The sequence below is a fragment of the Celeribacter sp. genome, assembly GCF_048259695.1.
In the GTDB taxonomy this organism is placed as follows: domain Bacteria; phylum Pseudomonadota; class Alphaproteobacteria; order Rhodobacterales; family Rhodobacteraceae; genus Celeribacter.
This window is the reverse complement of record NZ_JBLXHL010000009.1, coordinates 1-85,445: the sequence shown is the minus strand read 5'-3', so window position 1 is coordinate 85,445 and position 85,445 is coordinate 1. Positions and strand designations below refer to the sequence as shown.

Here is an 85,445-nt window from a genome sequence, read left to right as displayed (position 1 = left end):
TGCGAAAAATTCGCAATTGCACTGGACCCCGCGCCCGCAATTTTTTACTGTTCGGTCAGACAACACGGAGCCCCCATGACCGACACCATTCTATCGCGTTGCGAGGCAAAGGGCCTGCGCCTGACCGGGCAACGCCGCGTGATCGCTGCGGTGTTGGAAGAGGCACAAGACCACCCTGACGTCGACGAATTGTTCGCCCGCGCCGCCCAAAAAGATCCGAAAATCTCACTGGCCACGGTCTACCGCACCGTGAAGCTGTTCGAGGAGAAAGGCATCCTTGAACGCCACGATTTCGGCTATGGCCGCGCCCGCTACGAAACCGCCGACCGCGCCCACCATGACCACCTGATCGACATGGAAACCGGCAAGGTGATCGAGTTTTACGACCCCGAGATCGAAATCCTCCAAGACCGCATTGCCGCCAAACTCGGCTATGACCTAAAGGGGCACCGCCTTGAGCTTTATGGCGTGAAGAAAAAGACCTAACCGCCGCCGCCCACCCCCGCGCCACAGCCGAACCGCCGAACCGCCCCTTGGCAAGGCACGCGCCCCGTGACAGGGTGCGCGCAACGCCCCTTGCGACCCGATTGAACGGACCCCCATGCAAAACTCTCGCGGCATCTTGCTCATTTTGGTCTCTATGGCCGCCTTCACCCTCGAAGATACGCTTCTCAAACTGCTCTCGGCCACGATTCCGGTGGGTCAAATCCTTGTCGGGCTTGGCTTTTTCGGCGGGGTGCTGTTTTTGCTGATGGCCCTGCGCAAAGGTCACCGCCCGTTCGTCCGCGCCTACTGGACACCGCTTTTGGTGCTGCGCGCCGCCTCGGAAGGCGTGGTGGCCGTCACCTTTGTCACCGCCCTCGCGCTCGTCGATATTTCCACCGTCGCCGCCGTGTTCCAAACCACGCCACTGGCCACGACCCTTGGGGCTGCGCTGTTTTTGGGCGAGAAAGTCGGGTGGCGGCGATGGACCGCCATTCTGGTCGGTTTTTCGGGCGTGTTGCTCATCGTCCGCCCCGGGTTTGCAAGCTTTGACCCCGCGATCCTGTTGGTCCTCGCGACCGTGGTCTGCATCGCCTTTCGCGATCTGGTCACCCGCGCAATGGATGTCTCCGTGCCCTCGATGGTGGTCGGGTTTCAGGCCTTCGCGGCGGTGGTCCCTGCCGGCGCTCTGTTGCTGATCTTCGGCGGCCAGACCGCCGTCACCACCACGCCCGCCTTTATCTCCATCCTGCTCACCGCATCGACCTTTTCGGTGATCGGCTATTTCGCCCTCGTCACCGCCCTGCGCATCGCCGAAACCGCCGTCATCATGCCGTTTCGCTACGCGCGACTGGTGTTTTCGATGATCACAGGGGTGATTGTCTTTGGCGAACGGCCCGATTTGGCGATGCTGATCGGCTCGGCCCTCATCATCGGCGCGGGGCTTTACACCTTTATGCGCGAACGCCAACTGGCACGGACATCGCCCTGACCGCGCGCCCGCGCCACAAACCACCGGAAAAGTTACCGCTAACGCCGCAATGCGCATTATGTTAGCGTCCTGCACGTTGACGCCACGGCGCAAGGTGCTATCAAACACCTGACTGGCCCCAGATCATACTTTACCGAGAGGGATAGACCCCATGAGCACCATTATTGACATCATTGCCCGCGAGATCCTCGACAGCCGTGGCAACCCCACCGTCGAAGTCGACGTGATCCTCGAAGACGGCACACTGGGCCGTGCGGCGGTGCCATCAGGCGCGTCCACAGGCGCACACGAAGCGGTCGAGAAACGCGACGGCGACACATCGCGCTACCTTGGCAAAGGCGTGCTTGAGGCCGTTGCGGCCGTGAACGGCGAGATTGCCGAGACCCTCGTCGGCATGGACGCGACAGAACAAGAAGCCATCGACGCCACCATGATCGAGCTCGACGGCACCCCCAACAAAGGCCGCCTTGGCGCCAACGCCATCCTCGGTGTCTCGCTCGCCGTGGCCAAAGCCGCCGCCGATTATTCCGCGCTGCCGCTGTACCGCTACATCGGTGGCTCGTCCGCCCGTGTCCTGCCCGTGCCGATGATGAACATCATCAACGGCGGCGAACACGCCGACAACCCGATCGACATTCAGGAATTCATGATCATGCCGGTGTCTGCGGCAAACGTGAAAGAGGCGATCCGCATGGGCGCCGAAGTGTTCCACACGTTGAAAAAAGAGCTGTCTGCGGCGGGCTACAACACCGGTATCGGCGACGAGGGCGGTTTCGCCCCCGCAATCAACTCCGCCCGTGAAGCACTTGATTTCATTGTAAAGTCTATCGAAAAAGCCGGTTACAAAGCGGGTGAGGACATCTACCTCGCACTCGACTGCGCCTCGTCCGAATACTACGTCGACGGCAAATACGAACTCAAAGGCGAAGGCAAATCGCTGACCTCCGCCGAGAACGCCGACTACCTCGCCGCCCTGTGCGCCGACTACCCGATCATCTCGATCGAGGACGGCATGGACGAGGACGATTGGGACGGTTGGAAACTGCTCACCGACAAAATCGGCGCATCCGTCCAACTCGTGGGCGACGACCTGTTCGTGACCAACCCAAAACGCCTCAAAGACGGCATCGCGCAAGGCGTGGCCAACTCCATGCTCGTCAAGGTGAACCAGATCGGCACCCTGTCCGAAACGCTCAAAGCCGTCGATATGGCCCACCGCGCGCGCTACACCAACGTGATGTCGCACCGCTCGGGCGAGACCGAGGACGCCACCATCGCCGACCTCGCTGTCGCCACCAACTGCGGCCAGATCAAAACCGGCTCGCTGTCGCGCTCCGACCGGATGGCCAAATACAACCAGTTGATCCGCATCGAAGAGCAACTCGGCGAAACCGCCGAATACGCAGGCCGCTCTATCCTGAAGGTGTGAGACCACGCGCCGCGGCGGGCATGATCGATGCCCTGCCGACAACGTGACGAAAGACAAAAGCCCCGCCCGTTTGGTGGGGCTTTTTCATGCGGGGGAAACGGCGGCGGCGTTGCCCTCTTCCCTTACCGCCCCCTCACCGGTTCATGCACCGATACCCTACCGCGGGCGGCCATGTCCGGCGCATCTGCGGCATCCCCCTTGCGCAAAAGCCGCGTGAGGCGCACACTTGCCCCATGAAACAGCGCAGCAACGACACCACCGCCGATGCCCTCATCGCCCGTCTTGGCCTGATGCCCCATCCCGAGGGCGGGCATTACCGCCAGACCTGGATCGCCCCGAACGCGGAAGGCACCCCACCTGCGGGCGACATGCGCCCGTCGGGAACCTGCATCTATTTCCTGCTCAAAGCGGGGGAGACGAGCCATTGGCACCGCGTCGATGCGGTGGAGATCTGGCACTATTATGCGGGGGCGCCGCTGATCCTGTCGATGTCTGAAACCGCGCAGGGCCCCGCCACCGATCACACCCTTGGCCCGGATGTGCTTGGCGGGGATGCGCCGCAGATCATCGTGCCAAAACACCATTGGCAAGCGGCGCATAGCACGGGCAACTGGACCCTTGTCGGCTGCACCGTCTCACCCGCGTTCCACTTCGACGGGTTCGAATTGGCCGGACCAGGGTTCGACATCCCGCGTGGGTAACGCCCGCACCTTTTGTACGAGTACCCGTTCAGATGCCCGAAACCACACCACCAGACCGCGACAAACGGATCCGCCGCACCGTCTTCCTTTGGGCTGTGCGCGACTGGATACGTGCCGGCGTCGCAACCTGTCTCGCTTTCGGCGCCGTGGCCTATGCACTTGTTTTCATCGCGCAAGATCAGCCCGAACATCAAAACGACATCCACGCAACGATCACCGCAGTCACCTATGAGGTCGATATCGACGAAAGCCGGAACTGGATACGGACAGGTTTTGCCTATGTCGCCACATTGGCACCTGCGCCGCAGGAACCATGGGACGATGCCCTCCCGCGCGAAGCCCGTTTCTCGCAGTCCACAAAATCGAATGAGGTCGGCGATCTGGTCTGTCTGTCGCGACATGTGGGTAAAAAATCGGGCCGCACCACCTACAAGATTGTCCCGCTTGAGACCTGCGACGCCGGTGTCGCCCCCGCGCAGTAGCGCCCGCCATCCGTGATCAGGCTCCCGTAATCAGGCCCCCGTAATCAGGCCCCGTGATCAGGCCCGAAAAAAGTTCAAACACCCGCCACAATGAGACTAAACTCTGTAAAGGGGCCGCCGCAAAGCCGTTAAAGACTTACACATTCGACGGGCGCGACACCCGTCCGCCGCCGATTGCTGCGGCCACGCCCGTGGTGCTTGGGGCGGATGTGGGCAGGCCGCGTTTGACCCGCGCGGCGAGAAACGCAAAGGCCTGCGCCTCCAACATATCGCCGTCCAGACCCACCACCTCGACAGGGGCCACAGGACAGTCCACACCGGCGGCCAGCATCGCCATCAACGTGGCATTGTGCCGCCCGCCACCACAGACATAGACCGCCTCGGGCGGGCGCGGGCAATGCTCCATCGCGCGCGCGACACAGGCGGCGGCAAAGGCGGTGAGCGTGGCGGCGGCATCCGCGTCGGACAGGGCATCCACCGCCGTCAGAATGTCGTGAAAATCGTTTCTATCCAGTGACTTGGGCGGAATTTTCAGAAAGAAACCATGCGCGAGACCCTGTGCCACAATCGCCATATCGGGCGTGCCTTTTGCGGCCAATGCGCCGTCCGCATCATAGGGTTTTCCGCGGCGGGCCTGCATCAAATCGTTCACCGGCGCATTGGCGGGACCGGTGTCAAACGCCACCAGAGCGCCCTGTGCGGCGGGGTCCGCCACGGCGGGGTCCACCCACGTCAGATTGCCAACCCCGCCCATATTGAGAAACGCCACGGGGGCGGTGGCGCGCATATGGCGGGCCAAAGCGTGGTGATAAAACGGCGCAAGCGGCGCGCCCTGCCCGCCCATCTCGACATCCGCCGAGCGAAAATCCCACACCACCGGCACGCCCGTCACCTCGGCCAGAACCGCGCCATCACCCGCCTGATAGGTGCGGTTATTATCGGGGTCGTGGTTAAAAGTCTGACCATGAAATCCAATTAAGTCAAAGGGTTCCGAGAGGCATGACAGCGCCTCGGCATGGGCGGTCTCGATCAGTTCCACCGTTTCGGCGGACGCATCCCAAGTGCCAAGCGCGGCCCGTAACAGCGATTGTTCCGCAGGGGCATAGGCGCGAAAATGGCTGTCACCAAAGGCTGCAATCTCTACCCCGTCGGTCTTGACCAGTGCCACATCGACCCCGTCGAGCGAGGTACCCGACATGCATCCCGCCACCCAAATCGGCTCACCGCGTGCCTCGTGCCTCATACCACTCTTCCCCTTTGGTCTTTGCCCAGATATATCAGGCCGCACCAAGGCTTTGAAAGGACAAAGAGCGCGATGACATACCACCCCAAATCGGACTTCATGTCAGTGATGATCGAACGCGGCTTCCTTGCGGATTGCACCGATTATCAAGGCCTCGATGAAGCCTTCGCCAAGGGTGTCGTCCCCGCCTATATCGGCTTTGACGCGACGGCGAAATCGCTGCACGTCGGCTCGTTGATCCAGATTATGATGCTGCGTTGGCTGCAAAAAACCGGTCACCAACCGATCACCCTGATGGGTGGCGGCACCACCAAAGTGGGCGACCCGAGTTTCCGCGCCGATGAGCGCCCCTTGCTCACCGATGAGCAGATCGACGACAATATTGCGGGCATCAAGCGCGTGTTCTCCGCCTATATCGACTACGATACCGAGGCCGAAAACAAGGCCTTGATGCTCAACAACGCCGAATGGCTCGACGGGTTGAACTACCTCGGATTCCTGCGCGACATCGGGCGGCATTTCTCGGTCAACCGGATGCTGTCGTTCGAAAGCGTGAAATCGCGTCTGGATCGCGAACAGTCCCTGAGCTTTCTCGAATTCAACTACATGATCCTGCAAGCCTATGATTTCCTTGAGCTAAACCGCCGCTACGGTTGTCTGCTGCAAATGGGCGGCTCGGATCAATGGGGCAATATCGTCAACGGCATCGACCTGACGCGCCGCGTGCTCGACCATGAGATCTACGGGCTGACCTCGCCGCTGTTGACCACATCGGACGGCAAAAAGATGGGCAAATCGCAAACCGGTGCGATCTGGCTCAACCCTGATATGCTGAGCCCTTACGAGTTCTGGCAGTTCTGGCGCAACACCACGGATGCCGATACGGGCCGGTTCCTCAAGCTCTACACCGAGTTGCCCGTGGACGAATGTGACCGCCTTGGCGCGCTTGAAGGCTCCGAAATCAACGCAGCAAAAATCATCCTCGCCAACGAGGTCACAACGCTGTTGCACGGCGCGGACGCGGCGGCGGCGGCAGAAGCCACGGCGCGTGAAGTGTTTGAAAAGGGCGGCATGGGCGATGACCTTCCGACGCTTGACCTGAGCGCCGACGAGATTGGCGACGGCATTTCCATCGTGCAACTGTTCGTGCGCTCGGGCCTTGCGGGATCCGGCAAAGAAGCCAAACGGCTGTTCGCGGACAATGGCGCAAAGGTCAACGATGAGGACCAAAAGGACGCAGGGCTGATGGTCACCGCCGAAATGCTCGCCACGCCGATGAAGCTGTCGGCGGGCAAAAAGCGTCACGCTCTGGTCCAGATCAAAGGCTGATCCACCACGTCCACACCGATCAAACGGCGCCCCTCACCCCGATGAGGCGGCGCCGTTTTTCGTTATAAACCAGAGAGAAAGCGGCGGATAATACGCCCAAGCTTTTCGGCCCCCACGGGAGCGGAGGCCTTGGTGTGTTCGTGGCTGATGTGCTCGTTGCCCAGTCCCGCCGCCATGTTGGTCACGACAGACACGGCACAGCATTTGAGGCCCAAGAATCGCGCGAGGATCACTTCGGGCACGGTCGACATGCCCACCGCATCCGCACCCAAAAGTTTGAGCATACGGATCTCTGCGGGGGTCTCGAAGTTCGGGCCGGAATACCACGCATAAACCCCCTCGATCAGCGGCTCGCCCTCGGCCTCGGCCGCCGCGTGCAGGGCGGTGCGCAGGTCGGGATCATAGGCGGCGGTGAGGTTCACAAACCGCGCATCCGTAGGCTCGCCAATAAGCGGCGAACGGCCCGAATAGTTGATATGATCATTGATCAGCATCAGGTTCCCGGGCGGAATATCTGCACGGAACGAGCCGCAGGCATTGGTGACAAACAGGGTCTCGACACCCAGTTCCTTTAGAATTTCCAACGGCAAGCGCATCGCGTCGGCACGTCCGTTTTCATAGTAGTGTTCGCGCCCGCCCAAAATCGCCACCTCGACGCCCATCAGCGTGCCGATGGTCAGTGCCGCCGTGTGGCCCGACACGCCCGCGTGGGGAAATCCGGCGAGATCGGCATAGGGGATCGACACGCCATCGACCGCATCCGCAAGGCTGCCAAGGCCGGACCCGAGGATAAAGCCCACCCGCGGGCGGGCGTCAGGGACGGCGGCACGAATGGCGGTGAGAGATTTGGTGAAATCGGGCATGTGCGTCTCCGTGTTGGTTGGCTCCACTAGGATGAAAAACGGCGCGAGAGGCAAGCCCCCGCGCCGTGTTCAGCCATGTTTTGCCTATGATTTACGCAGGCACGATTTAATCCGTGACGGTCACTTTGCGCATCACATCAGGTTCGCCGATAACGGCACCGTTCGGACCGGTGCCGCGCTTGATCGCATAGACCACGTCCATGCCGCTCGTGACCTGACCCACAACGGTATATTGACCGTTGAGGTGCGGGGCGGCTTCGAACATGATGAAAAACTGCGAATTGGCGCTGTCGGGGCTTTGGCTACGCGCCATGCCGACAACACCGGCGGCAAAATCGGCATCGGTAAATTCGGCTTTGAGATCAGGGTACTGGCTGCCGCCGCGCCCTGCGGCTTGCATCGAAAAGCCCTCTGCGCCCATTTTGCCGAACTCGACGTCACCCGTTTGCGCCATGAAGCCCTCGATCACGCGATGGAACACCACGTTGTCATAGGCCCCCTCATTGGCGAGTTGAACGATGTGGGCCACATGGTTGGGCGCCAGATCATCGGCAAGGTCGATGTGAATCGTGCCGTTGGCCTCACCTGAAATTTCGATGTCGAGACCGGTGGCGAAGGCCGGACCGGCCGCAAGCGCGGCGATGAGGGCGAGTGTTTTACGCATCTGCGGCCACCTTTACGGAAATCATCGCATCGGGGTACTGCGCAGGTTCGCCACGGGTGATTTTGTCGACCGCGTCCATGCCGGAGATCACGCGGCCATAGACCGTGTACTGACGGTTGAGAAAGTGATTGTCGGAAAAGTTGATAAAGAACTGCGAGTTGGCGGAGTTCGGATCCTGGCTACGGGCCGCACCGATGGTGCCGCGGTCGTGCGGGATGCCCGAGAACTCGGCCTTGACGTTTGGAAGGTCGGAACCGCCGGTGCCGGCGCGGCGCAATTCGAAATCCTTGTTCTGGTTGCCGAACTGCACGTCGCCCGTTTGCGCCATAAAGCCGTCGATCACGCGGTGGAACACCACACCGTCATAGTGGCCGCCACGGGCCAGTTCTTTCATCCGTTCGCAATGCAACGGCGCGATATCGGGCAGCAATTCAATGACGACCTCACCCTTTTCAAGCGCGATGATGATGGTGTTTTCGGGATCTTTATACTCGGCCATTGGTGCCTCCAGATGAATGTTTCGCGCGCACTTTAATGTGGTGCGCGCCGAAGGGAAAGACCCCGTGCGAACACGTCCACGCGACCACATCAACGCCACCTGCCAGTTGACGTTACGGGCCGCGCGGCGCAAACAGGGGGCAACTGGCCAGAACCCGTTTTTGGCCCCGCATTTGGACAAGGACAAAGATCATGGCTTGGAAAACCCTCGACGATATGGACCTGAACGGGAAAATCGTTCTCACCCGTGTAGATATCAACGTGCCGATGGCCGATGGCATTGTGACCGATGCCACCCGCATTGCGCGGATCAAACCGACGATTGACGATATCGTCGCCAAAGGCGGCACGCCCGTGATGCTCGCCCACTTTGGCCGCCCGAAGGGTCAATACGTGGCCGAGATGTCGCTGTCGCATATCCTGCCCGCCGTCAAAGAGACGCTTGGCCGTGACGTGATCTTTGTCGAAAAGCCATCGCGCGAGGCGCTTGACGCGCTTGCCATCGGGTCGGTGGTGTTGGTCGAAAACACGCGGTTCACCGACAAGGAAACCGACAACGATCCCGAAATGGCGCGGTTTCTGGCCTCTTTGGGCGATGTGTTTTGCAACGACGCCTTTTCTGCCGCCCACCGCGCCCATGCCTCGACCGAGGGCGTGGCGCACCTTTTGCCCTCATGTGCAGGCCGCCTGATGCAGGCGGAGCTGTCCGCACTTGAGGCCGCGCTCACCACGCCCGAGCGTCCCGTTGTGGCCGTTGTGGGCGGGGCGAAAGTATCGACCAAACTGGATCTGCTCGCGAACCTCGTGCGCAAGGTCGATTACCTCGTGATTGGTGGCGGCATGGCCAACACCTTCCTCGCGGCACAGGGCATTGATGTCGGAAAATCGCTGTGCGAGCACGATCTGGCCGAAACCGCCCGCGACATTCTCAAGAAAGCCGACGAAGCGGGCTGTGAAATTGTCCTGCCAAAGGACGCGCGGGTGGCATGGGAATTTGCCGCCAACGCCAAAAACGAGATCGTTGACGTCACCGCAGTGCCATCGGACGCGATGATCCTCGACGCCGGTCCCGCCTCTGTGGAACGGGTGGCCGAGGTGTTCAAAACCGCGAAAACCCTGATCTGGAACGGCCCGCTCGGCGCGTTCGAAATCGAACCCTTTGACACCGCCACCAACGCCGCCGCCCAACAGGCCGCCGCGATGACCAAAGCGGGCGATCTGATTTCGGTCGCAGGCGGCGGTGACACCGTGGCCGCGCTCAACAAGGCGGGTGCCGGCGATGATTTCACCTATATTTCCACCGCAGGGGGCGCGTTCCTCGAATGGATGGAGGGCAAGACCCTCCCCGGTGTGGCGGCTCTGGGCTAATCGCGGTGGCGTTCACCCTCATCACCGGCGCCACGGGCGGATTGGGTGTGGCCTTTGCCCATGCCGCCGCCCGTGACGGCCATGACCTGATCCTGACCGCCCGCGACGGGGCCGCGCTCGCCACTCTGGCCGATGCGATACGGGCCGAACACCCTGCCCTCGCCGTTGAGGTGATCGTGTCCGATCTGGCCCAAGCGGGGGCGGCGGACGCTCTATGGGACCACGCCGGAACCCTTGGCGAGATCGATGTGCTCGTCAACAATGCCGGACTGGGGCGCCACGGGGCCTTGACCGACACCGATGGTGCGCCCCGCGAAGCGGCCTCGATTGCCGTGAACATCACCGCCGCGACACAGCTTATGCGCCGCGCCGCCGTGGCCATGTCGGCACGCGGGGCGGGACGCATCCTCAACGTGTCCTCCGCTGCGGCCTTTGTTCCCGGCCCGAATATGGCGGTGTACCACGCCACCAAGGCCTATCTGCAAATGCTGTCCGACAGTGTGCGCGCCGAATTGTCGGGCACGGGCGTCACCGTCACGACCCTATGCCCGGGGGCCACGCGCACGGGGTTCTTTGAGGACGCCGATGTGTCGGAGACATGGTTAATGCGGCTGTTGCCGATGGGGGACGCCACATCCGTGGCCCGCGCAGGGTGGCGCGGCATGATTGCGGGGCGCAAAACCGTGGTGACGGGATGGCCCAACATCCTGATCGTGGCCACGCAACGCTTTGTGCCACGCGCATGGCTTGCATGGGCGATGCAGCGGTTCATGGCCAAAACCGGTCGCTAGGCCCCCGTCCCTGCCGCGGCCGTCCACGCCGTTTTCCAATCGCGCCGTTTCGCCGGATATTGCCCCAGATCAAGGTTTGGCGGCGACAAATGCGCCTATGGTAGCCGCATCAGAGCGATGTGAGCGCAATCATTTGCGCTGTTAGCGCAACCTGTGTTGCCCCTGCGCAAAGGCTTGCTAAACCGCTCTCGACACAGGATCACAACCGAGGGAGCGACCCGATGAAAACCACCCGTATCGTCCAGAAAATTCTCGCCAACTACGAAGGCGAAACCCCAGGCGTGAAGGCAAACCTCGCGCGGATCTTGATGGAGGGCAAACTCGGCGGCACCGGCAAGCTCATCATCCTGCCCGTCGACCAAGGGTTCGAGCACGGCCCCGCACGGTCCTTTGCGGGCAACCCCGCGGGCTACGACCCCCATTACCACTACCAATTGGCCATCGACGCGGGCATGTCCGCCTACGCCGCCCCGCTTGGTCCACTTGAGGCGGGCGCGGATACGTTCTGCGGTCAAATCCCCACCATCCTCAAAGTGAACTCCGCCAACTCGCTCATGGGCGAAGGTGCGGGCAAAAATCAGGCCATCACCGCATCGGTCGATGACGCGCTGCGCCTTGGCTGTGCCGCGATCGGGTTCACGATCTACCCCGGTTCCGATTTGGCCGTGGACATGATGGAAGAGATCAAGGACATGCGCCGCGAAGCCGCCTCCAAAGGCATCGCGACCGTGATCTGGTCCTACCCGCGTGGCGAGGCCATCACCAAAGACGGCGAAACCGCCATCGACGTGGCCGCCTATGCCGCACACATGGCCGCCCTGCTCGGCGCCCACATCATCAAGATCAAACTCTCGACCGATCACCTGATGCTGCCCGAGGCGAAAAAGGTCTACGAAGACAAAGGGATCGCGATTGCCACCATGGCCGAGCGCGTCAAACATTGCGTCGATGCCTCGCTTGGCGGTCGCCGCATCATCGTGTTCTCGGGTGGCGCATCCAAAGGCACCGATGCGGTCTATGACGATGCCCGCGCGATCCGCGACGGCGGCGGCAACGGCTCGATCATCGGGCGCAACTCGTTCCAACGCTCGCGCGAAGATGCCTTGGCCATGCTGTCCCAACTTGTGGACATCTACAAAGGCAAAGCCTGACACGGGGCCACGCACCGCGTGTGAGTCACAAAAGACACAAAATGACACGGGAAAGGCGCTTTCGGGCGCCTTTCTGCCGTTCCAGGCCCCTGATTCAAAAAGGGGATTCACAAGGCGAATCACCTGTGGCATAGAGGTCCAACGGATCCCCCGTCAAAGAGGGGACCGTGAGGCAGAGACATTTCATACGAGGCAACCGGACACATGGCCGTCGCAAAACGCCGTCCCTCTATCGCAGTTCTGATTTACACCGCCATCGTCGTGACGCTTGGCGGGTATTTCACGTTCGCCTCCGTGCAGGGCGAGTACGGGTTGTTTCGCCGCATCCAGATCGAAGCCGAGCTGACCAACCTGCAAGATGTCTCCGGCGCGCTTGAGGTGCAGCTGACCGATATGCGCAACAAATCCATGCGCCTGTCCGACGGCTATCTCGACCTTGACCTGCTCGATCAACAGGCCCGCGACGTGCTTGGCTATCTGCGCACCGACGAAGTGGTGATCCGCTAACCCTTAGCGGCCTCGCCCCATAGTCCCCTCACCGTCCCCCTCCCACACAGTCGCTCCATTGCCGGAAAACAGACCCCCGCGCACCGTTTATGCGGTTTATGTGGTCGGTATTCTTGTGGCGCATAACTGCCTCCCGCAACGCAACGTAAATTCTTGGTGCAATCGGCGCGCGAGTGCTGTAATGTATTGTTTAACGTTAAACTATCTATCAAACTTCTGTCGAATGACCGACAGATCCAGCCGCGACTTTGGAGGAGGTGGCCGTATGGCAGCCAAGAAAACCACTGCAAAAGCGGCGAGCAAACCCAATGTGTCGAAAGACGACATGCTCGCCTATTACAAGGACATGCTCCTTATCCGCCGTTTTGAAGAGAAGGCAGGCCAACTTTACGGCATGGGTCTCATCGGCGGGTTCTGTCACCTCTACATCGGTCAGGAAGCCGTTGTCGTCGGCCTTGAGGCCGCGACCAAAGAGGGCGACAAGCGCATCACATCCTACCGCGATCACGGGCATATGCTCGCCTGCGGCATGGACCCCAAAGGGGTGATGGCGGAACTTACCGGTCGCGAAGGCGGCTATTCCAAAGGTAAGGGCGGCTCGATGCACATGTTCTCCAAAGAGAAGCATTTTTACGGCGGCCACGGCATTGTCGGCGCACAGGTGCCGCTCGGCGCGGGTCTGGCGTTTTCCGACAAATACAAAGGCAATGACAACGTGACCTTTGCCTACTTCGGCGACGGCGCGGCCAACCAGGGTCAGGTGTATGAGACCTACAACATGGCGCAGCTTTGGGATCTTCCGGTGATTTTCGTCATCGAGAACAACCAATACGCCATGGGGACCTCCGTGCAACGCTCCACCAAATCGCCCTCCCTTTGGGAACGTGGTGCCGCCTACGGCATCAAAGGCGAAGAGGTCGACGGCATGGATGTTCTGGCCGTGAAAGAGGCCTCCGAGAAGGCCGTGGCGCATTGTCGTGCCGGCAAAGGCCCCTACATTCTCGAAGTGAAAACATACCGTTACCGTGGTCACTCCATGTCCGACCCCGCAAAGTACCGCACCCGCGAAGAGGTGCAGAAAATGCGCGAGGAACGCGATCCGATCGAGAACATCCGCGGGCTGCTTTTGACCGGCAACCACGCCACAGAGGAAGACCTCAAGGCGATCGACAAAGAAATCAAAGAGGTGGTCAACGCCTCGGCAGAGTTTGCCAAAGAGAGCCCCGAGCCCGCTTTGGAAGAACTCTGGACCGATATTTACGCGTGAGGCTCTGATGGCACATTTTGAGATTTACGTGAACGATATGGGCGCGGCCAAGGCCTTTTACGGCGGATTGTTCGGCTGGGAATTCACGCCCATGTCGGGCCCTGACGATCCCGAGTATGCCCTCGCAGTGGCCCCTGACTTGGGGGAATCAAAAGGGTTGACCGTCGGGATGCTCGCGCGTCCCGATCTCCCCCACGCCGCCGGCACCGCCATTCGTGGTGGCACGATGACCTTTGAGGTTGCCGATTGCGACGCGCGTTATGCTTGGGCCATGAACAACGGCGGCGCAGAAGCACTGCCCCCCACAGATTACCCCGGAATTGGCCGCGCCGCATGTGTGGAAGACGGGCAAGGAAATGTTGTCGGGTTTATAAGCTCGACAGGAGGAGATACCTAATATGGCAACCGAACTTCTTATGCCCGCCCTCTCACCCACGATGGAAGAAGGCACGCTCGCAAAATGGCTCGTCAAAGAGGGGGACACCGTCTCCGCTGGCGACATCATCGCGGAAATTGAAACCGATAAGGCAACGATGGAATTCGAAGCCGTGGACGAAGGGGTGATTGGCAAATTGCTCGTCGCCGAAGGCACCGAAGGTGTCAAGGTGAACGTGGCAATCGCGATCCTCGTGGAAGACGGCGAAGACGCCTCCGACCTCAGCGCCGCGTCCCCTGCCGCCGCCGAGGCCGCACCTGCCGCCGCCGAGGCCGCACCTGCCGCGGCCGCCCCCGCGTCGGTCCCCGCGACTGCTGCGGCGCCTGTGGAGGTCAAAGAGGTCACACCCGACTGGCCCGAAGGCACGCCGATGAAGAAACAGACGGTGCGCGAAGCGCTGCGTGATGCGATGTCCGAGGAAATGCGCCGCGACGAAACCGTGTTCCTGATGGGCGAAGAGGTTGCCGAATACCAGGGCGCCTATAAAATCTCGCAAGGGATGCTCGACGAGTTCGGGTCCAAGCGCGTCATCGACACGCCGATCACCGAACACGGGTTTGCGGGTATCGCCACAGGGGCCGCCTTTGGCGGGCTGCGCCCCATTGTGGAATTCATGACCTTCAACTTCGCGATGCAGGCCATCGACCACCTGATCAACTCGGCGGCCAAGACACTTTATATGTCCGGCGGTCAGATGGGCGCACCGATGGTGTTCCGTGGGGCCAACGGTGCCGCCGCCCGCGTCGGTGCGCAGCACTCGCAGTGTTACGCCGCATGGTACGCACAGGTTCCCGGCCTCAAGGTCGTGATGCCCTACTCCGCATCCGACTACAAAGGTCTGATGAAAACCGCGATCCGTGACGACAACCCTGTGATCTTCCTCGAAAACGAAATCCTCTATGGCAAGCAATTCGATGTGCCGGACGTTGAGGATTACACCGTGCCGTTCGGCAAGGCCCGCATCTGGCGCGAAGGCACGGATGTGACCATCGTGTCCTTTGGCATCGGCATGACCTATGCGCTTGAGGCCGCTGACAAGCTGGCCGAAGAGGGTATTTCGGCGGAAGTCATCGACCTGCGCACCCTGCGCCCCATCGACTATGACACTGTGTTGGCCTCGGTCCAGAAAACCAACCGCTGCGTCACCGTCGAAGAGGGTTGGCCCGTGGGCGCCATCGGCAACCACCTGTCGGCGACGATCATGCAGCGCGCGTTCGATTACCTCGACGCCCCTGTGATCAACTGTACCGGCAAAGACGTGCCGATGCCCTATGCCGCGAACCTTGAAAAACACGCGCTGATCACAACCGACGAAGTGATCGCCGCCGTGAAAGAAGTCACCTACCGTTAAGGAGAAAAACAATGGCTATTGAACTACTTATGCCCGCGCTTTCTCCAACGATGGAGGAAGGCACACTTGCAAAATGGCTCGTCAAAGAGGGCGACACCGTTCAATCCGGCGATGTGATTGCAGAGATCGAAACGGACAAGGCAACGATGGAATTCGAAGCCGTGGACGAAGGTGTGATTGGCAAGATCATCGTGGCCGAGGGCACCGAAGGTGTCGCGGTCAACAGCCCGATTGCGGTGCTGCTCGAAGAGGGCGAAGATGCCTCTGCGGTGGCCAATGCCGGAGGCGCCGCCGCTGCGGCCCCCGCCGCCACTCCGGATGCGCCAAAGGCCGAGGCAGCCCCGGCTGCCGCCGCACCTGTCGCAACCGCCGCCCCCGCAGCCCCGACCAAGGATGGCACCCGCGTCTTTGCCTCGCCATTGGCACGGCGCATCGCGGCGCAAAACGGTGTCGATCTGGCAAGTATCACAGGCACAGGCCCAAAGGGTCGCATCGTGAAAGCCGACGTCGAGGGCGCACAAGCCGCTCCCAAAGCAGCCGCCCCACAAGCCGCCGCCGCAGCACCCGCCGCGGCCCCCGCAGCATCCGCACCGACCGGCATGTCCGCCGAGGTCGTGGCCAAAATGTATGCGGATCGCGACTATGACGAGGTCAAACTCGACGGGATGCGCAAAACCATTGCTGCACGTCTGTCTGAGGCCAAACAGACCATCCCGCACTTCTATTTGCGCCGCGAGGTCCAACTGGACGCGCTGCTCAAATTCCGCTCGCAGCTCAACAAGCAGCTTGAGGGCAAGGGCGTGAAACTGTCGGTCAACGATTTCATTATCAAGGCCGTGGCCAACGCATTGCAAGAGGTCCCCGAGGCCAACGCCGTTTGGGCCGGCGACCGCGTGTTGCAACTCAAACCGTCCGATGTGGCCGTGGCCGTTGCGATCGAGGGCGGGCTGTTCACCCCCGTGCTCAAAGACGCCGATATGAAGTCCCTCTCCGCGCTGTCCAAAGAGATGAAAGACCTCGCAGGGCGCGCACGGGATCGCAAACTGGCCCCGCATGAGTATCAGGGTGGCTCGTTTGCCATCTCCAACCTCGGCATGTTCGGCATCGACAATTTCGACGCCATCGTGAACCCGCCACACGCGGGCATTCTGGCGGTCGGTGCAGGCAAACCCAAACCCGTTGTCGGCGCAGATGGCGAGTTGAAAGTGGCGACGGTCATGTCCATGACCATGTCCGTGGATCACCGCGTGATCGACGGCGCTGTGGGCGCGAACCTGATCAACGCCATTGTCGAGAACCTCGAAAACCCCGTGGCGATGTTGGCCTAAGTCACGGCCCACGCGTTAAAACCTTTAAAAAACCCGCTTTCCCGGCGGGTTTTTTTATGAGCTGTGGTAAGACATGCCACGCGAACCAAACGAACCAAGGTCAACGATGAGCTTCTATTTCTATATCAAAACCGATCAACGCCCCGAGCCCGACGATGTGTTGTCCGCACTGGCACGCCCCGAGGTCGAGGTGATAAAGACCGTGGACGGCGATCTGGCTTTCTACATCCCGGGGCAATCGTTACGCGGTGCAATGGTTTACCCCCGCAAGGACGGGTATGAGGTTGGCGTCAACGCCTTCACCCCCGCCTGTGACGCCATCTTGGCCCGTGATCTGGCCGCCTGTTTGAGCAAGTTAACGCAGGCCGAGGTAAAGCCCGAGGACAGCGATGTCGCGGTATCGAGCGACGAGGTCGCGTTCTACGGCGGTGCGGCATGGGTCGCCGACCGCATGGCAGAGGCGCATCTGGTGGCGCATCGCCCAAAGGGGAACGATCCGCACAGCCCGCTGACCATTTTCGGCTACCGCCACCCGTTCAATGTCACGCCAGAAATGTTCAAAGGCGCGAAGAGCACGTTGGACGCCCGTATCGACACCGTCATGGCCGACGGGGTTGCGCTTCAGGAAATCGATCGCGATGGCGATATTTTTATCGCCAAACTGCTGCGGAAAAATGCGCCGTCCATCTGGCGTACGATGATCGACAAACTGCGCCAACAGCTTGGCCTTATGGAAAAGCCGCAGGACGGTGTTCCGACAGGGGCCGCGATTTTCTCCTTGGCAGAGGGGGTGCGCACATTAACCCCTGTGCCTATCGGCTCTGCGCCGCTCTATGCCGTTCTCGGATCACAAACGACAGGATACAAAGCCGTCCCGTTTGCCGTGGTGGCCACCACTGCCCGCAAGATCGGCGCACGCGAATTTGGCGTCGGCGCGTTTGATCTAACGCTGGCAGCCCCCGAGTATGCTGCGCTCTACGCCCAAGGCGTCCCGCTTTAAACTTGCACAAATCGAACAAAAAGCCCCCGCAGATCACTCCGCGAGGGTTTTTTACTGTCCAAATACGATAATTTCGGGGATCAGGTCTCGGTCGCCCGCGCGCCGATCAGTTGGTTCATCGACACCGATGGCTGTGAACACCCCGCCTCGCCCACGACCTTTGCGGGAACCCCCGCAACCGTGGTGCAGGGCGGCACTTCGTTCAAAACCACCGATCCGGCGGCAATGCGCGAACAGTGGCCGATCTGGATATTGCCGAGCACCTTGGCCCCTGCCCCGATCAACACGCCGTCGCCAATCTTGGGGTGGCGGTCTTCCTCTTCCTTACCTGTCCCGCCGAGCGTCACCGAGTGCAGGATCGAGACGTTATCACCGATCACCGCCGTCTCGCCAAACACAAGCGCATGGGCGTGGTCTAGGAAAATCCCCTTGCCGATGCGGCAATTGGGGTGAATGTCGATGGAGAACAGCTCCGACACCCGCATTTGAAAGAAATACGACAGGTCCCGACGGCCGCGTTTCCACAACCAATGCGAGACACGGTGCGCTTGCACGGCCTGGAAGCCTTTGAAATACAACAAGGGTTGGATATAGGCATGGCACGCAGGATCGCGGTCATAAACGGCGGCCAAATCGGCACGCGCCGCATCCGCAAGCCCGTCATCATCGGCGTAGGCCTCATCCGCAATCTCGCGGATCAGCTGTTCCGACATCTCGGGAGAGGCCAGTTTTTGTGCCAAACGGTAGGCGAGTGCATCCTCAAAGCTGTCGTGATGCAAGATACAGGCATGCACCATTCCGCCGAGCAACGGTTCGTCACCAACGGCCTTGCGGGCCTCGGTCACGATCCGCGTCCACACGGGATCAATCTTTGAAATCTGGACTTTGGTTTTTGCCATGTCACATCCTCTTTGCGCAGCACAGTACTATAGATAGGTCCATGTTCCAAAGCGCAAGAGTGTGATGTGGTGAATTTCGCAAGCGAATGATCCCGACACACCACAAAGGCGCCCCCGCGGCAACGCAGGTACGCCCTTGGCATTCAACAATATTCTCCGGATCAGTTGGGCAGCGCGAACTGCAAACAATGCACCGCAAGACGGATTTCACCGCCGGCAAAATCACCGCCCTCGCCCGTCAGGATCAAATCCTCGGCAGCGTAATAGGTGACAGGCGCCCCTGTGAGACCGCGCAGCCACGACCCTTGCGGCATCGAAAGCCCCGATCCGTAGCGGTTGGACGAGGCCGCGACACCAAGCGAAAACCCCGTGGCGGTGCCGGTAATGGCGGTGGTCACCCGCCCCGTGACCCCGAACACCACCGATTGCGATGGCAGGGCAAACGGCACGTTCGAGGTGGCTCCTGCACCAATCACATGGTCGATCTCGATGGTCCGCTGGATCATGCCCGCGCCACTTGGCGAAAGCGACTGCATGCCCTCGACCCATGTGGTGCCGTTGTAGGACGCATAGAACCCCTGATCGACGACATAGGCCCGCATGCCTTGCGTGGCGGGGACAAAGGCCCATCCTGCGTTGACGAAAATGGCGATCCGGCCCTCTTGGCCCGCCCACGCGTTGACCGCACCGACAGGCACCCCGTAGGCATCACCGTCCGTGGGCGACAGCGGCGGCGTGGCGAGGGTCACAGAGGCCAGAGCCAGTTGCACCAAAGCATCCAGACGCGAGAGGGCCTCGTTCACGGTGACATGTTTTTGGGCCTGCGACGGAGCAAGAAGCGGCAGGTTGAGACGGGATGTATCAGTCATTGAGAGTGGTCCTTGTGAACAGGCCCGCGCCGAAACTGTCGGACAGCTGAGCTACTTCGATGGTGAACGGAGGCAGCGCCCCGTCCGATGTTTGGGTGGCAAAGTCGTAGTCCCATGCGGGCGTACTCGTGGTGGTCTCGTTCACCACCACACCGTCTTTGATAACGCGCACGGTATAGGCCTCGAACGTCTCGCCCAACGGCACCTCGACCGAGGCCCAACTATCGCCATCGATGCGCGTGCGGCGCACCCATGTCAGCGCAAGATCCCCCGTCGTGGCGTCCCGCACGGCCCGCAAATGGGTCGGCGCATAGGGGCGCAATCCGATCCCGTCAAACGCCTCGATCCGGTGTTTATAACTCGGATCAGTAAAGCTGCGTTGTGACGGACCGATGCGGTAATGACGTGCCAAGCCCCGCGCCGAGGACGGCAAATCAATCTGTTCGAGCGCCTCGTTGAGCAAAACCACTTGCGAGGCCACAGGCCAGTACGGCACAGCGCCATCGACAAGCGCGTCCGAACCCGCCTGACCGCGCAGCCGTAGCGAGATGTCATAGGTATCCGCACCAACCAGGGTGGCCGTGGCAAACTGGAACACCTCCCAATGGCCCGAAGTGCCATCACCGATGGCCATCGCATTGGCCCCGTTCAGCACCGCGTCCTCGGTGGCCGATGACAGCGTGCCGCGGGTGAGTTTGACGCGCAATGGCGCCCCGCGATCCCACAGCCCCGCCACGGCGGGTTCCATTGCCGTTTCGGTCACGCCGAACGTCGCCCACGTCGGCAACAGCGTGTTGAGCGTATAGCCCTCGTCAGAGGCCGACGAATAGACCGCCGCCGACCCGGGCCACGGTTTGGCCACGGCCCCCACAAAGGGCGCGTGAGGCACTTGGGTCTCCGACAACAGCGGCAGGTCGAGAAACAGCGGGAACACCGGCACAGGGGCGGCAAAGGCCCGCGCCTCGACGATGTCTTCGGCCGCATCAGACGGCTCCAGATTGGCCCGCGCGATGCGTACCGCGTCGACCTGACGGGCGGTGTCGAGGGTGGAATGGTCAATGCGGTAAAGCGCAGGCCCCGCATCCTCTTCGATCTCGACCACATCGCCCGCACCGTAGGCCCCCATCGAGGGCGGCAATACGAAACGCGCCGTATCACGGGCCACGCGCGATTGCGCAAGCCACCGCTCGACCACCTGTTTGCCCTCGGAACGGGTCAGGGCGAGCGGAAGCTCCGACAGGGACACCGCGCGGGTTTCCTCGTCGGGGTAAATTGCTTCTTCGGTGCGGGCGGCAAAGGAGCCATCCGCTTCGACAAAGGTCAGCGCCACACGTCCGGCCACTTCGGCCTCGGGCGCACGGGTGCGTTCGATCACGCCGTCAAGCGACGAGAACCGCGCCAGATTTGGCTCGTCGATCACGGTCGATGTCTTGCCATCCTGCGTGCGGAAAATGAGTTTCCCCTCGCGCTCGATCGCGTCGAACCCGTAGGCCAACATCAACGGTTGCAACGCGGTGCGCGCATCGGTGACGTCCCCCACAGAATACCCGCGCAACACACCCCAAAGCTCGGAGACATCGTAATCGGTGACACCGGAGCGGCGGCAAATCTCGGCCACCACATCGGCCAGAGATCGCGATCCCGCCCGCCCGTTGAGCCAGTGCCCTTTGACATAGTTGATCCCGTCCGACCACACGGAGGTGGCATTGGGGAACGCGGGGTATGGCCGCGCATCCCATGCCCAAACGTGGGCGCGGTCCATGTCGATCATCGGCCCACCGTAAACGTCCGAGGTCGGGTTGTTGTCCGGATCGCCCCAGTATTGGGTCTGCGCCCGCAGATACTGCAACTGGATGAAATCATCGCGCCGCCCGTTGGAATATTTGGGCAAGGAGCTTTCGGAAGATTTCGGATCCAGAAACTTGTTCGGCTCGTTGGAGCCTTTATCCACGGCCGCACAGCCGATCTCGGTGAACCAGACGGGTTTCATCCGTGGTTCCCACGCGGAGGGGGTTTCAATGCGCACCCCGTCAATGCGGTCATGGTGGTCGTTTTCCCACCATCCGCGAATGTCCTTGTAGCGCCAGATCCAGTCCTCGCCGTGCAAGCCATCATAGATCGGCGTACGGATTTGGGCCTCTGCGTGGTTGGGGTGGGCGTAGTACCAGTCATAGCCCTCGCCGCCCTCGATATTGGCCTTGAGGTAGTCGAGATTGTAAAGCGAACCATAGGCGGCATCGGCGTGGTCATCGCCCTCGCGCCAGTCGGAAATCGGCATGTAGTTGTCGATCCCGATGAAATCGATGTTGTCATCGGCCCACAGCGGATCGAGGTGGTAATAGAGGTTTCCACCGAACTGATAGCCGAAATATTCAGACCAATCAGCCGCATAGCCGATTTTACACTCCGGCCCCAAAATGGCACGACAGTCCGCCGCCAATTGGATCAGCGCATCGACAGCGGGAAAGCCGTTTGCCCCTTGGATCGTCGTCAGCGAGCGCATTTCGGACCCGATACAGAACGAATGCACACCGCCCGCCACCGCGCACAGATGCGCGTTGTGCAGGATCATACGGCGGTACGAATACTCGTTTGGACCTGTGTAGCCGACACGGTCGGCCTCTTGGGTGAAGTCCGACACTTGAGCCGTACCGAAAAACGCCGCAACCTCGGCGTCTGCCGTGGCGGTGCCATTGGGGCTGCCCGCCACACCCGGAGCCAGAGACGCCGTAATCCGCCCGCGCCACGGCAGATGCGGCTGCCCCGCCACACCCGTCCACGGGTCGGTCAAGGTGTTGCCCTGCATCTGGTCCATCAGGATAAACGGATAGAACATCACCTCGCGGCCCGCATCGTGCAGCGCCTGAATGGCCTCCACCACCGACTGGTCGGTGGGCGTGCCACCATAGACCACACGGTCGTCGGGCAGACGTGGCAGGGTATCGGCGGTGCTGCGGGTCAGCCCCGAAACGGCCCATTCCATCGGGGAGCCATCACGGCTGTTTTGCTCGACCTTGGGTTTGAGCGTACACGATCCGCACCGCAAATCATTGCCGAACCACGACACCACAAGCGAGGTGGCTTTGGCATTGGGCAACTCGCCCGTCAGCCCGTCAAGGGCCGTGGCAAAGTTGGTTTTGCCCGATGCGGAATGCACGTTGGTGTTTTCCACATTGCCCACACCATCCTCGAAATAAACGGGAGTCGTGGCCAGAGCGTATTCGCCCGTGCCGGGGATCATGGAGACGCCTTTGACAATCTCGTGCAGATCAGGCTCGACGCCTGTGCCAACATCCGGTTCGCCCGCTTGCTCGGGGCGCACCACCTCAAAGGTGAACTGTGGCACACGGTTGCCATAGGCGGACAGATCAAGATCCTCAAACACCACATAGGCGATTCCGCGATACGCAGGGGCGGCCCCCGCCCCCTCGACCGCTTCGATTTTCGGGTCGGGGAGCTGATCCTCAGTGCCAGTGTAGATGCGCATGTTCAAATCATTCGGGCTGATTTCCTGTCCATCGGCCCAGATCCGGCCCACGCGGGCAATCTCGCCCTCGCACAGGGCAATGGCGAGCGACACGGCGTAGCTATATTGCGTCACGGAGGAGGACGGTGTGCCCTTGCCACCGCGCGTTTCGGTGGTGGCGGCGGTCTCTGTAAACCGTGTGGCCCAAATGACCTGACCACCGATCCGCATCCGCGCGTAAAGCTGTGCAATTGGCGCGCCCTCGGAGGCGCTCGTCAGGCGGAAACGGTCGACACGGCCCGTCTCGACCGCTGTGCTGCCCGACCCCAAAAGCCGTTGATCGATGCGCGCGCCAATGGTGCCGCCAATCGCGCGACCAATGACCACCGAGGACAAGCCCAGAACGCCACCGCCCACGGATGCACCCGCCGCCGCCCCTACCGCAGAAAGTAAAATCGTCGCCATCACAGGCCTCCGTTCTGGAAAATCTCTTGGGACATGGACGCGCCCACATCGGGACCACAATCCATGTCAGGAAAGGCAAAACACGCCACAACACGACGCATCCACGGCACCGACAGCGCACTTTCCACCACCCCATGCCCGCTATAGGCATGGATGAATGCCGGATGGTCGCCCATCTGCGACACGATACCGAGGTGCTTGGCCACGGCCCCTGTGCGCATCCGGAACAGCACGACATGACCCACCGCAATCCCGTCTGTGCGGATCTCGGTCATATGCGTGGCCACCGCCCGCCACAAACGCTCGTCACCCGCAGGTTCGGACCAGTCATGGGTATAGGCTGGCACATGCGCAGGCTCGGTGCCGAACGCCTCGCGCCACACCCCGCGCAACAGGCCAAGGCAATCCGCCCCCGCCCCCTTCACCGACGCTTGGTGGCGGTAGGGTGTGCCAATCCAAGTCCGCGCCAAAGCAGCGAAATCATGCGCACACATCACGCGCCTCCGATCAGGCTGCCACCATCATTATCGTCTTGCGACGACGGATAAGCCGCCATCCAGTCATCACCCGGAATGTGAGGAAAGCCGCGAAAGTTATTGAAGTTGTTGAACTTCAACCGACACGTCTCGGCACGTTTGTCACAGCCAGGCTCAATGCGAATGGTATCGCCCGTGGCAATTGCACCGCGCAACGGATCCCAAAGTTCGACAAGGCGGCCATCCGCACTCAGGCGATCATTCTTGACGATCCCGACGAGGCCCGTGGCCGCACCCGATTGCACGACCAACCGCCCGCGCTCGAACCAACGGTCGTCAAACTCGACCATATCGGCAAAGCGGAACACGCGGGCATTCTCGACCGCCTCAACCACCACGGTGGCGGTATACCCTACGGCATCGAGGTCAAACCCACAGCCTGTCCCGCCCAAAATCGCGGAACAGGCCGAATGATACACCCGTCCCTGCGGTTGGTTCAGCATCTCGGTCAACCCGCGCAATTCGGCGCGAAAGCCCCCCGCCACGCGGGTGATCTCGCCAAAGGTGCCGTTGAATTGCATCACGCGCTCATCCGTATTGGCCCAATTGACCAGCCACGACCGCACCTTGGCACCGTCATAGCGCCCCGCCTCGATATCGCGCTCATCCACCGCCGCCGACGACAACGCGCCAAGGGTCTCGGTGTTGTCCACCGACAGCCCCGTGGTTTGCTCAAGCGCCTGCGCCGTCAGACCGGTATCGGCCTTGAACGAAATGCCCTCAAAGCTCAGGTCGAGGTCATGATCGGTAAACCCGTGAACGGTGCCATCGCGCCGCGTCAGCGCCCAACACCGCGCCAAGGTGGTATTGCCGCTTTCAAGGTGCGTTTTCATCGCACCGGGGAAATGATCGGAAGGAACAGACATCAGACCCGCACCTCCACGATCGGCACGTTGGGGACTTCGCCCGCCTGGAACGAGGCTACGGAGGTGGCAATACGGTCGGTGTCAAAGCGCACCGGCACGTCAAACTCGAACCCCGCCGTGATCGGCACGTTTTCCTCGGGTGGCGAGGCGAATGTGATGAGGCCTGCGTCGATGTCGACGGACCAATGGATGCCCTCTTGCAACTCCACGCCGCCCGTCCCCACGACCACCGTGCCAAACACAGGCTTGATGATCGGACGGCGGTAACTGGCCGTGCCAGAGGCATAGACCTTGTTGAGCGGATAGGTCAGCGTCACGCCGTCGCCCTTGGCGATTTCCTGATCGTCATAGGCCACCGTCGCGGAGGCAATGCAGGATTTGAAATCCGACCAGTCTTTCCAGCGAAAACCAAACATCTGGCCCTGACGCGCCTCGAAAAACGCAATCAGGACCTCGACATCATCGAGCGACCGCATACCGAGACCCGCATCATAGCGGCGACGCGAATGCGCCCACGGTGTGTTGCGCTCTTCAAACCCGTTGGCCAATGTGACCACATCGGTGCGCCGCTCGGGGCCACCTACAGAGCCAAAGCTCAAGTTCGCGGGAAATCTTACATCATGGAAAGCCATGTCTTATCCTCCGGAAAATCGCCTGTCTGGCGGGCCTCGTATGGTGCTGCGGGTCTCCGCCTGCGCGGGCGAAACGGCCTAGCGGTTGCGTTGACCGCGCCCCATAGCGCGGGTCATCTGTGCCGCAATCTGGGACTGCGAGCGTTGGAACCCCTGCACGTCGGGCGTGGAAATATTCATCGTGATGTTGACGGGGCGAGAACCGCCCGAGGCCTGAACGCCAAGCTTGCCATTGGCCCCGCGCGACAGCGGCATGATCGCCTCTGGCCCCGCTTCGCCCATCAGCCCCGTGCCGCCGCGCATCGGGAAATAGGTCGCCTGCGACACCACCCCGCCATTGGCGAAGGGCTGCACACGGCCCTGCGCAAACGCGCCGCCTTTCTCGAACGGCATCAACCCCTGGATTACGGCCTCAAGGCCCGTCCCCAAAATCGATCCCATGTGATCCGTCACCGGTTTGACCGCCGCGTTATAGGCGGCATCCAACATCGAACGCCCCACGCCCTTGAGCGCGCCCGACAACGTATCGCCGTCAAACACCAGACCATCGATGGCCTGACGCAATCCGCGCGACATACCGCGCTCCAACGTGCCGATTTCGCGCTGGGTCTGCGCCACAGTGGCCTGCAAGCGCACCATCTCGGCGTTAAACGCCGAGGCCATGGATTGCGCCCCGCCAATGGCGCCTTCCATCTCGGAAACGCGATCCTCGAACCTGTCCAGACCATTGATATCATTCATCGTCTTACCCTTCCTTCTCAGGTGAGTTCTCCGGCGCATCGGGATAGGCCCGCGCCAATTCGTCCAAACGCGCCCGTCCCATCGGGGCCGATCCGCTACCCGAGCCGAGCATGATCAACAGCTCGGCCGGCGTAAGCGCCCAGAACTCGGACGGGCGCAGGCCAAGCCCGCGAATGCCCGCCCGCATCAACGCGGGCCAATCGACACCGCCCTGATCCAGGTTCTGATCTGACAACACTCCCATCGGCACAGCCCCCTCAGCTTGGCACGGTGAAGGCGCGCGCAATCAGCTCCGCCCCGACCCGTGCCGCCTCAAGTGGCCCGCCTTTGATCTCGGCGGTCAGAATGTCGTCATAGCCGCCCTGCCAACCGCCGCCGCGCAAACCCGCGACCACGACCCGCAACACATCCGCCGAGGAAAACCTGCCCGCCTCGTAGCGCTCGACGAGCCCCACAAGCGTGTCCACCTCAAGCCCCGCCTCCAGTTCGGCCAAGGCCCCAAGCGTCAGTTTGAGAACACGCCGCTCGCTATTGAGTGTAAGCGCCACTTCGCCTTGAAACGGGTTGGCCATGCGATCAATCCGCCACGAAGGTCATCTGACCCGCAGAGGCCATCGACAACTCATAGGTGGCCTCGCCATTGTGGCTGCCCGCGTATTCGATCGAGGTGATCTGGAACGGGCCTTCGACCACGCCGAAATCAGGAATGATGACCTGAAAGTTAGGCACTTCACCGTCAAAGAAAATCTGACGCGCCCGCTCGTCGGTATTGGCGTCCTTGAACACGCCGGAACCGGAAATCGCGGCGCTTTTCACGCCTGCACCGGCCAAAAGCTCGCGCCAACCGCCGCCGCTTTCAAGTGAGGTCACATCCACGCTTTCCGCGTTGAATGAGATCCGCTGGGCGCGAAGCCCCGCGATGGTTTCGAATAGACCAGCGCCGTCCATGTCCAGCTTGATCAGGAGATCTTTTCCGTTTTGCGCAACCATGATGTCGTGCTCCGTTTTCTCGTGTGAAATCAGTTATCTTCAACGCGTGCGCGAAAGGTCATATCGATCCTACGCACATCACTGTCTTGAACGCGCCGCGCCTTTGCGGACACAAAGTAAAGCCCGACAACGCGACCCCGTGTCAGGGTCAGATCGGCATTCACAAGGGCATCGGACACCGCCGCCGCCACCTTCTTGGATGTTAAAAAACCCGCCGTATCGGACACCACGCTCACGATGAACGCATGCCGTGCGCCGTTGCCGGTCTGGTCCGAGGCATCAACGACATCTTCGGGACCAAGACTGACGTAAAGAGACGGCAATGTGCCTGTAGGTGGCGCATCAAAGACGTCCGTGCCGACAAATCCCGTGACCGTCGCGTCATTGACGATGGTCTGATAGACCGCAGACTGAAGCGCTGCTGCAACTCCATAGCTCATGACGACACCTCCTCACGCGCCTGACAGGTCAGGTAATGCCCCATCGGATCAGCCTCGATGACCGACAGGATCACATAGGTGCGTGTGCCTTCGCGAAACCGCTGATCGGGCTTGGGGCGGCTTGGGCTGCCGACGGGCGTGCCACGCACCGTGATGCGCAGAGGCACCACCGAAATCGTCGCGAAATCCTCGCTCCGTTCAGATCCCGTCCCCGCCTCGATCGCGGCCCAAAGCATCCCGAGCGGCACCCAGCTTTCCTCATAGCCACCCGCCCCGTCAGAGACGCGCAGCGCCTCCTCCAACGTCAGGTGACGGTTGAGATATGGTTCAGTCCCCATTAGCCCCGCCCCCCGAACAAACGCACATTGCGGTAACGCTCCAACAGCGTGGAGACGCCAAACGGCATGGTGCTTTCCGAGGATGCACCCTCGTGGCGATGCTCGTAGTAATGCGCCGCCATCAAGAACACCGCCTGCGCGATATCGCTTGGCACGTCGCTCCACGCCGGACCGAAACCCGCCGTGAACTCGATCCGCGCCTTGCCACCCACAGGCACCTGCGGCAGCACAAATCCGGTCGAGACCAGACGTGGGCGATGCATGTCCTCTTCGAGCATATACTTGCTCTGGGCGACCGTTGCCTCGCCCCCGGCACGGTCCACGATCACAAACGCCGTGATCGCACTCACCGGAGCCACGGGCAAAACCTGTGCGCCCAAATCGCGCCACGCCGTCAGCGTGTAAGAATAGTCACGTGAAATCAGCGCCTTGGAAGTGCGCGCCTCAACGGCAGCCATCGCGGCCCGTAGATAGGTCTCAAGCACCGCATCCTGCACGCTTTCGTCCCCGAACCCCGTGCCAAGGCGCAGGTGGTTCTTGAACCCTGAAACAGGAAGCGCGCCCGTGGGAACCTGTGTCTGCTCCATCAACATCATTGCAAATCTCCGAATACCGGTCCCCCTGACCAACTGTTGTGAAGGATGCGCGGCCGCCCGTGTCGCTCGGACGGAGGGGGAGCAGCTAGACAACACGTCGGGCGTTGTGCCGCGCATCCCGTTGCCTCGACCCGCGCCCTACGGGCGCAGACCGAAACAGGTTCGTTTCAGGATCAGGCGACCGAGAACTTCAGCAACTTGATCGCCGCAAAGTCGGACACATCACCGCCCACGCGCTTGGTGGCGTAGAACAGGACATGTGGCTTGGCAGAGAACGGATCACGCAGGATGCGCACATCGGGACGCTCGGCCACGGTGTAACCCGCGTTGAAGTCACCAAAGGCAATCGCCGCCGCGTCAGACGCGATGTCGGGCATGTCTTCGGCCACCAGAACAGGGTAGCCCATGAGACGTGCAGGCTCGCCGGCGGCCAAACCGTCGGACCACAAGAAACGGCCATCGGCGTCCTTGAGCTTGCGCACCTGACCTGCGGTTTTCGAGTTCATCACGAAGGCCGCGTTGGAACGGTACTGTGCGCCAAGCGCATAAACCAACTCAACGATTGCATCGGCGGGGTTAACACCATCGAAGGAACCGTCAGTGCCGGTGGCGACATAGCCAAGCGCGCCCCAGGTCCAGGCATCATTGTCGATCTGCGCATGGGCCAGAATACCCGTGGGCTTGTCGATACCGTCACCGTTGATAAACGCCGAGGCCTCGGAGGCTGCGAATTTGTCGGCGATACGCGCGGCAAGCCAGCTTTCGATGTCAAAGGCTGCATCATCCAAAAGGCGCTGCGAGGCTTTCGGCAGGGCCGACAGCTCATAGAGCGGAATGGAAATACGGTCGATTGTGGGGGTCGATGTTTCACCAACGGACCCCGTCTCGGAGACCCAACCAGAGCCGATATCGGAGGTGTCAATCAGCACGTCATAGGAGGTGGATTCGACATTCACCACATTGGCGATGGACCGGATCGAAGCGGTGGATTTAAGCACCGTCTGGATCGTCGCAGAGGTCTGCGGATCGACGAGGAAACCGCCATCGCCATTGACGGCGGTGGACATGGATTTACCCTCAAGCGTGAGACCGCGCAGCGCATCATCATCGCCGTTGCGCACATAGGTCTCCATTGCGGACTTGTGGGAAAGGTCCACCTCGTAAGAGGCGGAAAGGGCCGGACGGCCAGTGTTTTGTGATTTGTAATCAAGCATGGTCAAACGCTCTTCCTGTTCTTTCAGCTTCGTTTTGATTTCGGACTGGAAGTCCTTGAGATCACTCATGAAACCGGCCAGCGCGGTCTTCACCTCCGTGGCAGGTTCTGCCCCGGTACGGATCACAGCATCTGCGACCCGAGCCTTCGTCTCGGTTTTGCTCATCCAAACAATCCTTTATTGGTCGGTTAGCGGTGAGTGCACCGGCTTCAGTTCCCATCGGCCAGCAACGTGCGGGCGCTCGACAGAGCCTCCGCGATGTCACGCAACATCATCTCGGCCGCCATCGGGTCATCCCCTTTGGCCTCCGCGACAAGCCGCGCTTCGGGAAGCATCGGGAAGGTCACAAGCGACACCTCCCAAAGCTCCAGTTCAGACAGGACGCGAGCGCCGCTGCCATCCTTTTGCGCTCGAACCGTGCGGTACCCGATCGACAAACCGTCAATCGCCCCCGCTCCGATAAGCGCGGCCGCTTCGCGGCCTTTTCCAATGTCGGTCAAAATGCGGCCCTTAACGTAAAGACCCTTGCCGTCCTCGCGCACTTCGTCCCAGATCCCGATGGGCTGCGCCGGATCGTGCTGCCACAGCATCTTGACGTTCGCGCCCTTTTTCTCGAGCGTTTTGAGAGACTTGCCGTAGGCCCCTTTGGCCACGATATCGCCGCCCTGGTCCTTTGTGCCGAACAGGGAGGCATAGCCCTCGATCTGCACGCCATCTGCGACCACTTCGGTGTCGCCAAGACGGCAAAACTTGTGCTCAAGCCCAAAATCTGTGTTGTGTGTCATCTCACTCGTCCTCTTCATCCAGAACACTGTCCGACGCCAAAGGAGGCAGGCCGAGCATCGTGCGTTTCTCGTCAGCGGTCAGGAATTTCGCCTCCGCCACGCGGGTCCAATGCGCATCGCGCTCGCTGGACAGCGCATGCACCTGATCGAGATCAGGCTTGAGCGTCACCGCCTCACCCGTCATCTCCGACAACCAATGGCCGACCGAACTGGTGACCTTCGACACAAGCGGCAGCACCGTCAGACGGTAAAAGGCGCGGTTGGCCTCTTGGTAATTGGCATAGGTCGCGTCACCGTTCAGACCGAGCAACATCGGCGGCACCCCGAAAGCGATAGCGATCTCGCGTGCGGCGGCTTCCTTGGTCTTTTGGAACTCCATGTCGGAGGGAGAAAAGCCCATCGGCTTCCAATCCAACCCGCCTTCGAGCAACATCGGACGACCCGCATTGCGCGCCCCTTGATGATGGCTTTCCATCTCGCTGAGCAAACGGTCGTACTGATCGGCACTCATCGCCGCCTGACCGTCCGCGCCCTTGTAAATGATCGCACCCGATGGCCGCGCTGCGTTGTCCAACAGACTTTTGGACCAACGGCTTGCCGAATTATGGACATCAATCGCCGTGGCCGCCGCCTGGATCGGGGAGAGACCATAGTGGTCATCAGACGGGTGAAAGGATTTAATGTGGCAAATCGGGCTTGCCCCTTCGCCCACCGCAAAGCGGTGCTTGCGCCCGCCCACGGCATATTCATACGCCACAGGCCAACCATCGGCGCCGGGCACAAGGCTCATCCGGTCCGAGCGCAACACATGCAACTCGTCGACCGATCCCTCACCCACGGCCTCGAGATAGCCATTGCCGGACAAAAGGATCTGCGCATACAGCGCCTCGAACAATTCCGCACGGCCCTGCGCCGTATTCGGACGCTCGATGACGCGCAACAAGGGATGCGTCTCGAACCGCTCCGTGGCGTTTTGCAACACCACCGGCAAGGCACTGGCCGCCTCGGCAATCAACTTGACCGCCCGAAAGCCCACGGGATTTCCGATAAAGCCCACACGGGTCAAAGTGACTGTGTCACGCGGGCTCCATGCCACGCGCCCTGCCCCTGACATGGCCGCTACTACACCGCCAGTTGCCGAAGCCTTGACCTCTTGCGGACCGTCTACGCTGCGCTTGAGAAAATCAAACATGTGTCTCTCGTCTCCTGATCGTTTCGCGCCCTTGGCTGTTGCCCGCGCCGTCGTTGAGAGAAGTTCTAAACGAGAGGTTAAAAGAACTCCTAAGTAGGGCGTGCGCTGACCCGCCTGTGGCGCAACACCCGCGCGAAACCCCAACGGGCGTAGGCTTTGCGCCCGTCACACCGCGCCCATCCGTTGCATTACGCGCCCCAAACGCAAAACGGACCGCCGAAGCGATCCGTTGTTTTCTCTCTTTCATGCGCCTTAAAGCGTCCGTATTTTAGGCCGCATCGCCACTGCGGCAGGTGCGATCATCAATTCATGCACCGCCCAAACCAAAGCGTCCAACCGATCAGGCGATCCGCTCGCCTGAAACCCCTGCGCTGTCATCTTGACCATCTGGTCCTCAAGCGCCCCGAGGTTGCGGGTATGCGCCACGCGCCCCTGATCATAGAGCGCCGCCACAGGTTCGGCCCGCGCCGCTTTGCCCTTGGTCGCCCGCACCGCTTTGAACGGGGCCAACGGATCAATCTGGCGCAAGACGCTTTCAACAAGGTCGCCGCCTTGGTTTACCTCCGCCACGATCTTGTCCGCGCTCCACCGCGCACGGGCCCCCAGTGCTGCCTCGGCCCACACCGTTGGCGACGCCGCCGACACCGTGGCATCCTCCAACACATAGGCCCGCCAGTTGCGCGGCTCGCCGCGTGTCACCGCGCCGACAACCACGATGCCACATTCATCCGATCCCTTGTGACCCGTCACCGGCGGGTCCACTGCAACAACGATACGATCCATCTCGGGGATGTCGTCCACACGCCCCGCCTCAAGCTTGGCAAGCGACCACAATGCCCCCTCTTCCTCGTCGAGCAACACCCCGTCCAGTTCCTGACGGCCAAGGCGCGTCCCCGCATAGCGCGTGCGCACCTCTTCCAGGAACGATTTGGCAAGGTTCGCCGCATTCGCATCCGTGCGCGCATGGGTCGTCACACACGAAGACGCGGCCATGATGTCTTTGAGCACCTGCACGTTGCGCGGTGTCGTCGTGACCACTTGGCGCGGATCATCGCCCAACCGCAGCCCGAACTGCAGCATATCCCACGCCCCGCACGGGTCTTTCCATTTCGCCAATTCATCGACCCATGCGGCATCGAATTGCGGCCCGCGCAACGCCTCGGGGTCCGAACCGGAAAATACCATCGCCTCCGCACCATTGGGCCACACCAACGTGCGGCGCGTGGCCACCCATTTGGGACGACGATCCGGTGGCGAACAGGCCAGAATGCCACTGTCGCCAAACACCATCACCTCACGCGCCTGATCATAGGTCTCGCCAATGAGCGCCACCCGTCTGGCCCGCCCCGCATCGCGCGGCGTTGCCCCCTCGACCTGCGTGCGCACCCATTCCGCGCCCGCACGGGTTTTGCCCGCACCACGCCCGCCCATGATCACCCATGTGCGCCAGTCACCGTCGGGCGGCAATTGATGATCCAACGCCCAGGCGTCGAACAGGAAAGGGAGCGCCATCAGCGCCCCCTCCCCCAGATCATTCAGAAACGCATCCTGCGTCTGGCGTGTTTCGCAAGCGAGCCAGGCGATCAACGATCTCAGATCGGGCGGCGTCGAGGTCGACCTCTCCACGCCCGAGCTCTCCGTTTTTGCGTCGGTCCTCATCGAGTTTCTGCCTTTCCGTTACGGCGGCGATTTGAGCGCGGCGCAGATCGGCCATAACGGCCTTGATCTCCTTGCCCGCACTCGCATCCCCTGCGTCAAGACCCTCCATCGCCTGTTTCAGGGCGACAATGGTCCTCCTCAATTGATCGCCGACCGCCTCGTAAATTTGATCGACGCACTCGTACTCATCCCCCACAGATGAAGTCACTTTCATGATTTCTGCCTCTTATGCTTTGTTGTCCTCCGCACAAGAGCCGCAAGCAGTGCTCTCAAAACCCGCATCTGCGGGCGATCAAACATGAACCGCGTCCCCTTGACGCCCCCTCAGGCATCATCGGCACACGTACTTGCGCCTTCCAGCATGGGCCTAGAGTTCCACAGCCATGGGAAATTTGGCGCTAAAGCACCGCACGGACGGTCTAAGCGCTTGTTAACCATAGCGCCCGCACACGTCCCACCGCGTCCTGCCCCCTTGAACCCGCCCCCTCTTTCGCCATAACCATGACAAACGGCACCGCAAACGCATCAGGGGAGGCCCGTTCATGGCCAATCGCGTCTCTGCACTTCTCAACGAGCTTTACGAGAGTGGAACCGATCGTGCGCACCGCTTTCGCTATGCGCTTCTGGCCTTTGACCTGTTCACCATCCTGTTTGTCGTCGTCACGTCCTTTATTGCCCACACGACATTAATCGAGATGCTCGACATGGTGTTCGGTCTCCTCATCCTCATGGATTTCGCCGCACGGGTTCATGTTGCGGACAACCGCGCACGATACTTTCGCAACTTCGCCACATGGGCCGACATCGCCGCAATGGTTTCGTTTCTGGCCCCGCTCGCGGGCGAAGGCTTGGGCTTTTTGCGGATCTTGCGCACGCTGCGCCTGTTGCACACCTATCAATTGATGAACCGACTGCGCAAAGACTTCACCTTTTTTCGCCGGCGCGAAGAGATCATTGTCGCCGCCATCAACCTGTTGGTGTTCATCTTTGTCACCACGGGGCTGATCTACGCGATCGAACACGGTCACAACCCCGACATCCGCAACTATGCCGATGCGCTCTATTTCACCATCACCACGCTCACAACCACGGGCTTTGGCGATATCACCCTTGAGGGAACCACGGGGCGGTTGCTGTCTATTGGCGTGATGTTCTTTGGCGTCACGCTGTTCCTGCGTCTGGCCCAAGTGCTCTTTCGCCCCTCAAAAGTCCGCTTTGAATGCACGGACTGCGGCTTACAGCTCCATGACGCAGACGCCACACATTGCAAACATTGCGGCGCGGTTGTGCATATCGACACCGAAGGCCTGTATTGAGACCCCTGCGCACCTTACAGCCCCCACATGCAAAAAGAGCGCCACAGTCGGGCGCTCTTTTGTGTCTTTACGGGTCGGTGTGTCTTTACTGGTCGGCTTCGATCTTGCGCCACTTCGCCACGTTGGCATTATGCTCGGCCAAGGTCACCGCAAAGGCGTGCCCCCCCGTCCCGTCCGCCACAAAGAAGATGAACGGCGTGGTGTCGGGATCCACAGCGGCCCGCATCGAGGCCACACCGGGGTTGGCAATCGGCGCGGGAGGCAAGCCATTGATAACATAGGTGTTATAAGGGCTGTCTGATTGCAGCTCTGACTGACGCAATCCGCGCCCCAAATAGCCCACCCCATTGGTCACGCCGTAGATCACCGTCGGGTCCGTCTGCAACCGCATCCCCTGATTGAGGCGGTTCACAAACACCGAGGCCACTTGGCGGCGCTCAGAGGGAATACCCGTCTCTTTCTCGATGATCGACGCAAGCGTCAGCATTTCCTCAGGCGTAGAAATCGGCAGATCACTACTGCGCTCCGCCCAGATCTCTTCGATCCGCGCCACTTGGGCGTTGACCATACGCGCAATCAGGTCGTCAACGTTCGAGCCGTCCACAACCTCGTAGCTGTCAGGCGCGAGCATCCCCTCGGCGGGCATCTCGTCGGCCTCGACAGAGCCCTCCAACACGTCCACATCCTTGAGGCTCTCGACCACACGCCACACCGTTGTCCCCTCGGCAATCAACACGCGGTAACGGGTATCGCCCGCCGCACGCACCTTGGTAAAGGCCTCGGGGATCACATCCCCCTCGTCGCCCGCCTCACCCGGTTGAAACTCTGCGGTTTCGACGTAGCTTTGCGTGGCGGGATCCAACTCACGGACCTGCACCTGGGTACGGTTGACACCGATGCGGTACACCACCTCGGTGCCACAGGTCGAGGCGCCACCACGGGTGACGATATCGACGATCTCCTCCATCGACGCGGCCTCAGGCACCAGAAACGCCCCCGCTTTCAACAGCGCGGTTTTCTCCGTGTATTTCGCCCCCATGCGCAAAATCGACGCGTTCGACACGGCCCCCTTGGCGTCCAGATCGGCAGACACAGCGGTAAAGGTCGCGCCCTGCGGCACCCGCAAACAGATCGCCTCGGCAAGCGGGCCGTCCGCCGTATACTGGGCCTTGCCCCACCCGATGACCGCAGCCACCGCGATGAGAACAAAAATGAACAGCGTCAATGCGTTAGACGCAATTGATCGCCACATCAGTCTGTGACCTTCTTCATCACCAACGATGCGTTTGTACCGCCAAACCCGAACGAGTTGGACAGGGCCACATTGATCACGCGCTCCCGTTTCGCATTGGGCGCGAGGTCCAGTTTCGGCTCGACCGCAGGGTTATCAAGGTTGATCGTGGGCGGAGCCACCTGATCACGGATCGCCAGAAGACAGAAGATCGCCTCGACCGCACCCGCAGCCCCCAAAAGGTGGCCGATGGACGATTTGGTCGACGACATCGTGGCCTTTGACGCGGCATCGCCCATCAGACGCTCGACCGCGCCAAGCTCGATGGTATCGGCCATCGTCGAGGTGCCGTGGGCGTTGATGTAATCAATATCGGCCGGTGTCAGGCCCGCACGTTTGATCGCGGCCTCCATGGCGCGGTAGCCACCATCGCCATCCGACGCAGGGGCCGTGATGTGATAGGCATCGCCCGACAGACCATACCCCACGATTTCCGCATAAATCTTTGCGCCGCGTGCTTTGGCGTGTTCGTATTCTTCAAGCACCACAATGCCCGCACCCTCGCCCATGACAAACCCGTCACGGTCCTCGTCATAGGGGCGGCTCGCCGCCTGTGGGTCGTCGGAGCGTTTGGTGGACAGCGCTTTACAGGCGTTAAAGCCCGCAATGCCCAACTCGCAAATCGCCGCTTCCGCGCCGCCGGCAACCATCACTTCGGCATCGCCAAGCATGATAAGACGCGAGGCATCGCCAATGGCGTGTGCCCCCGTGGAACAGGCCGTCACAACCGAATGGTTCGGACCTTTGAACCCGTACTGGATCGACACCTGACCCGAGATCAGGTTGATCAAAGAACCGGGGATAAAGAACGGCGATACACGACGCGGGCCTTTTTCCTTCAGCAAAACAGCCGTGTCCGCGATGGACGACAACCCGCCGATACCCGACCCGATCAACACGCCTGTGCGCAGACGGTCCTCTTCGTCTTCGGGCATCCAGTTGGCGTCTGTGAGCGCCTGATTGGCCGCCGCAATGCCGTAGAGAATGAAATCGTCGACCTTTTTCTGGTCTTTCTTGGCCATCCAGTCGTCGGGATTGAATGTCCCGTTGGTCCCGTCACCACGCGGCACTTCGCACGCGTAATCTGTCCCCAAATGGCTCGCGTCAAACCGCTGGATCGTCCCCGCGGCAGATTCGCCCGCGAGCAAACGCGTCCATGTTTCCTCAACACCGCACGCCAGCGGTGATACCATTCCAAGTCCTGTGACAACGACGCGGCGCATGTGCTCTGCCCCCTCATAAATTTTGTTTAGACGTTTATTACACGCCCACGCGCCCCGATGAAAGACCCCGCTCGCCCCAAAGGGCGGATTGGCGGAATTTGGTGAGTGGTGTGGGTTGAGCGCTTAAGCTTCGATGACTGCACCGCGGTACGAAGCGGACCTTCGCTGCGGTTGCACCTCAACGTCCGAAAATGCGCCGCCAAAAACGACGCTTGCTCGGATCGGCTGACGTATTATCCAAAACCTCAAAGCACCGCAGAATTGTGCCTTTCTCTGCCCCCTGACCGTAGATGAAATCAAAGAAATGTCTGCCTAGCAGCATGGGGATGTCGAAGACATGGTCCACCGGTCCGCTCCCCAAGGGTTTGACTGAGCCGCCAGTGCGCTCTGCAATGGCCTTAAGCTCATCGGGAACAGCATCTACTTTTACTGCATCGACAATCTGGTTTCGTTGCCGCTCAAAGACTTCGTCACGTATTTTGGCAAATATCTTTGGCGGTTTGCCTGTGATCTTGAGGTGCTCCGGGTCTTGCCCGTCACCGCAATGCGAGACGCTCCAACGTTTAGAAATCGGTGTGTATTTGGTGACTTTCGAGTGCATGCAAAATTCAGCGACCGACACGACGTAACAGTGTTGCCCTTGCTTGCAGGCTAAATGCGGATTGATTTTGTTAAGCTGGAAGCTGTCCGGTTCTTGGCTCCACCAAATCGTCCATCCATTTGAAAGCTCCGCGATAAAAGGCTTCGCACTGTTGGGAAACTCTGGGTCAAGAGGGCCAAGTTTCAATCGGTAATTCGAGGCAAGTTCGGCCGCAGACAATCGCGTCGCCAGATAGGAAATGTTGAAACCCAATGTGTTTGGCCCGTCCCGTTCTGCTTTTGTCTAAATTGCCGGATGCAAGACTATATGGAAGAAATACAGTCGCAAGGGTTTTGTGGCTAGCTGCGTTGAAAAGGTAAAAGCCGAAATTCATTTCAAGTGCAGCATCATGCACAATTGGCTCAAACCCGACTTTCGCTGCGACACAGCGTGCTCGGTCAACGCCCCCCCCAAACACAAAAACGGCGCCGCCCTTTATAGGCCGCGCCGTTTTCTAATTCTGTCCAAGCGGTGAGGCTTAGGACGCTTCGGTGATGAACTTCACTGCGTCGCCGAATGTCTGAATGGTTTCAGCAGCGTCGTCAGGGATTTCGATGCCGAACTCTTCTTCGAACGCCATAACCAACTCAACAGTGTCGAGGCTGTCAGCGCCGAGATCGTCGATGAAGGACGCTGTCTCTGTCACTTTGTCTTCTTCAACGTCGAGATGCTCGACGACGATCTTTTTCACGCGATCTGCGATGTCGCTCATATTCTTTCCTCACATTATGGGGCCCGATGCCCACTTTTGGTCATGGCCCTCGGGCCGCTTAGATCATGTCGGGATCAAGAGAACTTTTTCAAGTCCTGATTTTCGAAAACCCCGAACACGGCTACAAGAACTTTAGTGTCCCCGTAGCAAACTCGGCCCGCCTATAGCACACTGTACGGGGAGGGCAAATCATTTGTAACCCTACGTTAAAACTTCGCGGGACGGCACACAACGGGCGTGTAACATGCGCCCCACGCCCTTGTCCGCAGGCCGGTTACAGCATCGCCATACCGCCGTTGACATGCACGGTCGCGCCCGTGGTGTACCCTGCCTCGGGCGATGCGAGATACAGCACAGCCGCCGCGATTTCCTCGGGGTTGCCCATGCGGGCGGCGGGAATTTGCACGTTGATTTTGTCTTTTTGCTCGTCGGTCAACTTGTCGGTCATCGCCGTGGCGATAAATCCGGGCGCCACACAGTTCACGGTGATTCCACGCGAGGCGACCTCATAGGCGAGCGATTTCGACATGCCCACCATGCCCGCCTTGGATGCGGCATAGTTGGCCTGACCCGGATTGCCCGTAGCGCCGACGATGGACGAAATATTGACGATACGCCCCCAACGGGCCTTCATCATGCCGCGCATCACGCCCTTGCACAGGCGCATGGTCGAGGTCAGGTTGACGTTGATCACACTGTCCCATTCGTCGTCGGACATGCGCATGAACAACTGGTCGCGGGTGATCCCTGCGTTATTCACCAGAATATCCACCGACCCCATGGCCTCGATCGCCTGTTTCGGCAACGCCTCGACGCTATCCTTATCCGACAGGTTACACGTCACAACAAACGCCCGCTCGCCAAGGTCGGCCGCCAAAGCGTCAAGCGGCTCCTGACGGGTCCCCGACAATACAACGGTAGCCCCCGCCCCATGCAGCGCCTTGGCAATCGCCCCGCCAATGCCGCCCGACGCGCCGGTGATAAGCGCATTTTTACCTGTCAAATCAAACATATTACTGCCTTTCCTAAAGCGACTGTGCGCCTTTTCATATCCGAGCCAAACGCGCCTTATGCGGTCAGTTTGGCAATGTCTTCAGGGGTGCCGATCGCGGTACATGCTATGTCACGGTCGATGCGACGCACCATACCGGACAAGGCCTTGCCCGCGCCGATTTCCCAAATCTCCGTAACGCCCTGCGCGGCCATATAGGCGACACTCTCGCGCCACCGCACCGATCCTGTGACCTGCTCGACAAGCAAGGACCGGATCGTGGTGGGATCGGTCACGGCGGCCGCCTCGACATTGGCAACCAACGGCACGCATGGGGTCGAAATATCCACATCGTCAAGGGCCTCTGCCATGACCTTGGCTGCGGGGTCCATCAATGCACAATGGAATGGTGCCGACACCGGAAGCAAAACCGCGCGCTTTGCGCCCTTGGCCTTGGCAATCTCACAGGCCCGTTCCACGGCGGCCTTGTGTCCCGACACAACCACCTGTCCGGGGTCATTGTCGTTGGCGGCTTGGCACACTTCGCCTTCCGCTGCGGCCTCGGCGGCCACTTCTTGCACGGCGGCGAAATCAAGCCCCAACAGCGCCGCCATTGCGCCGACACCCACCGGCACCGCCGCTTGCATCGCCTGACCGCGAATGCGCAACAGACGCGCAGTGTCCGCAACCGAAATCGCCCCCGCAGCGGCCAAGGCGGAATACTCCCCGAGCGAATGACCCGCGACAAAGGCCGCATCCGTGACGCCAAACCCTTCGGCTTCAAGCGCACGCAAAGCGGCCAGAGACGTCGCCATCAAGGCAGGTTGGGCATTCTGGGTCAGGGTAAGCGCCTCGATGTCGCCCTCCCAGATCAACGCAGAGAGCGCTTCGCCCAGAGCATCATCCACCTCGTCAAAAATAGCCTTGGCTTGCGGGTAGGCATCGGCGAGCGCCTTGCCCATGCCGATGGTTTGGGCGCCCTGCCCCGGAAATACAAATGCGCGTGTCATATTCGCCCCTCACGTTAAACGCTGTTGGGACATGGGAATAACGGTCACCGCGCCCTACGGCAAGTCAAAGGCGCGCACAGGCGGACAATGTCGGAACGGTGTTCAGCGGGACACGCTACATCTCTAGGCGCGGCAGGCGGGATTGCTCTTAGTTGCTGCCACTGCCAACGCCAGCGCCCGCACCATCAGCGCCTCCGGCAGATGCACCCCCCTCGCCGCCGCCCACGCCAACCTCGGTCGCTTTGATATGATCATCAAGGGCGCCCGCGAAATCAAGCGAGCCGCGCGAAACAGTGGTCAACACCCCCACACCCAGTGCAAGAGCAAAGGCCGCAAGCACAACGAAATCAACGGTGACGGCACCGTCATCTCGGTTGGCATATGATTTAAATCTCTCGACCGGGGGCATCGTTCTCACCTATTTCTACGAGGAGGAACATACGCCTTTAGGTTATGTGACAGCTACCAAAAGACATAGGTATGGTTAACTGGTGATTTTCTGAAGTTATGCAACAATATCAGAAAAATAACCTAAAAAATACGCCGAAACACCCCAATTTCGGCGTCTATTTTTACCAATTCTTTGCATCCAAATTTTACTAAAATTTTCGACGACATTGAATGGCTTTATTGCCGCCCGGTTTTCGCCACACCGCCGCCGCCGCCCGCGCACAAAGGCGCCGGAGGCGCACAAAACCGCCACTTTGCGATTCTCGGCACTGCGCCGATTAGAGGGCTGCGCGATGCGCAAGCTCGCCGGCGGCAACGGTATCGCGGGCAGACACCGTGGTGGCATATTGCTGACTGTGAACCAACCGCGGCTTGGGACGGGGCGTGGCACCAATGGGGGGTGTCTGGACCGGATTTGACAGCTTGGTCGCCTGCAAATTTGCATTCAATGCATTCCACAACCCCTGCATCTCCATCTCGGAACCGGAAAACAATTCGACAGGATCCTTGATTGCATCGACGCGGACAAACAATTGGGTGCGCCCGCCGGAAATTGCCGAACGGCGCAAAAATAGCGACCCGATTTCGTCAAATCCGATCACAGTCGCAAGGCGCGTCTCGTCTTTGCGATTGCGCCAGACCGTTCTCAATTGCTCACGCTTTCGGTCCACCTGCAATTCGCGTTTAAGACCACGATCCGCCAGTTGCACCAACGACAGTCCCGTCAAACCGAACGCCAACGAGAGACCCAGTTTCACACCGACAACACTGGCCGCGACGATTGACGCGGGCAAAACCCAAAGGCCGGCGGTCATGAGAACACCGATATAACCCGCAAAGGCCACACTGGCCTCGATGCCATCCATACCGACCCGGATAGGGCGCGAGCGCGTGACACGATAGCCATAGCCCGTAGTGTGGCGGGCAATCCGCGACCATGAGGGCACATTGGATGCGATAAGGTCGGGGGTGGTTGACATATCTGACATGGCGGGGCTCGATTTTTTATTAGGGTTGCATTAACCTTTTCCAAAATCGCGGCCAGATTGTGACAAAACCGCGAAAATTTCGCGGGCAATGACCCCGCATATCTCCCCTTTGCCCCTTGCCCGCACGCTCCCCCCGACGCGATCGGGCCAAAAGCGTGAAATAACGAAGAAAATAAGGGCAAAACACGCCCTTCCCCCTTGCGCCACGAAAACAGACCCGTATAAGAGCCCATCCTTTCCGCAAAGGATTATGAACCGCGTAGACTCTCGTGGACGGGCTGCGGAAAGGACAAATGCCCGCCCTATGAAATACGCTTGATATAGAACTGGAGCACTCATGCCGCTTTACGAGCATGTCTTCATTGCGCGTCAGGACCTGTCCAACGCCCAAGCAGAAGGTCTCATCGAACACTTTGGCACCGTCCTCGCCGACAACGGCGGCAAACTCGTGGATCACGAGTATTGGGGCGTCAAAACGATGGCATACAAAATCAACAAAAACCGCAAGGGCCACTACGCCTACCTGCGCACCGACAGCTCCCCTGCTGCCGTGCAGGAGATGGAACGCCTGATGCGCCTGCACGACGACGTCATGCGCGTTATGACCATCAAGGTCGAAGAGCACAAAGAGCTGCCCTCCGTCCAGATGCAGAAACGTGACGAGCGCGAAGAGCGTCGTCCCCGTCGCCCGTAAGAGCTTAGGAAAGGACCTTTAACATGGCCGCAAAACCGTTTTTCCGCCGTCGCAAAGTCTGCCCGTTCTCTGGCGACAATGCACCCGCGATCGATTACAAAGACACACGTCTTCTGCAGCGCTACATCTCCGAGCGCGGCAAAATCGTTCCCTCCCGTATCACCGCAGTTTCTGCGAAAAAACAGCGTGAATTGGCCCGTGCCATCAAACGCGCTCGTTTCCTCGCCCTTCTGCCATACGCCGTTAAGTAAGGAGTACTGAACAATGGACGTTATCCTTCTTGAACGTGTGGCCAAACTTGGCCAAATGGGCGATGTTGTTTCCGTGAAACAGGGCTACGCACGCAACTTCCTGCTTCCACAGGAAAAAGCACTGCGCGCTTCCGCTGCAAACATCGCAGCTTTCGAAGCTCGCAAAGCACAGCTCGAAGCACAGAACCTCGAAACCAAAAAAGAAGCCGATGCTTTGGCTGCGAAACTCGATGGCACGAAATTCATCGTCATTCGTTCCGCATCCGATTCCGGTGCGCTTTACGGTTCCGTAAGCCCGCGTGACATCGAAGAAGTTGTGACCGCCGGTGGCTTCACCATCTCGCGCAAACAGGTTGTGATCGGTCACCCGATCAAAGAACTCGGCCTGCGCGATGTTGCCATCCACCTGCACCCCGAAGTCGAGGCCACAATCACGCTGAACATCGCTCGTTCGCCTGAGGAAGCCGAACTTCAGGCTGAGGGCAAATCCATTCAGGAATTGGCCGCAGAAGAAGAAGCACAAGCAGAATTCGAAATCTCCGAACTGTTCGACGACATCGGCTCCGCCGCTGACGACGACTTCGACGGTTCCGACGACGCACCTGCCGCTGCTGACGAAGAGTAATCTTCTCGCACATGAGATTGGAACGGCCCCGCCATTTGGCGGGGCCTTTTCTTTTGGGGCATCGCCACCTGTCGCCGCCCACTGGCCCACAGGGTCAGGCAAATTACCGCCACACCCCAAGCAGCTTTCCGCCACCCCCGCCGTTGCGAGCTTGGCAAAGCCGCATCCGCGTGGTGAGGTCCGCGCGAAACGATTTTAGGTGTTCCCCATGACGATCATAACCCGTCGCCTCCTGCTTCTCGCCCCCCTCGCGCTGACCGCCTGCGCCAAACTTCCCACTTCAACCGAGGTCTCGCGCGGCTACAATCCGCCGCTGTTCCCCAATGAGACACCGCAGTTGCGCCGCCAGATCAACACATGGGCAGATCACTACGAGATCCCGCGCGAATTGATCCACCGTCAGGCCGTGCGCGAAAGCACCCATCGCCCGTGGGCCCGCAACGGGCCATATTGGGGCCTCCTGCAAATCCTGCCACAGACCGCCCGCACGATGGGGCATGACGGTCCGGCAAGCGAGCTTCTGGACGCGGATGTGAACCTGAAATACGCAGGAAAATATCTCAAAGGGGCCTATATGGTGTCCGGCGGCGATATCGACGGCGCGATGAAATGGTACGCAAAGGGCTACTACTACGAGGCGAAAAAGATGGGCCTGCTCTATGAGACAGGGCTGCGCAGTTAGGCGCCGCACACCCCCCTATGGCGCCGCGCAGTGAAACGGCAGGAACGACCCTGTCGCCCCCTCCGCCACAGCCATAAGTGACAACATATCCGCGAGCGCCCGCTCTTGCGCCGTTTCGGGGCAAACCGTGCCGCGGATGGTGCATCCGGATGCCAGAAAGGTATCGTGGTCCGCGATAAAGGCGTCTGAAAGGCCCTCACGCGCCCCTTGGGTCGCCATCTCCCACGCCCGGGTGTAGCGCTCACATTTTTGCGCCGTCCATTCGGGCGAAATCGCCCAGACACCCATGGGCCATAGGGGCAGAACCGCCAAACACATTGCACCAAAACATCTGCGCATCATCGCTCTCCACGCACCACATCGTTCAAAAAAAGGCCGCCCCAATGGAGCGGCCTTTCAAAATTATCGGTTCGAGAAACGCACAGAAAAGCCCGGCGCGGCTCGCGCCTTATTCGTCGTCGAGGGCTTCGACGGCTTTTTCGAGGTCTTCTTTCGAGACTTCTTTTTCCGTCAGATCCGCGTTTTCGGCGATCCAGTCAACCACTTTGTCTTCAAACAACGGCGCTTGAAGCTGCTGACGCATCTGTGCGTTTTTCTGAACGAATTCAAAGAATTCGCGCTCTTGGCCCGGATACTGGCGCGCCTGGTTCATCACGGCTTGGGTGAACTCGGCGTCGGTGATCTGGATTTCCTGCTTCTGGCCGATATCGGCAAGCAACAGGCCAAGACGCACGCGGCGCTCGGCAAGCGAATTGTGCTCGTCTGTGGTTTCGATTTCGGGGTGATCGTGGCCCTGAACATCGGGGTTGTCTTCGTGCCACAGCTGGTGCGCGATCTGTTTTGCTTCGGCTTCAACGAGCGAGGGCGGCAGATCAAACGACACGATGGCGTCGAGTTGGTCCAACAGGCCACGTTTCATCACAGCGCGCGATGCACCGGCGTATTCGTTCTCAAGGCGCTCGGCGATCTGCGTTTTCAGCGTTGCGAGATCCTCGGTGCCGAATTTTTTCGCAAGCTCGTCGTCAATCTCGGCAGCAACAGCGGCGTTGACCGATTTGATTTTGCATTCGAACACAGCGGCTTTGCCGGCGAGGTTGGCGGCGCCATACTCGTCGGGGAAGTTCACTTCGACGTTCTTTTCATCGCCGGCTTTGACGCCGACAAGCTGCTCTTCGAAGCCGGGGATAAAGGAACCGGAGCCCAGAACGAGCGGGTAATCTTCGGCCGCGCCACCATCGAATGGCTCGCCGTCGACTTTGCCGAGGAAATCGATCACAACCTGATCGCCATTTTCGGATTTTCCGGATTTCTCTTCGAAATTCTGTGCTGTCTCTGCGAGGTTTTTCAGAGCTTCGTCGACTTCTGCGTCGGAGGCTTTGACAACCAGTTTTTCGAGCTTCACACCGGACAGATCGGCGTCAGGGATCTCGGGGAGCGCTTCGTAGGACATGTTGACGACGACATCGTCGCCCTCTTTCCACTCTTCGCCACCTTCCATGACCACATTCGGCTGCATGGCAGGTTTGTCACCTGTTTTCTCGAAATGCTCGGTCATTGCACCGTCGACAGTTTCCTGCATCGCATCGCCAAGAACACGGGGACCGTGCTGCTTTTTGAGCATTGCCATAGGAACTTTGCCTTTGCGAAAGCCCTTCATCTCGATCTGGGGCTGTGCTTCCTTGAGTTTGGCGAGCACTTTTGCGTCGAGTTCGGCGGCGGGGATGGTGATCTGATAGCCGCGCTTCAGACCTTCGTTGAGGGTCTCGGTGACCTGCATGTTGGCGTCCTTCTTACGTCTTATTACGTCTCTCTCAGACCGCCCGAGGGCCGTCCTATAAATCACTGGACCTTCTAGGGGGTAGACCCCACTCTTGCAAGTCCAATCCGCCCAATGCCTCTGCGCATCCCCACAAAAGAAAAAGGAGGCCACAAGGGACCTCCAGTTTCGCAGATCAGGCTCATGATTGATACCGCCCGGTAATTTTATTGCCTGCGGCCTGACCGGCGTCGAGAGCGAACGCATCCGCTCCAGAAAGGTGTTCGTCTTATCCCGCGATAGCCCCGGTCACATGGGCTGCCCGCGCAACCGAACCTCACCCCCCCTGCCCGCGTATGGCGCGGACAGGGAATTTCGTAAACTTAGTGCAGCACGCGCCCTGCGGAGCTGTTGACCGAAAACACGGCCGAACAGCCCCCCGCCGCATCGGCGCGAAACGTTTGCACCGAATAGGTCACGTCAAGGCGCGGCACGCCGACCAGAACGATGGACGCGCTTTCATCATACGCCACGGCCAGTGGCCCCGCCGCATCGCTGGAAAACTCGGCCATGATTGTGTTGCCGCGCATTTGCACACGGTCCGCAACACAGGCCTGTCCGGCGATATCGAAAATCATATCCATCGTCTTGCCCGTCCTATCGTTTAGCTACAGCCGGAGGTGCCGCCGCAGGTGTTGCACTTCATGCAGGTGCCGTTGCGCACAAGCGTGTAGTTGCCGCACTCGCCACATGGATCGCCCTCGTAGCCCTGCATCTTGGCCTTGGCCCGCGCATCCATCGAGACCGTTCCGGTGGACACAGCGGTCCCGCCGGATACCGTGGCCGCAACGGAGGTTTTCACCTCTGGCACCAAGGTCTGAAGTGCGGCCTCCGCATCAATGGCATTGCTAAAGGCCATGGCCCCTGCGCCGCCTTGCAGCACCACCAATTCCTGTGGAAGACGCTTGCGCAGGTACCCCGTTGAGGAAATCTGTTTGAGCACTTCGATGGATTTGGCACTGGCCGCCTCGGACGGCTCGGACACGTTGGATTTGCCCTCTTGATCGCCACGCCCCAGATCGTCAAAGGCAGCACCTTGCGGTTTGACATGCGCCAGATCGGTGCGGTCGAGGTAGGACACGGCCAACTCGCGGAAGATATAGTCGAGGATCGAGGTCGCGTTCTTGATGCTGTCGTTGCCTTGCACCATGCCCGCAGGTTCGAACTTGGTGAAGGTGAAGGCATCCACGAACTCTTCGAGTGGCACGCCGTATTGCAGACCCACGGAGACCGCGATGGCGAAGTTGTTCATCATCGCACGGAACCCCGCGCCCTCTTTGTGCATGTCGATGAAGATCTCGCCAAGGGCGCCGCCCTCGTATTCCCCCGTGCGCAGGTACACTTTGTGTCCGCCCACGTTGGCCTTTTGGGTGTAGCCCTTGCGGCGGTCCGGCATCTTTTCACGGCCGCGCGCGACCTCTTTGATGATGACCTTTTCGATGATCTTTTCAGCCAGAACCGTTGCTTTCTCATGGGTTGACCCGTTGGCAAGGATTTCCTCGGCCTCGTCGTCATCCTCGATAAGGGCGGTGGCAAGCGGTTGGCTCAATTTGGAGCCGTCACGGTAGAGGGCGTTGGCTTTGACACCGAGCGACCAAGACAGCTCATAGGCCGCAAGACAGTCGTCAATCGTCGCGTTGTTGGGCATGTTCACCGTCTTGGAAATCGCCCCTGACAGGAACGACTGCGCCGCAGCCATCATGGTGATGTGGCTTTCAACCGACAGGTACCGCGTCCCTTTTTTGCCGCACGCATTCGCACAATCAAAGATCGAGTAGTGCTCTTGCTTGAGGTGCGGCGCACCTTCCAAGGTCATGGTCCCACACACGTGGTCATTGGCCATCTCGATGTCTTTTTTGGTAAAGCCGAGAGAGCGCAGCAGATCAAAGGACGGATCATTGAGTTTCGCCGCAGGAATGCCAAGCGTCCCTGTGCAGAACTCCTCGCCGAGCGTCCACTGGTTGAACACAAAACGGATATCAAAGGCCGAGGGCAGTGCCGCTTCGATCTTTTCGATCTGCGCCTGGCCAAACCCGTGACCGATGAGGGCGGTGTGGTTGATGCCGGGTGCATTGCCGATGGTGCCGTGACCCACGGCGTAGGCCACGATCTCTTCGATCTCGGCGCTCGAATAGCCTTGTTTTTCAAGCGCAGCAGGAACCGAACGGTTGATGATCTTGAAATACCCGCCACCGGCAAGCTTTTTGAATTTCACGAGTGCGAAATCCGGCTCGATGCCCGTTGTGTCACAATCCATCACCAGACCGATGGTGCCGGTTGGCGCGATCACAGACACCTGTGCGTTGCGGAACCCGTTTTTCTCGCCGAGCTCAAGCGCATCATCCCATGCGGTTTTGGCCAGTTCGACCAGTTTCGCATCGGGGCAGTTGGCGTGATCAAGGGCGACAGGTTTGACGTCGAGACCCTCATAGCCCGTGGTTTTGCCATAAGCCGCGTTGCGGTGGTTGCGAATGACGCGCAGCATGTGGGTGCGGTTCTTTTCGAACTTGTCGAACGCGCCCAATTCACCCGCAATCTCGGCGGAGGTGGCATAGGAGACACCGGTCATGATCGCGGTCAACGCACCGGTCAGGGCGCGGCCCTCGTCACTGTCGTAGCCGAACCCGAGGTTCATCAACAGGCCACCGATGTTGGCGTAGCCAAGACCAAGCGTGCGGAAATCAAACGAGCGCTGCGCGATCTCTTTGGACGGGAATTGCGCCATCATCACGGAGATTTCGAGCGTCAGCGTCCACAGACGGGTGGCGTGCATGTATTCGTCTGCGTCGAACACGCCGCCCTTGAGGAAGGTCAGCAGGTTCATCGACGCGAGGTTACAGGCCGTGTCGTCAAGGAACATATACTCGGAACACGGGTTGGAGCCACGGATCTGGCCGTCTTCGGGGCAGGTGTGCCATGCGTTGACGGTGTCGTGGAACTGGATCCCCGGATCGGCACAGGCCCATGCGGCGTGGCCGACGTCCTGCCACAGGTCACGGGCCTTGACGGTTTTGGCGACTTTGCCATCGGTGCGGCGGATCAATTCCCAATCGCTATCATCTTTGACCGCTTTGAGGAACGAATCGGTGACGCGCACGGAGTTGTTGGAGTTCTGGCCGGACACAGACGCGTAGGCCTCGCTGTCCCAATCGGTGTCATAGGTCGGGAATTCAATCGAGGAATAGCCCTGTTTCGCGTAATCCAGAACGCGTTTGACATATGTCTCGGGGATCGCCACCTGTTTGGCGGATTTGATCGCACCTTTGAGGGCGCCGTTTTTGGCCGGATCAAACGCGTCCGCCTCTTTGCCGTCCCATGTGCCGATGGCATCAAAGATCGCGTTGAGTTGACGCTCGTGCATCTTGGAGCCCGCCACGATGGACGCCACTTTTTGCTCTTCGATCACTTTCCAGTTGATGAATTCTTCGACATCGGGGTGATCCATGTCGCAGATCACCATCTTGGCCGCGCGGCGTGTGGTGCCGCCCGACTTGATCGCGCCCGCGGCACGGTCACCGATTTTGAGGAATCCCATCAGACCGGAGGATTTACCGCCACCCGACAGCGCCTCGTTGGAGCCACGCAAGGACGAGAAATTGGTGCCCGTGCCGGAGCCGTATTTGAACAAACGCGCCTCACGCACCCAAAGGTCCATGATGCCACCATCCCCCACGAGATCGTCGGCGACGGATTGAATGAAACAGGCGTGCGGCTGCGGGTGCTCGTAGGCAGAGGTCGAGCGGGTCAGTTCTTTGGTTTCAAAGTCCACGTAGTAGTGACCCTGACCCGGACCGTCGATGCCGTAGGACCAATGCAGACCCGTGTTGAACCACTGTGGCGAGTTCGGTGCGGCCATCTGACGGGCAAGCATGAACCGCATTTCGTCGTAATAGGCGCGCGCGTCGTCCTCGGAGGTGAAATAACCACCCTTCCACCCCCAATAGGCCCATGCGCCGGCGAGACGGTTGAACACCTGTTTCGCGGAGGTTTCACCGACGAAACGTTGGTCTTCGGGCAGTTTGGCGAGCGCATCTTCGTCGGGGACGGAGCGCTGGAGGAAGGCGGGGACGCCCTTTTCCTTGACCTTTTTGGTCGCCGCAGGAACGCCGGCTTTGCGGAAATATTTTTGTGCGATCACGTCGGAGGCCACTTGGCTCCACTTCGCAGGGACCTCGCATTCATCCAGTTTAAAAACGATCGTGCCATCGGGATTGCGAATTTCCGACGTTGTGAGGGTGAACGGAATATCCGCGTAGGCGTCTTTACCTGCCGTGGTGAAATTGCGATCGATTTTCATGTGTGCTGCCCCGTAGCTTTTCTTCGTGTCGTCACTGTCTGTGTGCCGTGTCTGTGCGCCGTTCTCAGCGGACTGAACGCTACATCTTGTGTCTGTCGCGGGAGGGGAAAGATCCGGAATACAAAACCAGTCCTCGCGCCTTGGTGGGGGCGGTTGATTCCGTATCATCACTATATATGCAGGTCTGCCCAATGCGCCGGTGAGATCGCGTGACTGTCTGCTTTTGCGGGATGTGGCGTTGAAACCCTATCCTGCGCAGCTCTGTGCACATGACGCTACCGACCTTGACGGCCCCGTGTCCCTCGCCGCAGTTAACACTATATGTAGTATGCAACCACTCGGCCCGCACAATGTGCAGCGTTTTGAGGTATGCGGTCAACGCATTTTTCACGTTTTGTCAGGCGAAATTCGGTTGACCGGTTTTACCCACAGGAGGCGTCGATTCGAAGAGGTTAACAGCCCTGGATTTTGCCTTTGTTTTAGACCACTTCGACGGTGGTTTTGAAACTATGCACGAAGGGGTGTGGATAAGCCTGAAATCCCGTGTATGGATTTTTTCGCGGCCCCGAAGGCCCGCAACCACCACCGTGCCTGAATACTACATATAGTGGTGAAAATGCGGTCATATCCCTAAAGAAACACGCATAAGCCCATTTATATAGGGCAAAATCTGTCCATTCGGACATGTTGTACCACATGAGGGCGACGACACGCGTCACTTCGAATCAATCACAACGTGTATGGGGCATCGCAGGGCAAGCGACCCACCGAATGGCGCCAGACGCCGGAATGTCCCCTTGAAAAGGAACTCCGTGTTTCGCGATGAATTTGGAAGATGTGGTCGGGGCGAGAAGATTCGAACTTCCGACCCCCTGTACCCAAAACAGGTGCGCTACCAGGCTGCGCCACGCCCCGACCGTGCGCGTTTCCTATAGCCTGTTCGCGCCAATGAAAAGCCCTTTTTGCGGGTTTTTTTGTTTATCCGTATCCGGCATCAAATTACGGCCCACACAACGCCGGATTTACCCGTATGGCGTGTGCCATCGCGCCTCATATCAGGTGAAAATTGCCCTCAGGGCGCACAGGGCGTCGCGGCGTCCGGCCCAAAGGCGGGGTGCGTGATCGTGTCACCGACCGATAGGCCGAAAGACTCGGACAGACCGCCATTGATTTCAAGCACAGCAAACACCTGATCACCGCCCTCGATCGCGGTCAGATCCAACGGCACAGCATTCTCGTGGATGCGCGTGACAACCCCGCGCTGATCCACGAACAGCATATCCAATGGAATTAAGGTGTTTTTCATCCAGAACGCCGCAGGGCGCGGGCTCTCGTAGACAAACAACATGCCCGACAGGCGGGGCATCTGTTCGCGATTCATCAACCCCCGGGCGCGTTCCTGCGCGTCATCGGCAATCTCGACCGCGAATCCGACCGTACCGAATCCCCCCGACACGACAACGCGGTCAAGCGCACAGGACTGCGCCTGCGCAGCGGGGACAAGTCCCACGCCTGCGCAAATTACAGCCCATGCAAACGCCCACCCCCGACAGACATCAGTCGTGGGGGGAGTCGTCGGGGAGATCCGCGTGTTGGTCGGTGTTGTGTTCATTGTCTTTCATCGCCACGTCCCATGCCGTGACTTGCGCGGCCATCCGGCCTCGACGGCCCTCAATGACGCGCAGTCCCACAGCTTCGCCCGGCATCAAATCAGCCAGACCAGAGCGGCGCAAGACCTCAACGTGAACAAAGACATCCTCGGGGCGGCCAAAGACATTGGCAAACCCGAACCCTTTGCTCTTGTCGAACCATTTTACCCGTGCGGGTTCCAACGGCAGGTTTTCTGTCTCGCCATCAATCGGTTCCAGATCTTCGAGAACAAGCCCCTCGCCCAATTCGGGCGGGGCCACTTCGATCACTTCAACCGCTTGCACACCACGGTCGGTCTTTTGAACCGACAGTTTAATCTTTGCCATATCCGCAACAGAGCTTTGTCCGAAATTACGCAACACATTCGCGTGGAGCAAAATATCGGACCCGCCCGCGTCGGACACAACAAAGCCGAAACCTCTCACCGGATCAAACCACTTTACGTGGCCTGACACGATACTCAAATCATCATCAGTCATATAAGCACGTAGGAGCGCGTACGCTCCCTCCATTTTTATGGGCGCTCATGACAAGCGCCCTCTCATCCCACAGATAGAGTTGGGATAGAATGGCCCGTTATGCAACCCGCCCGCACCTGTCTTTTAGAACATGTTATGCGGTCACGTAACGTAAGCTTTGAACCCGGGGGAGGCGTGAAAAACCAATACTCACGGGTTGAGACGTTCGATACCCCAGGGCCCCTCCAAAGTTTCGCGACGCCAACGAAAGCGGTCGTGAAGGCGAAACTCGCCCGCAGCCCAAAACTCGATTTCAAGGGGCAAGATTCGATACCCGCCCCAAAAATCGGGCCGTTTGGGGTGCAAGCCGTGCTTGAGGCCCTCTTTGGCCGCGGCTTCCATCAGCGCCGCCTTGGAGGCCAGCGGTTGTGATTGTTTCGAGGCCCACGCGCCAATGCGGCTGCCCAGAGCGCGCGAGGTGTAATAGGCATCCGAAGCCTCCGCGCTTTCACGAACAACGACGCCGCGCACGCGCAACTGGCGTTGGAGGCTTTTCCAATGCATCACAAAAGCCGCCTTGCCACTGGCCTCGATCTCGGCCCCCTTCCGGCTCTCGTAATTGGTGAAAAAGACAAAGGCATCATCCGCGATCTCTTTGAGCAACACCATACGGGCATTGGGCAACCCGTCCGGATCAACCGTGGACAGCGCGATGGCATTGGGATCATTGATTTCCGTGCCTTCGGCCTCTGTCAGCCATGCACGGGCAATCCCGAACGGATCGTCCCCTGCAAAAATCCCCTTACGCTTGTCCATCACCATGCCCTCCATCGTTGCCTGTACTGGCAAATAGTCCTTTGCCCCCTGCCCGACAAGTCACACCGTATCGCGCGGGTTTAAGTTCACCGCGAGGCGGGCAAAACCTTGCGAGACGCGCCCAAACCGCATAAAGCCTGAGACAACAGGTATAAAACGGGTAAAGGACCGACCATGACAAAACTTATGGAAGGCAAACGTGGCCTCATTATGGGCCTCGCCAACGACAAATCTATCGCGTGGGGCATTGCAAAGGCTTTGGCCGAACATGGTGCGGAGTTGTGTTTCTCCTACCAAGGCGAGCAACTCAAGAAACGCGTAGACCCGCTTGCCGCACAACTCGGCTCCGATTTCGTTGTGCCGTGTGACGTGACCGATGGCGCCTCCGTCGATGCGCTGTTTGCCGATATCGAAGCCCGTTGGGGCAAGATCGACTTTATCGTCCACGCCATCGGGTTCTCCGACAAGGCCGAATTGCGCGGCCGCTATGTCGACACCACCCGCGACAACTTCAACATGACGATGGACATCTCCGTCTATTCCTTTACCGCCGTGGCACAACGCGCCGCCAAGCTGATGGTGGATGGTGGATCGATGATCACCATGACCTACTATGGCGCCGAACGCATTATGCCGCATTACAATGTCATGGGTGTGGCCAAGGCCGCGCTTGAGGCCTCCGTGCGTTACCTCGCCGAGGATCTGGGCAAGGACGGCATCCGCGTCAACTCCATCTCCGCCGGCCCGATTAAAACGCTCGCCGCCTCCGGCATCGGCGATTTCCGCTATATTATGAAGTGGAACGAATACAACTCGCCCCTGCGCCGCAATGTGACCATCGACGATGTGGGCGGCTCGGCACTTTACCTGTTGTCCGACCTGTCATCGGGCGTCACGGGCGAAACACACCACGTTGATGCGGGGTACCACGTTGTCGGCATGAAGGCCGTCGACGCCCCCGACATCACAAAGGGCTAGACGATGACGCTCGCGGCGCTCGCCGCGATCTATTTCGTGCATCTCGCCGCCGCCATGTCACCGGGGCCAGCCGTGTTGCTGGCCGCGCGCACGGCCCTGCGCGATGGCATGACGCGCGGGGTTTACCTCTCGATCGGCATCGGACTTGGCGCGGTGATCTGGGCGATCGCCGCCCTTTTCGGCCTGGCCCTGTTGTTCCAGATGGCCCCGAAACTGTTGATAGGGTTCAAACTGATCGGTGCGAGCTATCTGCTCTATCTCGCCTATAAAATCTGGAAACACGCCCCCGAACCGATGCAAACCGACCTGCCCGAAGGGAAAACCGGCCTGTCCAACCTTGGCCTCGTGCGCCTGGGCATCACCACGCAACTGGCCAACCCCAAACCCGCGCTGTTCTTTGGCACGGTGTTTTTGACCTTTATGCCGGTCGACGCCCCCGCATGGGCCTACCCCGTCGTACTCGGCATCGTGTTTTTTAACGATACGGGGTGGAATATTATCGTTGCGCGGATCTTTTCATTGGAACGCACGCGCAGGGTCTATATGACTCTCAAAACCGTATTTGACCGCGTATTCGGGGGGCTGCTCGCCGCCTTATCCGCAAAACTTGTCCTCAGCTAAGGAACCGCCGCATGACCGATCCGCTTTTGCCACACGAAAAAGGCTTCCATGTTTCTTGGGACCAAATCCACCGCGACAGCCGTGCGTTGGCGTGGCGTATGGACGGCAAAGGCCCCGATGACGGCGCATGGCGTGCGATTGTGGCGATCACCCGTGGCGGCATGGCCCCTGCGATGATCATCGCCCGCGAACTGGACGTGCGCACCGTCGATACCATTTCGGTCAAATCCTACGACCATCAAGAGCGCTCCGAAGCCAAGGTTCTCAAAGCCCCCGACGCCGACATGATGGGCGACGGCACGGGCATTCTCATCATCGACGATCTGGTCGACAGCGGCAAAACGCTTGAACTGTGCCGCAGCCTATACCCCAACGCCCATTTCGCCACCGTCTACGCCAAACCCCAAGGCCGCCCGCAGGTCGACACCTTTGTCACCGAAGTCAGTCAGGACACATGGATCTTTTTCCCCTGGGATATGGCCCTGCAATACGTGCAACCCTACCGTGGCAAAGACTGAATACGCCCACGGTGACCAAACGGGGAAATCCGAAACCTGAGACGTTTCGGTTCGCGCGCAAAACGCCGCCCCACGGCGTTTTCTAACAGCGCTCATCCCCTGGGATATGGCCCTGCAATACGTGCAACCCTACCGTGGCAAAGACTGAATTCCGCGCTAAATCATATAATGCCCAACGCCTTCGCCCCATGCGAGGGCGTTTTGCGTTAAAGCCTACGCTTTGTCGGCGCAGCCATTGTCAGCCCGCCGCCCGCTGCCTAAGTATAAATCAACGGATGATTTGACGCTTAGGAGCCCCCAATGGCCACCACAACGCCCCTGCCCCTCGCTGCCCCGATGGCACGCACATCGCGCTCTCCGATTGTAGAGGCACAGTCATGGGTCGCGGGGAAAAGCTTCCCCAAGGAACGCCCGTTGCTCAACGTGTCCCAAGCCGCCCCCATGGCCCCGCCCCCGTTGGAGTTGCGTCAGGAAATTGCACGCCTCGCCGTCGAAGACGATAATGTGCACCTATACGGCGCCGTGTTGGGCCTCGACGCCCTGCGCGGCGAACTCGCCCGACATGTCAGCGCCACGTATCACGCCTCCGTCACCCCCGACGACATCGCCATTACGTCGGGCGCAAACGAGGCATTTACCGCCGTGATGTCCACTCTGGCGGCCAGCGGCGACGAAGTGATCCTGCCGACGCCCTGGTATTTCAATCATAAAATGTGGTGCGACATGGCGGGTGTCACCGCCGTCCCCCTGCCCACGGGCGCGGACATGCTGCCTGATCTGGAGCGCGCGGCAAGCCTCATCACGCCACGCACCCGCGCCATTGTTCTGGTCACGCCCAACAACCCCGCAGGCGTCGAATACCCGTCCGAGTTGCTCACCAAATTCTACGCCTTGGCCCGCGCCCACGGGATTGCACTTGTCGTCGATGAAACCTACCGCGACTTTGATGCCCGCAACGGTGCTCCCCACATCTTGCTGCGCCAACCCGATTGGCGCGATACACTTGTTCAAATCTATTCGTTTTCAAAGGCCTACCGCCTCACGGGCCACCGGGTTGGCGCCCTCACGGCCTCACCTGCCCGGCTCTTGGAGGTGGAGAAATACCTCGATACCGTCACCATTTGCCCCAATCAACTCGGCCAACGCGCCGCTCTTTGGGGGATGCAGAATTTGGGCGACTGGCTCGCTCAGGAACGCCGCGAAATCCTGAAACGCCGCAGCGCCCTTGAAAACGGCTTTGCACCCTTGGCCGCCAAGGGATGGACACTCTTGGGGACGGGCGGTTTTTTCGCCTATGTCGCCCACCCGTTCGACATGCCCGCAACGGCTCTTGCACCGTGGCTCGTGGATCATGCGGGCGTGCTTTTGTTGCCCGCGACCTTCTTTACCCCGCAGGGCGATCCGCGCGGCAAGCGCCAGTTGCGCATCGCCTTTGCCAATCTGGATTGCGACGGGATCACAGACCTTTTAGGCCGTTTGGCCGATATTGATCCATGATCCCGCCAATCCGCCTTGCGGGCGCGGCACGAACCGCCTAGACATTTCGCCACAGTTAAGGAGAGACAAAGACATGGCGAGCGGTAAAGGCAGCGGCGGAAAAATGGTTGCACTGGGCATTGTTGGCCTGTTGGTGCTCGGCCTTGGTGGCTTTGGCGCCACCAACTTTGGCGGCACGGTGCGCAGTGTCGGCGCCGTGGGCGACCAGGAGGTCGATATCAACCTCTATTCGCGCGCCTTGCAAAACGAGCTGAGCGCCCTTGAGCAACAGACGGGCCAACAAATCACCGTCGCCCAAGCCCAACAACTCGGCGTCACCAATCAGGTGCTCGACGGCCTTCTCACCCGCGCCGCTCTGGACGGGGAATTGGCCCGCCTTGGCGTCTCGGTCGGCGACGACGAAGTGCGCCGCACCTTGATGACCATCCCCTCGTTTCAGGGGCTCGACGGTAAATTCGATGCCGACACCTATAAATTCGCCATCGACCGCCTCGGCCAGACCACCAACGAATTCGAAGAGGCGCTGCGCACGGATACCGCCCGCGCATTGCTTCAGGGCGCGTTGGCCACGGGCGTTGTCATGCCCGACGCCTATGCCAAAGTGATCGTGGACTGGCTTGGCGAACGGCGCACCATCAGCGTGGCAAGCCTGACCGCCGCCGATCTCGACACCGAAATCCCCGCACCGACCGAGGCACAGATCACCGCCCGCTATGAGGAAACGCCAGAGGCCTACACCGCGCCCGAAACCCGCGATGTGACCTATGCGTGGCTCTCGCCCACCATGCTGTCCGACAGTGCCGAGCTTGACGAAGACAGCTTGCGCCAGATTTACGACGACAACATCGCCGCCTACATGCAACCCGAGCGCCGCCTCGTGGAGCGTCTCGTCTATGGCTCCGACGCCGATGCCCAAGCCGCCGCCGACCGCATTGCCGCGGGCGAAACCACGTTCGAGGACGAGGTGACCGCACGCGGCCTCGTGTTGGCCGATATTGATCTTGGCGATGTCGCCGCAAGTGACATCGGTGCCGCCGCCGACATGGTGTTCGGCGCACAGGACCTTGGTGTCGTTGGTCCCGTCATGTCCGATCTGGGTCCTGCCCTGTTCCGCGTCAACGCTGTGCTCGACGCCTCCGAAATCACCTATGAAGAGGCCCGCGACGATCTGGCCAAAGAGATGGCCATGGACGCCGCACGTCGCGACATCAGCGATCTCGTTGAAACCCTCGACGACCTTCTGGCCTCGGGGGCCACGCTTGAGGAACTGTCGGACGAGACGGCAATGGAATTGGGTCAAATCAACTGGTCCACCGCCTCCGAGGACGGCATTGCCTCCTTCGCGACCTTTGTCACCGCCGTTCAGGACGCGCAGGTCGGCGATTTCCCCGAGATCATCGAACTGTCCGATGGCGGGATTTTCGCCCTGCGCCTCAACGCGATCACCCCCGCCGCCGTGCGCCCTCTGGATGAGGTCCGCGATCAGGTGGTGGCCGATTGGACCGTTGCCGAGACCGCGAAACAGCTTAAGGCCCGCGCCGACATGATCCAGACCGAAGTGGCCGCCGGCACCGCGATCGGCGCACTGGAGCTGCCTGTTGAGGTCTTTACCGACATCACCCGCCGCGATTTCATCGCCACCATGCCACAGGGGTTCATCGACGCGGTGTTCGCCCCCGGTCTGGCACAAGGCGCCACAACCGTTGTGACCGGCACAGACCGCGTGGTCATCGCCAAAATCGACACGGTTCAGCCCCCCGAGACCAATACCGAAATGGACGAAATCGCCGCAAGCTACGCCGAGCAAGCCGCCCAAGGCGCCGCACAGGACGTCATCACGGCCTTTGCGAACGCAATGCGTCTGCGCGATGGCGTCACCGTCAACCAAGCGGCAATCAATGCCGTTCACACCCAAATGCCATAAGGCGCGAAACCGTCACAGAAAGTCGAACCCGATGGCCACCTTGATCCCGTCCTTTCCCGAATTCGAGGCCGCATACGAGGCCGGTCAGAACCAGGTCGTTTACGCCAAAGTGGCCGCTGATCTCGACACGCCCGTGTCGATCATGCTCAAACTGGCAGGGGCGCGCACCGACAGTTTCATGCTCGAATCCGTCACGGGTGGCGAGGTCCGCGGGCGCTATTCCATCATCGGGATGAAACCCGATCTGGTGTGGAAATGTGACGGGACGACCGCCGCAATCAACCGCAATGCCCGCTTTGATGCCGACGGGTTCGTCGTTCAGGACGCCGACCCGCTCACCGCAATTCGCGCCCTGATCGAGGAAAGCAAAATTGATCTACCGCCCGAATTGCCCGCGTCATCGGCGGGTCTGTTCGGCTATCTTGGCTACGATATGATCCGTCTGGTCGAACACCTGCCTGACGTGAACCCCGACCCCATCGGCCTGCCTGATGCGGTGCTGATGCGCCCGTCGGTTGTCGCCGTTCTGGATGGTGTCAAAGGCGAGGTGATCATCGTCTCGCCCGCATGGGCCGGCTCCGGCCAATCCGCCAAAGCCGCCTATGCCCAAGCCGCAGAGCGGGTGATGGACGCACAACGCGACCTCGAACGCGCCCCTGTCGAGGTCTCGCACGCCCTTGGTCAGGACTGGACCGCACCGCCGCCCGTGTCCAACTTTAGCCACGAGGGCTACCTGCAAGCTGTTGAAAAGGCCAAAGAATACATCACCGCAGGCGACATTTTCCAGGTTGTACCGGCACAGCGTTGGACACAGGATTTTCCGCTGCCGCCCTTCGCGCTTTACCGGTCCTTGCGCCGCACCAATCCCTCGCCGTTCATGTTCTTTTTCAATTTCGGCGGCTATCAGATTGTCGGTGCCTCCCCCGAAATTCTCGTGCGCGTGTTCGAGGGCGAAGTGACCATCCGCCCGATCGCAGGCACCCGCAAACGTGGCGCCACCCCCGCCGAGGACAAGGCCCTCGAAGAGGATTTGCTCGCCGATCAAAAGGAACTGGCCGAGCACCTGATGCTGCTTGATCTGGGCCGCAACGATACCGGCAAAGTGTCCAAAATCGGCACCGTGCGCCCGACCGAAGAGTTCATCATCGAACGCTATTCCCACGTCATGCACATCGTTTCCAACGTGGTGGGCGAATTGTCCGACGACGAGGACGCGCTCTCGGCCCTGCTCGCGGGTCTGCCCGCAGGCACCGTGTCAGGCGCCCCCAAAGTCCGCGCGATGGAGATCATCGACGAGTTGGAGCCTGAAAAACGCGGTGTCTACGGCGGCGGTGTTGGGTACTTCTCCGCCAATGGCGACATGGACATGTGCATCGCGCTGCGCACAGGTGTGGTGAAGGACGAAAAGCTCTATATCCAAGCAGGCGGCGGCGTGGTCTATGACAGCGACCCACAGCTCGAATTTGAAGAAACCGTCAACAAATCCAATGCCCTACGCACCGCCGCCGCAGAGGCAGGACGGTTTACAACCTCGGGCAACCGCTAATCGCACCGATACGACAGAGACGCAGACACGGGAGAGGGCGCGCGACATCGGTCACCGCGCCCTTTTTCAATGTCGCGACAGGCCTCAGAGCGGCAATTCGGTGGTGTATTTGATCTCTTCCATCGACAGCAATGCGGTGACGTTATAGATCGACACCTCTTCGATCAGCGCCTGATAGAAGGCGTCGTAGGCTTTGGCATTGGTGACGCGGACCTTCAAAATATAGTCGATTTCGCCGGCCAGACGGTGCGCCTCCAACACCTCGGGGCGGGCTTTGAGCACCTGTAGGAATTTTTCCTGCCACCCTGCTTCATGGGCGTTTGTCCGCACCAGCACAAAGAAGCACGCCTCCAATCCAAGGCTTTCGGCATCCAGAATAACCGTCTCCTGACCGATCACCCCGTTCTCGCGCATTTTGCGGATACGATTCCAAACCGGGGTCTTTGACGAGCCCACGGTTTTGGCAATTTCGTCCAAAGACTGGCTTGCATCGTGTTGAAGCTCACGCAGGATTTTCCGATCCATCTCGTCAAGTTGGACGCCCATTTCGATTTTCTCCATTTTTGCGGAACACGGGACTAGCCCGCCAAGAGGCCCAGAACAAACACCCTTATTTGGTGTGACCCCTGTGCAATATATAGAACAATGTTCTAAATTGAGCGTAGGAAATCGCAAGTGGAAAACTCTCATGGCTCGCCCTTTTACGCCCAAAGTCGTCACCGCCAACGCCCTTCTCGAGGGGGACGTGATCTATCTCGACGCCAATGGCACATGGGTGCGTGCGCTCGGTGACGCGGCCCTCTATAAGGACGCCGAAACAGCCGAGGCCGCACTGGCAACAGCGGCCAAGGACGGGATGCAGGTGGGCGCCTATCTGGCCGACGCCATCGAGGGGGCGACCGGACCGGAGCCAACCCACTTTCGTGAAGACTTTCGCCGCACAGGGCCATCCAACTACGCCCACGGCAAACAGGTAACAGGAGCCGCAGATGTATAAGTACAACGACTTCGACGAGGCCTTTGTCCGCGCGCGCTGTGCCCAGTTTCGCGGGCAAGTGGAGCGACGCGTCGATGGATCACTGACCGAAGACGAGTTTCGCCCGCTGCGCCTGATGAACGGTCTGTACCTGCAATTGCACGCCTATATGCTGCGCGTGGCCATTCCCTATGGCACGCTCAACCCTGACCAAATGGACCAATTGGCCTATATCGCGGACACGTGGGACAAGGGCTATGGCCATTTCACCACCCGCCAGAACATCCAATACAACTGGCCCAAATTGCCCGATGTGCCTGACATGCTCGATGCGCTCGCCGATGTCGACATGCACGCGATCCAGACGAGCGGCAACACCATCCGCAACGTGACGGCCGACCACTTTGCCGGCGCTGCCGCCGATGAGGTCGCCGACCCGCGCCCCGTGGCCGAGCTGATCCGTCAATGGTCCACCGACCACCCCGAATTCCAGTTCCTGCCGCGCAAGTTCAAAGTCGCGGTCACAGGTGCCGAGGCCGACCGCGCCGTGGTACGGGCCCATGACATCGGTCTCGTCCTCAAAAAACACAACGGCGAATTGGGCGCCCAGGTTATCGTCGGGGGGGGCCTTGGCCGCACACCGATGGTCGGCAAAGTGCTCAAGGACTTCATCTCCTTTGGCGACCTGCTTCCCTACCTTGAGGCGGTTGTCTCGGTGTGGAACCTGCTCGGGCGTCGCGATAACAAGTATAAAGCCCGCATCAAAATTACCGTACATGAGCACGGCATCGACGATATCGCCGCGCGCGTACAGGCACGCTTCGACCAGATCCGCCCCGATTTTGACGAGACGGCTCTGGACGTTCTTGCACAAATCGAACCCTTCTTTGCCCCCCCCGCCTTCGTCGATGCCCCGATCGACCCCTACACCCGCGCCTATGAGAGCGACCGCATGTTCCGCGCGTGGGCCGACACCAACCTCGCGACGCACAAAGCCGACGGATATGCCATTGTCACTGTGTCGACAAAGGCCCACGGCAAGACGCCCGGTGATGCGACATCGGCGCAAATGCGCGTCTTGGCACAGGCCGCCCGCGATTGGGGTCACGACGAATTGCGCATCTCGCACGAGCAAAACGTTATCCTGCCCCACGTTCACAAATCGAACCTGCCCGCGCTGCACGCCGCATTGAAAGCCGCCGGGCTTGCCACGGCAAATATCGGCCTGATCTCCGATATCATCGCCTGCCCCGGGATGGACTATTGCGCACTGGCGACCGCCCGCGCCATTCCCGTGGCCCAAGGCATCGCAACCCGTTTCGACGCGCTGAAACTCGAACACGACATCGGGGCGCTCAAAATCAAGATTTCGGGCTGCATCAATGCCTGTGGCCACCACCATGTCGGTCACATCGGCATTCTCGGCCTCGACCGCGCCGGCGTTGAAAACTACCAGATCACCCTTGGCGGGGACGGCACCGAAACCACCGTGATCGGCGAACGCACCGGACCGGGCTTTGCCTATGACGAGATCATTCCCGCGATCGAGCGGTTGATCCACGCCTATCTGGAGCTGCGCGACAGCGCCGACGAACCCTTTATCGCGGCCTATCGCCGCCTCGGAATGGAGCCGTTCAAAACGGCCCTTTATCCCGCCAAAGAGGACAGCGCACATGCCGCATGAGGCTGACCTTCTGACGTCCACCTACGGGTCGGTCGATGACCGCGTGGCGCGGCTCAACGACCGCTATCGCAACCACTCGGCCACCTCCGTGCTTGAACTGGCGCTGCGCGATGCCGAACTGGGGCGCATCGCACTTGTGTCCAGTTTCGGCGCGGAAAGTGTCGTGTTGTTGCACATGATTTCGGTGATGAATCCCGACACGCCGGTGATCTTTATCGACACCGAAATGCTGTTTGCCGAAACCATCGCCTATCAGCTTGACCTCGTGAAAACACTGGACCTGCGCGATGTGCGCCGGATCCGGCCCGCGCCCGTGCGCATTGCCGCACACGATCCCGAGGGTCTTTTGCACAAAAGCGATACCGATAGCTGCTGTGCGCTGCGCAAGACCGTGCCGCTGCAAACCGCGCTCGGCGGCTTTGACGCATGGATCACGGGACGCAAACGGTTTCAGGGCAACAGCCGCCAAACGCTTGATTTCTTTGAGAACGAATTGGACACACGGATTAAAATCAATCCGTTGGCCCATTGGGCGCCCCAGGATGTACAGGACTACATCATCAACAACCGCCTGCCCCGTCACCCGCTCGTGGCCAAGGGCTACCCCTCGATCGGATGTGCGCCGTGCACCTCGCCCGTGAAAGCGGGCGAAGACCCCCGTGCGGGGCGGTGGCGCGGCAGCCAAAAAGAAGAATGCGGCATCCATTTCGTGGACGGCAAAATGGTGCGCGGACCCGTTCCGGCCCACCCCACCCCACCACTCACACAAGACACGGGAGACACCGCCATGAGCGTGATTGTCCAGGACAACGGCTTTACGACGGATGACTTTGACGGCATCTGGATCGACCTACCCTCCGACACCGATCCCGCAACACTGACCCAATACAGCAACGCCGAGGGCATCCGCATCGACTTCCCGTCCTTCTCGGACGGGCGCGGTTTCACGCTCGCCCGTTTGCTGCGCCTTGGTGGTTACAAGGGTCAGTTGCGCGCCCGCGGGCATGTGATCGCCGATCAATACGCGATGGCGCGGCGTGCAGGGTTTGACGAGGTGGAAATCTCCGCCGAACTGGCCGCCCGCCAACCCGCCGCGCAATGGATGTTTCGCGCCGAATGGACCGCCAACGATTACCAGAGCCGCTTGCGCAAACGCGCCTGACAGATCAAAACAGCACCCGATGGCCCCTGTGGCGATGCCCCGATGGATCTCGCCACAAGGCAAGGGTCGAACCTGATCTGGATCAAAGCTACATGCGACATACTCATTTAGAGAGCATCAAACCCGATATGAACGAGCAGAGCCAAGTGACCGAAATTAAAACAAAACCCGTCCCCACCCTGCCCGATGCCGCCAAGGTGTTGGAGGTAACCCATTGGGATGACCGCCTATTCTCGTTCAAAGTGGAACGCCCGCAAACGCTGCGCTTTCGCTCGGGCGAGTTCGTGATGATCGGCCTGATGGGCGATGTGAACCCGAAGACGGGCAAGGCCAAACCGCTGTTGCGCGCCTATTCCATTGCCTCGCCGTCATGGGAGGAGCATCTGGAGTTCTATTCGATCAAGGTTCAGGACGGCCCGCTGACCTCACGTCTGCAACATATCAAAGTGGGCGACGAGATCATTTTGCGCCCCAAACCCGTCGGCACCCTCGTCGTAGATGCGCTGTTGCCCGGAAAACGGTTGTGGATGTTCGCCACAGGGACGGGCATTGCCCCCTTTGCCTCACTGATGCGCGAACCCGAAGTATTTGAAAAGTTTGACGAAGTTATCCTGATGCACACCTGCCGTCAGGTTTCCGAACTGGAATACGGTCGTCAGTTGGTCGAACATATCAAGTCCGACGAAATGCTGTCCGAGATCGAACAGGGCAAGCTGCGCTATTACCCGACCACCACGCGCGAAGAGTTCCACCATATGGGCCGCGTCACCGACAACCTGTCCTCGGGCAAGGTGTTCGAGGATCTCGGCATAGAGCCGATCAACCCCGAAACCGACCGCGGCATGGTGTGCGGCAACCTCGCGTTCAACAAAGACATTATGGTCATTCTGGATGGCTTCGGGCTGCGCGAAGGCGCCAATTCCGAGCCAAAGGAATATGTGGTCGAAAAGGCCTTCGTCGACTGATCGCACCCCATAGCGACACGCAAATGGCCCCGCTCAGGCGGGGCTTTTTTGTCCGCAACAGGATGGCTCGGGACCAACGCCCCCCAAAGCCCCATAAAAAGGCCGCGCGAGGTTCCCCCCGCACGGCCTTCATTCGTTTCAATTCAAGTCAGGGACTTGACTTACATACCAAGCAGCGTGCGAACACGTTCGAGAACGGCACCCAAAAGCTCGGGGCTGTCTTTGGCGCGATCCAGAGCGGTGATCACAGTGGCTTTGGCATCGTCAGCCAATGGCGCGGCTTCGACCATTGCAGTGACTTTATCAAGGTCGAACCCGTCAACCGTCAGCAACTCTTTCATCGCGTCCATGGACATTGCAGGCATCGCATCAGCGGCAGCGTCTGCGGCATCTTTGGCGGCGTCCGATGCGTCGGCAGCCATATCGGTGGCCGCGTCGGTTGTCCCCTCGACGGCGTCGGCAGCCATATCGGCGGCACCCTCCACCATGTCGGTTGCGGCATCGGTTGCGCCCTCAGCCATATCGGCGGCGGACTGTGTGGCCTCCGCTGCGGCTTGCGTCGCTGCATCGGCGGCATCGGTTGCGGCCTCGACAGCACCATCGGCGGCGTCCGTCACAGCATCAACGGCATCAGCGGCAGCGTCGGTCGCAGCCTCGACAGCGCCCTCAGCAGCTTCGACAGTCGCGTCAGCAGCCGCCTCTACGGCCTCGACAGCATCGGACGCACCATCGGTGGCGGCCTCGGCCGCGCCCTCGACAGCCTCGGTCACAGCGCCGGCAGCATCGGTTGCGGCCTCGGTGGTTGTTTCGACAACAGAAGTCGCAGCACCAGCGGCGGCATCAGCGGCATCTTTGGCGTCCTCTTTACACGCGGAAAGGCTCAGAGCGAGACCTGTGATGATGGCGCCGGTAACGAAACGATTGGTCATTTGTGATCCTCACATACAATTAGAAATCTTCTATTTCTGGCGGCATCATATGCCATGCTGCAACTGCGAAGAAAAGAGGACTTTGCACCTCAAAGACACACGCGCAAAGGATTGCCGAGTTTGCGGTTGTAAGCCGCGTTCATTCGCTCTATTTTTGCGCTTGATCACATATCGGATCGCCCACATTTTCAGAAATCACAAATAGGAGCGTGTCATAGCCCGCCGCCCACACAGAGCCCCGCCGACCAGAGAAACCGGTCCTCGTATCAACGAACATATTCGGTCACCGGAAATTCGCCTCATCGGCGCAGATGGAGAAAACGTTGGCGTTGTGACGCCTCAACGCGCCATGGAAATGGCCGCAGATGCCGAACTCGACCTCGTGGAAATCTCACCGAACGCAGAGCCGCCCGTGTGTAAAATCATGGATTATGGCAAGTTCAAATATGAACAGCAAAAACGTGAATCCGAGGCTCGCAGAAACCAAAAGATCATTGAAATCAAAGAGGTGAAGTTCCGTCCCAACACGGACACCCATGATTACGGTGTGAAAATGCGCAGCGTTTCGAAGTTCTTGGAAAACGGCGACAAGGTGAAAATCACCATGCGCTTCCGTGGCCGCGAAATGGCGCACCAGGATCTGGGTCGCAACCTGCTTGAGCGCGTTGCAGAAGACACCAAAGAGATCGGCAAGATCGAAAACATGCCGAAAATGGAAGGCCGCCAGATGATCATGATGATCGGGCCACTTCCAAAATAAACACGCTGCAGGGCCGACAAAACGGCCCGCCGCATCAGACGCCGAGTCTGACAGGGTATCCCCGAAGCCTCACGGTTTCGGGGATTTTTTATGGTCGAAAGCCACAGATCAGCCCGCGTTACCGACCCGACTCACCCTAGGCACGGGCGTTTTGCACCGCGCGGCGCGTCATCACACCAATTAAATGAGCACGGTAATCCGCCGCCCCATGCGGGTCCGACAGCATGCCATCCGCATCGACACTCAAACCGTCGAGCGCCTCGGGGCTAAAATCGCGCGACAATGCGGCCTCGGCCTCACGCCACCGGAACACGCCATCGCCGCTCGCCCCCGTCACGGCCACGCGGACATCGCCGTCGAAATCCGCGACGAACACCGCCACAAGCGCAAACCGCGAGGCGGGTTGTTCGAACTTGGCATAGGCCGCACGGGTCGGCACGGGGAACCGCACCTCGGTGATAATTTCCCCCGGCGCCAACGCCGTCTCGAACAGCCCGACGAAGAAGTCATCCGCCGCAATCGTGCGCTCGGGCGTACAGACATCGGCACCACACGCCAGAACAGCCGCGGGGTAACAGGCCGAGGGGTCATTGTTGGCCACCGATCCGCCGATCGTGCCACGTGTGCGCACCGCCGCGTCACCGATTTGCCCCGCAAGGGCCGCAAGCGCCGGAAACCGCGTGGCCTCGCGGGCGATTTGTGCATGTGTGGTCGCCCCGCCGATGCACACCCGCCCGTCATCCCCGTCGCAAATCCCCACAATCTCGGACAGCCCCGACAAACAAACCAGTGCGGAGGGCATCGCAAGGCGGGCCTTGAGTGTCGGGATCAACGTCTGACCGCCGCCCAACGCCTGTGCATCCTCGTCTTCGAGCGCGGCAATCGCCTCGGCCAATGACGCGGGCCGGATCAATTCAAAGTCGTACATGGTGCGCCCTCCTACTCAGCCGCGATGCCAGAGACGTCCTGACCGCTTGCGGCCATGATCGCTTTGACAATGTTATGGTAGCCGGTACAGCGACAGATATTGCCCTCAAGGTGACTGCGGATCTGCGCCTCATCCGGCTTGGCCACCTCTTTGAGAAGCGCCGCCGCCGACATGATCATGCCCGGCGTACAAAACCCGCATTGCAGCCCGTGGTGTTCCTTGAACGCCGCCTGAAGGGCCGACAGCCCCGCGTCCTCGCCATCCGGTACCGCCATGCCCTCGATCGTGGTGATCTGCGCCCCCTCGGCCTCAAGCGCAAAGACCGAACAGGCCTTTACCGGCGCACCGTTCATATGCACGGTACAGGCCCCGCACTGGCTTGTTTCGCATCCGACATGGGTGCCCGTCAAACCGCCATCGCGCAGGAAATCGACCAAGAGCGTGCGCCCCTCGACCTGTGCCGTTTTGTCCTCACCGTTAATATTTAGCGTGAGCATCGTCATGGCGCGCCCTCCTTGTTGTCCCGTGTGTGAGCAGACCACAGATCGGCCCCGCCCGTAAAGTGCCACCGCGCCGGTGTCAGTCGCCGCGCATCACTTCGATAATTTGCCCCAGAATCGACACCGCGATCTCGGCGGGCGACTGTGCCTTGATCTTGAGCCCCACCGGCGCGTGAAGTCGTGCGATCTGATCCGCGCTCAACCCCGCCTGCGTCAGCCGCGTCACACGTTTGGCATGGGTACGCGTGGAGCCGAGCGAGCCGACATAGAACGCCTTGGACGTGAGCGCCCGCATCAAAGCGGGGTCATCGAGTTTGGGATCATGGGTGAGCGTCACCACGGCGGTGCGGGCATCCAACCCATAGCGATCAAGCGCCTCATCGGGCCAGTCATCGCTTATCTCTTCGGATGGAAAACGGCTCCCGGATGCAAAGGCCCCGCGCGGGTCGATCAGATGCACATCAAATCCCGCAATCCGCGCCATCGGCAACAGGGCTTGGGCGATATGCACCGCGCCGATCACGGCGATGCGCGCGGGCGGGTTGTGAATGGCGACAAAGGTCTCGCCATCGGCCTCGATGCCGGAGCGATCCGACGCAAACCGTGCCGCAAACTCGGCGGGATCCGCCACACGGCGCGCCCCGCGCGTCAAATCCACCACATAGGCCACAGGCGTGCGCGTTTCACGGGCGGCCACGATCTGCGCCAGAAGCGCCTCGGGCATCACCGCGCCAACGGGTTCCAACAGCACGCGGATGGTCCCGCCACAGGCCAAGCCGACAGAAAACGCATCCTCATCCGACACCCCGAATTCCAGAATTTTCATCGCGGGGGCGGCAATAAGGTCAAGCGCCTCGGTGATCACCGCGCCCTCGACACAGCCCCCCGACACCGAGCCGATCATGTCACCATGTCCGGAAATCGCCAATTGGCTCCCCACGGGGCGCGGGGCGCTGCCCCATGTGTCGATCACTGTGGCCACAACGGCCCCGATGCCATCGCGGTGCCACCGCAGCGCAGTTTCGCAAATCGCGTTCGGATCAAGAGTCTCGGTCACAATAATATCTCCCCTGATCCCACCTTAGCGTCCAAATGGCGTGCCGCAATACGCGCACGGACAAGCCCCGTTCGCGGCACTGCACAGGTCGTGTAAAAAGTGAAAAAAATGGCGTCCGGGGAGAAACGCATAAACCCTCGGACGCCAGTATAGTATTCAGCCCACGCACAAAGGACTGGATACGGTGCGAACACTCAAAAAGAGGGCTCGCAGGAGGATTGCAGAGGGCCTCAGTCTGACTGAGGACGAGGCCTCCTGCGCTCAAGAATGAAACTAGGTCATGCACCCCACCCCCTCCTTGATTTCGATCAAGAGGACAAACAAAAGTGCGATTGCGCCAAAATTTTCTGTATCAGGCCCCGCCACCGCGTAGAGCCGCAGGTGGCAAAGGACACCACCGGACACGAAGTCCGTTAAAAATCAGACGATTACGGCGCGCGGTTGAGGTGGTCGAATGTCTCGCCACCTTTGACCAGCTCATGCCAAAGTGCCGCGGGGGCCCAGATTTCCGGTGCGGAAACAGCGTAGCGTTTCAATGCTTTTTCCGCCTGCAGCGGGGTGATTTTGTCGGCCCACTTCATCGGTCCGCCGTGATGGCGCGGAAATCCTTTGCCCAACATCATGATCACGTCGATATCAAGCGGCCGCTCGACCACGCCACGCTCCAACAGATGCACGCCGGCGTTGGCCTGTGCCAACAGGATCCGCCCGACCAGTTCGCCATCTTTAAACGCGGTCGGGGAAATCTCCCCCGCCTCGCGCAACATCTCGATCACTTCGACAGCTTCAAGATCAGAGCCCTCCGCATCATAAAATCCGCGCCCCGAAACCGCCGACAGCCCCGCGGCGTCCAGTGCCTGTGCCACCGTGCCACCAAAATGTTCAAGGCCGATCCGATCCATCATCGCACACGGGCCGACCGGAAACCCGAACCGCACCATAGCCGCGTCGATCTGTGACGGCGTCGCCCCGAGCAACAGACAGACATCCACGGCCTGAAGCCCCGCATCCTGAACAGCGTTGGCCACAAATCCGTCGTGGGCCTCCACCGTCACAACGCGCTTTTCAAGCTGTGTGAACAGGGCATGAAAGGTCGCAAGAGCGGCAGAGTGCGTTGCGGGGGCGCGGCCCAGTTCCACCAAACGGATCAGCTGTGCGGGGGCAAAGACATGTGCGGCGCAAAACCGCTCCGGATGCGACAGCTTGCCCGCCATCTGCGCCACAGCACGATCGGACACCGTGGCCAAAGGCGTGTCTGCGGCCATTGCCGCCTCGACCGCAAGCAGGGTCTGGACACGGGTATCAAGGGCGCCGGTTGTGGCCTCGATCACGGCATCGCAATCGGCAAAACCGGCGGGATCGGCGCTTACGAAAAAGGCGTCAAGGCGGGATTGCTTTTGCTCTGCACTCACCTGCCCTCTGGTTTCGGCCGCGACATAGGCGGCGTTGATCTTTTCCAGAATGGTCTGTGCGACCTGCGCCGTCGGAGCCAGAAAGCGCACATTGAACCCGTGGTCCAACGCCGACAGACACAGGCCCAACGCGAGGTTCGACGCCCCCGACAGGCCAAGCGTTTTCACGGGGCGCGCCTCATCCGTGGTAAATCCGCGCGGACGCACGGCACGGCGTTCACTGAGGTAGGCATGGCGCAATGCGGCACTTTGGGGGGCGGCCAGGGCATCCGCCCGCTCGGTCTCCTCACGCCCGACACCGGCGTCAAACGGCAAGAGCATCGCCGCCTCCACGCAATCAATGATCCGCTTGGCCCCGAAAGCCCGCGGCCCGTGCGTGCGCCGCGCCGCGGCGATGGCCGCACGGCCCGCACCGGCCTGCGTAAACACCTGATCCATATCGCGCACGCGGCGCGGACCTGCGCCTTGCGCCACACAGTCACGGGCAAACGCCACCGCCGCCACACGCAACTTTTGCGTGGTCACAAGATCGGCAAGCCCCATCGCATGGGCGTTTTGCGCCGCAAGTGACCCCGCGGACAAAAGCGCGGCAAGGGCGGCCTCCACCCCGATCAAACGCGGCAAACGTTGTGTCACGCCCCCCGCAGGGACGAGCGCGAAACTGGCATCCGGAAAGGCAAATCGCGCATTCGCGCCCATAACACGGTAATGCGCGGCCAGTGCGAGTGCCACCCCTTCGGCCACCACGGCACCGGCCAATGCGGCCACCACGGGCTTGGTACACATCTCGATCCGGTTGCACAGGGTATTGAGGTCGGGAAAGGCCTGTGGCCGGTCAAGGTCGGCATCGCTCATGCCACGCGAAAACCGGTGACCCTGTGCGGCCAGAACAATCGCTGTCACGGACGGGTCGGCATCGGCGGTCTCGATATGGGCGTAAATCTCGGCCCGCATCGCATCGGTCAGCATATTGGCGGGGGGATTGGACAGGACAACAGACGCAATAGGCCCGTTGATCTGTAACACGGCCTGCGCCACATGCCTTTTGATCGCCATAACCCCTCCTACCCCGTGAATAACAGCCTCACCTATTTCTGGACCCAAGCCGCGCTAAAGGCAAGGAACTGTTGGAAAAGACGTCATATTCGCCTCACCCGTTTGCGCCCCGCATCGACGGCCGTTTGCAAAGGGCTATGCAGGGTCGGCGGCGGGTTTGGGATAAAGCACATCAGCGGCGTCTTGTTCCAACTCCGCCTCCAACCGCACCAGATCCGCCGGAAGCGGCAGGCCAAGGTTGGACAACTCAGAGAGCTTTTCGCGCAATTGCTCTTGCAAAATGTGGCGGTCCGCAGGGCGCTGCGCAATCTCGTCAAGGATCATGTAGACTTGTATCTTGAGCGCTTCAAAGGCCATGACGGCCTCCTTTCAATGATCAATCTGCCAAGGAATTTGGCAGCAAATCCAGACTAGGGCGTTGTGCTGCGCCCTACAAGGACAGGTGACACGCCATGGCGCAAGAGGGCGCAACAGGCCGCAAAACGGGTCTCATATGCGCGTCATACGGGCCTCATACGGGCAGGTTATCCCACAAATCATCCTCCGCCTCGGCACTGTCATCCGCAACCACCACTTTGAGCGGCGTGGCGTGTTGCCCCGCCTCGTGCAGCTTTGCTTTCAGCTTTTCGGCCACATCATGGTCCCCCACAAGCGTGTCGACGATCTGGTCGATTTCTCGGTCTGTTTTCTTGGTCATGGCAATCCTCCCGTTGCGGTGCGCACGAATGCGGCGCACGTCATTTCAGTCTGGTTGCGGCCCGGTTCGGGTCGCGCGGCGGCCCTGTGTGGCAAGGTCATGCGTGGTTACGCGGCACAGGTCCGGCACAGCGGCGTGTGCGGCACAAGGTCAAGGCGCTCCTGACCAATCGCCTCACCGCATCGCCCGCAAACCCCGTACTCGCCCGCGTCAATCCGCGCGAGGGCGGCGGCAATCAGGGTCAATTCAACCTGTCCCGCATGCCCCATCCCCTCAAGAACCTCATCGCCTTCGCGTTCTATCGCCGAGTCGTCCCAATCCTTGGACTGGGGCGTATCAAGTTCCGCATCAATATCATGTAAACGCGCCTCAAGCTCGGCCTGACGAGCCAGAAGCTGCACACGTCTTTGTTCGAGGCTTTTCATACGAGACCCTCCTGATGCGCCATTGTCGCGCACAACCTCGCGTTGAGCCTTGATTCACATCAAGAGCCAATCAGGACGCGGGACACCGGATGCAGGATACACAGGCCAAAGGGGATCCCCCCATTGCGGGACGGCGCGGATCACGCGCGACGCCGGATCACTCGAAATCCGGCAGTTCACCCAAAGGTGGCAGGTCACCGAGCGCAGGCAAGTCATCAAAGTCGCCCATATCGCCGAGCGGTGGCAAATCATCCATTGCGGGCAAATCGCCAAGCGGAGGCAGATCGCCAAGGTCCGGCAAATCGCTCCCCGCCGCGTCAAGGTCCGGCAGATCCCCCATCGCAGGCAGATCACCGAGGTCCATATCACCAAGCCCCGCCTCACTGTCGGACCCGCCCACACCAAGATTGCTCAAGGAAGGCAGGTCGCCCCCTCTCGGCGCCATGCCGCCCATACCGCCCATGCCCGCCAGATCCCCGAGGTCAAGCGCCCGACCGTCAAGCGGCCCGTTGGATCCGTCATCAGGGGTCAAATCAATCCGCACCGCCCGCGCCCCGCCGATTTGACCGATCCGGCCCCGGCTGATCTTGCGGCCATCCTGCGCACGGATTTCCACCCGTGATAACGCCTCGCGCGGGATCGGGATCAATGTCCCCTCCTCCCATGCGGAGACCTCCGACAAGGAGAGCTTCATATGGTGCAGCACGGTATCGAGCGTCACATGCGTCCCCATCACCACGTCTTTGAATTCCTTGCCCCATGCACTGTCCTCGCCCTTGACCCGTTTGGGCGGCGGGGCGTCATAGGGGAAAATCAGCACGACGGTGCTTTCGCGGGCCACACGGCCGATTTTCACGGTGATGTAAAAACACCGGTACGGCACATCGTCAAAGGCCAGCGCGATAGAGCGCGCCTCCTGAAGACGGGCGGCATAACGGAACCCGTGGACTTTGGGGGGATCGGGGGATTCGGAAATCTGGTCCTCGAACTCTTCGAGCATCCGGTCCATCAAATCCGAACACATCACCGCATCCGTGGTGGAGGGCTGTCGCTCCTCGGGGGCCATCGGCAACACCGACCCTGTGGTCATCTGTTCGACGACAGAGGCCGTGGTGATGTGATCGAACACCATCAACCCGAACTGGTTCAACGGCCCCTCCAACAGCGCCAGAAGCGCATTGCCCGGAAGGCTCGCGGTCAGGGCCGATACCGTCTGGCGACGCTCCTCGACCTGTTGGACCTGAAAAATCAGCTCCATCGCCTCTTCGGCCGCTTTGGCAAACCCCACGCGCAACGCTTTGGTTGGCGACATGGGTTGCACTTCCGGTGGCGGGCGCCCCGCTCCGGTTTTGCGTCTCAAGGCTGTAATGACGTCTTCGTCTGACATGCGTACCTAGATTCCTGACTGATCCCGATTTTGCCCCAACTCGGTAAACAAAACCTTGATTCAGGTAATAATTATTACCGTGCCTCTAAAATAATCCCGATCACCGCTCAGGACGGGCGTGGCGGTTTGCGGCGTATACGCGGCAGCTCAAGACGGAATGCCGCGCCCCCCTGTCCGGGCAGGTAGGAAATCGTGCCGCCAAGGTTGAGCATAATCTCGCGGCAAATCGCAAGACCAAGCCCCGCCCCCCCCGCTTTGGCGTGATCGGTCAAGCGTGAGAACTTTTCGAAAATCATCGCCTGTTTATCGGCGGGAATGCCCGACCCGTTGTCAACGAAATCGATCTGAAGCCGGTCCCGCCCGATCCGTGTCGCGGTGATATGCAACGCGGGATTGGTCGCGTCACAATATTTGCGCGCATTGGTAATCAGGTTGATAAACACCTGCGCAAGGCGGTCCGGGTCGGTATCAATGGCAATGTGTTCGCTCAACTCGGCACGATGCACAGCCAACGCCATGTCGGTGCCGCCCTGTGTTGTCGCCTGAACCGCACGCGCAATCACATCGTGCAAATTGGTCCGCGCCCAGTTCAACGTCACCTGACCGTTTTCCAACACCGACAGGTCCAACAGATCGTCAAGCAACCGCGTCAGGCGCTGCGCCTCGTCATGGATGATGCCGGAAAACCGTTTGAGATCTTCGGGAGCCATGCCGGCGCCGCCCGCCGTATTGCCTCCTGTGCCGCCCCCCATGTCACCACTGTCGCGCAAAATTTCGGAAAAGGCACGAATCGAGGTCATAGGTGTGCGCAACTCATGGCTGATCTGGCTCAAAAAGGCGTCCTTCTGGATCGACAGCGCCGTGAGTTTCTCGTTGGCCTCGCGCAATTGACGTGCGGTGCGAACCAGTTCCGTGGACTTGGCTTCGAGCTGACTGGAGTATTCCATAATCTGCGCCGCCTCATCGGCCACCGCCATCAGATCCTCGACCGACACGACCGAACCGCCGACCAGTTGGCCAAGCATGGCGTGGGCGGTGGCCGCCCCCACAGAGCCCGCAAGCTCGCGTTCCAACCGCTCCAGAAAGGCGGGGGTCACATCGGGCAAATAGCCCTGCTTGCCCTGGGCCTCGGCCTCGATCTGAAACAGCTTTTGTGCCTCGGCGGGACCAACGATGCGTTGCGCCATCATCAACAGGTCCTCGGCCTCGGCCAGACCTTCGGACCACCGCCGCGCCGATCCCGTATGTTCGAACACATTGACGAATTGCGCGCCCTGAAGCCGCTCGACGGGGCGCGGGAATGAAAACAGGGACCCCACCGCAAAGACCAGCGTATTGAGCGCAATCGACCACCCCACGGCATGCACCACCGGATCGGCGCCCGTAACGCCGAACAGGGCTTGCGGGCGCAGCCATTCCAGACCGAACGGACCGTGGGCCATAAAGGTCTCCGTGAAGCCCGCCGCCGCCCCGAAAGAGGGCAGGAACATCGTATAGGCCCAGATCACGAAGCCCGTCACAATGCCCGCAATCGCCCCCACCCGCGTGGCCCCGCGCCAGAACACGCCGCCGATCATCGCCGGCAAGACCTGTGCCACGCCTGTGAACGAGATCATGCCAATCGCCGCGAGCGCCTCGGAGCCGCCCGAGATATGGAAATACAGATACCCGAGGCTCAAAACCCCCGCGATGGAGATACGCCGCGCCAGCAACACGACCGAGCGCACATCGCCCGACACCGTTGCGCCCTCTTTGCGGCTCGACAGCCAGATCGGCATCACGATGTGGTTGGACACCATCGTCGACAGGGCAATCGCGGCCACAATCACCATCGAGGTGGCCGATGAAAACCCGCCCAGAAAGCTAAGCGCGGCAAGCGCCTGTTTGTCAAAGTTGAGCGGGATAGTCAGCACGAACATGTCGGGGTTCGCCCCTTCCGGCAGCACCGCAAGCCCCGTCACGGCAATCGGGATCACGAACAGCGACATGCCGAACAGATAGAGCGGAAAGGCCCATCCTGCGGTGAACAAATGGCTCTCTTCGGGGCTTTCCACCACAAGCACCTGAAACATGCGCGGCAAGGTCAAAAACGCCGCCGCCGCCAATAGCGTCAGCGTCACCCACCGAGTGCCGTTGATCGACTGTTGCGCGATGGGAGAGGTATCAATACGCGACAAGGTTTCGCCCAGACCGCCGCCCACGCCCCAGACCACAAACACACCCACCGCGACCAGAGCCACGAGCTTCACCACCGCCTCCAGTGCGATGGCGGTCACAACCCCGTGGTGACGCTCGTTGGCGTCAAGGTTGCGGGTGCCGAACAGGATCGTGAACAGGGTCAGCCCCCCCGCAACCCAAAGCGCGGTTTTGTTCAGGTCCGTCACCACCATCGCCTGTGGGTCATTGATCCCGAACACCGCGAATGAAAGTGCAACCGATTGAAGTTGAAGCGCAATATAGGGCGTGGCCGCGATAACAGCGAGCAAGGTGACAAGCACCCCAAGGGTGTTGGATTTGCCAAACCGCGACGAAATCAGGTCAGCGATGGAGGTAATGCGCTGTGTGCGACCGATCCGCACCAGTTTGCGCAACACCCACCACCATCCGATCATCACAAGGCTCGGACCGACATAGATCGTCACGAACTCAAGGCCGGAACGCGCCGCATAGCCCACCGCGCCGTAAAACGTCCACGCGGTACAATAGATCGACAGCGACAGCGTGTAGACCACGGGGGAGCGCAGCCACCCCAAACGGCCCCGCTCGGCGCGTTTTTCCGCCCAGAAAGCCACGGCAAACAACAGCGACGCATAGGCCAGACAGACCAGAACCAGAATGTTGAACGACAGCACCTCTAGTCCTCCTTGTGGTCCGGACCGGCGGGTGCGGTGTTTTCGCCGCGTCTCTCCCCCTGTGACGCCTTGGCCCCCTGCCCCCCTTTGGGAATAGGGGGGGCTTGCGCCACTTTGCGCTGCATCGCCACGGCAAACACCACACTGCCGACAATGGCCAACCCCCAGATCGCAAACACATACACCACCGAACGCACGCCGCGGCCTACGGGTTCGCCCGTGTCATCGCCCCCCCACAACAGCGGCAACAGATAGAGGAAAAATAGCAAGACAGGCAAAAGGCGATGCGCATCGATCCAACGGCGCTGACGATAGGACGCCCGCGCGAGATAGAGCGGCGTGCGGCGTTCCGCCCGAGACAGATCGGGGTGTGTCAGATCGGGCCGCGCGGTATCGGGATCAGGACGCGGCACCTGTTCGAACTCCAGAGGGTCACGGGGGCCGCCTTTTGGCTCAGGCATCGCCATCGTGGGTCGCACTTTGCGCATCACGCGCCAAATTGCGCACCGCCTCCAACATATCGGCATTGGCAAAGGGCTTGGTCATAAACACCGACACGCCCGAGGCCTCGGCCAGTTCGCGGTCTTTTTTCTGCCCCCGCGCCGTGAGCATCAAAATGGGGCGGGATTTATGCGCCTCCATCTCACGCAGCTCGCGCAGGATATCGAAACCGGATTTATTGGGGAGCATCACGTCGAGAATAATGATGTCGGGGACTTTGCTCTCGACCGCCGCCACCGCCGTGCCGCCATCGGAATGCGTTTCGACCGTCCACCCGTCACGCGACAGAATAAACCGGATAGCTTCAATGATATTTGGCTCGTCTTCGATGAGCAGGACACGTTTGCCCATGCAACAACCCTCTCCCCTTGGTCCCGTCCCTTATCGCCGCTCGGGCGGCCTGAGTCAAAAGGCTTCACCACCGAATGCGCAAACGACCCGGCTTACGTTTGGTCAACGCAGGTCCTGCGCGTGATCCAGCGTGACCAAAGACGGCTCGCGCCGCGCCGCACAGTCCGCACGCACACAGACGCGACAGGTCGAGCCCACGCCCAAGGCCTCGCCGGACGGCAAAGGCGGCACACCTGCGTGTTCGATCGGCACGACCATCATCGTGGCCTCGACGATCTGCGGCGCATCAAACTGTGGCACCTGTGTCGGCTGACAAATCGCGTAGGCAACAAAACGGCGGGCGGGTTGCCCCTGTGCCTCGATCACACGGCGCAAGGGGACGGTCGGTCGCAAAAGCGCCTGATAGAGCGGCCAAAGTGGACAGGCCGCCCCGAAGCGGGGCAACACAAAACCGTCAAGCGGCTTGCGAAAGGTCAGCGTCCCCGAACCGTCACAACGGGCCAGACCAACCGGCGGGCGGTGATCGGCGGGCGGCAATGCGGCGAACCTGCGCATTGCGGCATCAAGCGGCACCCCCGCCACCCGCGCCAAGGCCGACGGATCCGGGCCAAACTCCGCCAGAACCGCGTCCACCTGATCAAGTGGCATAAGAGCGGCATCCTGCGCGGCCTTGACCTGCCAATCGCGGGCGAGCGTTTGCGCGGCACGGCTTTTGAGCGCACTGGAGACCGGATTGGCCGCCCCGCCGGTTTGCAGCACATCCCCGTCCGGATCCGCCCCCCCGTCCACAGCCACATCATCACCAAGGGCATAGGACTGCGCGGCGAGCCACGCCTCCACCTCATCAAGCGGCGTCGACAGACCCTCATGGGCCGATCCGATGGTGTCAAGATAGGTCACAAGCGATTGCGCCCCGTCGGCAAGGCGCTGACTGTCCTCGTAGATATTGCGGTGAAAGCGCACGCGCCACTCGGGGTCGATATCGTCGCCCGCATTCAGGATACCCGCGGTGGAGCGCACCGCCGTCACCGACGACAACAGATCGTGCAGCGCATCACTCAGATAGGGGTCATGGGCCAGACGGTCATTGAGCGCCTCGACACGGCGTTCCAACGCGCCGATATGGTCGCGTTGCTGCATCACCAACCCCGCCCATCCGGGAAAACGGTCGGCGAAATCCTCCACACGGTCGACCTCCGCCAGATCCCGCGCCTCGCCCGCCTCGCCCGCCGCCGCCCGCAGCCCGTCAACCAAAGGCGCATGCGCCCCCTGTGACAGCGCCACCAGATCGGCCTCGAGTTCACGGGCCAGATCCACAAGCAGCTTTCCGGCGATTCTCCGGCGATTGTGTTCGATCAGGTTCAGGTAAGCCGGCGAAATCCCGACCCTACGGGCCAGATCGGCCTGTTTTATGCCTTTGAGCGTGCGGCGCTCGCGAATGCGGCTGCCTGTGAGGGTGGACCGTGGCATCTGTATTCCTTAGCGTTTTCAGCGGCTTTCTGCGTATGCATCCACGCGATGCTGCAATCGCGCGAAAATTTATTTACACTGTGTACCACCGCATTGTGTAAACGTTAACAAAAAAATCATTTTACAAGAGTGACTTGTTGAGAAATTTTCTCATCCCCCCTCATACTCGTGGCATCCTGTTAACGCTTTCGTGCGTAAAAAACAGGTGGCGATCCGAACGCGGAGGAGGCGGCTCGGGTCGGAATAAAACCTTTAGGGAGGATAAATATGTCCACATCCAACTTTACACGTCGCGGTCTGCTCAAGACCGGTGCCGTCACGGGTGCAGGTCTCGCTATGCCGACGATCTTCACTTCTGGCGCCATGGCGTTCACCAACGAACCGACGGGCGGCACTGTGACGCTCGGCTTCAACGTTCCCCAGTCCGGCGCCTACGCCGACGAGGGTGCCGACGAGCTGCGCGCCTACGAGCTTGCTGTCGAGCACCTCAACGGTGGCGGCGACGGCGGCATGATGAACACCTTCAGCTCCAAAGTGCTCGAAGGCAACGGCATTCTGGGTAAAAAGGTCGAGTTCGTCACCGGCGATACCCAGACGAAATCCGACGCAGCCCGCGCATCCGCAAAATCCATGATCGAAAAAGACGGCGCTGTGATGATCACAGGCGGCTCGTCCTCCGGTGTGGCCATCGCGGTTCAGGGTCTGTGCCAAGAGGCAGGCGTCATCTTTATGGCCGGTCTCACACACTCCAACGACACCACGGGTAAAGACAAGAAAGCCAACGGCTTCCGTCACTTCTTTAACGCGTACATGTCGGCTGCGGCCCTCGCGCCTGTGCTCAAGAACCTCTACGGCACCGACCGTAAGGCCTACCACCTGACCGCAGACTACTCATGGGGCTGGACACAAGAAGAGTCGATTGCCGCCGCAACCGAAGCTATGGGTTGGGAAACCGTGAACAAGGTTCGCACCCCGCTCGGCGCCGGCGACTTCTCGTCCTACATCACGCCTGTTTTGCAAACAGACGCAGATGTGCTCGTGTTGAACCACTACGGCGGGGACATGGTCAACTCGCTCACCAACGCCGTTCAGTTCGGCCTGCGTGACAAGATGGTCAACGGCAAGAACTTTGAAATCGTTGTGCCGCTCTACTCCCGCCTCATGGCGCGTGGTGCCGGCGAAAACGTGAAAGGCATCCACGGGTCCACCAACTGGCACTGGTCGCTTCAGGATGAGGCCTCCAAAGCCTTCGTTAAATCCTTCGGCACCAAATACGGCTTCCCGCCCTCACAGGCGGCACACACCGTATATTGTCAGACGCTTCTGTACGCAGATGCCGTGGCACGCGCCGGTTCGTTCAACCCGTGTGCGGTTGTCGAAGCGCTCGAGGATTTCCAGTTCGACGGCTTGGGCAACGGCCCGACCCTCTACCGTGCGGGCGATCACCAGTGCTTCAAAGACGTTCTGGTTGTGCGCGGGAAAGAGAACCCGACATCCGAGTTCGACCTCCTCGAAGTGGTCGAAGTCACGCCGGCAGCTCAGGTCACATACGATGTCGACCACCCCATGTTCGCCGGTGGCGCACTGGGTGAGTGTAACGCAGGCTAACCTGCCAACACTTCGGAGCGCTTTGCCACCAATGGTGTCAGGCGCTCCACCTCATGCAATTGAAACGATCGGGGCCGCGTCTTTCGCGGTTCCGGTTCCCTCACCTCCGCGTCTGACACAGGCAGCGGCATTGAGGGTTTCATGCCAAAGCACAACCACAATCCTAAGGTGGGGACGATGGAGACGATTCTTTCGCAATTGCTCAACGGGCTTGATAAGGGCTCGGCTTACGCGCTCATAGCACTCGGGCTTACACTTATTTTCGGCACGCTCGGTGTCGTGAACTTTGCCCACGGGGCAATTTTCATGATCGGCGCGTTTTGCGCCGTGACACTGTCGCGCATTTTCTCGATTTCATTCGAGACGGTCGACCCGACCAAAACCGACTTTCTCGGCAACCCCGCCGTGATCAAAACCCCCTACGTCGAGGCCTGGTTCGGCCCGGAGACAGGGGCATGGCTGATCGACTGGTCTGTGCCACTCGCCATTTTGTTCTCCATCCCGATCATGATCGCGGTGGGCTACATCATGGAACGGGGCCTGATCAAACACTTCTACAAACGCCCGCACGCCGACCAGATCCTCGTGACCTTTGGTCTGGCCATCGTGCTTCAGGAAGTGATCAAGTATTTCTACGGCGCCAACCCCATTTCGACCCCCGCACCGGACGCCTTTAAAGGCTCGTTCGATTTCGGCTCGCTGCTCGGGTTCGAAGCCAACCGCATCGTCTACCCCTACTGGCGTCTGGTCTACTTTATGTTCGCCGCTGTCGTCATCGGTGCCGTATTCTCCTTTCTGCGCTTTACCACCTTCGGGATGGTTGTCCGCGCCGGTATGGCGGACCGCGAAACCGTGGGTCTTCTGGGCATCAATATCGACCGCCGCTTTACCTTTATGTTCGGCCTCGCCGCCGCCGTGGCAGGGACAGCGGGCGTGATGTATGCGCCGGTTCTTAGCCCGAACTATCACATGGGTATGGATTTCCTCGTGCTGTCCTTCGTTGTGGTGGTTGTCGGCGGCATGGGCTCCCTGCCCGGTGCTGTCGCCGCAGGCTTCCTGCTCGGTGTGCTCGAAAGCTTCGCCTCGATGAACGAAATCAAGTCGATCATCCCCGGTATCGACCAGATCATCATCTACGTCGTCGCCATTATCATCCTGTTGACCCGTCCGCGCGGTCTGATGGGCAAAAAAGGCGTGATGGAGGACTAATCAAATGCTCGGACTCAATAAAACTGACACAAAGTTCCTGCTGATTGTAATTGCGTTGACCATGCTCACGCCGTTCCTGATGCAGCCCTTCGCCGAAGGATCGGGCCTCGCCCAGTTCAACGGCGGCTATCCCGACCTCATGCAAAAGGTCGCCATTTTCGGCATCTTTGCTGTGGGCTTCAACATCCTGTTCGGCCTCACCGGCTATCTCAGCTTCGGCCACGCCGCGTTTCTCGGCATTGGCTCCTACTCTGCGGTATGGATGTTCAAATTGCTGAGCATGAATGTCATTCCCGGCATTTTGTTGGCCATGATCGTCGCGGGCATCTTTGCTCTGGGCATCGGTTATGTCTCGCTGCGCCGCTCGGGCATCTACTTTTCGATCCTCACACTGGCCTTTGCACAGATGTGCTACAAAATGGCCTATTCGGTGCTGACCCCCATCACCAACGGTGAAACGGGCCTGCAACTGGCGCTCGACGATCCGCGCATTCTCGATGGGGCAAGCCAATCAGGCTCGCTGCCCGTGACCAACCTGTTCGGTCTGGCGATGAATTCGTCCTACAAACTCGAAGCTCTGGGCCGTGTCTTTACCTTTTCCGTGGGCTACTATTTCTGTGCGATCATTGCGATCATCGCCTTTTACATAGCGATCCGCATTTTCCGCTCGCCCTTTGGTATGATGCTGCGTGCGGTGAAATCCAACCAGAACCGGATGAAGTTCACCGGCCTCGACCCCAAACCCTACACGCTCGCCGCTTTTGTGATCTCGGGCATGTATGCCGGCCTCGCCGGTGGCCTTCTGGCCGCAATGGACCCGCTCGCCGGGGCCGACCGTATGCTGTGGACCGCCTCTGGTGAGGTTGTCATTATGACCATCCTCGGCGGCGCAGGCACATTGATGGGTCCGGTGTTGGGCGCAGGTGTGATCAAATACCTCGAAAACATCTTTTCCAAGATCAACGAGAGCGTCTTGCACTCCTGGTTCCATTGGTTGCCCGACGGCATCGAAGAGATTGTGGTCTGGGTCTTTGCCCGCTTCACCGGCGAAGGGTGGCACCTCACCCTCGGCGTGACCTTCATGCTCGTCGTCACCTTCCTTCCGGGTGGTTTGGTCGAGGGCCTCAAGCATATCTCGACACGCCTCAAAAAAGGCAAAACCAAACGGGACAAATACGACGATCCCGATCCCGAACATCACCCCGACCCAAGCAAACACGTCGTTTAAGGAGCGCTCAAAATGGGAATTCTTGAAGTCAAAGGCGTGGGGAAACGTTTCGGGGGCCTGCAAGCTCTCGGTGATGTAAATCTCTCCGTCGAGGAAAACACCGTCCACGCCATTATCGGTCCCAATGGCGCGGGCAAATCCACCCTTCTCAACTGTCTGGTGGGCAAACTGATCCCCGATACGGGCTCTGTCATGTTTGACGGCCAATCCGTTCTGGGTCGCTCGCCCCACGAGATCAACCAAATGGGCATCTCCCGTGTGTTCCAGACCCCCGAGATCTTTGGCGATCTGTCGGTGATGGAAAACATGATGATCCCCTGCTTTGCCAAACGCGATGGCGCATTTCGTATGCACGCGATGGGAAGCATGGGCGCCGAGGTCGACCTCATCGAAAAGGCAGAAAAAATGTTGAACGATGTCGGCATGTTGGAAAAATCCACCATGTTGGCCTCCGCCATGTCGCGCGGGGACAAACGCCGCCTCGAGATCGCGATGTGTCTCGTACAAGAGCCGAAACTGCTGCTGCTCGACGAGCCGACAGCGGGGATGGCCCGTGCCGATACCAACAACACCATCGCCCTGCTCAAAGAGATCAAGGAACAACGCGACATCACCATCGCAATCATCGAGCATGATATGCACGTTGTGTTCTCTTTGGCGGACCGCATCACCGTTCTGGCGCAGGGCACCCCCCTCGTCGAGGACACCCCCGACAACATCAAGGGCAACCCGAAGGTCAAAGAAGCCTATCTGGGCGAGACACAAGAGGTCTAAGGAGCGGACACATGGCAGAAAAACAGTTCAACCCGAACGCCAATCACGCCGAAACCGCACCTGCGTTCTTTTCGGCATGGGACATTCACGCCTACTACGGCGAGAGCTACATCGTTCAGGGTGTCACATTCAACATCCACGAAGGCGAAATCCTAGCCCTCCTGGGCCGCAACGGCGCGGGGAAAACCTCGACCCTGCGCGCACTCGCCCGTCTGGACGAGCCGCAAGTGACCCATGGCGAGATCTGGCTCGACCACAAACGCCTTCACGAGATGAAGTCCTATGAGGCCGCAGTTCAAGGCATCGCTCTGGTCCCCGAGGATCGCCGCATCATTCCGGGCCTCACCGTTGAGGAAAACCTGCAACTGGCGCAGATCGTCGAACCCGTCGGATGGTCGCTTGACCGTCTGTACGAACTTTTCCCGCGTCTGCGTGAGCGGCGCAAACAAGAGGGCGTCACGCTTTCGGGCGGCGAACAACAAATGCTCGCCATCGCACGGGCTCTGGCGCGCGACATCAAGGTGCTGTTGCTCGACGAACCCTATGAGGGCCTCGCCCCCGTGATCGTCGACGAGATCGAAAAGACCCTGCGCATCATCAAGGCACAGGGGATCACCACGGTTCTGGTCGAGCAAAACGCGGTCCGCGCACTCAACCTTGCCGACCGTGCAGTAATCCTCGACACCGGCACGGTTGTGTATGATGGTAGTGCGAAAGAGGTTCTCGAGAACGAGGCGCTGCGCGCCGAATATCTCGCGATCTAAACACGACACGGCCCCCGCGACCCGCAATTTTGCGGGGGCCGCCCGCTCCTTTTAATAGCGCGGGCGTTTACTTTTCTGGGAGGAAAACCATGTCTGACAAATCCTATGCCCCCACGGCCGCATTTACGGCGTCTGCCCATATTGATCGTGCGGCGTATGACGAGATGTACGCGCGGTCTGTGTCT

87 protein-coding genes, 1 tRNA gene and 1 pseudogene are annotated in these 85,445 nt (G+C 60.2%); 37 read left to right on the top strand and 52 right to left on the bottom strand.

Translation table 11 applies throughout. The annotated features are described in order from the left end of the window. The first annotated feature begins 75 nt into the window (after positions 1-75). The 5 genes from ACN0Q0_RS14890 to ACN0Q0_RS14870 all read left to right on the top strand — a co-directional run bounded on the left by ACN0Q0_RS14890 (position 76) and on the right by ACN0Q0_RS14870 (position 4,086). The gene (locus ACN0Q0_RS14890) at positions 76-486 is read left to right on the top strand and encodes a Fur family transcriptional regulator (RefSeq protein WP_417244197.1); all 411 of its coding nucleotides are present in this window, start codon (positions 76-78) and stop codon (positions 484-486) included. Between the two features lie 115 nt (positions 487-601). Continuing rightward, positions 602-1,474: a DMT family transporter gene (locus tag ACN0Q0_RS14885; protein ID WP_417244196.1), complete on the top strand. Its 873-nt coding sequence runs from the start codon at positions 602-604 to the stop codon at positions 1,472-1,474. A gap of 151 nt (positions 1,475-1,625) precedes the next feature. Continuing rightward, positions 1,626-2,903: a phosphopyruvate hydratase gene (gene eno, locus ACN0Q0_RS14880; protein WP_417244195.1), complete on the top strand. Its 1,278-nt coding sequence runs from the start codon at positions 1,626-1,628 to the stop codon at positions 2,901-2,903. A gap of 233 nt (positions 2,904-3,136) precedes the next feature. Next, positions 3,137-3,604 (top strand): cupin domain-containing protein, encoded by a 468-nt coding sequence (locus ACN0Q0_RS14875; protein ID WP_417244194.1) that lies wholly within the window; start codon positions 3,137-3,139, stop codon positions 3,602-3,604. Between the two features lie 32 nt (positions 3,605-3,636). Further along, complete coding sequence (locus ACN0Q0_RS14870) at positions 3,637-4,086, top strand: hypothetical protein (RefSeq protein ID WP_417244193.1); 450 nt, start codon at positions 3,637-3,639, stop codon at positions 4,084-4,086. 136 nt (positions 4,087-4,222) lie between these two features. Here the strand turns inward: ACN0Q0_RS14870 and ACN0Q0_RS14865 are convergent, their stop codons facing one another. Continuing rightward, complete coding sequence (locus ACN0Q0_RS14865) at positions 4,223-5,329, bottom strand: anhydro-N-acetylmuramic acid kinase (protein WP_417244192.1); 1,107 nt, start codon at positions 5,327-5,329, stop codon at positions 4,223-4,225. A gap of 72 nt (positions 5,330-5,401) precedes the next feature. Between ACN0Q0_RS14865 and tyrS the strand changes: the two genes are divergently transcribed. Beyond that, a complete protein-coding gene (tyrS, locus tag ACN0Q0_RS14860) occupies positions 5,402-6,658 on the top strand; it encodes a tyrosine--tRNA ligase (RefSeq protein WP_417244191.1) in 1,257 nt (418 codons plus the stop codon). 62 nt (positions 6,659-6,720) lie between these two features. On the opposite strand, the gene ACN0Q0_RS14855 is transcribed toward tyrS, so the two are convergent. The 3 genes from ACN0Q0_RS14855 to ACN0Q0_RS14845 all read right to left on the bottom strand — a co-directional run bounded on the left by ACN0Q0_RS14855 (position 6,721) and on the right by ACN0Q0_RS14845 (position 8,684). Then, a complete protein-coding gene (locus ACN0Q0_RS14855) occupies positions 6,721-7,521 on the bottom strand; it encodes a purine-nucleoside phosphorylase (protein WP_417244190.1) in 801 nt (266 codons plus the stop codon). A 106-nt stretch (positions 7,522-7,627) separates the two neighbouring features. Then, positions 7,628-8,185: a peptidylprolyl isomerase gene (locus ACN0Q0_RS14850; protein WP_417244189.1), complete on the bottom strand. Its 558-nt coding sequence runs from the start codon at positions 8,183-8,185 to the stop codon at positions 7,628-7,630. Beyond that, positions 8,178-8,684 carry a peptidylprolyl isomerase gene (locus tag ACN0Q0_RS14845; protein ID WP_417244188.1) on the bottom strand — a complete coding sequence of 169 codons (507 nt, stop codon included), beginning with the start codon at positions 8,682-8,684 and terminating at the stop codon, positions 8,178-8,180. The genes ACN0Q0_RS14850 and ACN0Q0_RS14845 overlap by 8 nt, the downstream gene beginning before the upstream one ends. Before the next feature lie 191 nt (positions 8,685-8,875). On the opposite strand from ACN0Q0_RS14845, the gene ACN0Q0_RS14840 reads away from it, so the two are divergent. The 9 genes from ACN0Q0_RS14840 (at position 8,876) to ACN0Q0_RS14800 (ending at position 17,882) form a co-directional block, all read left to right on the top strand. Beyond that, positions 8,876-10,051 (top strand): phosphoglycerate kinase, encoded by a 1,176-nt coding sequence (locus ACN0Q0_RS14840; RefSeq protein ID WP_417244187.1) that lies wholly within the window; start codon positions 8,876-8,878, stop codon positions 10,049-10,051. Positions 10,052-10,056: 5 nt separating this feature from the next. Further along, complete coding sequence (locus ACN0Q0_RS14835) at positions 10,057-10,842, top strand: SDR family NAD(P)-dependent oxidoreductase (RefSeq protein WP_417244186.1); 786 nt, start codon at positions 10,057-10,059, stop codon at positions 10,840-10,842. 221 nt (positions 10,843-11,063) lie between these two features. Continuing rightward, on the top strand, positions 11,064-11,993 hold the full coding sequence (locus ACN0Q0_RS14830; RefSeq protein WP_417244185.1) for a class I fructose-bisphosphate aldolase: 930 nt from the start codon (positions 11,064-11,066) through the stop codon (positions 11,991-11,993). A gap of 204 nt (positions 11,994-12,197) precedes the next feature. Beyond that, entirely contained in the window at positions 12,198-12,500 is a 303-nt protein-coding gene (locus ACN0Q0_RS14825) for an FtsB family cell division protein (RefSeq protein WP_417244184.1), read from the top strand. A gap of 265 nt (positions 12,501-12,765) precedes the next feature. Then, entirely contained in the window at positions 12,766-13,767 is a 1,002-nt protein-coding gene (pdhA, locus tag ACN0Q0_RS14820) for a pyruvate dehydrogenase (acetyl-transferring) E1 component subunit alpha (RefSeq protein WP_417244183.1), read from the top strand. A gap of 7 nt (positions 13,768-13,774) precedes the next feature. Then, positions 13,775-14,164: a VOC family protein gene (locus ACN0Q0_RS14815; RefSeq protein WP_417244182.1), complete on the top strand. Its 390-nt coding sequence runs from the start codon at positions 13,775-13,777 to the stop codon at positions 14,162-14,164. Position 14,165: 1 nt separating this feature from the next. Further along, complete coding sequence (locus ACN0Q0_RS14810) at positions 14,166-15,554, top strand: pyruvate dehydrogenase complex E1 component subunit beta (RefSeq protein WP_417244181.1); 1,389 nt, start codon at positions 14,166-14,168, stop codon at positions 15,552-15,554. A gap of 11 nt (positions 15,555-15,565) precedes the next feature. Beyond that, positions 15,566-16,882, top strand: coding sequence for a pyruvate dehydrogenase complex dihydrolipoamide acetyltransferase (locus ACN0Q0_RS14805; RefSeq protein WP_417244180.1), 1,317 nt, complete (start codon positions 15,566-15,568; stop codon positions 16,880-16,882). A 106-nt stretch (positions 16,883-16,988) separates the two neighbouring features. Then, positions 16,989-17,882, top strand: coding sequence for a hypothetical protein (locus ACN0Q0_RS14800; RefSeq protein WP_417244179.1), 894 nt, complete (start codon positions 16,989-16,991; stop codon positions 17,880-17,882). An 80-nt stretch (positions 17,883-17,962) separates the two neighbouring features. Here ACN0Q0_RS14800 and cysE read toward each other — a convergent pair whose 3' ends face one another. The 18 genes from cysE to ACN0Q0_RS14710 all read right to left on the bottom strand — a co-directional run bounded on the left by cysE (position 17,963) and on the right by ACN0Q0_RS14710 (position 33,784). Continuing rightward, on the bottom strand, positions 17,963-18,781 hold the full coding sequence (gene cysE / locus ACN0Q0_RS14795) for a serine O-acetyltransferase (protein WP_417244178.1): 819 nt from the start codon (positions 18,779-18,781) through the stop codon (positions 17,963-17,965). Between the two features lie 161 nt (positions 18,782-18,942). Next, complete coding sequence (locus tag ACN0Q0_RS14790) at positions 18,943-19,650, bottom strand: DUF2793 domain-containing protein (RefSeq protein ID WP_417244177.1); 708 nt, start codon at positions 19,648-19,650, stop codon at positions 18,943-18,945. After that, complete coding sequence (locus tag ACN0Q0_RS14785) at positions 19,643-23,581, bottom strand: baseplate multidomain protein megatron (protein WP_417244176.1); 3,939 nt, start codon at positions 23,579-23,581, stop codon at positions 19,643-19,645. The genes ACN0Q0_RS14790 and ACN0Q0_RS14785 overlap by 8 nt, the downstream gene beginning before the upstream one ends. Further along, the gene (locus tag ACN0Q0_RS14780) at positions 23,581-24,075 is read right to left on the bottom strand and encodes a peptidase (RefSeq protein WP_417244175.1); all 495 of its coding nucleotides are present in this window, start codon (positions 24,073-24,075) and stop codon (positions 23,581-23,583) included. Before ACN0Q0_RS14780 ends, ACN0Q0_RS14785 begins: the two co-directional genes overlap by 1 nt. After that, a complete protein-coding gene (locus ACN0Q0_RS14775; RefSeq protein WP_417244174.1) occupies positions 24,075-24,983 on the bottom strand; it encodes a DUF2163 domain-containing protein in 909 nt (302 codons plus the stop codon). Before ACN0Q0_RS14775 ends, ACN0Q0_RS14780 begins: the two co-directional genes overlap by 1 nt. Further along, positions 24,983-25,615, bottom strand: coding sequence for a TIGR02217 family protein (locus ACN0Q0_RS14770; protein WP_417244173.1), 633 nt, complete (start codon positions 25,613-25,615; stop codon positions 24,983-24,985). Before ACN0Q0_RS14770 ends, ACN0Q0_RS14775 begins: the two co-directional genes overlap by 1 nt. A 78-nt stretch (positions 25,616-25,693) precedes the next feature. Further along, positions 25,694-26,356, bottom strand: a complete 663-nt coding sequence (locus tag ACN0Q0_RS14765) for a phage tail tape measure protein (protein ID WP_417244172.1) — start codon at positions 26,354-26,356, stop codon at positions 25,694-25,696. Positions 26,357-26,360: 4 nt separating this feature from the next. Continuing rightward, positions 26,361-26,600, bottom strand: coding sequence for a rcc01693 family protein (locus ACN0Q0_RS14760; protein WP_417244171.1), 240 nt, complete (start codon positions 26,598-26,600; stop codon positions 26,361-26,363). Between the two features lie 13 nt (positions 26,601-26,613). Further along, entirely contained in the window at positions 26,614-26,928 is a 315-nt protein-coding gene (locus tag ACN0Q0_RS14755) for a gene transfer agent family protein (RefSeq protein WP_417244170.1), read from the bottom strand. Positions 26,929-26,932: 4 nt separating this feature from the next. After that, on the bottom strand, positions 26,933-27,346 hold the full coding sequence (locus ACN0Q0_RS14750) for a phage major tail protein, TP901-1 family (protein WP_417244169.1): 414 nt from the start codon (positions 27,344-27,346) through the stop codon (positions 26,933-26,935). 29 nt (positions 27,347-27,375) lie between these two features. After that, positions 27,376-27,786 carry a DUF3168 domain-containing protein gene (locus ACN0Q0_RS14745; protein WP_417244168.1) on the bottom strand — a complete coding sequence of 137 codons (411 nt, stop codon included), beginning with the start codon at positions 27,784-27,786 and terminating at the stop codon, positions 27,376-27,378. Then, complete coding sequence (locus ACN0Q0_RS14740; RefSeq protein ID WP_417244167.1) at positions 27,783-28,124, bottom strand: head-tail adaptor protein; 342 nt, start codon at positions 28,122-28,124, stop codon at positions 27,783-27,785. The genes ACN0Q0_RS14745 and ACN0Q0_RS14740 overlap by 4 nt, the downstream gene beginning before the upstream one ends. Further along, the gene (locus ACN0Q0_RS14735) at positions 28,124-28,720 is read right to left on the bottom strand and encodes a head-tail connector protein (protein ID WP_417244166.1); all 597 of its coding nucleotides are present in this window, start codon (positions 28,718-28,720) and stop codon (positions 28,124-28,126) included. Before ACN0Q0_RS14735 ends, ACN0Q0_RS14740 begins: the two co-directional genes overlap by 1 nt. Before the next feature lie 173 nt (positions 28,721-28,893). Then, complete coding sequence (locus tag ACN0Q0_RS14730) at positions 28,894-30,099, bottom strand: phage major capsid protein (protein ID WP_417244165.1); 1,206 nt, start codon at positions 30,097-30,099, stop codon at positions 28,894-28,896. A 44-nt stretch (positions 30,100-30,143) separates the two neighbouring features. Beyond that, positions 30,144-30,719, bottom strand: a complete 576-nt coding sequence (locus ACN0Q0_RS14725) for an HK97 family phage prohead protease (RefSeq protein WP_417244164.1) — start codon at positions 30,717-30,719, stop codon at positions 30,144-30,146. A gap of 1 nt (position 30,720) precedes the next feature. After that, positions 30,721-31,911: a phage portal protein gene (locus tag ACN0Q0_RS14720; RefSeq protein ID WP_417244163.1), complete on the bottom strand. Its 1,191-nt coding sequence runs from the start codon at positions 31,909-31,911 to the stop codon at positions 30,721-30,723. A gap of 252 nt (positions 31,912-32,163) precedes the next feature. Further along, positions 32,164-33,423, bottom strand: a complete 1,260-nt coding sequence (locus ACN0Q0_RS14715; protein ID WP_417244162.1) for a DNA-packaging protein — start codon at positions 33,421-33,423, stop codon at positions 32,164-32,166. 19 nt (positions 33,424-33,442) lie between these two features. Beyond that, entirely contained in the window at positions 33,443-33,784 is a 342-nt protein-coding gene (locus ACN0Q0_RS14710) for a hypothetical protein (protein WP_417244161.1), read from the bottom strand. A gap of 328 nt (positions 33,785-34,112) precedes the next feature. Here ACN0Q0_RS14710 and ACN0Q0_RS14705 point away from each other — a divergent pair, with 328 nt between their 5' ends. Beyond that, the gene (locus ACN0Q0_RS14705) at positions 34,113-34,886 is read left to right on the top strand and encodes an ion transporter (RefSeq protein ID WP_417244160.1); all 774 of its coding nucleotides are present in this window, start codon (positions 34,113-34,115) and stop codon (positions 34,884-34,886) included. Between the two features lie 85 nt (positions 34,887-34,971). On the opposite strand, the gene mltG is transcribed toward ACN0Q0_RS14705, so the two are convergent. The 8 genes from mltG to ACN0Q0_RS14665 all read right to left on the bottom strand — a co-directional run bounded on the left by mltG (position 34,972) and on the right by ACN0Q0_RS14665 (position 42,192). Then, positions 34,972-36,138 carry an endolytic transglycosylase MltG gene (mltG, locus tag ACN0Q0_RS14700; protein WP_417244159.1) on the bottom strand — a complete coding sequence of 389 codons (1,167 nt, stop codon included), beginning with the start codon at positions 36,136-36,138 and terminating at the stop codon, positions 34,972-34,974. Beyond that, complete coding sequence (gene fabF, locus ACN0Q0_RS14695) at positions 36,138-37,400, bottom strand: beta-ketoacyl-ACP synthase II (protein ID WP_417244158.1); 1,263 nt, start codon at positions 37,398-37,400, stop codon at positions 36,138-36,140. The genes mltG and fabF overlap by 1 nt, the downstream gene beginning before the upstream one ends. Positions 37,401-37,578: 178 nt before the next feature. Then, complete coding sequence (locus ACN0Q0_RS14690; protein WP_417244157.1) at positions 37,579-38,253, bottom strand: hypothetical protein; 675 nt, start codon at positions 38,251-38,253, stop codon at positions 37,579-37,581. Between the two features lie 265 nt (positions 38,254-38,518). Continuing rightward, on the bottom strand, positions 38,519-38,752 hold the full coding sequence (locus tag ACN0Q0_RS14685) for an acyl carrier protein (protein ID WP_009571390.1): 234 nt from the start codon (positions 38,750-38,752) through the stop codon (positions 38,519-38,521). A gap of 274 nt (positions 38,753-39,026) precedes the next feature. Further along, on the bottom strand, positions 39,027-39,764 hold the full coding sequence (fabG, locus tag ACN0Q0_RS14680; RefSeq protein ID WP_417244156.1) for a 3-oxoacyl-[acyl-carrier-protein] reductase: 738 nt from the start codon (positions 39,762-39,764) through the stop codon (positions 39,027-39,029). A 56-nt stretch (positions 39,765-39,820) separates the two neighbouring features. Then, the gene (gene fabD / locus ACN0Q0_RS14675) at positions 39,821-40,753 is read right to left on the bottom strand and encodes an ACP S-malonyltransferase (RefSeq protein WP_417244155.1); all 933 of its coding nucleotides are present in this window, start codon (positions 40,751-40,753) and stop codon (positions 39,821-39,823) included. Between the two features lie 148 nt (positions 40,754-40,901). Then, a complete protein-coding gene (locus ACN0Q0_RS14670) occupies positions 40,902-41,162 on the bottom strand; it encodes a hypothetical protein (RefSeq protein WP_417244154.1) in 261 nt (86 codons plus the stop codon). 319 nt (positions 41,163-41,481) lie between these two features. Next, positions 41,482-42,192: a hypothetical protein gene (locus tag ACN0Q0_RS14665; RefSeq protein ID WP_417244153.1), complete on the bottom strand. Its 711-nt coding sequence runs from the start codon at positions 42,190-42,192 to the stop codon at positions 41,482-41,484. Positions 42,193-42,529: 337 nt separating this feature from the next. Between ACN0Q0_RS14665 and rpsF the strand changes: the two genes are divergently transcribed. The 4 genes from rpsF to ACN0Q0_RS14645 all read left to right on the top strand — a co-directional run bounded on the left by rpsF (position 42,530) and on the right by ACN0Q0_RS14645 (position 44,444). After that, positions 42,530-42,886 (top strand): 30S ribosomal protein S6, encoded by a 357-nt coding sequence (gene rpsF, locus ACN0Q0_RS14660; RefSeq protein WP_417244152.1) that lies wholly within the window; start codon positions 42,530-42,532, stop codon positions 42,884-42,886. A 23-nt stretch (positions 42,887-42,909) separates the two neighbouring features. Beyond that, positions 42,910-43,137 (top strand): 30S ribosomal protein S18, encoded by a 228-nt coding sequence (gene rpsR, locus ACN0Q0_RS14655; RefSeq protein ID WP_005852865.1) that lies wholly within the window; start codon positions 42,910-42,912, stop codon positions 43,135-43,137. Between the two features lie 13 nt (positions 43,138-43,150). Next, entirely contained in the window at positions 43,151-43,762 is a 612-nt protein-coding gene (gene rplI, locus ACN0Q0_RS14650; RefSeq protein ID WP_417244151.1) for a 50S ribosomal protein L9, read from the top strand. Between the two features lie 208 nt (positions 43,763-43,970). Beyond that, the gene (locus ACN0Q0_RS14645; RefSeq protein WP_417244150.1) at positions 43,971-44,444 is read left to right on the top strand and encodes a lytic transglycosylase domain-containing protein; all 474 of its coding nucleotides are present in this window, start codon (positions 43,971-43,973) and stop codon (positions 44,442-44,444) included. 15 nt (positions 44,445-44,459) lie between these two features. Here ACN0Q0_RS14645 and ACN0Q0_RS14640 read toward each other — a convergent pair whose 3' ends face one another. The 8 genes from ACN0Q0_RS14640 to pdxH form a co-directional block, all read right to left on the bottom strand. Further along, positions 44,460-44,756 carry a hypothetical protein gene (locus tag ACN0Q0_RS14640; RefSeq protein WP_417244149.1) on the bottom strand — a complete coding sequence of 99 codons (297 nt, stop codon included), beginning with the start codon at positions 44,754-44,756 and terminating at the stop codon, positions 44,460-44,462. 136 nt (positions 44,757-44,892) lie between these two features. Next, a complete protein-coding gene (gene tig, locus ACN0Q0_RS14635) occupies positions 44,893-46,221 on the bottom strand; it encodes a trigger factor (RefSeq protein ID WP_417244148.1) in 1,329 nt (442 codons plus the stop codon). Between the two features lie 362 nt (positions 46,222-46,583). Further along, a complete protein-coding gene (locus tag ACN0Q0_RS14630; RefSeq protein WP_417244147.1) occupies positions 46,584-46,844 on the bottom strand; it encodes a hypothetical protein in 261 nt (86 codons plus the stop codon). Between the two features lie 20 nt (positions 46,845-46,864). Next, on the bottom strand, positions 46,865-50,557 hold the full coding sequence (locus ACN0Q0_RS14625; RefSeq protein WP_417244146.1) for a vitamin B12-dependent ribonucleotide reductase: 3,693 nt from the start codon (positions 50,555-50,557) through the stop codon (positions 46,865-46,867). An 838-nt stretch (positions 50,558-51,395) separates the two neighbouring features. After that, a tRNA-Pro gene (locus ACN0Q0_RS14620) sits at positions 51,396-51,472 on the bottom strand. Positions 51,473-51,629: 157 nt separating this feature from the next. Further along, entirely contained in the window at positions 51,630-52,067 is a 438-nt protein-coding gene (locus ACN0Q0_RS14615; protein WP_417244145.1) for a DUF192 domain-containing protein, read from the bottom strand. Positions 52,068-52,113: 46 nt separating this feature from the next. Beyond that, positions 52,114-52,686: a cold-shock protein gene (locus tag ACN0Q0_RS14610; protein WP_417244144.1), complete on the bottom strand. Its 573-nt coding sequence runs from the start codon at positions 52,684-52,686 to the stop codon at positions 52,114-52,116. Between the two features lie 189 nt (positions 52,687-52,875). After that, a complete protein-coding gene (pdxH, locus tag ACN0Q0_RS14605) occupies positions 52,876-53,481 on the bottom strand; it encodes a pyridoxamine 5'-phosphate oxidase (RefSeq protein WP_417244143.1) in 606 nt (201 codons plus the stop codon). Between the two features lie 174 nt (positions 53,482-53,655). Here pdxH and fabI point away from each other — a divergent pair, with 174 nt between their 5' ends. From fabI to trpE, 6 genes are all read left to right on the top strand, one after another. Next, positions 53,656-54,459, top strand: a complete 804-nt coding sequence (gene fabI / locus ACN0Q0_RS14600; protein WP_417244142.1) for an enoyl-ACP reductase FabI — start codon at positions 53,656-53,658, stop codon at positions 54,457-54,459. 3 nt (positions 54,460-54,462) lie between these two features. Beyond that, the gene (locus tag ACN0Q0_RS14595; protein WP_417244141.1) at positions 54,463-55,080 is read left to right on the top strand and encodes a LysE family translocator; all 618 of its coding nucleotides are present in this window, start codon (positions 54,463-54,465) and stop codon (positions 55,078-55,080) included. 11 nt (positions 55,081-55,091) lie between these two features. Beyond that, positions 55,092-55,598, top strand: a complete 507-nt coding sequence (gene gpt / locus ACN0Q0_RS14590) for a xanthine phosphoribosyltransferase (protein ID WP_417244140.1) — start codon at positions 55,092-55,094, stop codon at positions 55,596-55,598. A 300-nt stretch (positions 55,599-55,898) separates the two neighbouring features. Then, positions 55,899-57,095, top strand: coding sequence for an aminotransferase (locus tag ACN0Q0_RS14585; RefSeq protein ID WP_417244139.1), 1,197 nt, complete (start codon positions 55,899-55,901; stop codon positions 57,093-57,095). A 73-nt stretch (positions 57,096-57,168) separates the two neighbouring features. Further along, positions 57,169-59,019 (top strand): SurA N-terminal domain-containing protein, encoded by a 1,851-nt coding sequence (locus ACN0Q0_RS14580; protein WP_417244138.1) that lies wholly within the window; start codon positions 57,169-57,171, stop codon positions 59,017-59,019. A 31-nt stretch (positions 59,020-59,050) separates the two neighbouring features. Next, positions 59,051-60,565 carry an anthranilate synthase component I gene (trpE, locus tag ACN0Q0_RS14575; protein ID WP_417244137.1) on the top strand — a complete coding sequence of 505 codons (1,515 nt, stop codon included), beginning with the start codon at positions 59,051-59,053 and terminating at the stop codon, positions 60,563-60,565. An 84-nt stretch (positions 60,566-60,649) separates the two neighbouring features. Here the strand turns inward: trpE and ACN0Q0_RS14570 are convergent, their stop codons facing one another. After that, positions 60,650-61,111, bottom strand: a complete 462-nt coding sequence (locus ACN0Q0_RS14570; RefSeq protein WP_417244136.1) for an Lrp/AsnC family transcriptional regulator — start codon at positions 61,109-61,111, stop codon at positions 60,650-60,652. Between the two features lie 142 nt (positions 61,112-61,253). On the opposite strand from ACN0Q0_RS14570, the gene ACN0Q0_RS14565 reads away from it, so the two are divergent. The 5 genes and pseudogenes from ACN0Q0_RS14565 to ACN0Q0_RS14545 all read left to right on the top strand — a co-directional run bounded on the left by ACN0Q0_RS14565 (position 61,254) and on the right by ACN0Q0_RS14545 (position 65,352). Continuing rightward, positions 61,254-61,562 carry a DUF2849 domain-containing protein gene (locus ACN0Q0_RS14565; RefSeq protein ID WP_417244135.1) on the top strand — a complete coding sequence of 103 codons (309 nt, stop codon included), beginning with the start codon at positions 61,254-61,256 and terminating at the stop codon, positions 61,560-61,562. Beyond that, positions 61,555-63,225, top strand: a complete 1,671-nt coding sequence (locus tag ACN0Q0_RS14560; protein ID WP_417244134.1) for a nitrite/sulfite reductase — start codon at positions 61,555-61,557, stop codon at positions 63,223-63,225. Before ACN0Q0_RS14565 ends, ACN0Q0_RS14560 begins: the two co-directional genes overlap by 8 nt. Then, positions 63,215-63,964 (top strand): annotated as a pseudogene (locus ACN0Q0_RS14555) (phosphoadenylyl-sulfate reductase); the annotation flags it as partial. The gene ACN0Q0_RS14560 and the pseudogene ACN0Q0_RS14555, both read left to right, overlap by 11 nt. Then, positions 63,947-64,387: a DUF934 domain-containing protein gene (locus tag ACN0Q0_RS14550; protein WP_417244201.1), complete on the top strand. Its 441-nt coding sequence runs from the start codon at positions 63,947-63,949 to the stop codon at positions 64,385-64,387. The pseudogene ACN0Q0_RS14555 and the gene ACN0Q0_RS14550, both read left to right, overlap by 18 nt. A gap of 128 nt (positions 64,388-64,515) precedes the next feature. Next, positions 64,516-65,352: a ferredoxin--NADP reductase gene (locus ACN0Q0_RS14545; RefSeq protein WP_417244200.1), complete on the top strand. Its 837-nt coding sequence runs from the start codon at positions 64,516-64,518 to the stop codon at positions 65,350-65,352. A gap of 161 nt (positions 65,353-65,513) precedes the next feature. Here ACN0Q0_RS14545 and ACN0Q0_RS14540 read toward each other — a convergent pair whose 3' ends face one another. Next, complete coding sequence (locus ACN0Q0_RS14540) at positions 65,514-66,281, bottom strand: translation initiation factor 3 (RefSeq protein ID WP_417244133.1); 768 nt, start codon at positions 66,279-66,281, stop codon at positions 65,514-65,516. Between the two features lie 214 nt (positions 66,282-66,495). On the opposite strand from ACN0Q0_RS14540, the gene infC reads away from it, so the two are divergent. Next, the gene (gene infC, locus ACN0Q0_RS14535; protein WP_417244199.1) at positions 66,496-67,041 is read left to right on the top strand and encodes a translation initiation factor IF-3; all 546 of its coding nucleotides are present in this window, start codon (positions 66,496-66,498) and stop codon (positions 67,039-67,041) included. 136 nt (positions 67,042-67,177) lie between these two features. Here the strand turns inward: infC and ACN0Q0_RS14530 are convergent, their stop codons facing one another. From ACN0Q0_RS14530 to ACN0Q0_RS14475, 12 genes are all read right to left on the bottom strand, one after another. Beyond that, entirely contained in the window at positions 67,178-67,969 is a 792-nt protein-coding gene (locus tag ACN0Q0_RS14530) for an FAD binding domain-containing protein (RefSeq protein ID WP_417244132.1), read from the bottom strand. An 11-nt stretch (positions 67,970-67,980) separates the two neighbouring features. After that, complete coding sequence (locus ACN0Q0_RS14525) at positions 67,981-68,472, bottom strand: (2Fe-2S)-binding protein (protein WP_417244131.1); 492 nt, start codon at positions 68,470-68,472, stop codon at positions 67,981-67,983. A gap of 76 nt (positions 68,473-68,548) precedes the next feature. After that, positions 68,549-69,529 (bottom strand): XdhC family protein, encoded by a 981-nt coding sequence (locus tag ACN0Q0_RS14520; RefSeq protein WP_417244198.1) that lies wholly within the window; start codon positions 69,527-69,529, stop codon positions 68,549-68,551. Positions 69,530-69,954: 425 nt separating this feature from the next. Then, positions 69,955-71,994 (bottom strand): enoyl-CoA hydratase-related protein, encoded by a 2,040-nt coding sequence (locus ACN0Q0_RS14515; RefSeq protein WP_417244130.1) that lies wholly within the window; start codon positions 71,992-71,994, stop codon positions 69,955-69,957. A 135-nt stretch (positions 71,995-72,129) separates the two neighbouring features. Then, positions 72,130-72,351, bottom strand: coding sequence for a hypothetical protein (locus ACN0Q0_RS14510; RefSeq protein WP_417244129.1), 222 nt, complete (start codon positions 72,349-72,351; stop codon positions 72,130-72,132). A gap of 154 nt (positions 72,352-72,505) precedes the next feature. Beyond that, positions 72,506-72,691: a hypothetical protein gene (locus ACN0Q0_RS14505; protein ID WP_417244128.1), complete on the bottom strand. Its 186-nt coding sequence runs from the start codon at positions 72,689-72,691 to the stop codon at positions 72,506-72,508. A 107-nt stretch (positions 72,692-72,798) separates the two neighbouring features. Further along, positions 72,799-73,116 carry a TraR/DksA family transcriptional regulator gene (locus ACN0Q0_RS14500; RefSeq protein ID WP_417244127.1) on the bottom strand — a complete coding sequence of 106 codons (318 nt, stop codon included), beginning with the start codon at positions 73,114-73,116 and terminating at the stop codon, positions 72,799-72,801. A 157-nt stretch (positions 73,117-73,273) separates the two neighbouring features. Next, positions 73,274-74,428: a FliM/FliN family flagellar motor switch protein gene (locus ACN0Q0_RS14495; protein WP_417244126.1), complete on the bottom strand. Its 1,155-nt coding sequence runs from the start codon at positions 74,426-74,428 to the stop codon at positions 73,274-73,276. A gap of 182 nt (positions 74,429-74,610) precedes the next feature. Beyond that, a complete protein-coding gene (locus ACN0Q0_RS14490) occupies positions 74,611-77,355 on the bottom strand; it encodes an ATP-binding protein (RefSeq protein WP_417244125.1) in 2,745 nt (914 codons plus the stop codon). Between the two features lie 2 nt (positions 77,356-77,357). After that, a complete protein-coding gene (locus tag ACN0Q0_RS14485; protein WP_417244124.1) occupies positions 77,358-77,822 on the bottom strand; it encodes a hypothetical protein in 465 nt (154 codons plus the stop codon). Beyond that, the gene (locus ACN0Q0_RS14480; RefSeq protein WP_417244123.1) at positions 77,809-78,207 is read right to left on the bottom strand and encodes a response regulator transcription factor; all 399 of its coding nucleotides are present in this window, start codon (positions 78,205-78,207) and stop codon (positions 77,809-77,811) included. Before ACN0Q0_RS14480 ends, ACN0Q0_RS14485 begins: the two co-directional genes overlap by 14 nt. 102 nt (positions 78,208-78,309) lie before the next feature. Next, the gene (locus tag ACN0Q0_RS14475) at positions 78,310-79,677 is read right to left on the bottom strand and encodes a short-chain fatty acyl-CoA regulator family protein (RefSeq protein ID WP_417244122.1); all 1,368 of its coding nucleotides are present in this window, start codon (positions 79,675-79,677) and stop codon (positions 78,310-78,312) included. Positions 79,678-79,944: 267 nt separating this feature from the next. Here ACN0Q0_RS14475 and ACN0Q0_RS14470 point away from each other — a divergent pair, with 267 nt between their 5' ends. The 5 genes from ACN0Q0_RS14470 to ACN0Q0_RS14450 all read left to right on the top strand — a co-directional run bounded on the left by ACN0Q0_RS14470 (position 79,945) and on the right by ACN0Q0_RS14450 (position 85,260). Next, positions 79,945-81,285, top strand: coding sequence for a substrate-binding protein (locus tag ACN0Q0_RS14470; protein ID WP_417244121.1), 1,341 nt, complete (start codon positions 79,945-79,947; stop codon positions 81,283-81,285). Between the two features lie 177 nt (positions 81,286-81,462). Beyond that, a complete protein-coding gene (locus tag ACN0Q0_RS14465) occupies positions 81,463-82,494 on the top strand; it encodes a branched-chain amino acid ABC transporter permease (protein ID WP_417244120.1) in 1,032 nt (343 codons plus the stop codon). Between the two features lie 4 nt (positions 82,495-82,498). Continuing rightward, on the top strand, positions 82,499-83,722 hold the full coding sequence (locus tag ACN0Q0_RS14460; RefSeq protein ID WP_417244119.1) for a branched-chain amino acid ABC transporter permease: 1,224 nt from the start codon (positions 82,499-82,501) through the stop codon (positions 83,720-83,722). A gap of 12 nt (positions 83,723-83,734) precedes the next feature. Next, entirely contained in the window at positions 83,735-84,496 is a 762-nt protein-coding gene (locus ACN0Q0_RS14455; RefSeq protein ID WP_417244118.1) for an ABC transporter ATP-binding protein, read from the top strand. 11 nt (positions 84,497-84,507) lie between these two features. Next, complete coding sequence (locus ACN0Q0_RS14450) at positions 84,508-85,260, top strand: ABC transporter ATP-binding protein (RefSeq protein WP_417244117.1); 753 nt, start codon at positions 84,508-84,510, stop codon at positions 85,258-85,260. The last annotated feature ends 185 nt before the right edge of the window (positions 85,261-85,445 follow it).

Coding starts and splice junctions, on each gene's coding strand:
- ACN0Q0_RS14890 (WP_417244197.1), top strand. CDS start 76: ATGACCGACACCATTCTATCGCGTTGCGAGGCAAAGGGCCTGCGCCTG.
- ACN0Q0_RS14885 (WP_417244196.1), top strand. CDS start 602: ATGCAAAACTCTCGCGGCATCTTGCTCATTTTGGTCTCTATGGCCGCC.
- eno (WP_417244195.1), top strand. CDS start 1,626: ATGAGCACCATTATTGACATCATTGCCCGCGAGATCCTCGACAGCCGT.
- ACN0Q0_RS14875 (WP_417244194.1), top strand. CDS start 3,137: ATGAAACAGCGCAGCAACGACACCACCGCCGATGCCCTCATCGCCCGT.
- ACN0Q0_RS14870 (WP_417244193.1), top strand. CDS start 3,637: ATGCCCGAAACCACACCACCAGACCGCGACAAACGGATCCGCCGCACC.
- ACN0Q0_RS14865 (WP_417244192.1), bottom strand. CDS start 5,329: ATGAGGCACGAGGCACGCGGTGAGCCGATTTGGGTGGCGGGATGCATG.
- tyrS (WP_417244191.1), top strand. CDS start 5,402: ATGACATACCACCCCAAATCGGACTTCATGTCAGTGATGATCGAACGC.
- ACN0Q0_RS14855 (WP_417244190.1), bottom strand. CDS start 7,521: ATGCCCGATTTCACCAAATCTCTCACCGCCATTCGTGCCGCCGTCCCT.
- ACN0Q0_RS14850 (WP_417244189.1), bottom strand. CDS start 8,185: ATGCGTAAAACACTCGCCCTCATCGCCGCGCTTGCGGCCGGTCCGGCC.
- ACN0Q0_RS14845 (WP_417244188.1), bottom strand. CDS start 8,684: ATGGCCGAGTATAAAGATCCCGAAAACACCATCATCATCGCGCTTGAA.
- ACN0Q0_RS14840 (WP_417244187.1), top strand. CDS start 8,876: ATGGCTTGGAAAACCCTCGACGATATGGACCTGAACGGGAAAATCGTT.
- ACN0Q0_RS14830 (WP_417244185.1), top strand. CDS start 11,064: ATGAAAACCACCCGTATCGTCCAGAAAATTCTCGCCAACTACGAAGGC.
- ACN0Q0_RS14825 (WP_417244184.1), top strand. CDS start 12,198: ATGGCCGTCGCAAAACGCCGTCCCTCTATCGCAGTTCTGATTTACACC.
- pdhA (WP_417244183.1), top strand. CDS start 12,766: ATGGCAGCCAAGAAAACCACTGCAAAAGCGGCGAGCAAACCCAATGTG.
- ACN0Q0_RS14815 (WP_417244182.1), top strand. CDS start 13,775: ATGGCACATTTTGAGATTTACGTGAACGATATGGGCGCGGCCAAGGCC.
- ACN0Q0_RS14810 (WP_417244181.1), top strand. CDS start 14,166: ATGGCAACCGAACTTCTTATGCCCGCCCTCTCACCCACGATGGAAGAA.
- ACN0Q0_RS14805 (WP_417244180.1), top strand. CDS start 15,566: ATGGCTATTGAACTACTTATGCCCGCGCTTTCTCCAACGATGGAGGAA.
- ACN0Q0_RS14800 (WP_417244179.1), top strand. CDS start 16,989: ATGAGCTTCTATTTCTATATCAAAACCGATCAACGCCCCGAGCCCGAC.
- cysE (WP_417244178.1), bottom strand. CDS start 18,781: ATGGCAAAAACCAAAGTCCAGATTTCAAAGATTGATCCCGTGTGGACG.
- ACN0Q0_RS14790 (WP_417244177.1), bottom strand. CDS start 19,650: ATGACTGATACATCCCGTCTCAACCTGCCGCTTCTTGCTCCGTCGCAG.
- ACN0Q0_RS14785 (WP_417244176.1), bottom strand. CDS start 23,581: ATGGCGACGATTTTACTTTCTGCGGTAGGGGCGGCGGCGGGTGCATCC.
- ACN0Q0_RS14780 (WP_417244175.1), bottom strand. CDS start 24,075: ATGTGTGCGCATGATTTCGCTGCTTTGGCGCGGACTTGGATTGGCACA.
- ACN0Q0_RS14775 (WP_417244174.1), bottom strand. CDS start 24,983: ATGTCTGTTCCTTCCGATCATTTCCCCGGTGCGATGAAAACGCACCTT.
- ACN0Q0_RS14770 (WP_417244173.1), bottom strand. CDS start 25,615: ATGGCTTTCCATGATGTAAGATTTCCCGCGAACTTGAGCTTTGGCTCT.
- ACN0Q0_RS14765 (WP_417244172.1), bottom strand. CDS start 26,356: ATGAATGATATCAATGGTCTGGACAGGTTCGAGGATCGCGTTTCCGAG.
- ACN0Q0_RS14760 (WP_417244171.1), bottom strand. CDS start 26,600: ATGGGAGTGTTGTCAGATCAGAACCTGGATCAGGGCGGTGTCGATTGG.
- ACN0Q0_RS14755 (WP_417244170.1), bottom strand. CDS start 26,928: ATGGCCAACCCGTTTCAAGGCGAAGTGGCGCTTACACTCAATAGCGAG.
- ACN0Q0_RS14750 (WP_417244169.1), bottom strand. CDS start 27,346: ATGGTTGCGCAAAACGGAAAAGATCTCCTGATCAAGCTGGACATGGAC.
- ACN0Q0_RS14745 (WP_417244168.1), bottom strand. CDS start 27,786: ATGAGCTATGGAGTTGCAGCAGCGCTTCAGTCTGCGGTCTATCAGACC.
- ACN0Q0_RS14740 (WP_417244167.1), bottom strand. CDS start 28,124: ATGGGGACTGAACCATATCTCAACCGTCACCTGACGTTGGAGGAGGCG.
- ACN0Q0_RS14735 (WP_417244166.1), bottom strand. CDS start 28,720: ATGATGTTGATGGAGCAGACACAGGTTCCCACGGGCGCGCTTCCTGTT.
- ACN0Q0_RS14730 (WP_417244165.1), bottom strand. CDS start 30,099: ATGAGCAAAACCGAGACGAAGGCTCGGGTCGCAGATGCTGTGATCCGT.
- ACN0Q0_RS14725 (WP_417244164.1), bottom strand. CDS start 30,719: ATGACACACAACACAGATTTTGGGCTTGAGCACAAGTTTTGCCGTCTT.
- ACN0Q0_RS14720 (WP_417244163.1), bottom strand. CDS start 31,911: ATGTTTGATTTTCTCAAGCGCAGCGTAGACGGTCCGCAAGAGGTCAAG.
- ACN0Q0_RS14715 (WP_417244162.1), bottom strand. CDS start 33,423: ATGGCGCTCCCTTTCCTGTTCGACGCCTGGGCGTTGGATCATCAATTG.
- ACN0Q0_RS14710 (WP_417244161.1), bottom strand. CDS start 33,784: ATGAAAGTGACTTCATCTGTGGGGGATGAGTACGAGTGCGTCGATCAA.
- ACN0Q0_RS14705 (WP_417244160.1), top strand. CDS start 34,113: ATGGCCAATCGCGTCTCTGCACTTCTCAACGAGCTTTACGAGAGTGGA.
- mltG (WP_417244159.1), bottom strand. CDS start 36,138: ATGTGGCGATCAATTGCGTCTAACGCATTGACGCTGTTCATTTTTGTT.
- fabF (WP_417244158.1), bottom strand. CDS start 37,400: ATGCGCCGCGTCGTTGTCACAGGACTTGGAATGGTATCACCGCTGGCG.
- ACN0Q0_RS14685 (WP_009571390.1), bottom strand. CDS start 38,752: ATGAGCGACATCGCAGATCGCGTGAAAAAGATCGTCGTCGAGCATCTC.
- fabG (WP_417244156.1), bottom strand. CDS start 39,764: ATGTTTGATTTGACAGGTAAAAATGCGCTTATCACCGGCGCGTCGGGC.
- fabD (WP_417244155.1), bottom strand. CDS start 40,753: ATGACACGCGCATTTGTATTTCCGGGGCAGGGCGCCCAAACCATCGGC.
- ACN0Q0_RS14670 (WP_417244154.1), bottom strand. CDS start 41,162: ATGCCCCCGGTCGAGAGATTTAAATCATATGCCAACCGAGATGACGGT.
- ACN0Q0_RS14665 (WP_417244153.1), bottom strand. CDS start 42,192: ATGTCAGATATGTCAACCACCCCCGACCTTATCGCATCCAATGTGCCC.
- rpsF (WP_417244152.1), top strand. CDS start 42,530: ATGCCGCTTTACGAGCATGTCTTCATTGCGCGTCAGGACCTGTCCAAC.
- rpsR (WP_005852865.1), top strand. CDS start 42,910: ATGGCCGCAAAACCGTTTTTCCGCCGTCGCAAAGTCTGCCCGTTCTCT.
- rplI (WP_417244151.1), top strand. CDS start 43,151: ATGGACGTTATCCTTCTTGAACGTGTGGCCAAACTTGGCCAAATGGGC.
- ACN0Q0_RS14645 (WP_417244150.1), top strand. CDS start 43,971: ATGACGATCATAACCCGTCGCCTCCTGCTTCTCGCCCCCCTCGCGCTG.
- tig (WP_417244148.1), bottom strand. CDS start 46,221: ATGCAGGTCACCGAGACCCTCAACGAAGGTCTGAAGCGCGGCTATCAG.
- ACN0Q0_RS14630 (WP_417244147.1), bottom strand. CDS start 46,844: ATGGATATGATTTTCGATATCGCCGGACAGGCCTGTGTTGCGGACCGT.
- ACN0Q0_RS14625 (WP_417244146.1), bottom strand. CDS start 50,557: ATGAAAATCGATCGCAATTTCACCACGGCAGGTAAAGACGCCTACGCG.
- ACN0Q0_RS14610 (WP_417244144.1), bottom strand. CDS start 52,686: ATGACTGATGATGATTTGAGTATCGTGTCAGGCCACGTAAAGTGGTTT.
- pdxH (WP_417244143.1), bottom strand. CDS start 53,481: ATGGACAAGCGTAAGGGGATTTTTGCAGGGGACGATCCGTTCGGGATT.
- fabI (WP_417244142.1), top strand. CDS start 53,656: ATGACAAAACTTATGGAAGGCAAACGTGGCCTCATTATGGGCCTCGCC.
- ACN0Q0_RS14595 (WP_417244141.1), top strand. CDS start 54,463: ATGACGCTCGCGGCGCTCGCCGCGATCTATTTCGTGCATCTCGCCGCC.
- gpt (WP_417244140.1), top strand. CDS start 55,092: ATGACCGATCCGCTTTTGCCACACGAAAAAGGCTTCCATGTTTCTTGG.
- ACN0Q0_RS14585 (WP_417244139.1), top strand. CDS start 55,899: ATGGCCACCACAACGCCCCTGCCCCTCGCTGCCCCGATGGCACGCACA.
- ACN0Q0_RS14580 (WP_417244138.1), top strand. CDS start 57,169: ATGGCGAGCGGTAAAGGCAGCGGCGGAAAAATGGTTGCACTGGGCATT.
- trpE (WP_417244137.1), top strand. CDS start 59,051: ATGGCCACCTTGATCCCGTCCTTTCCCGAATTCGAGGCCGCATACGAG.
- ACN0Q0_RS14570 (WP_417244136.1), bottom strand. CDS start 61,111: ATGGGCGTCCAACTTGACGAGATGGATCGGAAAATCCTGCGTGAGCTT.
- ACN0Q0_RS14565 (WP_417244135.1), top strand. CDS start 61,254: ATGGCTCGCCCTTTTACGCCCAAAGTCGTCACCGCCAACGCCCTTCTC.
- ACN0Q0_RS14560 (WP_417244134.1), top strand. CDS start 61,555: ATGTATAAGTACAACGACTTCGACGAGGCCTTTGTCCGCGCGCGCTGT.
- ACN0Q0_RS14550 (WP_417244201.1), top strand. CDS start 63,947: ATGGTGCGCGGACCCGTTCCGGCCCACCCCACCCCACCACTCACACAA.
- ACN0Q0_RS14545 (WP_417244200.1), top strand. CDS start 64,516: ATGAACGAGCAGAGCCAAGTGACCGAAATTAAAACAAAACCCGTCCCC.
- ACN0Q0_RS14540 (WP_417244133.1), bottom strand. CDS start 66,281: ATGACCAATCGTTTCGTTACCGGCGCCATCATCACAGGTCTCGCTCTG.
- ACN0Q0_RS14530 (WP_417244132.1), bottom strand. CDS start 67,969: ATGTACGACTTTGAATTGATCCGGCCCGCGTCATTGGCCGAGGCGATT.
- ACN0Q0_RS14525 (WP_417244131.1), bottom strand. CDS start 68,472: ATGACGATGCTCACGCTAAATATTAACGGTGAGGACAAAACGGCACAG.
- ACN0Q0_RS14515 (WP_417244130.1), bottom strand. CDS start 71,994: ATGGCGATCAAAAGGCATGTGGCGCAGGCCGTGTTACAGATCAACGGG.
- ACN0Q0_RS14510 (WP_417244129.1), bottom strand. CDS start 72,351: ATGGCCTTTGAAGCGCTCAAGATACAAGTCTACATGATCCTTGACGAG.
- ACN0Q0_RS14505 (WP_417244128.1), bottom strand. CDS start 72,691: ATGACCAAGAAAACAGACCGAGAAATCGACCAGATCGTCGACACGCTT.
- ACN0Q0_RS14500 (WP_417244127.1), bottom strand. CDS start 73,116: ATGAAAAGCCTCGAACAAAGACGTGTGCAGCTTCTGGCTCGTCAGGCC.
- ACN0Q0_RS14495 (WP_417244126.1), bottom strand. CDS start 74,428: ATGTCGCCAACCAAAGCGTTGCGCGTGGGGTTTGCCAAAGCGGCCGAA.
- ACN0Q0_RS14485 (WP_417244124.1), bottom strand. CDS start 77,822: ATGGCGATGCCTGAGCCAAAAGGCGGCCCCCGTGACCCTCTGGAGTTC.
- ACN0Q0_RS14480 (WP_417244123.1), bottom strand. CDS start 78,207: ATGGGCAAACGTGTCCTGCTCATCGAAGACGAGCCAAATATCATTGAA.
- ACN0Q0_RS14475 (WP_417244122.1), bottom strand. CDS start 79,677: ATGCCACGGTCCACCCTCACAGGCAGCCGCATTCGCGAGCGCCGCACG.
- ACN0Q0_RS14470 (WP_417244121.1), top strand. CDS start 79,945: ATGTCCACATCCAACTTTACACGTCGCGGTCTGCTCAAGACCGGTGCC.
- ACN0Q0_RS14465 (WP_417244120.1), top strand. CDS start 81,463: ATGGAGACGATTCTTTCGCAATTGCTCAACGGGCTTGATAAGGGCTCG.
- ACN0Q0_RS14460 (WP_417244119.1), top strand. CDS start 82,499: ATGCTCGGACTCAATAAAACTGACACAAAGTTCCTGCTGATTGTAATT.
- ACN0Q0_RS14455 (WP_417244118.1), top strand. CDS start 83,735: ATGGGAATTCTTGAAGTCAAAGGCGTGGGGAAACGTTTCGGGGGCCTG.
- ACN0Q0_RS14450 (WP_417244117.1), top strand. CDS start 84,508: ATGGCAGAAAAACAGTTCAACCCGAACGCCAATCACGCCGAAACCGCA.